We start from the raw sequence: 113,409 nt of genomic DNA, 5'->3' as shown, positions 1-113,409 counted from the left end.
CTCGCGCCGGATGTACGACGTGTGGTCCCCGGAGTACTCGCCGGCGGACTGTCCCTGCAAGTGCCGGGCGGCGCCCGCGAAGAAGGCGGTGTTGTCGACGGTGCCCGGCACGTCGAACTCGCGGGTGAGCTTGAGCGGCTTGCCGCACTGGAGGGACTCGGCGCGGGCCAGGTCCTCGGCGCGCTCGGCGAGCACACCGGCGAACCGGTGCAGCGCCTCCGAGCGCTCGCCCGGGGTGGCGGCGGCCCAGCCCGGGAACGCCTCGCGCGCGGCGGCGACGGCCGCGTCCACGTCGGCGGGGCCGGCCAATTCGTAGCGGTACACCTCCCGGCCGGTGGCGGGGTCGACCACGGCGTGGTGGCGGCCCGAGGTGCCCTTGGCCGGCCGGCCGGCGATGAACTGCGCGCCGTCCGCGAACCGGTCCTGGGCGGGGAATCGTTCCGGGGTGGCGGTGCCCGGGTTGTGCATGTCGCTCTCCTCCGCCGTACGCCCCGTCCGGGGGTGGGTGGCGTAGCTCCAGCTCGATTTGAGTGCCGATCCTGACAGAGCCATAGGGCACCAACAAGTGATTCCGTTGTTGCCTTTTGGTTACGCGACGGAATCTGTCGACCAGGTGTCGAGTCGGGGGGTGAAAGGGCGGACGGATTGTCAGTGGTGCGTGCCAGACTCGCGTGCATGGGAAAGATCGACGGGGTGGAATCCCTGATCAGGGAGGTCCGGGCGGGGGCCCGGCCGAAGTACCTCCACTTCTGGGGGCACCGGCCGCGACCGGACGGGCGGATCGGCGCGAGCTGTCTGAGCCAGTGGTGGCCGTCACCGTTCGTGGTGGACGGGGTGGAGTACCCGACGGCCGAACACTGGATGATGGCCGGCAAGGCCCGGCTGTTCGGGGACGCGGAGGCGGAGCGCCGGGTGCTGGCCGCGGAGCATCCCGCCGAGGCGAAGAAGGCCGGGCGGCTGGTCCGGGACTTCGACGAGGAGACCTGGGAGCGGGAGCGGTTCCGGATCGTGGTCGAGGGCTGCGCGCACAAGTTCGCCGCCGACGACGGCCTGGGGCAGTTCCTGGTGAACACCGGCGACCGGGTGCTGGTGGAGGCGAGCCCCCTGGACCGCGTCTGGGGCATAGGCCTCGCGGCGGGCGACGAGGCGGCGTCGGACCCGGAACGCTGGCAGGGCCTCAACCTCCTGGGCTTCGCCCTGATGGAAGCACGGGAACGGTTGGCGGGGGCGGGGGCCTGAGGGCTGCCGTCCGGTGAGGGGTCAGCCGTACACCGCGATCATGACGGCGAACACGATCAGCACCAGGACGATGCCCGTCGCGCCGCAGATGAGGCCGGCCAGGGCCACCCCGGGATTCGTGGCCTCGCCCCGCTTGGCCTTCCCCCGGCCGAGCGCGCCGAAGATGACCGCCAGGACGCCCAGCACCAGGGCGAGCGGCCACGCCAGGCAGCTGATGTCCGCGAGGATGCCCAGCACCAGGGAGGCCGTACCCATGCCGTTGCTCGGGAACGCCTGCATGCCGGGCCAGCCGTAACCGTTGCCGGCGGGGTAGGGGGCAGCGACGTACGGGGCGTGCGGCTGGCCCGGGTAGCCGTAGGCCGGCAGGGTGCCCGGGTAGCCGTACGGCACCTGCCCGGGACCGTCGGGGGCGATGGGCGGCGGCGGCACGGCTTCCGCTCCCGCGGGCGCGGGGAAGGGGTGGGCCTGGGCCACCGGTCCGGGAGCGGGGGATGCGAACGGGTTCGGGGCCGGCGCGGGGTTGGAGTGGGGGAAGGGGTGGGTGGCCTGGGGCGTCGATCCGGCGGCGGCGGGTGGAGCGAAGGGGTTCGGCGCAGGGGCCGGGTGCGGGGCCGGGGCCGGGTTCGGGCCGGGAGGTGCGAAGGGGTTCTGCTGGGCGGCGGACGCCGGGGCCGTGGACGGGGGCGACGCCGGGGCCTGGGCAGCGGTTCCGCCGACGGGGCTGGCCCAGGGGGCGGCCGGGGCGTCGGCGAGCGTGCCGTCGGCGGGCGCGGGCGGCTCCGGGGCCGTCGGCCGGAAGGTCAGGGTCTGCTGGTCGTGAACCGGGGCGGGGACGGGCGCGTCCTGGACCGGGGCACGGTCGGCTCCGGGTGCCGCGGGCGCCGGTGCCACGCCAGTTCCAGGTCCCGCGGGCACCGAGGCCACGTCGGCTCCGGATGCCCCAGGCCCCGATGACAGGCCCGTTCCTGATCCCGCGGGCACCGAGGCCTGGTCCGCGCCGGTGGCTGCGGGCGCCGGTAGCCGGTCCTCCTGGTGTTCCACCTGTTCCGGTATGCGGTCCGCCTCGGGCTCCGCCGGCCCCGGCGTCCGGTCCGCCCCGGGCTCCACCTGTTCCGGCGTCCGGTGCTCCCCGGGCCCCGTCGGCCCCGGCGCCCGGTCCGCAGGGGAGGTCGGCGGTGTAGGTGTCGCTTCCTTGTCCAGGGAGACCGGGGGTGTGGCGGACCCGTGCCCGGGAGCCGGTTCCGCCGGCCCGTGGGCGGACGCGGTCTGCTCCCCCGGCGTCGGCTGCGGCGCCTCGTCGGACATGGTGAAGGGACCCCTCTCCTGGACGGTCCCGTCATGCTACGGGCCGCTCGGGACACCGCGGCCCCGGGGCCTACGATGAACCCGCGCCACCGATCAGCCGATCACCGCGCCCGGGCCGCCACCGCGGTCCGCCGGCGCCGTTCCCGGGGAGGACCCCTTGACCGACACCGCCGTACCCGCCACCGGCACCGCCGACCGCGATCTGCGCGCCTTCATCGCGGGACTGCCCAAGGCCGAACTGCACGTCCACCACGTCGGCTCCGCCTCCCCCCGCATCGTCTCGGAACTGTCCGCCCGCCACCCCGGTTCCAAGGTCCCCGCCGACCCCGTGGCCCTCGCCGACTACTTCACCTTCACGGACTTCGCGCACTTCATCGAGGTCTATCTGTCGGTTGTGGACCTGATCCGCACCCCGGAGGACGTCCGGCTGCTCACCTACGAGGTGGCCCGCGACCTGGCCCGGCAGCAGGTGCGGTACGCGGAGCTGACCATCACCCCCTTCTCCTCCACCCGGCGCGGCATCGACGAGCGGGCCTTCATGGACGCGATCGAGGACGCCCGCAAGGCCGCCGAGGCGGAGTTCGGGACCGTGCTGCGCTGGTGCTTCGACATTCCCGGCGAGGCCGGTCTGGAGGCGGCCGAGGTGACGACGCGGCTGGCCACCGAGGACAAGATCCGCCCGGAGGGCCTGGTGTCGTTCGGGCTCGGCGGGCCGGAGATCGGCGTGCCCCGGCCGCAGTTCAAGCCGTACTTCGACCGGGCCATCGCCGCAGGCCTGCGCTCCGTCCCGCACGCCGGGGAGACCACCGGCCCGGAGACGGTGTGGGACGCGCTGCGCGACCTGCGCGCCGAGCGCATCGGGCACGGCACCAGTTCGGCGCGGGACCCGAAGCTGCTGGCCCACCTCGCCGAGCACCGTATCCCGCTGGAGGTCTGCCCGACCTCCAACATCGCCACCCGCGCGGTCCGCACCCTGGAGGAGCACCCGATCAAGGAGTTCACCCGGGCCGGTGTGCTGGTGACGATCAACTCCGACGACCCGCCGATGTTCGGCACCGACCTGAACAACGAGTACGCGGTGGCCGCCCGGCTCCTGGAACTGGACGAGCGGGGCGTCGCCGCGCTCGCGAAGAACGCCGTGGAGGTCTCCTTCCTGGACGAGGCGGGCAAGGCCCGGATCGTCCGGGAGATCGACGACTACACCAACACCTGGCTCGCCGGCTGAGCCACCGCGCCCGAACCCACCGAACCCACCGAACCCGCCGGGCCCCGCGCACCGGGCGCGGGGCCTCCCGCCTCTCGCCCGGGCCCCCTCCCCCGGCCCCGGTCGCCGCATGGCCACAATGGGGCCCATGCAGACCGTGACCGCCGTGGCCCACCGCGGCGACCCTTACCGCTTCCGTGAGAACACCCTCGCCTCGCTGCGTTCCGCGCTCGGGCAGGGCGCGGACGCCGTCGAGATCGACGTTCGGCTCACCCGGGACGGCGTGCCCGTGCTGCTGCACGACGAGACGCTGCGCCGACTGTGGGAGATCGACCGGCCGCTGGCCGCGCTGTCTGTTCAGGAACTGCGCGGGCTGACGGCGGGCGGGGTGCCGACGCTGGCGCAGGCGCTGGCCGCGACCGGTGACAGCCGGGTGATGGTGGATCTGTGCGGTCCCGTCGGCCGCCGTACGGTCGAGCGGACGCTGGACGTCATCCGGCAGAGCGGCGCCCGGGACCGCGTCTACTACAGCGCGGGCGCCGAGGCCATGCTCGCCGTCCGGGCCGCCGACCCGGCCGCCGAGATCGCCCTGACCTGGACGAGCCTGGCCCCGCCCCGCCCGGCGCTGCTCGCCGCCGTGCGCCCGCGCTGGCTCAACTACCGCTTCTCGCTGGTCGACCGGGAGCTGGCCGCCCGGGTGCACCGCGACGGCTGCCTGCTGTCGGTGTGGACCCCGGACACCCGCCGTTCCATGAGCAGGCTGCTGGAGCTGGGCGTGGACTCGGTCACGACGAACCGGATCGACGTCCTGCACGCGCTGCGCTCCCGCTGACCCCGGCGCACTCCAGCGCGATGGCCGGGGCCTGCCCGCTCCCGTAGGGGACGACCCTGACAACTCCCGCAGGGGCGCGGGAACTTGTTCGGGGTCGCGCAAGGGTCGTACGCCCTCCTCGGTGAGGATCCGGGCGGCGGCGCGCCGTCGGAGGATGATCACGAAGCCGCACCCGATCTCCTCAAGGAGCCCCCCATGCGCCGTACCAGCGGTACCAGCACGTCGAGCCGTGCCCTCCGTACCCGCCGTACCGCCCTCGTGGCCGCCGGTCTCGTCGCCGCGCTGGCCGCCGGTCCGCTGGCCGCGCCCGCGTTCGCCGCGTCCCCGGCGGCGTCCCCCGCGTCCGCGTCCGCCAGGGCCACGACCGGCCCGGACACCGAGGCCCTGTCCGCCGCGCTCGCCGGGCTGCCCGACCACGACATCACCGCCGCGCTGATCCGCGTCGGCGGCCACGGCAGCTGGCGCGGCACGGCCGGGGTGCGGGACGTCCGCACGGGGGCGCCGGCCCTGGAGAACGCGCGGTTCCGGGCCGGTTCGGTGACGAAGGTGGTCACCGCCGCGATCGTGCTGCAACTGGCCGCGGAGGGCCGGATCGACCTCGACGGCACCGTGCAGCGTTATCTGCCGGGCCTGCTCGGCAAGGACTTCGAGGAGCCCGTCACCGTACGGCAGTTGCTGAACTACACCAGTGGTCTCAAGCCGGGGGCGTCCCTCGGTGACACCGTCGAGGAGGGTTACCCGCACCGCTTCGAGACGCTGACGCCCCGACAGGTCGTGGCCAAGGCCGTGGCCCAGGGTCCGGCGTACGCACCGGGTACGCGGCAGACCTACGGCAACATCCACTACACCGTGCTCGGTCTGCTCATCGAGAAGGTTACCGGCGACTCGTACGCCCACCAGGCGCAGGTGCGGATCTTCCGGCCGCTGGGCATGCGGCACAGCTCCTTCCCCGCCCCCGGGGACACCGGGATCCCCGGGCCGCACAACCGGGGCTACGACTGGATCGACGGCGAGCTGGTCGATGTGACCGAGTGGAACATGACCGACCGTTTCGCGGCCGGCGACCTCATCTCGACCACCGCCGACCTGGAGCGGTTCCTGGTCGGGCTGTTCCGCGGCCGGGTGGTGCCCGGGCCGCAGCTGCGCGAGATGTTCACCCTGCCCGACGTGCCCGACGCGCACTACGGCGCGGCGCTGCAGCGGATCGAGATGAACGGCAGGGTGGTCTGGGGCAAGGGCGGCTCGCGGCCGGGCTACACCGCGGCGATCGCCGCCACCCGGGACCTGTCCCGCACCCTCGTCTACGCGGTGAACTCCACGGACGCCAAGGGCCCCGGCCAGCAGGCCGCCGCCGAGCGCTTCGCGTTCCCGGCGTTCAACCGCTGACGGGTGCGGCGGCCGGGGGCGCGGGCGGGGTGCCGAGCGCCTCCAGCCGCTTGGTCTTCTTCCGGACGACGTAGAGCGGGACGACGCCGAAGACCCCGAAGGACATGTCGATCACGGTCCACCAGAAGGGGATTCCGCGGACGGGTCCGCAGGCCAGGGCGAGCGGGATGATCCCGGCGCAGGCGATCATCCCGAACTCGATCACCCAGATGTTGCGGACGGGGTCGCGGTACGGGCCGTAGAACGCGACCGCGATGACGAGGTGGGCGAAGGCCAGCCAGTCGGTGCCGTACAGGACGAAGGGGTACTCGGCGTCGACGGTGTCCAGCCCCTCGCGCACCCGGGCGATCCACGCCGTCAGGCCGGGCAGGTGCTCCGGCACGGACAGCGCCCGCAACGCGCTCTCGGTCCAGCGCAGTTCGTGCACCAGCGGGAAGGCGGTGGCCCCGCTGAGGACGAGGCACACGACGAAGAGGACCAACCAGGCGCGGATGCCCTTGAGGAGGGCGGCTCTGTCGCTCATGCCAGGAGCGTACGCCTGGAATTGAACATGTTCAAAAGCGGTCCCAGTGCAGCACCCGGTCCCGAGGTATGCGGGGAGCCGGGCGGAACCCGGTGCCCAGGGTGTAGGCGACGGGGATGAGCGCCGCCTGCATGACCTCGTCGTACGGGATACCGAGCACCCGGGCCGACTCCCGCTCGTCCACCAGGTTCCCGGTGGTCCAGCAGGTGCCCAGGCCCCGGGCGCGGGCGGCGAGCATGAAGCTCCACACGGCCGGCAGGATGGAGCCCCAGGTGCCGGCCTGGCGCAGGACCGGGGCGCGGTCGGTACGGCCCTCCACGCACGGCACGACGAGCGCCGGGACCTCGTGCAGGTGCTCGTACAGGTGCGCGGTGCCGGAGTACACCCGGTCCATCCGGGCCACGGACGCCCGCCGCACGTCCCGCGGCGGGAGCGGCTCACTGGCACCGGGAGCGGCCACCCCGGCTCGCCACACGTCGGCCAGGGCGGCCCGCCGCGCGGGGTCGGTGACGATGACGAAGTGCCAGCGCTGCCGGTTGCGTCCGCTCGGCGCCTGGACGGCCAGGTCCACGCACTCCTCCAGCAGCCGGCGCGGCACCGGACGGGTGAGGTCGAGGCGGTGGCGGACGGCCCGGGTGGTGGACAGCAACTGGTCGGAAGAGAGATCGAGTGTCATGCGTTGACCCTGACGGGCGGGGCCGGCCGGCGGCAACGCCCGGCTTTCACTGAGCGAAAACGCGGGCGGGACGGACGGAGACACGGATGGCGGAGAGCGTCGCGGGGCGGGTCTTCTCCGTGCTGGACGCGTTCGTGGACGCGCCGGTCACGCTGCGCCTGACGGAGATCGCCCGCCGCACGGGGCTGCCCGTGCCGACCGCGTTGCGCATGGTGCGGGAACTGGTGGCCTGGGGCGGGCTGGAGCGGGGGGTCGACGGCTCCTACCGCCTCGGTACCCGGATCCGTACGCTCGGGGCCGCCGCCCCCTGCCCGCGCGGCCTGCTCGACACGGCCCTGCCGGCGCTGCGCGCCCTCACCGCGCGCACCGGTGGGCACGCGGACCTGGTGATCCCGGCCGGCGGTACGGCCCTGTGCCTGGTCACCGGCGAGCGGCTGCCCCCGCACGCCACGGCCGCGGGCAAGGTCCTGCTGGCCCACGGCCTGCTCGCGGCGCCGGCCGCCGCCGAGCGGTACACGCCCCGTACGCTCACCGCTCCGGGCCCGCTCGCCGCCCACCTGGCCCGCGCCCGCGCGACCGGCCTGGCCGAGGCGCACGAGGAACACCGCCTGGGCGAACTCTCCCTCGCGGCCCCGGTGTTCCGGGCCGCTGCCCCCGTGGCAGCCGTCTTTCTGACCGCCCCGACGACCGCCCGCTCCGACCGCCTCGCCCCGGCCGTGCGCCGGACGGCGGCGACGGTGAGCCGTGCGCTGGACGAGCGAGGGTGACCGAGGCGGTCGTGGTGGGTCAGTCGAAGGCGTTGAAGAGGACTCCGCCCAGCGTGGTGAGGTGGTAGAGCCGGATCCGGCGCCACTCGTCCCGGGTCAGCGCCGAGGTGTCCACGGCGGACAGGGGTGTGGTGAGCCGTTCGCGGTCGAGCACCGTGAGTCCCGCGTCGGTGAAGGCGTGGGCCCACGGTGGCGGGGCCAGGAACTCCTCGTCGTACCAGTTCCGGCGCTCCGAGGCGAACGCGATCCACGGGTGGTGGGCGTGGCACAGGACGACGGTCTCGCCCGCGCGGTCGAGGACCGACCCGATGTGGAAGGAGCGGGGGCGGCTCTGTTTCTCCACCTCGCCCACCGTGCCCCCGGTGAGCCGGGCGGCCTCGTACAGGGCGGTGCGGAACGTCCGCAGATCGGTCCCGGGAAGCGGACCGGCATCGTCCGGACTGAGGAAACCTGTGGCGCCGCGCGGCAGCGGGAAATCCTTGGCCATGGACTCATCCTGCCCCGCGCGGGCGGGGCGGGCGGCTCACAGGCCCACGATGCCGTTCCAGCGGCGGGTGAACTCCGGGCGTTCCGCGGAGGTGATGTCGCGGGCGACGGCCAGGCGTTCACGCATGACGGGGTCCGGGAAGATCAGGGGGTTGTCGGCGAGGGCCGCGGTGTCCTCGTCCGGGTCGGCGGCCAGTACTTCCCGGGCGGCCGGGACCGGGCAGACGTAGTTGACCCAGGCGGCGAGCTTCGCGGCGACCTCGGGTTGGTAGTAGTAGTCGATCAGCCGCTCGGCATTGGCCTTGTGCCGGGCCCGGTTGGGGATCATCAGCGAGTCCGACCACAGCTCGGCGCCCTCCTCGGGGGCGACGAAGCGGATGTCGGGGTTGTCCGCCTGGAGCTGGATGACATCGCCGGAGTACGCCTGGCAGGCCAGCACATCACCGCTGACCAGGTCCTTGGTGTAGTCGTTGCCGGTGAAGCGGCGTATCTGGCCCCGGTGCACCTCCCGCTCGATCCGGTCGCACATCCGGTGGAAGTCGTCCGCGCTCCAGCGGGTGATGTCCACGCCGTCGCCCTGCATGAGCAGCGCGAACGCCTCGTCCAGGCCGGACAGCAGGGTCACCCGGCCCTTGAGGTCCGGCGCCCAGAGGTCCTTCACATGCCGGATGTCCCGGCCGAGCTTGCGGCGGTTGTAGGCGATGCCGGTGATCCCGGACTGCCACGGCACGGTGAACCGGCGGCCCTTGTCGAAGGAGGGCGAGCGCAGCAGCGGGTCCAGGTTCCGCGCCACGTTGGGCTGGCGGGCGCGGTCCATCTCCTGGACCCAGCCCAGCCGGACGTACCGGGCGCACATCCAGTCGCTGATGACGATCAGATCCCGGCCGGTGGACCGGTGGTTCATCAGCGAGGGGCTGACCTTGCCGAAGAACTCGTCGTTGTCGTTGATCTCCTCCACGTAGTCGACGGAGATCCCGGTGCGCTTGCCGAACCCGTCCAGCGTGGGCCGCCGGTTCGGGTGGTCGTCGTCGGTGTCGATGTACAGCGGCCAGTTGGCCCAGGTCAGCCTCTTGTCGGCCGCGGACTCGTCGGCCGCGGAGCGGTCGCCGGGCTCGACATACGCGGCGGGCACCCCGCACCCGGTCAGCGCACCGAGCGCGGCGGTGGCACCGAGGGCGGCGAGCAGGGAACGGCGGGACGGCGCGGATGCGGGAGAGGAAGTCTGGGGCACCCCGGAAGCATGCCGTTTCGTCGCCCGAAGCGACAATCGACGCTGCGTCGAGCGGTCCGGCGCGGGCCCGACACCTTGTCGATCACCGTCGCACCGGCCGGGCGGCGACCGGCGCGCGTCGCCGGAAACGGAGACGGCACGGCCCCGGACGGGAGGTGAGACCCGTCCGGGGCCGTGCCGCCGTCGGCGGTGCTTACGCGTCCAGGGACGTCATCACGTGCTTGATGCGCGTGTAGTCCTCGAAGCCGTACCCCGACAGGTCCTTGCCGTAGCCAGACTTCTTGAAGCCGCCGTGGGGCATCTCGGCGACCAGCGGGATGTGGGTGTTGATCCACACGCAGCCGAAGTCGAGCCTCTTGGACATGCGCATCGCGCGGGCGTGGTCCTTGGTCCACACCGAGGACGCGAGGGCGTACTCGACGCCGTTGGCGTACTCGACGGCCTGCTCCTCGTCGGTGAAGGACTGGACGGTGATGACCGGGCCGAAGACCTCGTTCTGGATGATCTCGTCGTCCTGCTTGAGGCCGGAGACGACGGTCGGGGCGTAGAAGTAGCCCTTGTCGCCGACCCGCTGGCCGCCCGCCTCGACCTTGGCGTGCGCCGGGAGGCGGTCGATGAAGCCGGAGACCTGCTTGAGCTGGTTGGGGTTGTTCAGCGGGCCGTAGAGGACGTCCTCGTCGTCCGGCTGCCCGGTCTTGGTCTCGGACGCGGCCTTGGCGAGCGCGGCCACGAACTCGTCGTGGATGGACTCGTGGACGAGGACGCGGGTCGCGGCCGTACAGTCCTGGCCGGCGTTGAAGAAGCCCGCCATGGAGATGTCCTCGACGGCCTTGGCGATGTCGGTGTCCTCGAAGACCACGACCGGGGCCTTGCCGCCCAGCTCCAGGTGGACCCGCTTGAGGTCCTTGGAGGCGGACTCGGCGACGGACATGCCGGCGCGCACGGAACCGGTGATGGAGGCCATCGCCGGGGTCTCGTGCTCGACCATCAGCCGGCCGGTGTCGCGGTCGCCGCAGACGACGTTGAAGACGCCCTTGGGCAGGATGGAGCCGATGATCTCGGCCATCAGAACCGTGGAGGCGGGGGTGGTGTCCGAGGGCTTCAGCACGACCGTGTTGCCCGCCGCGATGGCCGGGGCGAACTTCCACACGGCCATCATCATCGGGTAGTTCCACGGCGCGACCTGTGCGCAGACGCCGACCGGCTCACGGCGGATGATCGAGGTCATCCCCTCCATGTACTCGCCGGCCGAGCGGCCCTCCAGCATCCGGGCCGCACCCGCGAAGAAGCGGATCTGGTCGACCATCGGCGGGATCTCCTCGGAGCGGGTCAGCCCGATGGGCTTGCCCGTGTTCTCCACCTCGGCCGCGATCAGTTCCTCGGCGCGCTCCTCGAACGCGTCGGCGATCTTCAGGAGGGCCTTCTGCCGCTCGGCGGGGGTGGTGTCGCGCCAGGCCGGGAAGGCACGGGCGGCGGCCTCCATGGCGGCGTCGACGTCCGCCCGCCCGGACAGCGGCGCGGTCGCGTACGCCTCGCCCGTCGCGGGGTTGACCACCTCGGTGGTCCGTCCGTCGGCGGCGTCCCGGAACTCACCGTCGATGTAGTTGCGCAGACGACGCAGCTCGGTGCTCACTGCCGGCCTCCTGATCTGGTTCTGACTGTCCGATCGCTGAGACACCCACCCTAATCGCCGCACCCACGTTTTCAACACCCCCTCCCCCGCTCGATCTGCGAAATCCGCACGGTCACGTCTCTCAAACAACGGATTTCATCGATCCGGCCTTGCAAAACTGTCGAGACCTGGTGCACAGTGAGGTCGTGGCCAGTCGAAGCGCAGACCAGAGGGACTCGCCCCGCGAGTCAAGGAACGGCAACAGTCCCCAGCTGGACGCCGTCTCCCTCGCCATCATTCAGCAGCTCCAGGAGGACGGCCGCCGGCCGTACGCCGCGATCGGCAAGGCCGTCGGCCTGTCCGAGGCGGCCGTGCGCCAGCGTGTGCAGAAGCTGCTGGACCAGGGCGTGATGCAGATCGTCGCCGTCACGGACCCGCTGACCGTGGGCTTCCGCCGGCAGGCGATGGTCGGGATCAACGTCGAGGGCGATGTCGAGTCGATCGCGGACGCGCTGACTGCCATGTCGGAAGTCGAGTACGTGGTGATGACCGCGGGCTCGTTCGACATCCTCGCCGAGATCGTCTGCGAGGACGACGACCACCTGCTGGACGTCATCAACAAACGCATCCGGGCCCTGCCCGGGGTGCGCTCCACCGAGAGCTTCGTCTACCTGAAGCTCAAGAAGCAGACCTACATGTGGGGAACCCGATAACCGTGAGGACCCGATAACCGTGAGCACCAAGGACCTCAGCCGCACCGCGTACGACCACCTGTGGATGCACTTCACCCGCATGTCCTCGTACGAGAACTCCCCCGTCCCGACCATCGTCCGGGGTGAGGGCACCTACATCTACGACGACAAGGGCAAGCGCTACCTCGACGGTCTCGCGGGTCTGTTCGTGGTCCAGGCCGGTCACGGCCGCACGGAACTCGCCGAGACCGCCGCCAAGCAGGCGCAGGAGCTGGCCTTCTTCCCGGTGTGGTCCTACGCCCACCCGAAGGCCGTCGAGCTGGCCGAGCGCCTGGCGGGCGAAGCCCCCGGCGACCTGAACAAGGTCTTCTTCACCACCGGCGGCGGCGAGGCCGTCGAGACCGCCTGGAAGCTCGCCAAGCAGTACTTCAAGCTGGTCGGCAAGCCCACCAAGTACAAGGTCATCTCCCGCGCGGTCGCCTACCACGGCACCCCGCAGGGCGCCCTGTCCATCACCGGCCTGCCGGGCCTGAAGGCACCCTTCGAGCCGCTGGTGCCGGGCGCGCACAAGGTGCCGAACACCAACATCTACCGCGCGCCGCTCTTCGGCGACGACCCCGAGGCCTTCGGCCGCTGGGCCGCCGACCAGATCGAGCAGCAGATCCTCTTCGAGGGCCCGGACACCGTCGCCGCGGTCTTCCTGGAGCCGGTGCAGAACGCCGGCGGCTGCTTCCCGCCGCCCCCCGGCTACTTCCAGCGCGTGCGCGAGATCTGCGACAAGTACGACGTCCTGCTCGTGTCGGACGAGGTCATCTGCGCCTTCGGCCGCCTCGGCACGACGTTCGCCTGCGACAAGTTCGGCTACGTCCCGGACATGATCACCTGCGCCAAGGGCATGACCTCGGGCTACTCCCCGATCGGCGCCTGCATCATCTCCGACCGCCTCGCCGAGCCGTTCTACAAGGGCGACAACACCTTCCTGCACGGCTACACCTTCGGCGGCCACCCGGTCTCCGCCGCGGTGGGCCTGGCCAACCTCGACCTGTTCGAGCGGGAGAACCTCAACCAGCACGTGCTGGACAACGAGGGCGCCTTCCTGCAGACCCTGCAGAAGCTGCACGACCTGCCGATCGTCGGCGACGTCCGCGGCAACGGCTTCTTCTACGGCATCGAGCTGGTGAAGGACAAGAACACCAAGGAGTCCTTCAACGAGGAGGAGACCGAGCGCGTCCTGTACGGGTTCCTCTCCAAGGCGCTGTTCGACAACGGCCTGTACTGCCGTGCCGACGACCGCGGCGACCCGGTCATCCAGCTCGCCCCGCCGCTGATCTCCACCCAGGAGACCTTCGACGAGATCGAGCAGATCCTGCGGGCCACCCTCACGGAGGCGTGGACCAAGCTCTGATCATCCGACCGGATGACCGAGCCGGCCCCGGTGCCGTCCGTTCGAGTGGGAACGGCGGCCCGGGGCCGCGTGCTGTCCGGGCTCCCGTCCGGGACCTGCCTAGCGTGCCCAGTGACCGATCGGCCCAGCCTTCGTTCCCCCGGACGGGGGAACAGCACGGGAAAACGGATCAGAACCGAGGTGTACGCCATGGAGGCCCCACCGGACAACGACGTGCTCTGGGCACGCTCCCTGCACTTCACGCACCGCGACGGCTCCCCCGGGCTGGCCGGGGTCTCGCTCGGCGTACGGCAGGGTGAGATTTTCGCCGTCAGCGGTCCGCGCGGCAGCGGCAAGACCACCCTGCTGCGCTGTCTGTCCGGCCTGGTGCCGGTGTGCTCCGGCGAGGTCTGGTTCAACAGCTCCCCCCTGCACACGCTCGGCCCCGCCGCCCGCGAGCGGCTGCGCCGGGGACGCTTCGGCTGGATCGACCCCGAACCCGTCCTGATCCCCGAGCTGAACGTCTGGGAGAACGCCGCCCTCCCGCTGATGCTGCGCGGCCTCGGCCGCAGCCGGGCCAAGGTGTGCGCGCTGGAGTGGCTGGAACGCCTGGACGTCGGCGACAAGGCCCGCTGCCGCCCGCGCGCGCTGCGGCACGCCGAACGCCAGCGCGTCGCCATCGCCCGCGCGCTCGCCCCCGGCCCCGAAGTCCTGTTCGCCGACGAGCCGACCGCGCCGCTGCACCGCGCCGACCGCACCCATGTGCTGCGCACCCTGGCCACGGCCGCCCGCTCGCACGGCATCACGGTCGTCCTCGCCACCCACGACCCGGACACCGCCGCCCTCGCCGACCGTACGGTGGCCCTGCTGGACGGGCGTCGCGTGCACACCGTGCACCTGCCGGACGTCCCCGACACGGGAGGCCGGGCCGCGTGCTCGCTCTCCGTCTGAGCCGCGCCGCCCGGCCCGCCGTCCAGCTGCGCCGCCTGCTGGTGGCCGCCGCCTCGGCGGGCACCGGCCTGCTGCTGCTCTCCAGCCTCGCCCGCGCCCTGGCGCACCCGGAGGCCGCGGACGCCGCCGCGCTGCGCCTGGCCTGGTGCGCGGCGCCGCTCGCCGCCACGGTGTACCTGGCGCTCGCGGTGGCCCGCACCGACCCCGGCACCCGGCCGCGCACCGGCCTGTCCGCCGTGGGTCTGGGCCCGGCCCGGCTCATGGCCCTGTCCGCGCTGACGACGGCCCTGTCCTGCGTCCTGGGCTCGCTGCTGGCCCTGCTGTTCTTCCTGCACCTGCGCGGCGACCTCACGGGCCTGCCGTTCGACGGCGCGGCGGCCGGCCTCCTGGCCGCCGGGCAGCCCCTCCCGGTCCCGGCGGCCGTGACCCTGCTGACCGTGCTCCCGGTCACGGCGACGGCGGCGGTGGCCGTGGCGCTCCGCCCGCGCGACCCCCACCCACCGTCCCGGGGCGCACGACGGTTCGGCCGCTTCGGCGCCTTCGACGGCCCGGCCGGACGGGAGACGTTCGGAGCGTACGGCAGATTCGGCGCCCGCCTCCCGGCACCGCATGGGGACGACCGCGCGGCGGCGGACGGGGACGGTCACGCGACGGCGGCGGCCGGGGACGGACGTACGGCGGCGGCCGGGAACGGCAGTGCCTCAGCGACCGGGAACGGTCGTACCGGGGTGGCCGGGAACGGTCGTACAGAGGTGACCGGGAACGGTAGTCGCACGGCGAACGGGGACGGTCGCACCGCGACGCACGGGGACAGCGGTGTCGCGGCGACCGGGAGCCGTCGTGCCGTGGCGGCCGGGGGTCGTCGTGCCGTGGCGGCCGTTCTCCTGGAGGTGGGCGGCGAGCGTTCCGTGTCGGAGGACGAACCGGAGCCGCCGGTCCCGGACGCCGAGGCCGGGTCCCCCGCCGGTCTGCCCTGGGGGGTGGCCCTCGTCACCGCCGGGCTGGCCGCGCAGGCCTACGCCGGCCGGTCCGCCCCCGCCCCCGCTCTCACCGTCCTCCTCGGCTGGCTCCTCACCGGCACCGGCCTGGTGCTGGCCGGCCCCGGCCTCACCCACCTGTGCGGCAGGCTGCTCCAGGCCGGCCGGCCGGGTGCGCTACGGCTGCTGGCTGGCCGGGGCCTGATGGCGGAGGCCACCCGGATCGGCCGACCCCTCGGCGTGGTCTGCGCGGTGGCGTCCGCCGGATGCGCGCTGACCGCCCTGTCCGGCGGCCCGGCCCCGGCCTTCGGGCCGCTGTCCGCGCTCGGCGCGCTCGTCGTCGGCGGCGCCACGCTCGCCACCCTGCTCACCGCGGCCGTGGAGTCCCGCCAGTACCGCGCGGGCACCACCGCCGCGCTGCTCCGCCTGGGCGCGCGCCCCGCCCTGCTGCGCGGCGCCGCCGCCCTGCGCGCCGCCGCCCTGCCGGTCCTGTTCGGCCCGCTCGTCCTGGCGGTCGCCGCGCTGTCGGCCCTGCCCCTGAGCCGCTGACCGCCGCGGCCCCGGCACGGAAACACGCGCAAACATCGGGGCGTTAATAAGCGGGCAAAGCCAACGTCCGCCGGTGGCCCGTGCGTTGACACTGCTCGGGGAGCGCGCTCCCTCCACCCCCCGCGACCGCACTCTGTGAAGGACAAACGTTGTCCATGACCCGCCGTAGCCTCCGCCGTTCCGTCACCGTGCTGGGCCTGGCCACCGGATCGGCCGCCCTGATATGCGGCCTGGCCGGCTCCGCTCTCGCGCACACCATCGACGACTTCGCCGCCGCGGCCACGTGTGACGGCGGCAAGGGCGTCATCGTCGTCACCGGCACCGACCCCTTTGCCGCCGACGCCACCGTCAGCGTCTTCGCCAAGGGCGCCGCGGGTGTCGAGACGAAGGTCGGCGAGCAGCCGGTCAAGGGATCCGAGCGGGGCTCCCGGGTCGTCTTCCCGGCGGGCTGGAAGCCGGGCGCGGTCTACCGGGTCCATGTCACGGCCGGCCGGCGCGTCGACCAGGACATCCGGCCCGACCTGGTGACGCCGTCCACACCCTGCGCGGCCGAGAGCGCAGCCGCGACGCCGACGGCCGGCACCACCCCGTCCCTCTCCCCGTCCCCGTCGCTCTCCACGGCCCCGACCCTCTCCGTGACCGCGACCATGACCGCGTCCGCCCCGGCCGAGCCGGTGCCGTCGGCCTCCGTGCCGGCTTCCGCCCCCGCCGGCGGCCCGGGCAACGTGCCGTCCCCGGCGGCCGGCGACTCCGGCCTCGCCGAGACCGGTGCGAACTCCCGCACCCCGCTGATCGCCGGTCTCGCGGCGGCCCTGGTCGTGGTCGGCGGGGGCGCGGTCTGGTTCGGCATGCGCCGCCGCGGCTGAACCCCGCCTTCGGCGCCGGCCTCAGCCGAACGTGGCCCGCTCCAGCCAGAACTCCAGAAGCTCCCGGTCGCCGAGCACCTCCAGGCCGGGGCCGTCCGGCGGCAGCCGGCGGTAGAAGGCGAGCAGCACGGAGGTGAGCGGGCCACGCAGGGCGACCGTGGCCTTCTCGTGCCCGCGCCGCCAGCGCACACCGTCCGGGCCCAGCTCGACGAGCCATTCGGCGTTCAGGGCCGGATCGGCGTCGGTGGCGTGCAGATGGAGGGTGCGGCCGGGCCCGCGCAGCTCGCGTGCCCGCTCGTCGGCCGTGTTGCGCTGCACCCACTCCACGAGCTGGAGCCACTCGTCCAGCGCGTCCGCCGCGATGTCCGGCGCGACCTCGTAGGGCAGTCCGGCGGCGAGCGTGGCGTCGGCGCGGTGCACGGTGATCTCGTGCGTCACCCGGCGGGCCCAGAAACCGGCGGTCGGCGCCCAGGCCCAGGCCCACACCTCGGCGTCGGGACCGGCCTCGCGCAGCGCACCGACGACCCGCTCCCCGGCGTCCGCGAGCCAGGCGTCCAGCGCCGCCGCGTCCCCGCGCCGCTCCGGCCCGCCGAACAGCGGGACCCGCTCGTCGGGGATGTTCTCCCGCGCCCGGCCGCGCACCAGGGCGTCCACCCAGCGCAGGGCGCCGCCCAGGTGCCGCAGGAGGTCCTCCAGCGACCAGTCGGGGCAGGTCGGCACGGTCGCGGACAGGTCGGCGCCGGAGGTCACCACGGCCCTCAACCGGCCGACCTGGTAGGCGATTTCGTCGCAGTAACGGTCATGGGTGAGTACGGACATGGCCTCACCCTAGGGCGAACGATCAGTCCAGTACGGCGATTTCCGCCGCGTCGAACTCCACGCCGACCCGGGCACCGGGCTCGGGCGCGTCCCGCAGCGCGCAGGCCGCCTCCAGCCGCGGGCCGTCCGCCGGCTGGAGGTGGACGGCCACGTGGGTGCCCTTGAACGTGCGGGCGGCCACCGTGCAGGGCAGGCCCTGGTCGGCGGGCACCAGCCGGACCCCGGCCGGGCGGACCAGGACCGTACGGCTGCCCTGGGCCGAGCCGTCGGGCACCGGCAGCTTGCCCCAGGGGCTGTCGGCGGCCGTGCCGGCGACGGTCGCCGGGACCACGTTCTCGAAGCCGAGGAAGCGGGCCACGAACGCGTCGGCGGGCCGCTGCCACACCTCGATGGGCGTCCCGGACTGCGCGATCCGCCCGTCCCGCATCACCACCACCCGGTCGGCCAGCGCGAACGCCTCGCCCTGGTCGTGGGTCACGGCGAGCACGGTCGTGCCCAGCCGGCCGAACAGTTCCCGCAGTTCGACCACGAGACGTTCACGCAGCGAGCGGTCGAGCTGGCCGAGCGGCTCGTCCAGCATGAGCAGCCGGGGCCGGGGGGCGAGCGCCCGGGCGAGGGCCACGCGCTGCTGCTCGCCGCCGGACAGGGCGGCCACGGCCCGCCGGGCGGCCCCCGGCAGACCGACCAGGTCGAGCAACCGGCCGGCCTCGGCGTCCCGTTCGCGTCGGGCGACCCCGTGCATGCGCAGCCCGAAGGCCACGTTGGCGCCCACGTCCCGCTGCGGGAACAGCTGGTGGTCCTGGAACATCAGGCCGACATCGCGCTGGTGCGCGGGCACCCCCTTCTGGTCGCGGCCGTCGAGCAACACCCGACCGGAGTCCAGGGGTTGCAGTCCGGCGACCGCCCGGAGCAGGGTCGACTTCCCGCTGCCGCTGGGACCGAGCACGCACACCACCTCGTGCTCGGCGACATCGAGGCCGACCCGGTCCAAAACGGCCCGCCCGCCGAAACGCACGGTCGCGGCATCCAGGCTCAGCAGCATCTAGAACTCCCCCGTCCGGTCGGTGCGCAGCCGCTCCAGGACGAGCAGCGCGACGGCGCACACCACCATCAGAATGGTCGAAAGGGCCATGGCCTGCCCGTAGTTGAGATCGCCGGGGCGGCTGAGCAGCCGGGCCACGGCGACCGGCAGCGTGGGGTTGTCGGGCCGGGCGATGAACACGGTCGCCCCGAACTCGCCGAGCGACACGGCGAACGCGAAACCGGCCGCGACCAGCAGCGCCCGCCGCACCAACGGCAGGTCCACCTCCCGCCACACCCGCCAGGGCGGGGCGCCGAGCACGGCGGCGGCCTCCCGGAGGCGTACGTCCACCGCGCGCAGCACGGGCAGCATGGTGCGTACGACGAAGGGGGCGCCGACCAGTGCCTGGGCGAGCGGTACCAGGATCCAGGACTGGCGCAGGTTCAGCGGCGGCTTGTCGAGGGCGATCAGGAAGCCGAAGCCGACGGTGACGGCGGACACGCCGAGCGGCAGCATCAGCAGCGCGTCGAAGCCCCGTACCAGTCGTCCGGCGTCCCGGCGGGCCAGCGCGGCGGCGGCGAGCCCGCCGATCACCACGGCGATGGCGGTGGCGGCGACGGCGTACTGGAGCGAGGTCCACACCGCGTGCACGGGCGCCACCAGGAACGTACCGCCGTCGGTGTCGGTCAGCGCCCGGTAGTAGCCGAAGCCGGGTGCGTCGAGGGAGCGGCGGACGAGGACGCCGAGCGGCAGCACCAGGAGCAGGGCGACGGTGGCGAGGACGGCGGCGAGCAGCGCCCACTGTCCGGCCCCGCGCGGCCGGCGGGCGGTCACGGAGGCGTCGACGAGGCGTAGCGCGGTCTCCCGCCGCCGTACCGTCCAGGCGTGTACGGCGAGGATCGCGCCGACGGCGGCGAACTGCACGAGGGTGAGGACGGCGGCCGTGGTCAGGTCGAAGGCCTCGGAGGTCTGCCGGTAGATCTCCACCTCGATGGTGGAGAAGGCGGGGCCGCCGAGGATCCGTACGACGCCGAAGGAGGTGAAGGTGAACAGGAACACCATCAGGGCGGCGGCGGCCACGGCGGGCCCGAGCGCCGGGAGGGTGACCCGGCGCCAGGCCTGGACCGGGGAGGCGCCCAGCATCCGCGCGGCCTCCTCCTGCCGGGGGTCGAGCTGCGCCCACAGCCCGCCGACGGTGCGGACGACGACCGCGTAGTTGAAGAAGACATGGGCGAGCAGGATCGCCCACACCGTGGTGTCCAGCCGTACCCCCCACAGCTCGTCCAGCAGGCCGTTCCGCCCGACCAGGGTCAGGAAGGCGCTGCCGGCGACGACGGTCGGCAGCACGAACGGCACCGTGACGACGGCCCGCAGCACCTGTCTGCCGGGGAAGTCGAGGCGGGCGAAGACATAGGCGGCGGGCAGGGCGAGCAGCAGCGTGAGCGCGGTGGAGGCGAGCGCCTGCCAGGTGGTGAACCACAGCACGTGCCGGATGTCGGGACGGGCGACGACCTCCACGATCCGCCCGAACTGCCAGGTGCCGTCCGTCTTCAGGCCGCGGGTGACGATCGCGGCGACGGGCCAGGCGAAGAACAGCGCGAAGAACACGACGGGCAGGGCCATCAGCCCGAGCCGCGCCGCGCTTCCGCGCCGGCTTCGCACCTTGGCGGTCACTTCCGTACGAGCGATGTCCACGCGGAGACCCACTGGTCGCGGTTGGCGGCGATCTTGTCGGGGGCCAGGGTCCGGGGATCCTTGGCGGCCGGACCGTACTCGGTGAAGTCGGCGGGCACGGCGGCGCCCTCCACGACCGGGTAGACGAACATGTTCAGCGGCATGTCCTGCTGGAACTCGCGGGTGAGCAGGAAGTCCAGGAGCGCCTTGCCGCCCTCGGGGTTCCTCGCGTTGCTCAGCAGGCCGGCGTACTCGGTCTGCCGGAAGCAGGTGCCGTACGCCACCCCGGTCGGCGCGGTGGCGGGCCGCTTCTTGGCGTAGATCACCTCGGCGGGCGGGGAGGAGGCGTACGACACCACCAGCGGCCGGTCGCCGCCGGCCTCCTTCCCCTGGGAGGAGCCGGAGAACTCCTGGTAGTACGCCTGCTCCCAGCCGTCGACCACCTTGACGCCGTTGGCCTTGAGCTTCTTCCAGTACTCCGGCCAGCCCTGGTCGCCGAATTGCGCGGCGCTGCCGAGCAGGAAGCCGAGGCCCGGCGAGGAGGTGGCCGCGTTCTCGGTGACGAGGAGGTTCTTGTACGCGGGCTTGGCGAGGTCGGCGAAGGTCTGCGGCGGGGTCAGCTTGTGCGCGCTGAACCAGGCCTTGTCGTAGTTCACGCAGATGTCACCGGTGTCGACGGGCGTGACCCGGTGCTTGTCCTGGTCGACGCGGTTCTCCGGCCGGACGGAGCCGGCGCCCTTCGGCTCGTAGGGCTGGAACAGTCCGTTGTCCAGGGCGCGGGAGAGCAGGGTGTTGTCGACGCCGAAGAAGACGTCGCCCTGCGGGTTGTCCTTGGTCAGGATCGCCTTGTTGACGGCCTGACCGGCGTCGCCGTCCTTGAGGACCCTGAGCTTGTACCCGGACCGCTTCTCGAAGTCCTTGACGACGCTCTTGGAGACGCTCCACGAGTCGTGGCTGACCAGGGTGACGGTCTTGGGGTCCGAGGACGGACCGGACTCCGTCGCACCGCACGCGGACAGCGCGAGCATGCCGAGCCCCGCCGCCACGGCCACGAGGGTCTTGTTGTGCACTGGATGTCCTCCTGGGGGTTGGCCAGGAAGAGACGCGGCCCTGCCCGGGGCGCCGCGAGGGCGGCCCGGGCAGGGCGCAACAGCTTGAGTGATGACCGAACTTCCTACCCAGAATGACCTGGGCGAGGTTCAGAGGGTCTGCGGCCCGGTTGCCGCACTCTCAGCGCTGTGGCGCTCCCCTGTCGGAATATGAAGATATGTGGACCTGGTCAGGTTACCGCTCGGTGGCCGCGAGCTGACCACAGGCTCCGTCGATCTCCTGACCACGGGTGTCCCGGATGGTGACGGCCACACCATGGGCGGCGATGGCCTCCACGAACGCCTTCTCGTCCTCCGGCCGCGACGCCGTCCACTTCGACCCCGGCGTGGGGTTCAGCGGGATGAGGTTGACGTGCACGGGCTTGCCCTTGAGCAGCCGGCCGAGCCGGTCGCCGCGCCAGGCCTGGTCGTTGATGTCCCGGATCAGCGCGTACTCGATGGACAGCCGGCGGCCCGACTTCTCGGTGTACTCGAACCCGGCGTCCAGCACCTCGCGCACCTTCCACCGCGTGTTCACGGGGACGAGGGTGTCGCGCAGTTCGTCGTCGGGGGCGTGCAGGGAGATCGCCAGCCGGCACTTGAAGCCCTCGTCGGCGAACCGGTGGATGGCCGGCACCAGACCGACCGTCGAGACGGTGATCCCGCGCTGGGAGAGTCCGAGCCCGTCCGGGGCGGGGTCGGTGAGCGCCCGGATGGCCCCGACGACCCGGTTGTAGTTGGCGAGCGGCTCGCCCATCCCCATGAAGACGATGTTGGACAGCCGCGCGGGCCCACCGGGCACCTCGCCGTCGCGCAGCGCCCGCATGCCGTCGACGATCTGGTGGACGATCTCCGCGGTGGACAGGTTCCGGTCCAGCCCCGCCTGCCCGGTCGCGCAGAACGGGCAGTTCATGCCGCAACCGGCCTGCGAGCTGATGCACATGGTCACCCGGTCCGGGTACCGCATCAGCACGGACTCGACCAGCGTGCCGTCGAAGAGCCGCCACAGCGTCTTGCGGGTGGCGCCCTCGTCGGTGGACAGATGGCGGACGACGGTCATCAGCTCCGGGAACAGCGCTTCCTGGAGCTTGGCACGCGAACCGGCGGGGATGTCGGTCCACTGCTCCGGGTCGTGCGCGTACCGCGCGAAGTAGTGCTGCGAGAGCTGCTTGGCACGGAACGGCTTCTCGCCGATCCCGGCCACCGCGTCCTTGCGCTCGGCGGGCGTGAGGTCGGCGAGATGCCGCGGCGGCTTCTTGGCTCCGCGCGGCGCGACAAAAGTGAGTTCTCCGGGCTTAGGCATGGCCTTACCAGTGTCGCAGATCCAGTCGGGTGACCCGGAAAGCCCGCTGTCACCAGGTCACCGGCAGGGTTCTCGGGCCACGGATCAGGCCCCGGCGCTGGAACTCGACCTGCTCGGGGGGTACGGCCAGCCGGAGGGCGGGGAAGCGGGCGAGGACGGCGCCGATCATGACCTCGGCCTCCATGCGGGCCATGACGGCGGCCAGGCAGTGGTGCGGGCCGTGGCCGAAGGCCAGGTGGGCGAGGTGGTCCCGGTCGAAGTCCAGGGCGTCGGGGTCGGGGAACGCCTGGGGGTCGCGGTTCGCGGCGAGGTAGGCGTTGTAGACCACGTCACCGGCGCGGATCAGCCGGCCGCCGACCTCGACGTCCTCGGTGGCGATCCGCGGGATGCCGACGCCGTTGCGGTGCGGGACGTAGCGGAACAGTTCCTCCACGGCCCGCGGCAGCAGCTGTGGCTCGCGGCGCAGCCGGTCCAGGTGGCCGGGGTGGGTGAGCAGCGCGTACATCATCGAGCCGCTGTTGTTGCGGACCGCGTGGCCGCCGCTGACCTGCACGGCGATCGCGAGGGAGACCGCCTCGTCGTCGGTGATCTCGCCCGCGGCGGCGGCCCGCGCCAGCACCCCGGCCAGGTCCTCGCGGGGCTCCTCGCGACGGCGCCGGAGCAGTCCGGCGATCCGCTCCCGGGTCGCCTTCGCGGCCTCCCGGGCGCGCTCCTCGGACTGCGCGCCCGCCGACAACAGGGCCTCTCCGGTCGCGGCCCAGTCCTGCCGGTCCTCGTCGGCCACGCCGAGGAAGTCGCGGAGCACGGCGAGCGGGAACGGGCCGTGCAGCTGCTCCATGAGGTCGGCCGGGGCGCCGGCGCGCGCCATCCCGTCGAGCAGCTCGGCGGCCCTGCGCTCGGCGAGCGGACGCAGCCGCCGCATGCTCCGCCCGGTGAACGCGCGGGCGACGACCCGGCGCAACCGGGTGTGCCGGGGCGGGTCGACGTACTGCAGGCCTGCCGTCTGCGAGGCGACCGGCACCGGGCGCATGGTGGTGACCTCGCGGCCGACGACCCGTTCCCGGGAGAAGCGCGGGTCGGAGGTGACGAACCGGACGTCCTCGTACCGGGTGACCAGCCAGGCCCAGCCCTCGCCGTACGGCAGCCTGATCCGGGTGACCGGCTCGTCGCGCAGCACCCCGTCCAGGAACGGATCCGGATCGAGCGCGGACAGATCGTCCACGGACCAGAACCGCACCGGCGGATCGGGGACGGAGGCGGGACGCGGGGACGCGGAGGCAACAGGGGACCCCGAGCCGGACGCCGGGGGCGTGGAGACGCGGGCCGGGGAGACGGAACCGGAGGCGGGGCACGTGGAGACGCGGGCCGGGGACGCGGAACCGGACGCCGGGGGTGTAGAGACGCCGGCCGGGGACACGGAACCCGAGACGGGGCACACGGAGACGCCGACCGGGGACACGGAACCGGATGCCGGGCACGTGGAGACGGTGGCCGGGCACAGGGAGGCCTGGGCCGGGCACACGGACGCGGAGGCGGGGGCGGGATCGAGGGGCATCGGGCACACTCCCTGCTGCGGCGCCGGGCGGCGGCGCGGCCGACGTCCTGTGAGGAGTCTGCCGCGCGCGGCACCGGGCCGCCGATTCCTGCTGCGGCATCCGGGTACGGACCGCCCCGCCACCACGGCCTCGCCACTACGACGACGGCCCCCGCCCTGCCGCGACGCAGGACGGGGGCCGGGAAGCCGTACCGCTCACGCGGAGCCGACGAAGACCACCAGGAGCAGCCACACCACCGGAGCCGTGGGCAGCAGGGAATCCAGGCGGTCCATGATGCCGCCGTGCCCGGGGAGCAAGGTGCCCATGTCCTTGATGCCCAGGTCGCGCTTGATCATGGATTCGCCGAGGTCGCCCAGCGTGGCGCTGGCCGCGACCGCCAGGCCCAGCAGCAGACCCTGCCACCAGGCTCCGCCGTCGATCAGGAACTGCATGCACAGCGCGCCCGCCACCATGGCGAACAGCACCGCGCCCAGCAGGCCCTCGCGGGTCTTGCCGGGGCTGATGCGCGGGGCGAGCTTGTGCTTGCCGAAGCGCCAGCCGACCGCGTAGGCACCGGTGTCGCTGACGACCGTCAACAGCAGGAAGGTCAGCACCCGCCAGGGACCGTCGTCGGCGGCGAGCATCAGCGCGACGAACGTGGCCAGGAAAGGCACGTAGAACGCGGCGAAGACACCGGCCGTGACGTCCTTGAGGTAGCCCTCCGGCCGTTCCGTCATACGCCAGACCAGAGTGGCCAGGGCGGTGAGGGCCATGGCCACCCACGCGCCCTCGGCGCCGCGCACATAGCCGGCGACGACCATGGCCGCACCGCCCACCGCGAGCGGCACGAGCGGCGCCCTGATCTCCTTGCGCTCCTTGAGCCTGCTGGTCAGCTCCCACAGCCCGACGACGACGGCGATCGCTATCACGCCGACGAACACGGCCTTGACGATGAACAGGGACGCGACGATCACCACGCCGAGCCCGACGCCGACCCCTATGGCCGCGCTCAGGTCCCGGCCCGCGCTCTTCTTCTGCGGCGCCGGTGCCTGCGGCGGCTGCGGGACGTCGGACATGGGCTCCGGGTTCTGGGTCTCGGCCGGGAGCTCCCGGGCCTGGAACGTCTCGTCTCGGAACAGGGGGCCGCTCAGCCGAGCGGCCCCCCGGTCGTCGTCCTGGTCTCCGCCGTACGCGGGGCCGTCGGGCACGATGGGCATGGGGCGAGTCTGCTGCGCCTCAGGCGCATCGTACGTGGGACCCGCCGGGGCAGCCTCCTGGAGAGGCCCGCCCACGGTGGACCCCCAGTAGCCGGTCTGCCCCGCCGGTGGCGGCGCCCCCCAGGAAGAGTCGCTCATCAGACTTCGAGCAGCTCCGCTTCCTTGTGCTTCAGGAGCTCGTCCACCTGAGCGACGTACTTCGCCGTCAGATCGTCGAGGTCCTTCTCCGCACGGCGGCCCTCGTCCTCACCGATCTCGCCGTCCTTGACGAGCTTGTCGATGGCGTCCTTGGCCTTGCGGCGCACGGAACGGATGGAGACCTTCGCGTCCTCGCCCTTGCTCTTGGCGACCTTGATGTACTCGCGGCGGCGCTCCTCGGTCAGCTCGGGGAACACCACCCGGATGATGTTGCCGTCGTTGCTGGGGTTGACGCCCAGGTCGGAGTCACGGATCGCCTGCTCGATGTTGCGCAGCGCGCTCTTGTCGAACGGGGTCACGACCGCCATCCGCGGCTCCGGCACGGAGAACGAGGCCAGCTGGTTGATCGGCGTCGGGGCACCGTAGTAGTCGGCCACGATCTTGTTGAACATCGCCGGGTGCGCACGGCCGGTGCGGATCGCGGCGAAGTCCTCCTTGGCGACCACGACGGCCTTCTCCATCTTCTCCTCGGCTTCGAGGAGGGTCTCTTCGATCACCACTTGCTCCTGCGTGTCTTGAGTAAGGCCCGGCTGCGGTTCCTGCGTCGGTCGGCGGCCGGCTGCGTCGCGTCTTCTTCCTGCACGGTTCCCGACCGGCAGGACATTGTCCATCCCCCGGCCGGGGCCGGCCCCTTCGCAGGGCCGCACTTCACCGGCCGGGTTGATCCCGGGTCAGTCCCGGCTGCCCTGGTCACCCACCAGCGTGCCGATCTTCTCACCCTTGACGGCGCGGGCGATATTGCCCTCCGCGAGAAGCTCGAAGACGAGGATCGGGAGCCTGTTGTCACGGCACAGCGTGATGGCGGTGGCGTCGGCGACCTTGAGGTCCCGGGTGATGACCTCGCCGTAGCCGAGCGCGTCGAACTTGACGGCGTCGGGGTTGGTCTTGGGGTCGGAGTCGTAGACCCCGTCCACGCCGTTCTTGCCCATGAGCAGCGCCTCGGCGTCGATCTCCAGGGCGCGCTGGGCGGCGGTGGTGTCGGTGGAGAAGTAGGGCATGCCCATACCGGCGCCGAAGATGACCACGCGGCCCTTCTCCAGGTGGCGCACGGCGCGCAGCGGGATGTACGGCTCGGCGACCTGGCCCATGGTGATGGCGGTCTGCACCCGGGACTGGATGCCCTCCTTCTCCAGGAAGTCCTGGAGGGCGAGGCAGTTCATCACGGTGCCGAGCATGCCCATGTAGTCGGAGCGGGCGCGGTCCATGCCGCGCTGCTGGAGTTCGGCGCCACGGAAGAAGTTGCCGCCGCCGATGACGACCGCGATCTGGGCCCCGTCGCGCACGACGGCCGCGATCTCGCGGGCGATCTTGTGCACCACGTCCGGGTCCACGCCCAGGCCCCCGCCACCGGAGAAGGCCTCTCCGGACAGCTTCAGCAGAAACCGGCCGCGTACTTTGCCGTCGTCGCTCTTCTGGGCCTTGGTGGTCATGGGGGATCCCGCCTCTTTCACGTGGTGCACATACGAAGAAGGCCATTGCCGATGGGGTCGCTTTTCGCTCCCATGCGCGGCAATGGCCTCCTCGTCAGATCTGCTGCCGTCCGCCGCACGCCGGGGTGTGGCGATGGGGACGGACGACTGCGGTCGACCCTATCGGGATTTCCTGGCGGATCTTCCCTGGGGTCGCGCGTCGATCGCGGTACGGACTCAGATGCCGACCTTGATGCGCGAGAAGCGCTTCAGGGTGACACCGGCCTCGTCCAGAACCTTCTGGACCGACTTCTTGTTGTCCAGCGCGTACGGCTGGCCGAGCAGCGTGGCGTCCTTGAAGAAGCCGTTCAGACGACCCTCGACGATCTTGGCGATCGCGGCCTCGGGCTTGCCCTCGGCGCGGGTGGTCTCCTCGGCGATCCGGCGCTCGGACTCGACGACGTCCGCCGGCACGTCCTCCTTGGCCAGGTACTTCGGCGCGAAGGCGGCGATGTGCTGCGCGACGCCCTTGGCGACCTCGGCGTTCGGCTTGTCGAGCTCGACCAGGACACCGATCTGCGGGGGCAGGTCGGGCATGGTGCGGTGCATGTAAGCGGTGACGTAGCCGTCGGAGAACTGCGCGAAGCGGTCCAGGACGATCTTCTCGCCGAGGTTGGCGTTGGCCTCGTCCACGAACGCCTGGACGGTCTTGCCGGGCTCGATCTCGGAGGCCAGCAGGGCCTCGATGTCGGCCGGGTTCGTCTTGGCGACGTGCTCGGCGATGGCGTTGGCCACGGCCTGGAACTTCTCGCCCTTGGCGACGAAGTCCGTCTCGCACTTCAGCTCGACCAGGACACCGGAGGAGTTGTCCTCGGCGATGATGGAGACCACGGCGCCGTTCTCGGCGGAGCGGCCCTCGCGCTTGGCGACGCCCTTCTGGCCCTTGATGCGCAGCGCCTCGACGGCCTTCTCGACGTTGCCCTCGGCCTCGTCCAGCGCCTTCTTGCAGTCCATCATGCCGGCGCCGGTCAGCTCACGGAGCTTCTTGACGTCGGCGGCGGTGTAGTTCGCCATGAGTCTGTGAGTCTTTCTCGAAGTCGAAGATCCAAGGTCAGAGGGATCTGCGAGCCACATGTGGATGTGGGTCCGCGACGCGCCCCTGACCTACGGGTGAACAGCGGGGGCGGGCTTCATGTCGCCGCCCCCGCCATCAACTCTGACGGTCAGGCCTGCTCGCCCTCGGCGGCCGGGGCCTCGGCGGCGGGGGCCTCGGCAGCCGGAGCCTCGGCGGCAGCGGCGTCGGCGGCCGGAGCCTCCTCGGCCTTCTTCTCACCCTCCAGCAGGTCGCGCTCCCACTCGGCGAGCGGCTCGCCCGCGGCCTTCTCGCCCTTGTCACCGGCGGCCACGCCGGAACGGGCGATGAGGCCCTCGGCGACGGCGTCGGCGATCACACGGGTGAGCAGGGTGACGGAGCGGATCGCGTCGTCGTTGCCGGGGATCTTGTAGTCGACCTCGTCGGGGTCGCAGTTGGTGTCGAGGATCGCGACGACCGGAATGTTCAGCTTCCGGGCCTCACCAACGGCGATGTGCTCCTTCTTGGTGTCCACGATCCAGACGGCGCTGGGCACCTTCTGCATCTCGCGGATACCGCCGAGGGTCTTCTCCAGCTTGGCCTTCTCGCGGGAGAGGACCAGCAGCTCCTTCTTGGTCAGACCGGAGGCGGCGACGTCCTCGAAGTCGATCTGCTCCAGCTCCTTGAGGCGCTGCAGACGCTTGTAGACGGTCGAGAAGTTGGTGAGCATGCCGCCCAGCCAGCGCTGGTTGACGTAGGGCATGCCGACGCGGGTGGCCTGCTCGGCGATGGCCTCCTGCGCCTGCTTCTTCGTGCCGACGAACATGACCGTGCCGCCGTGGGCGACGGTCTCCTTGACGAACTCGTAGGCGCGGTCGATGTACGACAGCGACTGGAGCAGGTCGATGATGTAGATGCCGTTGCGCTCGGTGAAGATGAAGCGCTTCATCTTCGGGTTCCAGCGACGGGTCTGGTGACCGAAGTGGACGCCGCTCTCCAGCAGCTCCCGCATCGTGACGACGGCCATGGCCGTTTCTCCTTGGTGTTCTCGGTTGTGCCGCGTCCGCCGGACGGCGGTCGCGCCTGACGCCCGCGACGCGCCGTGCCGCGAAGGACCGAGGGGCGCTTGGTAGGAACCGTTGCCGGCCGCCGTACCGGGGCGTGCGAAGTCGACCCGGTGACCCGGATCGCCAGAAGAAGTGTACGGGACCGACGGAGTACCGGGTGACGGCACTGTCCACAACCGGCGAGTAGTCCACAGGCTCCGGCGGTGGGCGGCGGACTGCGGGACGGTGTACGGCATGCGCTACGTGACGTTGTGGACGGCTGTGCCGCTGGTGCTGGCGGCGGCCCTGCTCACCCCTCTGGCCTGGGCGGACACCCGGCCTCCGGCCCCGCCGACGGCCCCTCGGCCACAGGTCCCGGCCCTCGCCCGCGCCTGGCCGGTCGGCGTCCGGCCCCCGGTCCTGCGCGGCTGGCAGCCACCCCCGACGGTCTACGGCCCCGGACACCGGGGAGTGGACCTGGCCGCCCCCGCCGGCTCACCCGTACGCGCGGTGGCGCCCGGCCGGGTGCTGTTCGCGGGCCGGGTGGCGGGCCGCGGCGTGGTCTCGCTGGAGGTACGGGGAACGGACCTGCGGACGACGTACGAGCCGGTACGGGCCTCGGTACGCGCCGGCGACGAGGTGGGCGCGGGCGAGGTGGTCGGGGCGCTGGAGACAGGCGCCCACTGCGGCACGACACCCTGCGTCCACTGGGGCCTGCTACGGGGCGGAACCTACCTGGACCCCCTGTCCCTGCTGCCCCCGTGGCTCCTGAACGGGGGCCCATCGAGACTACTGCCGCCCCAGCCGGGCTAGGCGGGGCAGCGCGGCTGGGGCCCGCCCGGCCCGCCTAGTGGGCACGGTGGCCCGGGCCTGGTGGGTCGGTGGGGCTACATGGTCGTCGTCGCCGTCAGCTCGTCACACCACGCAGAGCCATGTTCACGGCCGCGTCCGTCACCACCGCGGGATCCTCGGCGGCGCCCAGCTCGATACGCCGCACCGCGGCGTCCACCACGCCCTGCAGCAGCATCGCCGCCAGCCGGGGCTGCTCATGGCCCAGCTCCCCGAGCGCCTCGACGATCATCGAGACCAGACCCCCGTGGGCCGCCCGGATCTTCTCTCGCGCCCCGGCGTCGAGTTCGCTCGCGGAGATGGCCACCACCGCCCGGTGCCGCCGGTCGCCGACCAGCGCGAGCTGCTGCCGGACGTACGCCTCGACCTTGCCCTCGGCCGAGCCGGCCCGCTCCATCGCCGCGGCGACCTCCGCCGCCCACACCGGGAAGTCGACCTCGCACAGCTCCTCGACCACCGCGGCCCGGGACCGGAAGTACTCGTACACGGACGACCGCGCCAGCCCGGTCCGCTCCGCCAGCGCGGGAAAGGTCAGCGCCTCCGTCCCGCCCTCGGACAGCAGGGACCGAGCCGCGTCCAGCAGGGCGGCTCGCTGCATCGACCGGTGTTCGGCCACGGAGGCCGCTCGAATCCTTGGCACGCCGACCACTTTACGGACCCGCCCTGGCGAAAGGGAGGACTCAGCGGCCGAAGGCGGCCAGCTTGGCGCGCAGCTGGAGCACGGACTTGGTGTGGATCTGGCTGACCCGGCTCTCGGTGACGCCGAGCACGTTGCCGATCTCGGCGAGGGTGAGCCCCTCGTAGTAGTACAGGGTGACGACGGTCTTCTCCCGCTCGGGCAGGGTGTTGATCGCCCGGGCCAGGAAGCGCCGCAGTTCCCGGTCCTCGGCCACCTCCACCGGGTTGTCGGCGGCGGTGTCCTCCAGCGTGTCCATCAGGCTGAGCCGGTCCCCGCCCTCGCCGCCGACATGCAGCAGCTCCTCCAGGGCGACCACGTTGGCCAGCGACAGCTGGCTGAACACGGCGTGCAGTTCGTCGATCTCCATGCCCAGCTCGGCGGCGACCTCGCCTTCCGTCGGCGTCCGCCGCAGCCGCGCCTCCAGGGTGGCGTAGGCGCGCTCGACGTTGCGCGCCTTCTGCCGGACCGAGCGGGGGATCCAGTCCAGCGCCCGCAGTTCGTCGATCATGGCGCCGCGGATCCGGGTGATCGCGTACGTCTCGAACTTGATCTCCCGGTCGATGTCGAACTTCTCGATCGCGTCGATCAGCCCGAACACTCCGGAGGAGACGAAGTCGGCCTGCTCCACATTGGGCGGCAGTCCGACGCTGACCCGGCCCGCCACGTACTTGACCAGCGGCGAGTAGTGCAGGATCAACTGCTCCCGCAGCCTGTCGTCCCCCGTCGCCTTGTACGACCGCCACAGCTCGTCGAGCGTCGAGGGTGCGGGCGGTCGGGCGCTGCCACCGTCGCGGGCGGCTGGGGGGATCGCCGCCCGGTCGGACCCGGAGGTGTGCTGGGGCATTCGTCGCCTTGTGCCGTTCTGCCGTGAAGTGTCGTGATGTGCTGTGAAGTGGGAGGAATAGGGGTCGGTGCGGAGAAAGGGGCTGACTGGGTGAGGTGTCGGTCTGATGTCGGGTTGACGCGGTCTGCGTCGCTCCTTCGTGAGCGTAGCGTGACTGTGGAGTCGCGGTGCGCGAACAAGACGGCTCCACCCCTGCGCGGGGGCGCGCGCCGCGCGGGTGACCGCACACCACGGTTCGCTCTCCGTGACCGGCCGGGGCGCCAACTCCGGGAAACACCAAGGGTGTCGGGGGTTCCCCCGGACGGCCGAACACGGTCGGTCAGCACGGTGGGTGACGGTCGCGGACCGAGATCACCGCCTGGCGTGTCAACTTCCAGCCATCGCCGTGTCGTTCGACATAGCCAAGCGCTCGGAGTTCGTACAGCCTCGCGATCGCGTCCTCCCGTGTGGTGCGCGCCCCGAGCGCGATCTCCTCGACGGGGGCGGCGCGGTTGCCGGGCAGGGCAGCGAGGACACCGCGGGCCTGCGGTTCCAGCAGGTCGCGCGGGAGCACGGGGCCGCGCCGGACGGGTGCGAGGTCGCCCATGGCACCGACGAGTTCGATGATCTCCGTGGCGTCGCCGACCAGGGTGGCCTCGCCGCGCAGCAGGTCGTGCACGCCCGCGGAGAGGGCGCTGGTGACCGGGCCGGGCACGCCCATGGTGAACCGGCCGAGGCGCTGGGCGGCCCGCGCGGTGGCCAGCGAGCCGCTGCGGCGGGCGGCCTCCACGACGACGGTGCCCCGGGTCAGCGCGGCGATGACGCGGTTGCGGAGGATGAACCTTCTCTGCACCAAGTCAAGCGAGACGATCACGACGGTCAGTCGGATTGGGGACGGGTAGTCGGGATTCCGAGGGAGACAGGCGGTCGGTGTGCAAGGCGGGCGGCATCGGCCTGCTTGGTGCGGACGAAGGTCAAGGTCATGTCGATGCCCTCGATCTCGCCGAGCCACTGTTCGGCCTCGGCTCGTTTGCGCCGGAGGATCAGGTCCTTCTCGATCTCGGCGAGCCTCGGCAGCATCTTGGGGTTGACCTGCAGCATCGGGCATCGGATGCAGGCGTGTTCATGCTGGCAGGGTGATCCGTAGGGTCGAGCGCAGTTGCCGAGTTCGACCTTGCGCTTGTCGAAGTGTTCTTCGAACTCCTCCCATTCCTCGGGGGTGACGTCGACGTACTCGTGCTCGGGCCGCAGGGCCCGGCGGTGGTTCAGGAACTCCTGGTAGTGCTTGACGATGTCCTCGGCGAAGACCGCGACGTAGCCCTGAGTGGTTTGGAGATTTAGGTGTCCGAGCAGGGCCGCTCCGATGTGGATCGGCAGGCCGCCGTTGACGATGTCGGTCGCGAAGAGCCGGCGGAAGTCGTGCGGGGTGAACTTGGTGCCGGCGAAAGCCGGGTTCGTTTCGGCGATCTCCTCGCAGCTGCGTCCGATCATGTTGAGGACCGTGGCGGGAGCGATGACCCCGCGGACGGTGCCGATCTGTCGCTGGAAGAGGAACGGCATGGCATCTGACCAGACCTTTTCGTGTCCGTCGTAGCGACTCACGAGCGGAATCGCCTGGCCGTTGCGGGTGTGCCGCCGGATGATCTGGGCAACGGCGTGGAACAGCTCGGCGGACATCGGGATCACGCGCTCGCGTTCACTCTTCGAGGGCGCGACGACCAGGAGGGCGATGACCTCGCCGTTGGGCCGCTCGTATTGGCGGATGCTGAGGTGCGTGAGCTCGACGAGTTCCTCGACGCGGATGCCGCTGTGCCGCAGGATCTCGACGGCGACCCACTCCCAGAAGGCCGAGTCCTCGGCCATGGTCACGTGAATCAGCTCGCCGGTGTCGTCGTCGGTGACGCGGACGGTCGGCTCGGCAAGGATCTTCGCCCGGCGTCTGTCCTCCCTGGAATTGGTGCGTGTGAACCGGCGGCCCTGGTGCTCGAAGGACTCGCCGAGCGGAACGGGGCTGGCGGCCTCCAACAGGCTGGCCAGCCGCTCGTAGCGTTCCTCGACGTGCCGGACGAGGACCGGCAGCAGGGGCTGGCGGACCCGGGTGCGGTCGGCCATCCGCCGGTTGACCTCACGGCGCCGCTTTCCAAAGCCCTTCAGGTCCCGGGGCAGGATCGGGCATGGGGCCACCCACTGGGCCCACCGTTCCGGCTCCGCGACGGCCCAGCTGTGGAGGTCGACGTAGAGGCCGCGGACGGCCAGCAGGAGTGTCGCGGGGTCCTTGCGGATCTTGGTCCGGTCGGTCTTGCCGTTCCGGCGCCAGTACTGGATCTCGGCCCGCCACTGGTCGTAGAGCTCCTGGCTGAGGTTCAGGTCCTGCTGATCGGGGCTGATCTCCTCGATGACGGACCAGAAGTGGCCGGCCAGGTGGCGGGCAAGGCCTTGGAGCGTGACGTAGTCCGTGTCCGATCGGCGCCGGACCAGGTAGTCGATCAGGAGCTGGCGGACCCCGGCGTTCTTGATGCCGTAGAGGTCGACGAGTTCCTCGATGCTTCGCTGGCCGTTGTAGATGAACGTCCGCAGGGTCGGGGCCGTCCCGGGAGGGAAGTGCCCCATCTTGTGCAGGATCTCCCAGGCTCCCAGGGCCGCGAACCTGGTGTGGTCCCTGTTCGCGCCGTGCGTCAGGCCCAGGCGCTTGTTCTCCAGCGAGTAGTGCAGCAGAGCCGAAGGCGTCAGATGCTCCAGGTTGATGCCCTGCGTGGTCAAAGCGCAGGTCAGGTCGAACTTCGCCCGGTGCCGATGCACCGCAGTGAGGTGCCGCTGAGCGTCGACCGTGCTGAAGAACTCGTCCAGCCCGGGGTCCTTCTGGACCTGGCGGAACGGCTCGGCGTAGTCGATGAACTTGTTCGCCCGGAACCCGGAGATCGAGGGCTGGATGATCCGTGCTGCGAACGCCATCCTCAGCGCGGAGGTCAGGTTGCTCCTGTCGTAACGGACCTCCTGACGGCCCAGGACGCTGACCGGCGTCGCGTTCTCGTCGTTGAAGCCGCTGGCCTCCCAGCGTTCCTGCCAGGTGTCCCCGGGCAGTTTCGCCAGGTGCCGGAACAACATCCGGACGCCGGCTCGGCGCTTCTCCGCCCCGGACCGTGTCTGCCCCGGCCAGACCACCTTGGCAAGATCACACAGCTCGGTGATGTCGGCCCTCGACAGGTCCCCGAAGGGCGCCGGCGGCTTCTCGGGCCGCGGCGCCGGGGCCGCCTTCACCGACGCGCTACTGAAGCGCGTCGGCACCTTCTCCCTGGGCGTCTCCGAGTAGTTCTGGCGCCGGTTGCGGACCGTGTAGGTGGAGACTGTCGTGCGGCTAGGCACCGAACACCGCCTTGATGTCGTCGGGGTCGTAGCCCGCGGAGAAGGTCCGCTGGACCCGGGGCCGGTTGTAGTGGGCCTGGAGGGCGTCGAAGAGGTCCTCGACGCGGGCGTTCAGGTAGCGGCCGGTGGTCGCCAGGTCGGTGTGCCGCAGAATTGCGCGGACCTGGGCCAGGGTGAGGTTGGGGTCGTTCGCCATGCGGTTCGCGGCCGTGTGCCGCAGGTCGTGCAGGGTCCAGTTCGTGCCGAGCCTCTCGTTGACCCGCTGGAAGACCCGCCGCATCGCCCAGTAGGTCAGCGGCCGGTCCGGTCCCCGCAGCGTGCGCAGGACCGGCTCGTGGGCCGACGGGAGGCCGATGCTGTCGAGGTAGGCGGCCAGAATCGTCAGTGCCTGCGGGCTCGCGGGGACGGCCTCGCGTTCATCGGTGCCCTTGGTGACCACGTAGATCAGCTGCTTGGCCCAGTCGATGTCGCCCGGGGTGACCCCGAGGAGTTCGCTGGCCCGGGAGCCGCTGGAGACGTAGAGCAGGACGGCCGCCCTGTCCCGGTCGCAGGTCATGGCCTCGAAGAGCTCGTCCCACATCGCGTCGGGAATCGACCGGGGATCGGTCTGCCTGACGCGCTGCCGCAGCCGGGCCCTGCGGAACCGGGGCACCTCACCGTCCGGGGATCGGTGCGCAAGTGCACGGCGCTGGGCCACGGACTCGGGCACCGGGTTGACCAACGGGCCCCGGTTGTAGTGGCGGTGGTAGGCGTAGAAGCTGCAGACCACGGTCAGGCAGTGGTTGATCGTTCTCGGCGCGTATCCCTCCCCGAGGTAGGGCTTGCCGGTGCGAGGGTTCACCGAGCCGGGCCGCGGAGCGTTCGGATTCCGCCGGCGCCGCTGCGGGTTCGGCGCCACTCGGAGCCAGCCCACCAGCGCGGACGCTTCCGCTTCGGTCGCTCGGTCCCACGGGACCCCGAGGAACCACAGCAGCCGGAACCAGCGCTGCAGGTCGTACGCGTAGCTCTTGACGGTCAACGGCCGGTTGTCGTCCAGGGTGAGACCCCGAAGGTACGGAACGACCGGGGCAACGAGGGCCCCGTCAGGATCAAGGACGGCGTACCGAGGTATGGATTCCAGCTTGACGACCGAGCCCACGCGGGGCACATCGGCCCGGCCCTCGATCAGCTGGCGATGGAGGTCTTGCAACACACACTTCCTTGCGAGCGGAGATCATCTCGCTTCATGATCAGAGATGCGTGGTGCAGTTAACACACCGGCTGGGGGTCGGGTGGTCGCCGGGTGGCAGCTCGCCGATCACCAGTCCCTGGTGGGCGATCCGGCCGATCAGGGCGGCGTGGCCGCGGGGGTAGGGCTGGTCGACACCGCAGGCCAGAACGGCGACGGTGGCGCCGCGGGCGGCGAGGGCGCCCCGGTGGGCGGCGCCGTCGATGCCGTAGGCGCCGCCCGACACCACCACCCAGCCGCGTTCGGCGAGGCCGGCGGCGAGGGTGGCCGCCGTGTGGGTGCCGTACTCGGTGCAGGCGCGGGCGCCGACCACGGCCACGGAGCGCAGCGCCCACATCCGCAGGCTGGGCCGGCCGCGCACCCACAGCCCGAGGGGCCGGCCGTCGCCGAGGTCGTCGAGCTGGCGGGGCCATTCGCCGTCCCCCGGGCACACGAACCGCGCCCCGGCGGCCCGGGCGAGCGCGAGATCCCGCTCCGGCTCGGCCCGGCCGGCCCGCGCGAGCAGCCCCGCCCACCGGGTGGGGGTGACCCCCGGCAGGGCCTCACCCCCACACCGCAGCCGCCGCACCACCTCCCCCACCCCCAACTCCCGCACCCACCGCCCCGCGACCTCGTCCCCCGGCTCGATCACCCGCCCCAGAAAGACCCGCCCGAGCAGTTCGTCCCCAGGGCCCTCGGCACCGGTCATGTGAGTGCCCCGATGGCCATCGGCACTCCACGGGGGACGCCGGTGCGCAGGTGCAGGGCCAGGGCGACGTCGGTCGCGTCCGGGCGGTCGTGCCCGACGAGGTCGGCGATCGTCCAGGCGACCCGCAGCACCCGGTCGATGCCGCGGGCGGTGAGCACACCGCGCTCCAGGTTGCGTTCGGCCTCGTCCATCGCCCCGGCGGCGGCGTGGAACCGGTTGCGCAGTTCGCGGCCGGGCACTTCGCTGTTGGTGCGCCATGGCGTGCCGTCGAGGCGGGCCGCCGCCCGCTCGCGAGCCTGCCGTACCCGGTCGGCCACGGTCGCCGTGGATTCGCCGCGGGCGCCGGGCTCGGTGAGCTGGGCCCGGGTGACCGGATCGACCTCCACCCGTAGATCCACCCGGTCCAGCAGCGGTCCGGACAGCCGGGACTGATAGCGGCGGATCGCCGACGGCGGGCACTCGCACAGTGAGTCGCGGAGCGAGAAGCGGCCACAGGGACAGGGGTTGGCCGCCAGGACCATCAGAAACCTCGCCGGGAACCGGACCACACCGGCGCTGCGCGCGATCACGACGTGCCCCGACTCCAGTGGCTGCCGCAGGGCGTCCAGGGTCTGGCTGTGGAACTCGGGGGCCTCGTCCAGTTTTCCGGCCGCCCTTTGAGCTGTACGTGATGTCTGCGGTGCCCGTGACTCACGACATCCCGTTCTCGTTTTCCGGCCTGGTTCGGGATGTTCGCCACGTTGCGTCAGGTCGAGATGGAGGACAAGTGGCCCGCAGGCTACTCATGGGACAGCTGCGAGTTCAGGAGGTACGGCACCGCGATGGACGGCGCTCGTACACGATCCTGGAGCCGGCTGGTGGAGTGCACTCAGAAGCTGAGCCGTTCTTGGCGGAGTACGCCGGGGACGGCACGGACCGGACGTACGCATATCTGCTCGTCGACCATCTGCGGTGGCTCAGGCAGGAGGGGCTGGCCCCGAAAAACGTCACCTTCTCGGATGTGAAGCGGTACATGGGGGCGGTGGGGGCCGAGGTTCCGATGCCGCTGGGGACGCCGTGGCGGATCGGGAAGAAGTCGTACGGCAACAGCACGCTGAAGACGGCGGCTGCGTGTCTGAAGGGCTTCTACCTGCACCATGCCGATCAGGGCATCAACACCGAGCTCGGCGAAGTGCTGAAGGCGAAGCGGCTTCCAACGAAGGCGGACAAGCAGCGTTCGCTGCTGGGGCACGTCAAGAAGATCATGCCCGGCAACCCGCTGGCGCCCAAGAACCAGCGTCGGCGGCACCCGAAGATGCTGCCGGACGGTGCCCGCGAGGTGGTGCGGGCGGAGGTCAACTCTGCCCGTGACCGGCTGGTGGTCGACTGGCTGGGCGACGGCGGGTTCCGCATCGGCGAGCTCTGCGGCCTGCACCTGGCGGACCTGCACCTGCGGGACGGGGCGGCCTGCGGCCAGTGCCGCACACCGCATGCCCACGTGTGTCACCGCGAGGGTCTGCCCAACGGGGCGAGAGCGAAGACAAAGTACGACTGGGAACTGGAAGAGGACGGGGTCATCCGCGGTGGGCTGATCAAGCGGGTGAGCCCGGCGATGATCCACTCCTACTTCGACTACATGACGGGTGAGTATCCGCGGGCCGCCGAGCACGGGCACCTGCTGGTGCAGCAGCACGGCCGGCACCGGGGAATGCCCTGGGCGCCGGAAGGGGCCCGCAAGATGATCGGCCGGGCCGGGACCCGGGCGGGGCTGGGCCGGATCCGCCCGCACATGTTTCGCCACTCGTTCGCGACCGCGGTCCTCGACGCTTCGCACGGGAACCTGGTGGTGACCCGGGACGCCGGCGGGTGGGCCTCGACCGAGGTTGTTGACGAGATCTACGCCCACGTCGACATCCACGACCCGGTCTTCGATGCCGCCCTGCGCACGGTCTGGGGTGAACGCGTGTGACGACCGAGACGCCGCCCGTGCTGCTGCCCGTTGTCGACATCCATGGCGACCGCCGGGAGGTCCGCGACCGCCTGGAGCTACTCGAAGCCCTCATCAACGCACCGACGATCGAGCCCTTCTACCGGGACGACCTGATCAAGGTCCCGCCCCGGCATGAGGTCTATGCCTGGCAGTGCGCAGTCGAGGTCTGCACCACGCCCCGCACGACGGGCAAGGATCTGTGCAGCCCGCACCAGCTTCATTGGCTCCAAACGCACCGCGAACAGCCTGAGTTGAACCGGTACACCTATGCGCGGACCACCGGTCCGCTGCACTGCACGGAGACCACGTCGGAGCCGGCGGACTGCCAGCTCTGCCCGGGGCGGCCGGTCACGAACATGCTGCGCAAGCTGTGTCAGCGGCACACCGGCCGCTGGAAGGCAGTCGTCAGGGACAACCCGCAGGCGGACTTCGAGGACTGGCTGCTCTTGCAGGAGGCCCTTCCTTCCTATGGCCAATGCCGGGCGGCGGTCTGCGTGTCGTGGGCCCGCACCCCGCTGGGGCTCTGCGCGACGCACGAGGAGTGGTACGCGGAGGAAGGCCGCCCCGGCGGGGCCGCACTGCTGGATCACTGGTGGAGCCACGAGCAGGCCGGACGGCAGGTCCTGACGTCCTGCGGGGACAAGAGCGCCTTCCGTGCCTGGTGCTCGCGAGTCCGGGCCGCAACGAGGGCGGGACAGGTCAATCTGCGCGGTCTGCCACCGATGGTCCAGGCCGAGATCCGCTGGGGAATGATCACGCACGCCGCACGGTCCCAGCACACCGACTGGCCGCTGCAGTGGCTGCAGCGGATCGTGGATGTCGCCCGCGCCGAGCGCGTCGCGTCGCTGTTCGACGAGCACCTTCCCGAGTCGCAGCTTCACCGGCGCGGGCGCCTGGTGCTCGAAGAGATCCGGCGCCACCTTCAGCAGGTCTACTTCACCCGAACCGACAGCAAGGAACTCGGCTACATCGACACCGAGCACTTCGGGATCCGCTTCCGGCATCGCCTCAGCCAGTTCGACCTGACGCAGGTGTCCCAGCGGTGGCTCCGTGACCTGCTCTGGGACCACCTTGCCAGCCGCCTGGACGACCCGGCCGGCTCGCGGAGCAACACGCCCTTCGACGCCTGCCGGCGGGCCTGCATCGAGCTCAGTGCGTTCTTGACGCTCACCGCGCCGGAGGGCGGACACGACCAGACGCTGCTGGACGGCGACCACATGAAGCGGTTCGTCGCCGATCACCGCAACCGCGCCCGTGAGGGCCTGCCGCACCTGGGCGTCATCCACCCGACCACGAAGAAGCCGACCCCGGTCACCGACGTCTCGTTGCGGTTCGTGTTCAACTACGGGCGGCTCGTCCTGCGCGACGCGCTGGACAGCGGCGAGGCCGCGAAGATCGGCCTGTCACCCGCGTTCATCACCGCGCTGCCGCACGGCGGTGGGAACGGGGTTGCCGAACGCCAGCGCAGCCCGTTCTCCGACGAGGTCGCACGGGCCTTGGCCGACGAGCACAACCTCCAGCAGCTGGTGGCCGACCATGACTCCCACAACCGCGGGGTCCGCGACATCTGGGAGACCCTCGTCTTCAGCGGCCGCCGCTGCGGCGAGGTCCTGAATCTGCGGCTGGAGTGCATCGGCCGCTACGGCGGGCTGCCGTTGCTCTGGCACGACCAGACGAAGGTCGGCAACTATGACGAGGCGATCCGCATCCCAGAGCGGATCTACCAGCGGATCCGTGCCCGTCAGCGCGTCACCCTCGGTCGGTTCGAGGAACGTCACGGCCGTCCGCCGACCAAGGCCGAGCGCAGGAAGATGGCCCTGTTCCCCAGCCACATCCGCAACCCCCGAGCGACGCAGGCGATCTCCTACACCTTCTTCCACACCGGCTTCTCCGGCTGGATCGACAAGCTCGACCTGGGCTCCGTTGTCCCGCACCAGGCCCGTCACACGCTGGCGACGAACCTGCTGCGGCACGGCGCCGGACTGCACCACATCCGCAAGTACCTCGGTCAGGTGTCGGTCCGCATGGCCGAGCACTATGCCAAGGTCGCCAGCTCCGAGGTCGAGGACGTCCTCCAGCACGTCTGGGTCTCCGGTCCCGGCTCCGCTGCCCCGGGCACGCTCATCGCCTCGCCCGCGGACGAGATGAGCCGGGCCGAAGCCGAGGCCCTCGCGCTCGACCTGTCGCGCCGGTCCACGCCGGCTGAGGGCGGTTTCTGCACCTTCCAGCCCGTCGTGGACGGCGGCGAATGCCCGCGGAAGCTCGACTGCGAGGGCTGCGACCGGTTCGTCATGTCGGGCGCCGACCTCGTCTACTGGCACCGCAAACGCGAACAGTGGGGGTCCATGGCCGAACGGGCCCCCGACGACAAGACCGCCGACTACCTGCACTCGTTGTTCGAACCCACTGGGCAGGCCATCGACGGCTTGGAGAAGGCGCTGGCCGCCCTGGGCCTGCTCGACGAGGCGCTCGCGCTGGACCTGCGCCGGCCGCAGGACTACTTCGGCCGGATCTGGAGCACCGCGTTCAGGGCCACGGACCTGGCTGCTGCCGCGGACGACGGTCTGCTCGACGGGTGGACTGGGGAGGAAGCGTGACAGCCCCCGCAGCCCGCACCGCGAACGCGCTGGAAGCCCGCCGCCGCCGGACAGAAGCCAGTCTGGAGCGGATCCAGGTCGCCCTGGAACAGCTCCTCCAGAAGCGCCAGCCCATCACAGTTGCCGCCGTCGCCCGGCACGCGGACGTCTCGCGCACGTTCCTCTATGAGCACGTCGAGGCCCGGACCCTCGTCGAGGAAGCGACCAGTCGCGCCGCTGGCCGCCGAGCCCAGGATCGCCAGGCAGCGCACGCAGCGATGGAGGCCTCCTGGCGCGAACGCGCACTGAATGCGGAGGAATCCCTCAAGGCCGCTCAGGACGAGATCCTCGCGCAACGCGAACAGCTCGGCGAGCTCCTCGGCCAGATCAGGGACCTGCAGACGCCCTGGAGCGAGGCCGACATCGTCCGGATCACCACCGAGAATTCCACCCTGACCCGACGCGCCCGCCGAGCGGAAGCCGAGGCGAAGTCGCTCACCACCAAGCTCGCCGCCGCCCGCGACAACGTCCGCTTCGCAGACAGGCGCATCGCCGACCTCGAAGCCCAACTCATCGAAAAGGATCAGTCATGATCTCATCCCGGAGGCCCCGCCACCGGCGGGACCATCACCCGATCGAGCGACACGCCATGCGACGCGCTGCACGTCGCGGACATGTTCGCTACGTTCCTTCCCAGGTCACGGGCCATCGCGCAGCTTCCTCAGCCGGAAAACGGCAGGAAGAGCACGCCTCGATGGGCCAGGGACACCGCCCCGGGCCGGGCGATGCCGGGGCCGCCGCCGACGAGTGACTGCATCGTGGCCGAGTGGTGGGGCGCGCAGTAGGGGGCGACGTCGATGAGCGGCTTGCCCGGGGGCAGCAGCCCGGCGACCGAGTGCACCGCCGTGACCTCCAGCGAGGCTTCCCGGGTGAGCCGGGGAAGGACCGCGGGCAGGCGTTCGGCGAGCATCGTCTTGCCCGCGCCGGGCGGGCCCTCCAGGAACAGGTGGTGTCCGCCCGCGGCGGCCACCTCCACGGCCGTGCGGGCGGCGGTCTGCCCCACGACGTCCGCCAGGTCGTGTCCGTGGTCGTGCTGGGCGGCGCCCATGCTGTGCATGCCGGTGGCCGCGCCCGTGCCCGGCACCCGCAGCCCGGCCAGCAGGGGGTCGGGCCGGCCCTGCTCGTCCGGCTCCTCGTCGGGTACGGGTTCCTCGGCGAGGACCGCGATGAGCTGGCGCAGGGTGCGGACCCCGAGCACGGACACGCCGGGGACCAACGAGGCCTCGGCGGCAGCGCATTCGGGCACGACCACCTGCTCGTACCCGGCGTCGGCCGCCGCGAGGACGGCCGGCAGGATGCCTCGTACCGGCCGCACCCGGCCGTCCAGCCCCAGCTCTCCGATCATGACGATGTCCGCCAGGACACGGGGATCGATCCGTTCGGCGGCGCCGAGCACCGCGCAGGCGACGGCCAGGTCGAAGCCCGAGCCGGCCTTGGGAACCGAGGCCGGGCTGAGTCCGACGGTGAGCTTCTTCTGCGGCCATTCGCCGCCCGAGTTCACCACCGCCGCCCGTACCCGGTCACGGCTTTCCGTCAGGCTTTTGTCCGGGAGGCCGACCAGGGTGAAGGCCGCTACCCCGGGTTCCAGGTCGGCCTGGACCTCGACGACCACGCCCTCGACGCCCACCAGGGCGACGGAGCAGGTGCGGGCGAACGCCATTCAGGCCACCCCCCGCGCGTGCTCGACCGAGGGCGCGCCCCGGCGGGGCAGGAGGACGCCGACGAGGTCGATGCGGACGCCGCCCGGCGGTGCTCCTCCGTGGGCCTGGACCCAGTGTTCGGCGAGGGCCCGCAGCCTGGCCGCCTTCTCGGGGGTCACCGCGGCCATCGGATGCTCGTAGGAACCGCCCCTGCGGGTCTTCACCTCGCAGACGACGAGCGTGTTCCCGTCCCGCGCCACGATGTCGATCTCGCCGGAGCGTCCACTGCGCCAGTTGCGCTCCAGGATCGTCATGCCGGCCTCGGCGAGCCGCCGGGCGGCCAGGTCCTCGCCGTATTTGCCGATTGCCTCTCGTGCGTTCATGTCGGCACCTCCTTGGGCGCCAACCGTCACGCATCCCGGCCCCCCGCTGTTGATCTTGGGGGACTACTCGGCGGTTGTGGAAAACTCCGCCACCCGAACGAGTGGCGTCATGGTGAAGCCGCAGGTCATCAGCCGCCCGGCAGCTCCAGATCGCTCTTGTTCAGCTCCTCGATGTTCACGTCCTTGAACGTCAGGACGCGCACCTGCTTGACGAAGCGGGCCGGGCGGTACATGTCCCAGACCCAGGCGTCGGCCATGGTGACCTCGAAGAATACCTCGCCCTGCACCGAGTGCACCTGCATCTCGTAGTCGTTGGTGAGATAGAAACGCCGCTCGGTCTCGATCACGTATTTGAACAGACCGACGACATCTCGGTACTCCCGGTAGAGCTTCAGCTCCATCTCGGTCTCGTACTTTTCGAGGTCCTCGGCGCTCATGGCATGTTCCCCTTCAGCCGTGCGATCCCACCATTGTGCGCCAGTCCGACGATCCCTCAGACGATTTCCGTGTCGAGGGTCACGGGCCTGGCGGGGGGACCTTCGACGAGCAGCGTGCGCAGCAGCTCGGCGAGTCTGGTCGGATACACCGTCTCATGCGCCCGGGTCAGTTCCGCACACGTCCACCAGCGCGCTCCGGCGACGCTGCGCCGTTCCAGCTCCGTCAGCCCCGTCGCCGCGGTGGCCGTCTGGCTGGTGCGGGCCAGGTAGTACCACTCGTCCTGGTCCCAGCGGCGGCCCGCGAACGGGAACGAGCACCGCCGCCGCCAGAGCACCGGGCCCAGTTCGACGTCGGTGATGCCGGTCTCCTCCGCGAGTTCCCGCAGCGCGGCCTCCTCGCGCGTCTCGGTGCCCTCCAGCCCGCCGCCGGGCGTGAACCACCAGTCGTCGTCCGGGTCGTCGGGCTCATGGCCGTGCAGGAGGAGGATGCGATCCTGGGGGTCCAGCAGCACCACCCGCGCCACCTTGCGCGGGCCGCCCGCGCCTTCCACGTACGGCGGCCCCTCGCCCTCGTACGGCCCCTCGCTCTCGTACGGCTCCGTACCCTCGTACGGCCCCGCACCGTCGTACGGCTTCCGGCTCGCGTCCGGCCGTTCGTCCTCCCGCGGCTCCCCCGCCGGCCGTGTCGTCTCAGCGGGCACCGGCGGTCTCCGGACGGGGCGTGGCGGTGCGGGAGCGGCCGAGGCGGGCCGCGATCGGGCCGTAGGCGCCGCCGCCGAGGATCAGGACCGCGCCGGCCACGACCAGCACCTGGATCGTGCGCAGCGGACCCGGCTGGGAGAGGGCGCCCAGCGTCTCGAAGCCGGTGGGGCGCTTGAGCATGCCCTTCCAGGGCCAGACGACGGCGTCCACGCGGGCCGAGACGGCGTCGCGGGAGACGGTGCCCCGCGCCGCCTCGGTGAGGTGGGCGGTGGAGTCCAGCGAACCCTGGCGTTCGTCGCCGAGGAGGAAGAGCCGGCCCTCGGGGACGGTCACCGTGCCGAAGCCCTTCAGCTCGGCCAGGCTGCCCTCGGGCAGATAGGCCTCCTCGATCGGCTTGCCGTCGACGGTCAGCTTGCCGTCGGTGCAGCAGGAGACGGTGTCCCCGCCCACGGCGACCACGCGCTTGACCACCTTGGAGTTGGCGACCCAGTTCTTGTCCTCGAAGACGACCACGTCACCGCGGCGCACCTCGTCACCGTCGACCCGCTGGGCCAGCACCCGGTCGCCGGCGGCGATGGTGGGCGACATGGAGCTGGTCGGGACGGTGTACGGCCGGTAGACCAGCGCCGCCCACGCGAAGCCGCCGAGGAACATCACCAGTCCCAGTGCCACCGCCAGTCCGGACAGCCGCTGCCCGAGCCGGCCGCCGCCGGCCCGTGCCGTACCGCTGCCGCCCGGCGGGGCCGTACGCGTCACGCTCTCGCCACCCATGGCCCCGCACCCTACCCGGCGGTACCGGGCGGGGGCAGCCCCGCAGGCCCCGCAGCCTCTCCACGGCGACCGGGGCCGCCGGGAGAGCCGGCCGGGCCGGGCGGGGCCGGCCGAGGGGTCACAGGTCGCCGGCGGACGCGTTCCCGGCGGGGGTCGCGGCGGGGCCGGCCGCGGTCGCCGTCGTCCGCTGCGGGGCCGCCGCCCCGCGCCCGTTCCGCCGTCGGCGCCACAGCGCCACCGGCAGCACCCCGGCGACGGCCAGGCCCTGCGGGGCGGCCGTCAGGGACGCGGCGGCGGCGGACTGCCGGTCGAGGCCGGGCTGGTCGAAGGTGTCCGGGACGGGCAGGGTGCCCCAGCGGTTGATGGGCCAGGCCTTGACGATCGCGCGGCCGACGACCTTGTCCACGGGAACCATGCCGTGGTTCCTGTCGGACTGGTTGTAGCGCGAGTCACGGGAGTTCTGGCGGTGGTCGCCCATCACCCAGATGTAGCCCTGGGGCACCTTCACCTTGAACTGGCCGCCCTGGTCGTCCACGCTGCACGGCGTGTTGCCCGGGTAGACGTACGGCTCGTCCAGCGCCTTGCCGTTGACCTTCAGCGGGCCGCTGTTCTTGCACTCGACCGTGTCGCCACCGACTCCGACCACGCGCTTGATCAGGTCCTTCTCCTCCGCCGAGGGCATCAGGCCGATCCAGCTGAGGACCTTCTGCACCGGGTTCGGGGTAGGCGTCGGCTCGCCCGCCAGCCAGTTGTCCGGGTCGTGGAAGACGACGACCTCGCCGCGCTCGGGCTCGGAGCCGAACCACGGGGTGAGCTTGTCGACCAGGACGCGGTCGCCCTGCTGGAGGGTGTTCTGCATCGAGTCGGACGGGATCGAGAACGCCTGCACCAGGAACGTCTTGATCAGCAGCGCCAGGACCAGCGCGATGCCGACCAGGATCGGCAGCTCCTTCCAGAAGGAGCGCGACTGCCTGGGCGGCCGCGCCCCCGTGACCGACGCCGCGGTCCCGGCGCGCGGCTCGCCCTCCGGCGTGCCGTCGCCGCCGTCCGCCCGGTCGTCACCGGAGTTCATGGCGCCGTCCGGGACGGGAACGTCCGGTGCCCCGGGGTGCCCGCGGTGCTCCTCGCCGTCGTGCCCCGACCGTGCGCCAACCGCAACATCCCCCACGCCAACTCCTCACTCTGTGCCGCTGCCTGCCCCACACACTGCGCAGGCCCACCACTCCCATAACGAGCGGGAGTTCCGCAGGGGTCGCAAGCCGTGTCATTCCATTCCGATTCTCCGGGGCAACCCTATGCGACACCCGGGGAGCGGCGGCGGTCCCCGGCGCCGAGTCGGTGACGCTTGCGAAGGTTTTAGGTTCCGAAAGGCGCGTCCAGTGGCCGACCGGCCAGCCGATGACCATGGCCCGGCCCACCACCGAGTCCACGGAGACCGTGCCGCCGTAGGGGGTGTCCTGGTGGGAGCGGGAGTCCGCGGAGTTGCCCCGGTGGTCGCCCATGACCCACAGCCGGCCCTCGGGGACGGTGATGTCGAAGGGCGTGTCGGACGGCTGGTCCCCCGGATAGAGGTAGTCGCCCTCGGTGAGCGGTACGCCGTTGACGGTGACGCGGCCCTGGGCGTCACAGCACTTCACGTGGTCGCCGCCGACCCCGATGACCCGTTTGATCAGGTCTTTCTCGTTGTCGGACGGCAGCAGGCCGATGAAGCCGAGCCCTTCCTTGAGCTGCTTGAGGACGACCGGGTCGCTCTTCTTGGCGGGCTGCTCGTCCTGGAGCCAGCCGCCCGGGTCGTGGAAGACGACGACGTCCCCGCGCTCCGGTTCGGCGCCGAACCAGGGGGTGAGCTTGTCGACCAGCACCCGGTCGCCGATCCGGATGGTCTGCTCCATGGACCCGGACGGGATGACGAACGCCTGGACGAGGAAGGTCTTCAGGACGAGCGCGATGAGGACGGCGACGCCCACCAGGAGAGGGATCTCCCGGACGGCCGAGCGTCTGCGCTTGCGCTTGACCTTGCGCTGGAGTCTGCGACGCTCCGCGCGGGTGCGGCCGCCGCCGGGCGCGGAGGCGCGGCGGGCCCCGGTGGGCAGCAGATCGCCGGCGGGCGCCCGGCGGGGCTTGCCGCGGTTACCCATGGCCGCCCTCCGCCGGGGCGTCGGGCACCCGCGCGTAGGCGGCCGGCCGGGTCAGATGGGTCCAGTGGCGGTACGGCCACAGGATCCAGTCGGCCCGGCCGATGACGTCCCCGACGGGGATCATGCCGCCGCCGGGCGAGCCGAGGTGGTCGCGGGAGTCGCTGGAGTCGCTGCGGTGGTCGCCGAGGACGAACAGCCGGCCCGGGGGGACGGCGACGTCGAAGGGCACGCCGGAGGCGCTGTCCCCCGGGTAGAGGAACGCGGTCTCGTCGACCGGGTGGCCGTTCACCTCGATCCTCCCCCGCTTGTCGCAGCAGACCACATGGTCTCCCCCTACCCCGACGACCCGCTTGACGTAGTCGGCGTCCCCGAAATACCCGGTTCCGTCGAACACGATCACGTCACCGCGGCGCGGCTGGGCTCCGAAACGGTATGCCAGCTTGTTCACCAGGACCCGGTCCCCGATCCGCAGCCCCTGCTCCATGGATCCGCTCGGGATCTGGAAGGGCTGTACCACGAAGGCGTTGAGGACCAGCAGGAACGCCAGGCCGGTGAGGAGGGCGAGGGTGAGCCGGCCGCCCGGGAGCCGGTCGGCGAGCCGGGCCGCCCATGCGAAACGCGACCGGCCCTCCACCCCCGCAGGACGGGGGTGGGAGGAGCGGTCGCGCTCGGTCGGCTGTGCTTCGGTGTCCATCGGGGCCAGATGCTATCCGGCCCCGCTGTGACCCCGGCAGAGCACTCAGCTCTCGCGCTTCTCCTTGATCTTCGCGGCCTTGCCGCGCAGCTCACGGAGGTAGTACAGCTTGGCGCGGCGCACGTCACCACGGGTGACCAGCTCGATCTTCTCGACGATCGGGGTGTGCACCGGGAAGGTGCGCTCGACGCCGACGGAGAACGAGACCTTGCGGACCGTGAAGGTCTCGCGGACACCGGAGCCCTGGCGGCGGATCACAACGCCCTTGAACTGCTGCACACGGGAGCGGTTGCCCTCGATGACGCGGACGTGGACGTTGACGGTGTCACCCGGGCGGAAGGCCGGGATGTCGCTGCGCAGCGACGCGGAGTCGACGGAGTCGAGCAGGTGAGACATTTCGTCTGCTTTCTTCGCTGATGCCACAGGTCATCAACGGAAACTAGGTGGTTCCAGGAGGACTGCCGTGCGGATCGGGGCGGGCGTCGTGTCCCCCTGTGGCAGGGGCGCCGCCCGACGGACGCACAACAGCGGCCTATTCTTCCACGCCGCCGGCGCGGCGCCAAAATCGGCCGTACGGCTCCCCGCCCGGATCCGGTTCCCAGCCCAGGATGGAGAGCATCTCGCGGTCCTTCTTGTCGAAGGCCTTGGGGTCGCAGCGCTCGATCAGGTCGGGCCGGTTGGCGGTCGTGCGCTTCAGTGCCTCGTCGCGGCGCCAGCGGGCGATCTTCCCGTGGTGACCGCTGAGCAGCACCTCGGGGATGTCCCGGCCGCGCCAGACGGGCGGCTTGGTGTAGACGGGGCCTTCCAGGAGGCTTGCCATCGCGCCGGGGGCGAAGGAGTCGTCGCGGTGGGACTCGGCGTTGCCGAGGACGCCGGGCAGCAGCCGGGCGACGGCCTCCGTGACGACCAGGACGGCCGCCTCGCCGCCGGCCAGGACGTAGTCGCCGATGGAGACCTCGTAGACGGGGAGGCGGGTGGCGTACTCGTCCATGACGCGCCGGTCGATGCCCTCGTAGCGGGCCGGTGTGAAGATCAGCCAGGGGCGTTCGGACAGTTCGACGGCCAGTTCCTGGGTGAAGCGGCGGCCGCTGGGCGTGGGCACGATCAGCGCGGGGGCCTGGGCGCCGGACTCGTAGCCGTCGGCGAGGACCGTGTCGAGGGCCTCGCCCCAGGGATCGGTCTTCATGACCATGCCGGGGCCGCCGCCGTACGGCGTGTCGTCCACCGTGTTGTGCCGGTCGTACGTCCAGCCGCGCAGGTCGTGCACGTGGACGTTCAGCTGCCCGCGCGCGCGTGCCTTGCCGACCAGGGAGACGTTCAGCGGTTCCAGGTACTCGGGGAAGATCGTGACGACGTCGAGCCTCATGCGTCCTCGTCCCTGGACGAGGCGATCTCGGCACGGTCGTCGATCAGGCCCGGCGGCGGCGCGATGACCGCCCGCTGTTCGGCCAGGTCGATCTCGGTGACGATCTCCTCCACGAACGGGATCAGCACCTCGCTGCCGTCCGGGCGCTCCACGATGAACAGGTCCTGCGTGGGCAGGTGGGAGATCTCGGTGATCCGTCCGACCTCCGTGCCGTCCTCGGTGACCACGTCCAGGTCGATCAGCTGATGGTCGTAGTACTCGTCCTCGCCCTCGGGCAGTTCCTCCGGATCCACCTCGGCGATCAGCAGGGTGTTGCGCAGGGCCTCGGCCGCGGTGCGGTCGGTGACGCCCTCGAAGCGCAGCAGGAGGCGGCCGCTGTGCACCCGCCCCGTCTCGATGGTCAGCGGTCCCGCGGAAGCGGGCTCCGTGGCGAGGACGGCGCCGGGGCCGAGCCTCAGCTCCGGCTCGTCGGTACGTACCTCGACGGTGACCTCGCCCTTGACTCCATGGGCACGGCCGATCCGTGCGACTACCAGCTGCACCTGTCCAAATCTCCTGTCATACGACTGCGGGCCGGGGACGGCCCAGTGGCCCTCCCCGGCCCGAGCCGGTTGCGATGAAGCGTCAGCGGACGTCGTCCACGTCGACCAGGTCGACGCGGACACCGCGACCGCCGATGGCGCCCACGACGGTACGCAGGGCGCGCGCGGTGCGGCCGTTGCGACCGATCACCTTGCCGAGGTCGTCCGGGTGGACCCGGACCTCCAGCACGCGTCCGCGGCGCAGGTTGCGCGAGGCGACCTGCACATCGTCAGGGTTGTCGACGATGCCCTTCACGAGGTGCTCAAGCGCCTCTTCGAGCATGCTGCTCAGGCCTCGGTCGACTCGGACTCAGCCGCGGCCTCGTCCTTCTTCTCAGCCTTCTTCTTCTGGGTGATCGCCTCACCCTTGCCCTCGTCGTCACCGCCGAGGGCCTCGAACGACGGACGGGCCGGCTTGGGCTCGGCGACGAGCAGCGGCGCGGGGGCCGGCTCGCCCTTGAACTTCTGCCAGTCGCCGGTCTTCTTGAGGATGGCGAGCACGGGCTCGGTCGGCTGCGCGCCGACACCCAGCCAGTACGCCACGCGCTCGGCGTCCACCTCGATGACCGACGGGTTGTAGGTCGGGTGGTACTTGCCGATCTCCTCGATGGCCCGGCCGTCACGGCGGGTACGGGAGTCGGCGACGACGATGCGGTAGTGAGGCGAACGGATCTTGCCCAGACGCTTCAGCTTGATCTTGACTGCCACGGGAGTGGGTTCTCCTGGAATTGACGTGGTTGGGCACGGCGAGACGCCGCGTGGGGTTGCGGTACCCGAGTGCCCGATGGACGCGTCAGCCGGAGGAGAGAGGGGTCCTATGCGACTGTCGAGTACAGCTAGCCATTCTGCCATACCCCGCGGGCCGCTTCCGGCCCAGGGTTCGGCAGGCGGACTCCTGCACGCTCGATCGGCACCCGGCGCGGAGGTGAGGTGCGTCGGGTGCGCGGCTCGGCGCCGCGAGGTGCCGCCACGCCCGCCCGTGCCGTCCCCGCGGCACGACCACCCGCAGCGACGGTGATCACAGCGGCGCCCCGGACACGAGGACACGTCGGCAGCCACGAGATGCCGGTATCCGTGTGCCGCGCCTACGCCGCCCCCATGACCTCCGGGATTCTGAACGGCTTGCCGCAGCCGCCGCAGACGATGGGGGCCTGGGCGAGGACCGACGGGACGACCCGGACGTTGCGCCCGCAGTCGCACACCGCCTTGACGCGGACGCCGCCGCCGGAGGAGCCGTGCCGGGCGGCCGGACCCCGGAAGGTGCGGGAGGTGTCGGCGGAGGTGGCGGCCAGGTGGGCCTTCAGCGCGCGCTGCAGCCGCTCGATGGTCGGGCGGTAGCGCCGCTTGGCCTCGGCGTTGAGCGTGACCAGGGAGAAACCGCTGCTCGGGTGCGGCTCCTCGGGATGGTCCAGGCCCAGCTCCTCGGCGATCGCGAGAAACCGACGGTTGTGATAGCGGCCGGCCCGGGAGGTGTCCCGGATACCACGGGCGGCGGCGATGCCGTGGACTGCCTCATGAAGCAGCCGTTCGAAGGAGAGTTCGTGACCACACGCGGACGACGACTCTCCGATCAGGGACTCCGGTGCGGCCAGGTCCGGCAGCTCGGGGTGGTGCCGCTGAATGTCGGCCCACGCCTGCGCCAGCTCTGCGGCGAGAACAGGTGGTGTCTGTGTCTGTGTCGTGCTCACGTAATGACAACGAGCGGGGGTGCCTCTGTGTTCCTATTCCGGGGCATCCCAAATAATTTGCACGTACCCGTCAGTTGCCGCTGATGCGTCCTGACGAGGGCGGGTGCGCTGATCTGCCCAGAAGCGTCACAGCTCGTCGCAAGCCGGTACGTAGTCCGCGCTACGCACCGCCGGTGGGCCCGGAGATCGCAGGGGCCGTCGGCCACCCGGGAGCCGGATCCGGTCGCTCGCGGCCCGCCGTTCCGTCCCCGCCCGCGCGACGTTACCGCCTGCCGCCCCACCGCCCGCCACCGGCCCGCCTCCCCGGCAGGCAGCGGCTCTCCCCCCATGCGCGGCCACCGTACGGCCCGCCAGGTTGCCGGGATGTGAATTCTCGCCACTCCCGCGCCCTGGGCCCAAGCCGGACCCCGCAACCCCTGGACGGCACCGCGGGCCCGGAGTTACCTGGCATACGTGGGAAGTGCGCACGCACGGCACGGGGGCCACGCGACCGAATACAGCGACGAACCGTCGGCGGATTGGGGCGCTTCTATGACATCTACGCTCGTGCGGCAGCACGTGGCTCACGCGGACCCGGCACCCTGCGTGGACCTGAGCGCACGCGCGCGTGACTGGTCCGAGATCCAGGAGCGGATGCTCGTACCGCTCTACGAAGCCGTCTACGACCGGCTCGGCGTGGGCCCCGGAAGCCGGCTGCTGGGTCTGCGCTGCGGGGCCGGGCTCGCCCTGCTGCTGGCGGCCTCCCGGGGTGCATCGGTCACCGGCGTCGACTCCGCCTTCCCGGAACGGCTCGCCCTCGCGCGCGCCCGCCTGCTGCCGGACGGCAGACCCGGTGGCGCGCACACGCGGACGCGCCCGCAGCTCCTCGACGGACCGCCCGCCGAACCGGCCGGCGGTGAGCCGTACACCCTGGTGACCGTCCTCGATCCGGGCGACGCCGACGGGCTCGGCGAGCTGCTCGCCGCCGCCCTGCCGCTGGCCGCGCGCGGGGCCGCCGTGGTGCTGGCCGGCTGGGGGCCGCCCGAACGCTGCGCCACCACCTCGGTACTGCGCACGGCCGCCGGACTGGCCGAGCCGCCGCCCGGCGACCGCGGCTGGCGGCCCGCCCGCCGCGACGATCTGGAGGAGGCCGCCGCCCGGGCCGGGCTGCGGCCCGACGGCTCCGGCCGGGTGGCCTGCCCGTTCGGGTACGCCGACCTGGACAGCGCCGTACGGGGACTGCTCTCGACCGGCCTGTTCGACGCGGCGATCACGGCGACCGACGCCCGGCAGGTCGACAAGGAGCTGACGGAGGCCCTGCACCCGCACCGCCGCCCGGACGGCACCGTGTGGATGCCGAACGTCTTCCGCTACCTGGTCGCCCGGGTCCCCTAGGCGCCGGCGTCCTTGCCCAGGCGGGTGATCCCGGCGATGCGGTACGCGTCCGCCTCCTCCAGCGTCTCGTTCTCCAGCAGGGCGTGCGCGAGCGCGTCGAGCCGCCCCCGGTGGTCGCGCAGCTTGCGGCACGCCTCCGCGTAGCACTCGTCCACGATCCGCCGCATCTCCGTGTCGATCACGTCGAGGGTCTGCGGGGCGGCGGCGAGACCGTAGGCCTGCTGGGCGTCGTTCGGCAGCGCCGACAGCCTGCCCACCCGCTCGCTCATGCCCCAGCGCGACACCATGCCCCGGGCGATGGCGGTGACCTGCTCCAGGTCGCTCTCCGAACCCGTGGTGACCACGCCGTAGACCACCTGCTCGGCCGCCATCCCGCCCAGCGCGCCGATGATCCGGCCGCGCAGGTACTCCTCGGTGAACGCGTACTTGTCCGCATCCGGCGTCGACAGGGTGACGCCCAGCGCCCGGCCGCGCGGCACGATCGTGATCTTGCGCACCGGGTCGGCACCCGGTTGCAGCATGCCCAGCAGCGCGTGCCCGCTCTCGTGGTACGCGGTGCGCCGGCGCTCCTCCTCCGGCATCACCAGCGACCGCTCCGCCCCCAGCTGGACCTTCTCCAGCGCCTCGGACAGATCGGTGCCGGTCACCTGCCGCTGCTTCCGCTTGACCGCGAGCAGCGCGGCCTCGTTGGCCAGGTTCGCCAGCTCCGCGCCCGTCATGCCCGGTGTCGTACGGGCCACCTGCCCGAGATCGACGTCGTCGGCGAGCGGGATGTCCCGGGTGTGGATCCGCAGGATGGCCTCGCGTCCGCCGCGGTCCGGCGGCGAGACCTGCACCACCCGGTCGAAGCGGCCGGGGCGGGTCAGGGCCGGGTCCAGGATGTCGGCGCGGTTGGTGGCCGCGATCACGATCACGCCCTCCGCACCGGAGAAGCCGTCCATCTCGGTGAGGATCTGGTTCAGCGTCTGCTCGCGCTCGTCGTGCCCGCCCATCGACGCGCCGCCGCCGCGCGCCCGCCCGATGGTGTCGATCTCGTCGATGAAGATGATCGACGGCGCGACCTTGCGGGCCTCCGCGAACAGCTCCCGCACCCGGGAGGCGCCCACGCCCACGATCATCTCGATGAACTCGGAGGCCGAGGCGGAGAAGAACGGCACGCCCGCCTCCCCGGCCACCGCCCGCGCCAGCAGCGTCTTGCCGGTGCCCGGCGGGCCCGCGAGCAGCACGCCCCGCGGCATCTTGGCGCCCATCCGGCGGTAGGCGTCGGGGTTCTTCAGGAAGTCGACCACATCGTTCAGCTCGGCCTCGACCTCGTCGATACCGGCCACGTCGGCGAACGTGGTGCGCTTCTCCCCCGGCACCAGTTCCACCGGCTTCGGCGGCGCCTTGCGGCCGAGCATTCCGCCCGCGCCGCCGAGTCCCGCGCTCATCCGCCGCGCGACGAACACCCACACGGCGATCAGCAGCAGCATCGGCGCCAACGAGATCAGCAGGTTGGCGAGAAAGCTGCGGTGCTGGACGACCGGCTCGGCCGTCACATTGACCTTGTGCCGGGTCAGGTCCGCCCACAGGTCGTCGTCCGCGAACGACGGCCGCTCGGTGTTGAACTTGGTGTACCCCCCGCCGCCGTCCGGGTTCTTCCGCTCCTTCTTGAGCTGGCCCTGGATCGAGTCGCCCTTGGCGTAGATCTTGTCGACGTTGCCCGCGTTCACCTGCCTGCTGAACTCGGTGTACGAGATCGTCGGCTCGTTCGCCTGGTCGACGTAGGACAGCACCAGGTTGGCGATCAGGTAGACGACCAGCGCGGTGAGGATCAGCCGCCACCAGCCGCCCCGCATCCCGCGCCCGCCGGGAGGCTGCCGCGGCGGCTCCTCCGGGGCGCCCTCGGTGCGCCAGGGCTGGTCCGGCGACTTGCGCGGCGGAGCGGGGTTGCTCATACCGGGACGGTACGACACCGTCCGGACACCGGCACGCGCAAGGGGCGCTCCTCCGCTGGAGGGGCGCCCCCGACGACGTACGGGCCGGTCCGGAACCGGCGCCACCCGGTCAGCCCATGAACTTCTTGAACTCGTCCGGCAGCTCGAAGTCCTGGCCACCCTGCTGGCCCGGCAGGCCGAACGCGCCGCCGGCCTGCGCGGCGGCCTCACGGCGTTGGGCCTCCTCCAGCTCCTGCTGCTTGCGCTTCATCGGGTTGCCGGAGCGCTGCTTGCCCTTGGCCTTCTTCTGCTGCTTCTTCTGCCGGCCGGGGCCGCCGCCCATGCCCGGGATCCCCGGCATGCCCGGCATGCCGCCGCCCTGGGCCATGCGGGACATCATCTTGCGGGCCTCGAAGAACCGCTCGACCAGGCCCTTGACCGCGCTGACGTCGACACCGGAACCCTTGGCGATACGGGCGCGGCGCGAGCCGTTGATGATCGTCGGGTCCTGGCGCTCGGCCGGGGTCATGGACTTGATGATCGCGGCGGTGCGGTCGACGTCCCGCTCGTCCAGGTTGGCGATCTGGTCCTTGATCTGGCCCATGCCGGGGAGCATGCCGAGCAGCTTGCTGATGCTGCCCATCTTCCTGACCTGCTCCATCTGGGACAGGAAGTCGTCCAGGGTGAAGTCCTGGCCCTTCTTGGACGCCAGCTTGGAGGCCATCTTGGCGGCCTCTTCCTGGCTGAAGGTCTTCTCCGCCTGCTCGATCAGGGTGAGCAGGTCACCCATGTCGAGGATGCGGGAGGCCATCCGGTCCGGGTGGAAGGCGTCGAAGTCGTCCAGCTTCTCGCCGTTCGACGCGAACATGATCGGCTTGCCGGTGATCTGCCGGATGGACAGCGCGGCACCACCGCGGGCGTCGCCGTCGAGCTTGGAGAGCACCACGCCGTCGAAGCCCACGCCGTCGCGGAAGGCCTCGGCGGTGTTGACGGCGTCCTGACCGATCATGGCGTCGACGACGAAGAGGATCTCGTCGGGGCTGACCGCGTCCCGGATGTCCGCGGCCTGCTGCATCATCTCGGCGTCGATACCGAGGCGGCCGGCGGTGTCCACGATCACGATGTCGTGCACACGGGTCTTCGCGAACTCGATGGAGTCCTTGGCGACCTTCACCGGGTCACCGACGCCGTTGCCCGGCTCGGGGGCGTAGACGGCGACACCGGCGCGCTCGGCGACGACGCTGAGCTGGTTCACGGCGTTCGGGCGCTGGAGGTCGCAGGCGACCAGCAGCGGGGAGTGCCCCTGCTCCTTGAGCCACCGGCCGAGCTTGCCGGCGAGGGTGGTCTTACCGGCACCCTGGAGACCGGCCAGCATGATGACGGTGGGCGGCTGCTTGGCGAAGCGGAGCCGCCGGGTCTCGCCGCCGAGGATCTCCACCAGCTCGTCGTTGACGATCTTGATGAACTGCTGCGCCGGGTTGAGGGCCTTGGAGATCTCGACCCCGAGCGCCCGCTCCTTGACGTTCTTGACGAACGCGCGGACGACGGGGAGGGCCACGTCGGCTTCGAGAAGCGCGATACGGATCTCACGTGCCGTGGCGTCGATGTCCGCTTCGCTCAGCCGGCCCTTCCCGCGCAGGTTCTTGAAAGTCGCTGACAGGCGATCGGAGAGAGTGTCGAACACGGCGCTCGCGGTCCTCGGGGTCGGTGGCGGTCTGACAGGAATCGCCCTCCAGGGTATCCCGGCGCCGTGGGCACCGGGGCAGGGTCACCCGCGCAATGTTTCCTCCAGCACCCGCGCCAGTGATCCCGCGTCCTGCGTGGGCAGGGGCGCGCCCGTGCCCGTCGTGACGTAGAAGGCGTCCACCGCGTTCGCCCCCAGTGTCGACACGTGCATGCTCCGCACCCGTACGCCCGCCTTCTCCAGGGCCGTGCCGATGCGGTGGAGCAGGCCGGGCGCGTCCTGGGCGCGGACCTCGATCACCGTGGCGTGGCGGGAGGCCGCCGGGGCCACGGTGACCCGGGGCGGCGGGGCGGTCCAGCCGCGCCGGCGGGGGTAGGCCGCGTCGCGTTCGGCGAGGCGGCCGGCGATGTCCAGGGAGCCGTCGAGGGCGCGGACGAGGTCGGTGCGCAGCCGGGCCGCCTGGGGCAGGGAGCCGTACTCGGCGGCCACCCGCCAGTCGAGCAGGAGGACCGTGCCGTCGTCGTCCACGTCGTCCGGCAGGCGCAGGGCGCGCAGTTCCGCCGTGCGGACGGTGAGGCGGTGCACGGCGAGGACCCCGGCGACGGCGGGCAGGACGCCCGGCTGGTCGGGGACGGCGATGAGCAGTTCGACGCCCAGGGGTTCCGGTTCGCCGGGCGGCGGCTGCGCGCCGGGCACGGGTTCGGTCTGGGCGCGCAGGGCGAGGACCGGGCCGCCGGTGCGGAAGGCCTCCATGGCGAGGCGTTCCTGCTCGGCGGTGGGCGCGGCGGGTTCGGGCTCGTCGGGGGCGGCCCCGGCGAGGACCCCGGAGACGCGCCGGACCAGGTCGGCGACGAGGGAGCCGCGCCAGGAGGACCAGGCGGCCGGGCCGGTGGCGAGGGCGTCCGCCTCGGTGAGGGCGTGCAGCAGTTCCAGGGTGCTCTGGGTGCCGGCCGCGTCGGCGACGAGGCGGACGGTGGCGGGGTCGTCCAGGTCGCGGCGGGTGGCGGTCTCGACGAGCAGCAGGTGGTGGCGGACCAGCGTGGCCAGCACGGCGGTGTCGGCGTGGTCGAAGCCGATGCGCGCGGCGACGTCCTTGGCGATGATCTCGCCGGCCACCGAGTGGTCGCCGGGCCAGCCCTTGCCGATGTCGTGCAGCAGGGCGGCGACCAGGAGCAGGTCGGGGCGGCCGACCCGGCGGGTGAGTGCGGAGGCGCGCACGGCGGTCTCGATGAGGTGCCGGTCGACCGTCCAGATGTGGACGGCGTTGCGCTGGGGGCGGCAGCGGACCCGTTCCCAGTCGGGCAGCAGGCGGGCGATCAGGCCCTCGGCCTCCAGTGCCTCCCAGACCTCGACGGTCGGGCGGCCGGAGCCGAGCAGGGTGACCAGTTGTTCGCGGGCCTCGGCGGGCCAGGGCGTGGGCAGGGGGCGCGCGGTGGCGGCCATGCGCCGGACGGCGTGCGGGGAGAGCGGGAGGCCGGCCTGCGCGGCGGCGGCAGCGGCGCGCAGCGGAAGGACGGGGTCGCGGTCGGGGCGCGCGGTGCGGGCGAGCACCACTTCGCCGTCCTGTTCCACCACCCCCTCGGCCAGCGGCGAGCGTTCGGTGGCCGGCCGGCCGCCGATCAGGGCGCGCAGGCGGGGCCGCGCGGCGCGTGAGCGCAGGACGCGCCCCACTTCGCGCCAGGTGACATCACCGGCGTAGGCGATGACGCGGGCGGCTTCGTAGACCCTGCGCAACAGGATGTCGGCGTCCAGCAGGCCCAGCCCGGCGGCCACCTGGTCCTGTTCCTGGAGGGCGAGCCGGTCGGTGGCGCGGCCGGTGGCCAGGTGGAGGGCGTCGCGGACGTCGAGCAGGTGGCGGCGGGCGTCGGCCAGTCCCTCGCGCGGGGCGTCGGCGAGCCAGGAGGCGGCTACGGCGCGCAGCGCGGTGGCGTCGCGCAGGCCGCCGCGGGCCTCCTTGAGGTCGGGTTCGAGCAGGTAGCGCAGTTCGCCCTGGCGGGCGGCGCGCTCGGCGCACAGTTCGTGGAGTTCGGGCAGGCGCTTGGGCGCCTGGTTGCGCCAGTCGGTGAGCACGGCGGTGCGCAGGCCGGCGGTCAGGGCGGTGTCGCCGGCCAGGTGGCGGGCGTCCAGCAGACCGAGGTGGACCTTCAGGTCCTCGGCGGCGGTGCCGCGGGCCTCGGCGGGGGTGCGCACGGAGTGGTCGAGCGAGAGGCCGAGGTCCCAGACGGGGTACCAGATGCGGTCGGCGAGGGCGGCGACGGCGCCGGGGTCCGAGCCGTCGTGCAGCAGGACGAGGTCCAGGTCGCTGCGCGGGGACAGTTCCCCGCGGCCGTAGCCGCCGACGGCGACGAGGGAGACGCCCTTCGCCGGGACGGCCGCCGCGCGGAACAGCCCGGCGAGCCAGTCGTCGGTCAGTCCGGCGAGGGCGGAACGGCGCGGCGGCCCGGACCGCGCGTCCCCGGTGAGGAGGCGCAGCCGGGCCGCCGCGTAGCCGCCGGATGCCGAATCCGCCGTCCCTGTGTGCGTGTCCGTGCCCGTCACCGGCGGCTCCTCTTTCTGTCGGTCCTGGTCAGAGTGCGTCCGGGCCGCGCTCGCCGGTGCGGACGCGGACGGCGGTCTCCACCGGCAGGGACCACACCTTGCCGTCCCCGATCTTGCCGGTGCGGGCGGCCTTGACGATGACCTCGATCAGCTGCTCGGCGTCGTCGTCCTCGGCCAGTACCTCCACGCGGACCTTGGGGACGAGGTCGACGGTGTACTCGGCGCCGCGGTAGACCTCGGTGTGGCCGCGCTGCCGGCCGTAGCCGCTGGCCTCGGTGACGGTGAGTCCGTGCACGCCGAAGGCCTGGAGGGCTTCCTTGATCTCGTCGAGCCGATGGGGCTTGACGACTGCGGTGATGAGCTTCATGCGTCCACCTTCCGGGTCTGCGCGGCGGCCAGGGCAGCGGCGGCGGTCCCGGCGACGCCGCCGCCCGCTCCGCTGAAGTCGTATGCGGTCTCGGCGTGTTCGGCCTGGTCGATGCCGGAGATCTCCTCGTCCTCGGTGACCCGCATGCCGAGGGTCTTGTCGAGGAGGAAGGCGAGGACGGCGGAGGCGACCAGGGAGTAGGCGAGGACCGCGAAGACGCCCGCGCACTGCTTCCACAGCTGGTCGAAGCCGTGGTCGCCGTAGAAGACGCCGGTGGCGGTGGACTGGCCCTTGCCGGTGGCGAAGAAGCCGACGAGCAGGGAGCCGAGGATGCCGCCGACCAGGTGGACGCCGACGACGTCGAGGGAGTCGTCGTAGCCGAACCGGAACTTCAGCCCGACGGCCGCGGCGCAGGCGACGCCGGCGATGGCGCCGACGGCGATCGCGCCGAGCGGGGAGACCGCGCCGCCGGCGGGGGTGATGGCGACCAGGCCGGCGACCGCGCCGGAGGCGGCGCCGAGCGTGGTGCAGGCGCCGTGCCGGATCTTCTCGTAGCCGAGCCAGGCCAGCATCGCGGCGGCGGTGGCGACCTGCGTGTTGACGAACATCAGCGCGCCCACGCCGTCGTCGTTGCCGAGCCAGGAGCCGGCGTTGAAGCCGAACCAGCCGAACCAGAGCAGTCCGGCGCCCAGCATGACCAGCGGGAGGCTGTGCGGGCGCATCGGGTCCCGTTTGAAGCCGACGCGCTTGCCGATGACGAGGATGACACCGAGCGCCGCCGCACCGGCGTTGATGTGGACCGCCGTACCGCCCGCGAAGTCGATCACGCCCAGCTTGAAGGCCCAGCCGTCGGAGGCCCAGACCCAGTGGGCGACGGGGAGGTAGACGAGGGTGGCCCACAGGGCGACGAAGAGGGCCCAGGCGGAGAACTTGACCCGGTCGGCGAGGGCGCCGCTGATCAGGGCCGGGGTGAGGATGGCGAACATCAGCTGGAAGACCATGAAGACGAAGACCGGGATGGTGTAGCCGTCCCAGAGTTCGGTGAGGCCGATGTCGCTGAGGCCGATCCAGTCGGCGTTGTAGCCGATCAGGCTGTTGCCGTTGCCGAAGGCGAGGGAGAAGCCGTAGAGCACCCACAGGATGGTGACGATCCCGAGGCTGATGAAGCTCATCATCAGCATGTTCAGGGTGCTCTTGACGCGGACCATGCCTCCGTAGAAGAAGGCCAGGGCCGGGGTCATGAGCATCACCAGGGCGGAACAGATGAGCATGAAGCCTGTGTTGGCGGACGACAGTCTGGGCGCGTCCGCCGCAAGCATGATGGCTGGTGCCATCGGCGTCTCCTCGTCGATTGGTACGGCCCCGTGCGGGCGGTGCCTGAGCGGTCCGGTCGGGTGAGGGGTGGGCCGGTTGTGCGCCACGAGACTCGCGCAGCGCGGTTTCGGTGGAAGCCCCTCGTTGTTTCGCCGGGGTGACGAAGGCGCCCTGTGTGTTACGCGTCGATGAAACGGCAGATGCCGGGCCGCGCCCGTCGTTATCGTGGCGCAACCTTCCGCGGGGTGTCCCCGTGGGGGAACGGACCGGCCGCGGCGGTCCTCTCGATGACCTGGCATGGGGGAGCCGAGTCGGGCGGTTCGGGAGGACCGGCCGCGGCCGGGGCCTGGGGTGCCGGGGTCAGCCTGCTTCGGCCGCCTCCGGCAGGTCGGCGGCGAGTTTTTCGGAGAGGTCGAGCACGGTGGCCAGCTCGCCGTAGTCGCGTACGGCCGTGCCGACCGTCTTGCGGATGCGGGTGTTCACCCGTTCGGAGCGGACCTTCTTGGCGATGTCCAGGGCCTTCGCCGCGTACTCCGTGCTGCGCTCGGGCTCGCGCTGGAGCAGGTGCACGGAGGCCATGCCGATGAGGTTGAGCGCGTACGACCGCTGGTGGTCGGAGTCCTTGGCGAACAGTTCCACGGCACGCCGCATGAGCGGTTCGGCGAGGGAGGCGTAGCTGGGGCTGCGGCCGGCATTGTAGGCGAGGTCGCGGAAGGAGTGGGAGTTCTCCGCGTACAGCTCGGCCTCGGAGAAGAAGCGGATCCAGTCGGGGTCCGGCTCGTCCCACTCGTCGGCCTCGGCGAAGGTGTCCTCGGCCAGGCGGACGGCGCGCTTGGTCTTCCCGGGCTGGCCCATGTTGGCGTAGGCGCGGGCCTCCATCGCATACAGCATGGCCTGGGTGCGCGGGCCGGCGCAGTCGCGGCTGCCGTACTGGGCGAGGTGGATCAGCTCCAGGGCGTCGTCGGGCCGGCCCAGATGGATCATCTGGCGGCTCATGCTGGAGAGCACATAGGACCCGAGCGGCTTGTCACCGGCCTCCTTGGCCGCGTGCAGGGCGAGCACGAAGTACTTCTGCGCGGTGGGCTGGAGGCCGACGTCGTACGACATCCAGCCGGCGAGCTGGGACAGTTCGGCGGCGATCTGGAACAGCTTGCGGGTGGTGGCCTCGGGCTGGGGTTCCTGGAGCAGGTCGGTGACCTCGTGCAGCTGGCCGACGACCGCCTTGCGGCGCAGTCCGCCGCCGCACTGGGCGTCCCACTTGCGGAACATGCGGGTGGTGGACTCCAGCAGGTCCAGCTCGGGCCGGGAGATCCGGCCCGGCCTGCGGGAGTCGAGCACGGGGGCGGGTGCGGCAGGGGCCGGGGAGCCGGGGGTGGGCACGAGCCAGCGCTGCATGGGCTCGATCAGGGAGGGGCCGGCGGACAGGGCGAGGGAGGTGCCGAGGAAACCGCGCCGGGCGAGCATCAGGTCGCTGCGGGAGAACTCGCCGAGCAGGGCGACCGTCTGCGGGCCGGTCCAGGGCAGGTCGACCCCGGAGGCGGCGGGCGACTGCCGGGCGGTGCGCAGTCCGAGATCCTCGACGGAGACCACGCAGCCGAAGCGCTCGGAGAACAGCTCGGACAGGATGCGCGGGATCGGTTCCCGCGGATTCTCCCCGTCGAGCCAGCGGCGCACCCGCGAGGTGTCGGTCGAGATGTGGTTGGCCCCCAACTGGCGTGCCCTGCGGTTCACCTGCCGGGCCAGCTCGCCCTTGGACCAGCCGCTGCGCACGAACCACGAGCCGAGCAGCTCGTTGGGGCGCTTTTCCGCGCTCGTACCGCTACCGCCGTTGCCGCCCACTGGGATGCCCCCAATTCCTGAGACCACTTGTCACCTAGTGCGCCAAGCCTTATCAGAATGCCGGTAAATAACGCCTCCTGTCCGGTGGTTCTCACCCTTCGAACGGCTTGACGGCTTGCCTCCGGCATACCCGCGGATGCATGCGCCCCCGTGTACTCACACACTCAGAGTAATCTCGCGATCACCCTCCAGTCCCGGGCGTCCCGGAAACGCCACCATTCGCCACCCCTTCGAATGAACACACGATTGACTCCGCGCGCTGTACTTACGGGGGACGGGCGGAAGCCGGCGGAGTGATGCACTCAGGGGCGCACGGAGCCTGATGTGCCACCCGGCACGCTTCAAGGCGCCGCATTGGCCCCATCACCACGCGGGCAGGCGGAGCCGTAGCGTTACGTTCCGCTTCCGTCTCGTTCCGTGTCGTAACCACCGGCGCGCAGGACCCGTTGGAGGGGGCATGGGCTTCACGATCGGCGGCATCCGCGAGATCCGCGCCGGCACGCGTCGGCGCGGGCGCCTGGCGGAGTGCACCACCGTCGCCGAGTTCACCGGACTGTGGGGCTGGGACGTGGTGCCGGGGGCACGGGCCGCGGGGGGCGCCTGCTCGTGCGGGCGGACCGACTGCGCGGCGCCGGGCGCGCATCCGCTGGAGTTCGCGCCCCCGGTGCCGGCGGGGGCCACGCTGGACGAGGTGAGCAAGGCCTGGTCCGAGTTCCCCGGCGCCTCCGTGATGCTGCCGGTCGGCCAGGCGTTCGACGTCCTGGAGGTGTCGGAGCCCGCCGGCCTCCTCGCCCTGGTCCGTCTGGAGCGGATGGGGCTGCCCCTGGGCCCGGTCACCGCCACCCCGGACGGCCGCGCCCACTTCTTCGTCGCCCCCGGCGCCGCCGCCGACCTGCCCGGGCTGCTGTACCGCATGGGCTGGGACGACCCGGCCGCGCTGGACCTGCGCGGCCTCGGCCCGGGGACGCACATCACCGCCCCGCCCTCCGACCGGGGCGGCCTGGGCCCGGTGCGCTGGCTGCGCCCGCCGGCGCTGGACTCGGCGACGCGACCGCCGGCGGCCCGGCTGCTGCTGGGGGCGCTGGCTTATGTGGCGCACCGGTCGCGGCCGTAGCCCCTCCCCTGGACATGGCAGAGCCCCGGTCCCCGCCGCAACCGGGACCGGGGCTTCTCGCGCCGGACCACCCCGTAACGTTCCGGGGTGATACAAAGGGCGCAACAAACGGCGCGGCTACTCAGTCGTCGATCAACGCGTCCACGAACGCCTCCGGCTCGAACGGCGCGAGATCGTCCGCGCCCTCGCCGAGCCCGACCAGCTTGACCGGCACGCCCAGCTCGCGCTGGACGGCGACCACGATGCCGCCCTTGGCCGTGCCGTCCAGCTTGGTCAGCACGATGCCGGTGATGTCCACGACCTCGGCGAAGACCCGGGCCTGCACCAGGCCGTTCTGGCCGGTGGTGGCGTCCAGGACGAGCAGCACCTCGTCCAGCGGCGCGTGCTTCTCCACCACGCGCTTGACCTTGCCCAGCTCGTCCATGAGGCCGGTCTTGGTGTGCAGGCGCCCGGCGGTGTCGATCAGCACCACATCGACGCCCATCTCCTTGCCTTCCTTCACCGCGTCGAAGGCGACGGAGGCGGGGTCGCCGGCCTCGGGGCCGCGCACGGTGTGGGCGCCGACGCGCTCGCCCCAGGTCTGGAGCTGGTCGGCGGCGGCGGCGCGGAAGGTGTCGGCGGCGCCGAGCACGACGGTGCGGCCGTCGGCGACGAGCACCCGGGCGAGCTTGCCGGTGGTGGTGGTCTTGCCGGTGCCGTTGACGCCGACGACCATGACGATGCCGGGCTTGCGGCCCTCGGGCTCGGTCTTCACCGTGCGGTCGACCTCGGTGCCGACCAGCTTGAGGAGTTCCTCGCGGAGCAGACCGCGCAGTTCGTCGGGGGTGCGGGTGCCGAGCACCTTGACGCGTTCGCGCAGCCGCTCGACCAGTTCCTGGGTGGGCTGCACGCCGACGTCGGCGGTGAGCAGCGTGTCCTCGATCTCCTCCCAGGTGTCCTCGTCCAGGTGCTCGCGGGAGAGCAGGGTCAGCAGGCCCTTGCCCAGGGCGTTCTGCGAGCGGGACAGGCGGGCGCGCAGCCGGACGAGCCGGCCCGCGGTGGGCTCCGGGACCTCGATCTCGATCTCGGGAGCCTCGGCGACGGGGGGCTCCTCGACGACGACCGCGGGGCCGCCCGGGAGATCCACCTCCTCGATCGTCCGGCGCGGTTCGTCGCGCGGCGTCTCGGCCTCTTCGCCGACATGCGGCTCGGCCGGGGGCGCGGTGATGTCGGGCGCCTTCGGGGGCGGCGGGGGCAGCGGCTTCCGGCGCCGGCTGCCCACGATCAGCCCGCCGAGCGCGCCGAGCACGACCACGGCGATGACTACAGCAAGGATGACGGTTTCCATAACCCGACCAGTATCGGCCATGGGGTCCGCGAGAACCCCGTTTGTGACTTCCTCCGAGAGACAAAGGCCACTTAACACGAGGACTCGGAGCAAAGTACGATGGTGACACCTCTATCCACGCGCGTAGAGTCCCCACGTCACCTTGTCCCCCCATGTCAGGCACCTCTTCCATGAGCAAATCCGCCGAGACCGAAGGCGCTCTCGAAACCCGCGGTATCGAGCAGGTCCCCGACGCCGAGCGCACCGCGCGTCCGCGGCAGCTGTTCCCCACCTGGGTCGGCGCGAACATCAGCGTCCTGCTGCTGACGATGGGCGCGAGCCTCGTCGTCGCCTACCACCTGAACTTCTGGCAGGCCCTGATCGTCGCCGTGGCCGCGCCGATCGTGTCGTACGGCCTCGTCGGCCTGATCGGCATCGCCGGCAAGCGGGGCGGCGCGCCCGGCATGGCGCTGTCGCGCGCGGTCTTCGGGCAGCGCGGCAATCTGCTGCCCGGTTCGCTGATCTGGGTCGCGCGCTGGGGCTGGGAGACGATCAACGCGGTGACCGGCGCGTACGCGATGCTCACCATCCTGGACATCCTGTTCGGCATCAAGGCGAACAGCGTGCTGGACATGGTGACGCTGCTGGCGTTCGTCGTGGCGACCTTCGCGATCTCCGGGCTCGGCATCAACGCCGTGCAGAAGTGCAACAAGTACGCGACCTATTTCTTCGGCGTCTTCTCGGTGCTGGTGCTGGGCTACCTGGTGGTGGACACCGACTGGTCGAAGGTGATGGACCACAGCGCCGGTTCCACGGCCTCGGTGATCACCGGCGTCGGCATGATCGCGGCGGGCGGCGTCAGCTGGATCCCGTCCGCCCCGGACTTCACCCGCTATCTGCCGCGCACGGCGTCCTCGAAGGCGATCGTGGGGACGGCGGTGGGCGGCGCCGGTGTCGTCGTGCTGCCGATGGTGCTGATGGGCGCGGTGATGGCGGTCTCCACCCCGGACCTGGCCTCGGCCAGCGACCCGGTGTCCTTCCTGGGCGAGATCCTGCCGACGTGGATCGCGGTGCCGTACCTGTTCATCGCGCTGATCGGCATGCTGCTGATCAACTCGATGTCGATGTACTCGGCGGGCTTCACGGCGCAGACCCTCGGCATCAAGGTGCCGCGGCACTGGGCGGTCTCGGTGAACGCGGTGATCTCGCTGGTCTTCGGCGGGGTGCTGATGCTGGTGGCGACCAGCTTCATGGGCTCCTTCATCGCCTTCCTGTCGCTGCTGGCGGTCGCCTTCTCCGCGTGGGTCGGCGTGTTCGGCGCGGACATGCTGCGCCGGACCGAGTACGACGGCCGGGCCATGGCCGACACCACCCGCACCAGCGCCTACTGGTACAAGGGCGGCTTCTCCCCCGCGGCCGTGGCCGCCTGGGCGGTCGGCCTGGTGTCGGGCCTGATGTTCACCACCTCCGACTGGTTCACCGGCCCGCTGGCGACGAACAACGTGATCGGGGAGTACGGCCTCGGCTGGGTCGCCACGATCGTGATCTCCGGCGCGCTGTACCTGGTGCTGCCGAAGCCGGCGTCGGCCGCCGAACCGGCGGCCGACGAGGTCGCCGGGCAGCCCGCGGCCTCCGGCGCCTGACCCCGGCCGGCCCCCTGGCCACCTGACGTACCGTCAGCTAACGTCCCCCTCCACCGAGCCGTACCGGAGGGGGACGTTCGCATGCCCGTCACGGTCGTACGTTTCGACCTCGTCGCACCCGGCGCCCCTCCCGACGCCCTGTCCGACCGTTACCGGGCCGCGCTGGGGATGGCCGGCTACGCGGACGAGCACGGGATCACGACCGTGCAGACCGAGGAGCACCACGGCGCGGAGAACAACTGGCTGCCGTCGCCGTTCGTCTTCGCGGGCGCGGTACTCGGGGCCACCCGCCGGATCACGGTGACGGTGTCGGCGGCGATCGGCCCGCTGCACGACCCGCTGCGGCTGGCGGAGGACATCGCCGTGCTGGACCCGCTGGGCGGCGGCCGGGTGGTGACGGTGGCCGGGATCGGCTACCGGCCCGAGGAGTACGCGATGTTCGGCGTCGACTGGCGGCGGCGCGGCCGGCTCCAGGACGAGCTGCTGGAGACGCTGCTGACGGCGTGGACCGGTGAGGAGTTCGCCTACCGGGGCCGCAGGGTACGGCTCACCCCCCGCCCGTACACCCACCCGCATCCCCCGCTGCTGGTCGGCGGCTCCTCCAAGGCCGCCGCGCGCCGGGCCGCCCGGTTCGGCCTGCCGTTCTTCCCGAGCGCGCATCTGCCGGAGCTGGCGGCGTACTACAGGGAGCGGCTCGCCGCGTACGGCACCGAGGGCTGGACGCTGATGCCGGCCGCCGAGACGCCGCTGCTCCATCTCGCCGAGGACCCGGACCGGGCGTGGGCCGAGTACGGCGGGCATCTGCTGCACGAGGCCCGGACCTACGCCTCCTGGCAGACCGACGGGATCCGCTCGGCGGTGCGGTCGGCGGCCACCACGGTGGCGGAGCTGCGCGCCGAGGGCGTGTACCGGATCCTCACCCCGGAGCAGTGCGTGGCGCAGGGCCTGGACACCCTGCTGCACCCGCTGGCGGGCGGCATGCCGGTGGAGGAGGGCTGGCGCAGCCTGCGGCTGTTCGGGGAGCGGGTCGTCCCGGCGCTGGGCGGCTGAGCCAAGCCCGCCCGGCCGCACGACACCGCCGCCCCCGGTCCTGGCGGGTGGCCGGGATCGAGGGCGGCGGACGGTACGAGGAGAGGGGCAGCGGGGTCTTGGCCCTTCTCCCCGGGTACGGGGGCCTCGCTACGAGGCTCAGCCCATCTCCTCCAGGGACTTGCCCTTCGTCTCCTTGACGAACTTCAGGACGAACGGGATGGAGAGGGCGGCGCAGATGGTGTAGATCACGTAGGTGCCGGAGAGGTTCCAGTCGGCCAGCGACGGGAAGCTCGCGGTGATGGCCCAGTTGGCGATCCACTGCGCGGAGGCGGCGACACCGAGGGCGGCGGCGCGGATCTTGTTCGGGAACATCTCGCCGAGGAAGACCCAGACCACCACGCCCCAGGACAGGGCGAAGAAGAGGACGAACAGGTGGGCGGCGATCAGGGCCACCCAGCCCTGGGTGCTCGGCAGCTTGCCGTCGACCAGGTCATAGCTGAACGCCCAGGCCTCCAGCGCCAGGCCGACGACCATGCCGACCGAGCCGATGAGGGCGAGCGGCTTGCGGCCGACGCGGTCCACGAAGATCATCGCGATCACGGTGCCGACGATGTTGATGATGGAGGTGGTGAAGGAGTAGAAGAACGAGTCCGACGGGTCGACGCCGACCGACTGCCACAGGGTCGAGGAGTAGTAGAACGCGACGTTGATGCCGACGAACTGCTGGAAGACCGACAGGCCGATACCGATCCAGACGATCGGCTTGAAGAAGAAGGAGCCGCCGAGCAGGTCCTTGAAGGAGGACTTGTGCTCGCTCTTCATCGCGTGCTCGATCTCGGCGACGCGGGCGTCCAGGTCGGTTTCCTTGCCCTCGACCTCGGCGAGGATCTCCCGGGCGCGCTCACGCTTGCCGACGGAGAGCAGGAAGCGGGGGGACTCGGGGATCGCGAAGGACAGCATGCCGTAGAGGACGGCCGGGACGACCATCACACCGAGCATGACCTGCCAGGCCTCCAGGCCCATCAGCTTGCCGCGCTGGTCGCCGCCGGCGGCGTTGAGCAGGCCCCAGTTGACCAGCTGGGAGACGGCGATGCCGACGACGATCGCGGCCTGCTGGAAGGAGCCGAGCCGGCCGCGGTAGGCGGGCGGGGCGACCTCGGCGATGTAGGCGGGGCCGATCACGGAGGCCATGCCGATGGCGAAGCCGCCGATGACGCGCCAGAAGGCGAGGTCCCACAGCGCGAAGGGCAGCGCGGAGCCGATGGCGCTGACGGTGAACAGGACGGCGGCGATCTGCATACAGCGGATGCGGCCGATGCGGTCGGCTATGCGGCCGGCGGTGGCGGCGCCGACGGCACAGCCGATCAGCGCGATCGCGATCACCTGGGCGAGGGCGGCGGAACCGACGTCGTAGCGGTCCCGGATGGCCTCGACGGCGCCGTTGATCACGGAGCTGTCGTAGCCGAAGAGGAAGCCGCCCATGGCGGCAGCCGCCGCGATGAAGATGACGTGCCCGAGATGTTCGGGGTGAGCCGACCTGGCTCCTGACTGAGGTGCCTGCGCTGTGCTGGTCACGGTGTAACTCCTCGGGCCACGGCAACGCTGCCGGGTGGGGGCGAGCCCTTCCAGGTCTCCAGTGGCGCATACGGATGAGCCACTTACACCTGAAGGTAAAAGCAACGTTGCAGAGACTATGCCTTCAAGTTTCGAAGTCAATAGTTCAACGGCTGTGAGTTTTCAGATATGCCTGACGATCTTGTGTTCAAGAACTGAACACTCGGCGAGATGATCTTGAAGGGGTCCCCTGGCGGGCCCGGAAAAGGGCTAGCGCAACCGCTGCGAGATGACCTTGGAGACGCCGTCGCCCTGCATGGACACGCCGTAGAGCGCGTCGGCGACCTCCATCGTGCGCTTCTGGTGCGTGATCACGATCAGCTGCGAGCTCTCCTGGAGCTCCCGCATGATCCCGATCAGCCGCTGGAGGTTGGTGTCGTCCAGCGCGGCCTCGACCTCGTCCATGACGTAGAACGGGCTCGGCCGGGCCTTGAAGATCGACACCAGCAGCGCCACCGCGGTCAGCGAGCGCTCGCCGCCCGACAGCAGGGAGAGCCGCTTGACCTTCTTGCCCGGCGGACGCGCCTCCACGTCCACGCCCGTGGTGAGCATGTTCGCCGGGTCGGTCAGCACCAGACGGCCCTCGCCGCCGGGGAACAGCCGGCCGAAGACGCCCTCGAACTCGCGGGCGGTGTCCCGGTAGGCCTCCGTGAAGACCTGCTCGACGCGCTCGTCCACCTCCTTCACCACCCGGAGCAGGTCGGCGCGGGTCTTCTTCAGGTCCTCCAGCTGCTCGCCGAGGAACTTGTGCCGTTCCTCCAGCGCGGCGAACTCCTCCAGCGCCAGCGGGTTGACCTTGCCCAGCTGCTGGTACGCCCGCTCGGCCGCCTTGAGCCGTTTCTCCTGCTCGGCGCGGTCGAAGGGGCGGGGCCGGTTGCGCGGGTGCCCGGGGTCCTCGGGCAGCCGTTCGCCGTCGGCGGGGGGCGAGGGCGGCACCGGCTGGTGCGGCCCGTACTCGGCCACCAGCGCCTCCGGTTCGACACCCAGTTCCTCCAGCGCCTTGGTCTCCAGCTGCTCGATGCGCAGCCGCTTCTCGGCGCCGAGTACCTCGCCCCGGTGGACTGAATCCGTCAACTTGTCGAGTTCTGCCTTGAGTTCACGGCCGGCTGTGCGGGCGGCGGCCAGCTCCCGCTCACCCCGGGCCTTGGCGGCCTCGGCGGCGGCGCGCTCCTGCTCGGCGCGGACCAGGGACACCTCCACGTGCGCGAGCAGCTGCCGGGCGCCGGAGGCGACGGCCCCGGCCACGGCCGCCTCGTGGCGCAGCCGGGCCCGGCGCCGCTCGGCACGCGCGCGTGCCTCGCGTTCGGCGCGGGCCGCCCGGTCGAGCGCGTCGGCGCGGCCGGCGAGCCCCTTGACCCGCTCCTCGTGCGTACGGACCTGGAGGCGGGCCTCCATCTCGGTCTGCCGGGCGTTGGCCCCGTCGGCGGCGAGCCGGTCGCGGACCGAGGTGTCCGGCTCCTCCTCCACCGGTGTCTCCTCGGCCACGGCCAGCCGCTCGGCCAGTTCCTCGGCCTCCTGTACGGCCGCCTCCAGCGCCTCCTGCGCGCGGGCCGCCGCCGCGGCCGACCGCTCCGCCTCGCCGGCCGCGCCGCGGGCCTGGCCGGCCAGGCGGCCGAGCTGCTGGGCGACGGCCGACTTCTCGCGGTCCGCGGCGCGGCGCCGTTCGCCGAGATCCTCTACGAGGGCGGCGGCCCGGGTACGGCGTTCGGCCGCCGTGCGCTGGGCCTCGGTCAGCTGCCGGCAGCGGACCTCCAGCTCGGCCAGTTCGGCGGCGGCCTCGTCCACGGAGGCCTGTACCTCCAGCAGGCTGGGGGCGCCCGCGGAGCCGCCGTGCGCGAGGTGGGCGCCGAGAAGGTCGCCTTCGGCGGTGACGGCGGTCAGGTCGGGGCGGGCGTGGACCAGGGTCTGGGCGTCGGCCAGGGTGTCGACCACGACGATGTCACGCAGGACGCGGCGGATGGCGGGCATGAGGTCGGCGGGGCCGTGGACGAGGGTGGCGGCGAAGAGGGTTCCGCCGCTCCGGGGGGCTGAATCACCGCTGTCGGGTGCGGGAGCGTCGTGGTTGCCCGCGCCGTTCCCCGCGTCCCTTGGGGGCGTCTCTTCCGGAGCGTCCGTCAAGAGGAGGGTGGCTCGGCCCGCGTCCTGTTTGCGGAGGAGGGTGAGGGCCTCGGCCGCTGCCGCCGGGGTGGTGACGGCGAGGGCGTCGGCCGCCGCGCCGAAGGCCGCTGCCAGGGGGAGTTCGTAGCCCGGGGTGATCCTCAGCAGTTCCGCGGCCGGGCCCAGGATGCCGGTGAGGCGGTCCCGCGCGCCGAGCAGTATGCCGGTGCCGTCCTTGCGGCGCAGGCCCAGCGCCAGCGCCTCGTGGCGGGCCTGGGTGGCCGCGCGGGTGCGTTCGGCGGCGGTGAGGGCGTCGCGGGCCGCGCTCAGGGCGGTCTCCGCGTCGGCCAGCCCCCGCTTCGCGGCCTCGTGCCGCTCGGCCAGGTCGGCGTCGCCCGCGTCCAGGCCGTCGACCTCCGCGCGCAGGGCCTCGTACTCCTCCTGCGCGCGCACCGCCCGCTCCCGCGCCTCGTCGCGGGCCGTGGTGAGCCTCTCGATCTCGGCCTGGGCGGAGGCGACGCGCGAGCGGGCCGCGTTGACCTGCCCGGAGAGACGGGCGAGGCCTTCGCGACGGTCCGCGATGGCGCGGGCGACGTCCTTCAGTCGACGCTCCTCCACGGCCAGCTCGCGCTCCAGCTCGGCGCGGTGCGCGACCGTGTCGTCCAGTGCCCGCCGCGCCGCTTCCAGGGCGGCCTCCAGCTCGGCCTCCTGCTCACGGACGCGGGCGGCCTCGCGTTCCAGGTCCTCGGGGTCCCGGCCGCGCCGCTCCTCCGGCGGGGCGGAGGTGGCGCTCTTGACCCGGGCGTCGGCCAGCGAGATCGTGCCGCGCACCCGTTCGGCGAGCTGGGACAGCTCGTACCAGGTCTGCTGGGCGCGCGTGAGGCGCGGGGTGAGCCGGCGGACCTCGTCCTCCAGCAGGGCCTCCCGGTGCAGGGCCTGCTTCAGCTCCTGCTCGGCGGTGTCCTTGCGTTCCTTCAGCGCCGCCTCGTCGGCGATCTCCGCCTGGAGGGCCTCGCGCAGCCGCACCAGGTCGTCGGCGAGCAGCCGCAGCCGGGCGTCGCGGAGGTCGGCCTGGATGACGGCGGCCCGGCGCGCCACCGCCGCCTGCCGGCCCAGGGGCTTGAGCTGGCGGCGCAGTTCGTCGGTGAGATCCTGCACGCGCGCGAGGTTGGCCTGCATCGCGTCCAGCTTGCGGAGCGCCTTCTCCTTGCGCTTGCGGTGCTTGAGCACGCCGGCCGCCTCCTCGATGAAGGCTCGGCGGCCCATGGGGTCGGCGTGCAGGACGGAGTCGAGCTGGCCCTGGCCGACGATGACGTGCATCTCGCGGCCGATACCGGAGTCGGAGAGGAGTTCCTGGATGTCCAGCAGGCGGCAGGTGTCGCCGTTGATCTGGTACTCGCTGCCGCCGTTGCGGAACATGGTCCGCGTGATGGTGACCTCGGCGTACTCGATGGGCAGGGCGCCGTCGGAGTTGTCGATGGTCAGGGACACCTCGGCGCGGCCCAGCGGCGGGCGGCCGGTGGTGCCGGCGAAGATGACGTCCTCCATCTTGCCGCCGCGCAGCGACTTGGCGCCCTGTTCGCCCATGACCCAGCTAAGCGCGTCCACGACGTTGGACTTGCCCGAGCCGTTCGGGCCGACGACGCACGTGATCCCCGGTTCGAACCGGAGGGTGGTCGCGGAGGCGAACGACTTGAACCCGCGCAGGGTCAGGGCCTTGAGGTGCACGCCCCTGGACTCTACCCGCCGCCGCTCCCGGCTCGGCCCACGAACCCTCGCCACCGCGCGGTTTCGTCATTGACCACGCAGGGCACACCAGATGTTGAAGAAGGTGAAAGGATGCGCGGGGGAAAGAACGAGCGGGGGAAAGAACGAAGGGACGCCGAAGCGTCCCTTGCTACTCTGACGACTGGATCGCAGTCGTCCGATCAACTGAGCGGTTGATACGGGCAACCCGATCACTGTCTCTGCTGTTGTGGAGCTGATGCAGCGATCAGGTGAGCGCAGGCTCCGCCTGGTGTGCGTCGATGCTCTCCATGATCCTCTCCTGAGAGGCGGCAGCCGTCAGCGCTTCGTTCTCGGCCTGGATCCGTCCGAGCTCGGACTCCAGGTCCTGGACACGCTGCTGCAGCCGTCGCATCTCGGCGAGGAGTCGAGGGTCGGAGCCGCCGACGTAACCGAGAAGCGCCTTTGCCATGATGGATGGTCCTCCACAATGAGTGACCGACCGATGCGGTTGGGTCGTGAGGGATTCGCACCCGCGGTGCTTGGCACATCCGGGTGTTGCTCTGCTGTTGTTCCATGCCAAACAGCTAAGGTGCGCGGGGCTTTCAGCGTCTCACCAAAAAGTTTGACGGTCAACACGATCACGCCCTGTATTGGGGGGCAACCCGTGGCGCACGGCCGGGAACAAGGCGGTGCTGCGGCTTCTTTGGGGCCCTCGGGGCGTGGCGACCAGCAGTACCTGCGGAGCCTGCCATGCCCCGCCCGTCTTGGCAACCACCAGGGCGTTTCCGCTCCCGACGGGTGCCCGCGGCAACCCGTGGCGGCCCGGCCGAGGGGGCATGGCGGAGCGGGTTCAGCGGATGGCGAAGCCGTCGTAGCCGCCGCGCGGTGTGTCCCAGATCTCTGTCACACCGTCCACGCGTCCGGGCGTGTCGCCGCCCTGGAGCCAGTCCAGCAGCCCCTCGCAGCCCTCCCGTGCCCCCTCCGCGACCACCTGGACCCGGCCGTCGGCCAAATTGAGAGCAAAACCACTCAGCCCGCCGATCTCCAGCGCCCTGGCCCGCGTGAACCAGCGGAATCCCACGCCCTGCACGTGTCCACGCACCCAGGCGACCAGTCGTACGTCCTCGCTCATGGGTGCAACCTAACCGGCCGGTGCCGCTCGGGACACGTCGTGCCCCGGCGGCATCGGGTACCGTCCGGACCCGGTGAATCGTGGCTGAAACTCACTCGACGGAGTGGAGTGGGTCGGCCGCGCGTACGAAGAACGCGTACGAGGAAGAGGGCAAGGATCATGGGACGCCACCGACGCTCCGCCGCCGGAAGCGACGACCCTCGGCGCTCGCCCGCGCCCTCGCCTTCCGAAGGACGTCCGGTTCCCGGTGACATCGGGTCGTACCCGGCCCCGGAGGCCTATGCCGAGGCCACCGCGAAGGCTCAGGCCTACCTGTTCGCGACGGACGACCAGCCGGCTCCGGGCGCGCCCGAGGCCGGCTCCGGTGCCCGGTGCGGCTCGGGGGACGCGGGCGGCAAGGCGAGTGGTGGCGGCCGGCGGTGGGCCAAGGCCGTACGACCGGTGCGCGCCGCTCTGCTCGCGGTGTCCGTGGCCGTCGTCCTCGGCACGGCCGTGGTGGGCTCCGGCACGGTGCCGGGCCTGGAGCACTACCGGCTCGGCGGTGGTACGGACACCACCGGCGGCGAGCGGACACAGTCCGCCGTGGCCTCCCCCGGCAACACGACGAGCGAGCAGGGCGGCACCTCGGGCAGCGTCGGCGCCGGTGCCACGGCGGGCCCCGGGAAGGACGGCAGCGAGCGGGCCACCCGGTCGCCGGACCCGTCGGCCTCCGCGTCCCCCTCCTCCTCGAAGCCGGCGCCCGCCGGAACCTCCCCGTCGCGGACGGCCGCAGCCGGGAAGCCGTCGCCGAAGGCCCGCCCCCGCAAGACGCCGGGAAGCGGTGAGACCAGGACCGCCGAGCCGTCGGCGACCGTCACCCCGGCCAAGCCCGCACCCAAGCCCACCGAGTCGAAGCCCAAGCCTGCCCCCGAGCCCGGCAAGCCGAAGGCCACCCCGTCCCGTACGGCGACCCCTTCGGCCACTCCCTCCCGTACGCCCGGGGCTCCGGCCCCCGCCCCCTCCTCCCCCACGGACACCGTGGAGCGGGAGGCCGCCGTCGAGGCGGAGGTGCTGAAGCTGGTCAACGACGAGCGGGCGAAGGCCGGGCTCGGCGCGCTCGCGGCGAACTCCGCGCTGACCGGGCTGGCCGAGGCGTTCAGCGACGACATGGCCGCGCGGGGCTTCTTCGCCCATACCGACCCGGACGGCAGGACGCCCTGGGACCGGGCGGCGCGGGCCGGGGTCGCCGGTCTCGGCGGGGAGAACATCGGCCGTGGCCAGGCGGACCCGGCGGCCGTGCTCGCGGCGTGGATGGCCGACCCCGGGCATCGCGCCAGCATCCTGAACCCCGCCTTCACGACCGTCGGCGCGGGTGTCCACCTCGGTCCGGGCGGCCCTTGGTGGACGCTGGAGTTCGGGACCTGAGACGCCCGGCCGCGGGGCGTGCGGCGCTACGCCGCCGCGCGCCCCAGGGCGAAGGTCTTCGCGGTCTGTGCCACCCGGCGGCCCAGGTGCTCGGCGGTGGCGATGTCGGCCTTGTGGACGCCCTCGGGTCCCTGGTCGTTGTCCGACTGGGCGCCGGCGCCGGCGAAGAAGCCGAGGCGGTTGAGGTCGTTCTCGGAGGCGGTGCTGCTGTTCCAGCCGGGGAGCAGGCCGAGGCTGACCCAGTGCATGCCGTGCTGGGCGGCCAGCGTCTGGAAGAACTGCAGGGTGTGCAGCTTGTCGCCGCTTTTGGAGGCCGAGTTGGTGAACCCGGCGGCCAGCTTGTCCTGCCAGGCCCGGCCGAACCAGCGCTGGGAGGTGGTCTCGGCGAAGACGTGGAAGGCGCCGGAGGCGGTGCCCATGTAGGTGGGCGAGCCGAAGACGATCGCGTCCGAGCGGTCCAGCGTCTCCCACTGGGCGTCGGTGATCTCGTCCACCTTGATCAGATGCGTCTCGGCCCCCGCCTCGGCGGCACCGGCGCGGACGGCCTCGGCGAGGACGGCGGTGTGGCCGAAACCGGAGTGGTAGGCGATGGACACCACGGGGGTGGTCATGGGGGCTCCTTGGGAAGGGCGGCGGGACAACGGCACGGCTCGGCAAGGAGCGGCCGTCTGCGGTAACCAAAGGAAAGCACTAACCAGAAGTTAGTGCAACCTCGCGGTAAGCGCTGTGCAGGCGTACCCTTGGGGTATGACGGCCACCACCCAGGACCACGACGACCTCGCGTACAACGTCTTCGCCAAGGCCTGCCCGTCGCGCGGCACGCTGGAGCACGTCACGGGCCGCTGGGGCGGGCTGACGCTCGGCGCGCTGTACGAGGGGCCGCTGCGCTTCAACGAGCTGCGCCGACGCGTCGACGGGGTGAGCGAGAAGATGCTCTCCCAGACCCTGCACGCGCTGGAGCGGGACGGCCTGGTGCACCGCGAGGCGCAGCCGACGAACCCGCCGCGCGTGGACTACGAGCTGACGCCGCTGGGCCGCCGGGTGGCCGAGCGGCTGCTGGCGCTCATCCACTGTGTCGAGGACGCGATGGACGACGTCCTCACGGCCCGTGCGCGCTACGACGAGACGCGCGGCGCCCTCTGACACTTCGGGCAGAAGTAACTGGACCGGTTCATCCAGGGGCGGCGCCGCAGGGGGGTGCCGCACCGCTTGCACGGCAGTCCCTCACGGCCGTACGCGTCCAGGGACCGGTCGAAGTAGCCGGACTCGCCGTTGACGTTGACGTACAGGCTGTCGAAGCTGGTGCCGCCGACGGCGAGGGCCGCGTTCATCACGTCGCGGACGTGGCCGAGGAGTTCCGCCGTGACGGGGCGGGTGAAGTTCGCCGTCGGGCGTTCGTAGTGGACCCGGGCGCGCCACAGGGCCTCGTCCGCGTAGATGTTGCCGACCCCGCTGATCAGCGACTGGTCCAGCAGGGCCCGCTTGATCGTGGTCCGCTTGCGGCGCAGCGCCTGATGGAAGGCCTCGTCGTCGAAGAGCGGGTCCAGCGGGTCGCGGGCGATGTGCGCGATGACGTCGGGCAGGCCGTCGGCGGTGTTGTCGTGCAGCGACAGCCCGCCGAAGGTGCGCTGGTCCACGAAGCGGAGTTCCGTGCCGAGCCGGTCGGCGAACCGGACGCGGATGCGCAGGTGCTTCTCGTCCGGCGCGTTATGGGGCTGCACCAGCAGCTGCCCGCTCATGCCGAGGTGGGCCAGGACGGACTGGTCGGTCTCCTCCAGCGGCAGCCACAGGTACTTGCCGCGCCGGCGGGGCGTGCCGATGTGGTGGCCCTTGAGCCGGTGCGCGAAGTCGTCGGGCCCGGCGAGGTGCCGGCGGACGGCGCGCGGGTGCAGCACCTCGGTATCGGCGACGGTGCGATGCGCGACCCAGCGCTCCAGGCCACGCCGCACGACCTCGACCTCGGGCAACTCGGGCACCGGCACTCCTTCGGGCGACTGCGGGGCGGCTGGGGGAAGGGTATCCCGGGGGCCGCTCAGCCGGCCGGGCCGGTGGGCGGTATCCGTCCGTCGGCGGTGAGCCCCCGGCTCAGCAGGGCGTCGGCCTCGTCGGCACGGCCCTGGCCGCGCAGGACCTCGGCGAGGTCCCACACCGCGTGCGCATCTCCTTGGTCGACCAGCCCGCGCAGTTCCTCGGCCCTGCCCAGCTTCTTGAGCAACTCGCGCAGGCCGAAGGGCGGCGCGTCCCCGACGTCACGGAACAACCGGACGGCCCGGTCGGCCTCGCCGCGCGCCACCAGGGCGTCGACCAGCTGGTCCGTGAGCCGGAACGCCGCCGAGGCCGTGCCCTTCAGGGCGTGCAGCCGTACGGCCTCGTCCAGATCCCCCTCCTCGATCGCCACCCTGGCCAGCTCCCCGGCCGCGTGGGCGTCGCCGGCCTCCGCCCGCTTCCGCAGGTCGTCCACCCGGCCGCCGACGCGCAGCAACTCGGCCAGCTCCCCGGCCACATAGCCGCCGGCGCCGGCGATCGGTGTGAGCACCTCCACCGCCCGGTCGACGTCCCCGCGGTCCCGCAGCAGCTTGGCCGCCTCACTCGCCGCGTCGGCGTGTCCTCGTGCCGCGCGCTCCAGGAGCGTGTCCAGGTCGCCTTGGAGCGCGAGCGTGTGCGCCAGCGTGTAGTCGACCTCGTCGTCGCCCTCGTCGGCGAACTCCCACAGCACCTCCAGCGCCTCTTCCGTACGGCCCTTCTCCTGGAGGAGTTCCGCCAGGCATCTGGCCGCGGCGAAGTACCCCTCCTCCGTGAGCTCGTACAGCCGCTCGGCGTCGCCTTCCTCCTGGAGCAGCTCCGTGAGGAAAGGGAGCGCGTCGTCGTGCTCCCGCTCGTGGAGCATCTCCAGGATGGCAATGGCCCGTTCGTTCTCGTCCTCCTCGTGGAAGAGCTCGGCGAGCTTGTACCAGGCCCACAGGTCGTCCGGGTCGAGGTCCTCCAGGAGCAGCGAGATCCCCAGCCGGGGATGCCCGTACTCGATGAGATGGCTCACGGCGTACTCGTTGCCTGCCTCGGCCAGGTCCAGCAGTTCCTCGAAGTCCCAGCCCGCGAGGAGCGTCCGGTACAGGGCGGCGTCCGGGTGCGCGGAGGCCGACAAGCGGTCCGCCATCTCTTCGGCTCCCGCCCTGTCACCCGTCCTGCGGTACAGGTCGCCCAGTTCCTGCATCGCCGAGACCGAACCTGCCTCGACCGCTTTGCGCAGGAGCGGTACGGCCGCGCCGACGCGCTGCCGGGCGGCCGCGGCCGATCCCGTCCGCACGAGGTCGGCGGTGTCCGTGAGGTGCTCGGCGCACGCCTCCCAGAAGGTCTCCGGCGGGGGTACGGCGCGCTGGGCGCGCCCGGTGTGCTGCAAGAGGTAGTCGGCCACCCGGTAGCCGTCGGGGGAGCCCATCGCCCGGCCGTCGCTGACCGGCACGAGGACCGAGGTGGCGCCGAGCAGCGGCCGGGTCGCGTAGTGCAGCGCCTGCTCGAACCAGTCGTCCGGGGCGCCGGCCCGCTCCGCCGGACCGCAGTAACCGGGTACCGCGGACCGCAGCAGGCTCTCCGGGACCGGGGACTGCACGCCGAGCAGGGTGGCGTCGACGGCCGCGGTCATCAGGGCACGGGCGTAGGGACCGGCGTTCTCCCACCGGTGGACGAGTTGTGGGGCCCCGGCGATGACCTGGGTGAGCCCGAAGTCCTCGGCTTGCAGGGCGCGGCGCAACCGCTCGTCGGCGGCGGCGAGGGTGACCGCCCGTTCCCGCTCCGACGCGCCGAAGGATGCCGCCACGTGCACGATCTCCGCGAGCTTGAGAAGTTCGCGCTCGCCGCGATGGCGGTCCTCGTCCTGGCCGGTGACGGGAAGCGCGGTCCAGGCGTCGTGGTAGTGCGGCCAGAGCGTGCCCACGATCACCACTTGGCGGGGCGGGGTCAGCAGGGTACGTACGGTCGCCGCGGTGAGCTGGTGCCCGCCGGACACATGGTTCTGGAGTTCGTCGAGCCAGACGACCAGCCTCCGGGGTGACAGGCCGACGAGATGCTCGGTCTGTGCGGCGTCGGAAGGATGGACCAGCCACCAGTCGGGCAGCAGCGCGTTGACCGCCTCGTACAGCGAGCGGGTCTTGCCGACGGAGGAATCACCCACCAGGAGCACGAACCCGCCGCGCCGGGAGGCCTCCTCGATCCGCGGGCGCAGCCCGTCGCCGTCACGGATGTCCATGTCCCGGGGCACATACGGCGGCAGCGCCGACGGTTCGGCGCCTGTGCCCCGGATGGGCCGGTGCACGCCGAGGTGCAGCGGATCGGCGTCCCGTACCCGTACGAGCCCGAGGCCCGCCGGTGCCACGGAGTCGGCGGCGGTCCAGAACCCCTCCGGCACGCTGCCCGGGCGGCGCGCACCGGTGAACACGTTGACAGTGCCGTGAACCGCTCCGATCTGGAAGCTGTCCCCGGCGACGACCGAGTTCTCCACCCGGTTCCCGACCGAGTTCTCCACCCGGTTCCCGTCCGTTTCCCGCCCCATGTGTACCGCCCGGTCAGGCGCGGGGGGAGGTGCCGATGTGCACGTCTCCGCGGACCACCCCGATCTGGACGCTGTCCCCGCCGATCACACTGCCGACGACTGCCTGGGACCCGTCGCCGGCATGTACGAAGGGTGCCCGCGGGAGCAGGGCACGGACGTCGGCGGCCAGTTCCTCGTCGGCGAGGAGGGCCTTGCGGACGGCTTTGCGCAGTGCCGCCACGCTGTCCGCGTCGTCCGGTTCCGCGACGACGTCGGCGAGCGCCTCGGGCAACGCCTCGTCCTCTGCGCGGACCCCGAAGATCCGCTGGGCGAGCCGCCGCCCCAGGGCGACCGTGGCATCGGCGGCCTGCTCCTGGGTGCGAGCCAGCACGGCGAGGCCGTAAGCGCCCGCTGCGGCCGTGATGTACGGGGCGGTCTCGCCCGCCACCTGCGCGATGTCCCCCACCATGTGCCCACTGTCCCCGACCATGTGCGCGGCCCTCCCCCGCTCCTCCGTGGATGGACCGAGCGCCCGCCTCCGCCGGGGCGGGACGGGCGCTCGGGTGGTGCTGCTTCCGGTCAGGCGGTGGCGGAGGACGGGTCGGTGTCCTTGACGGGCTCCGCGGCCGCCTCGACGACCGCGTCGGCCGTCTCGCGGACCGGTTCCCCGGCCGGCTCGCCGGCTTCGTCGGCCGTCTCGCGGACGGGCTCCTCGGCCGCCTTGGCGCGTTCGTCCGCGGCGGCCCGGATGGACCGCCAGGCGGACTCGGCGGCCTGCTGCTCCGCCTCCTTCTTGCTGCGGCCGGTGCCGGTGCCGTACGAGACGCCCCCGACGCGGGCGGCAGCAGTGAAGGTCTTCTCGTGATCGGGGCCGGTCTCCGTGACCAGGTACTCGGGCACGCCGAGCCCCTCGATCGCGGTCAGCTCCTGGAGGGAGGTCTTCCAGTCCAGGCCGGCTCCGAGGTTGGAGGACTTCTCGATCAGCGGGTCGAACAGGCGGTGCACCAGTTCGGAGGCCGCGTCGAGGCCCTGGTCGAGATAGACCGCGCCGATCACCGCTTCGAGGGTGTCGGCGAGGATGGACGCCTTGTCCCGGCCGCCCGTGCCCTCTTCACCCCGGCCGAGCCGGATGAAGGCGCCCAGGTCCAGGCCGCGGCCGACCTCCGCCAGCGCGCGCGAGTTGACCACCGCGGCCCGCAACTTGGCCAGCTGGCCTTCGGGCAGGTCGGGGTGGGTGCGGTACAGCGTGTCCGTGACGACGAGGCCGAGCACGGAGTCCCCGAGGAACTCCAGCCGCTCGTTCGTCGGCAGGCCGCCGTTCTCGTACGCGTAGGAACGGTGGGTCAGCGCACGCACCAGAAGGGCGGACTCGACCTGGTAGCCGAGCCGCCCTTCCAGAAGCGTGTGGGACGAGGCCTGCGGACTACCCCCGCGCTGGCGGGGACTAGCTGCTTTCGCGTCAGTCATCGGGCCTCTCACCAGCCACTCAGACTTCGAGGACCTGGCGCTTGTTGTAGGTGCCGCAAGACGGGCACGCGATGTGCTGCTGCTTGGGCTCGTGGCAGCGCTCGCACGCAACCAGGGTGGGGACCGCAGCCTTCCACTGCGACCGGCGGTGGCGCGTGTTGCTGCGCGACATCTTCCGCTTCGGAACAGCCACGGCTACTTCTCCTGCTTCTCGTCGACGCCCGCTTCGGCGCCGCTCATCTCGTCCTTCTCGCCGTCCGTCATGGTGCCGGCGAGTCCCTGCAAAGCCGCCCAACGGATGTCGACGGCGTCATGGTGGTGGTCCGGGTCGTCCGCGAGCCGCGCTCCACACTCGGAGCACAGGCCCGGGCAGTCTTCCTGGCACACCGGCTGCATCGGCAGTGCGAGCACCACCGCATCGCGCAGCAGAGGTTCGAGGTCGATCAGACCGTCCTCGATGAAGAGCCTGCCCTCGTCGTCCTCGGCGTCGTCGCCCGGTTCCGTGATCACACGGCCCCGGTCGTCGGCGTCAGGGTACGAGAACATCTCCTGGAAGTCCGCTTCGAGCTCCAGCCCGACCGGCTCCAGACACCTTACGCACTCCCCCTCGGCCGTTGCACGGGCGGTGCCTGTGACAAGCACACCTTCCATGACCGACTCAAGACGGAGTTCGAGCTCCACCGGGCTGCCTTCCGGCACTCCGATGACTCCCTGGATGCCGAGATCCCGGGGAGCGTCGATCTCACGGGTCAGGCGCTGCAGCGCGCCAGGACGCCGGCCCAGCTCGTGCGTGTCGATCACGAGGGGGTTGCGGTGGTCGAGGCGGGCGTTGGGAGCCATTCCTGCTTTCGATCTGCGAACTCGGAGGGACGCCGCCCGACGGTGTCCCCGGGCAGCGGTGATCGCGGGCATGCGCGACCGAACAGCCAGGATACTGGACCTTTCGCTCAGCGCCCAATCCGGTCCCCGGCTACAGGCCCCGGCCCTGTTCGTACGCCCGCAGCTGCTCCGCGCTGATCATGCTGGTGTCGAACAGGCTGGTCTCGTCCAGGGCGTAGTCCTGCCGGGCCTGCGCCTGCTGGGGCTGGGCCTGCGGCTGGTGCGGGGGCTGGTGTGCCTGCTGGTGCTGCTGGTGGGCCTGCTGGGGCTGGTGGGCGCCGTAGCCCTGGTAGCCGTAGGGGTCGGCCTGCCCGTAGCCGTACGGGTCCTGGGCCGGCGGGTACTCCGGCTGCTGCGGGAAGCCCGCGTACGGGTCCGGCTGCGGGGCGGGGGCGCTGTCCGCCGGGCCGTAGCCGGCGGCCGGGGAGTAGGCGGGCCGGGGGTCGTAGGCGGGCCGGGACGGCTCCGGCCGCCGCCGGTCCGCGCGGTCGTCGTCCGCGAGGGCCGCGAGGTCGGCGAGGTAGTCGGCGTCGCTGGAGTGCTGGAAGGTCGTGGTGTCGTCGGCGAGCGCGCCGAGGTCGTCGGTGGCGATCCGGCCGTGCAGCTTCTGCCGGCCCCGGCCGACGGCCTCCAGGGTCTTGGCGAGGACGGCCTCGAAGGCGCCGAGCTTGGCGTCCACGTAGGCGTCGGCGTCCCGGCGCAGGGTCTCCGGGTCGTGGCTGCGCTCGGGGGCGTCCTCGTCCGCGTAGCCCTCCTCGTCCAGGCCGGGGCCCGTGCCGAGGAGCTTCTCGCGGCCCCGGCCGACCGAGCCGAGGGTCTTGGTGAGGACGACCTCGAAGTTGGCGAGCTTGGAGTCCACGTAGTCGTCGGCCTCCGCGCGGATCTCCTCGGCCTCCTTGCGGGCCTCGGCGAGGATCCGGTCGGCCTCGGCCTGGGCGCGGCGGACGATCTCGGTCTCGGAGACCAGCGAGCCGCGCTCGGCGTGCGCGCTCTCGATGATCCGCTCGGCCTCCTGCCGGGCCTGCTCGACCATCTGCTCACGGTCGCCGATCAACTCCCGCGCCTGGGCGAGGGAGCCGGGCAGCGCCTGGCGCACCTCTTCGAGCAGCGCGAGCAGCTCGGCGCGGTTGACCACGCACGACGCCGACATGGGCATGGACCGGGCGCCGGAGACCGTGGAGACGATCTCGTCGAGCTTCTTCTGCACGTCCACCTGTGCTCGCCACTCTCTACAGCCGGTTCGGAGACGGACGGGACGACTGTAGCCCCATCAGTCCCTGGCGAGGCGCTCGTTCAGCGCCTCCAGCACCTGCGGGGGCACCAGGTGGGAGACGTCCCCGCCCCAGGCCGCGACCTCCTTGACGAGGGAGGAGGACAGGAAGCTGTAGGTGGGGTTGGTGGGCACGAACAGCGTCTCGACGCCGGTGAGGCCGTTGTTCATCTGGGCCATCTGGAGTTCGTAGTCGAAGTCGCTGACGGCGCGCAGGCCCTTGACGATGGCGGGGATGTCGCGCTGCTTGCAGAAGTCCACCAGGAGGCCGTGGAAGGACTCGACGCGGACGTTGGCGTACTCGGAGGTGACCTCGCGGATCAGCCGGATCCGCTGGTCGATCTCGAAGAGGCCCTTCTTGGACTTGTTGATCATCACCGCGACGTAGACCTCGTCGTACAGACGGGAGGCTCGGGCGATGATGTCGAGATGTCCGTTGGTGATCGGGTCGAACGACCCGGGACAGACGGCGCGGCGCACTTGTGATCCCTCGCTCTCCGGTCCGGTCATCGTGCGTCTTCGCACGTAGAGGCGGCGCGACCGTACCAAAACGTTCCCTCGCCGTAGCGACGGGACCGGAGCGCCTCGAAACCGTCCGGCCAGTGGAATTCGCCGCCTCTGGTGCTGCGCTCCACGGTGACGAGCGCTTGCTCGGCGAGCCAGCCCTCCGAGTGGAGTGTGAGCAGAATCTCTCGAAGATCGTGATCTGTGACGGCGTACGGCGGGTCGAGGAAGACCAGGTCGTACGGCTCGGCGGGGGGCGCGCCGCGGATGACCTGTTCCGCTTTGCCCGCCCGCACCTCGGCGCCGGGCAGGCCCAGGTTCCGCACGTTCTCGCGGACGATCCGGGCGGCGCGGGCGTCGGCCTCGACCAGCAGGGTGTGGCCGGCGCCCCGGGAGAGGGCTTCCAGGCCCACGGCTCCCGATCCGGCGTAGAGGTCGAGGACGCGTTCGCCGTCCAGGGGGCCGCCCAGAAGGGACTGCCAGGTGGAGAAGAGACCTTCGCGGGCGCGGTCGGAGGTGGGGCGGGTGCCGGTGCCCGGGGGCACCGCGAGGCGACGTCCGCCGGCTGCGCCGGCGATCACGCGGGTCATCTTCGGTCCTTGGTCGTGGGTCGGTTCAGGTCCAGTGTGGCTCACCCCTTCTCCAGGTACTGCTCCCGCTCCTCGTCCAGCAGGGCGTCCAGGGCCGTGCGCAGGCCCGGGAGGCGCTCCAGCTCCGGGTCGGCCGCCACGACCGCGGCCGCCTCCGCCCTCGCCTCCGCGATGACCTCCTCGTCCTCGATGACCGCCAGGACCCGCAGGCTGGAGCGGGCGCCGGACTGGGCCTGGCCCAGGACGTCGCCCTCGCGGCGCTGTTCGAGGTCGATGCGGGACAGCTCGAAGCCGTCGAGCGTGGAGGCGACCGCGTTCAGCCGCTGGCGGGCCGGGCTCGCCTCGGGCATCTCGGTGACCAGGAGGCACAGACCGGGGGCGGAACCGCGGCCGACCCGGCCGCGCAGCTGGTGGAGCTGGGAGACGCCGAAGCGGTCGGCGTCCATGATGACCATGGCGGTGGCGTTCGGGACGTTGACGCCGACCTCGATGACGGTGGTGGCCACCAGGACGTCGGTCTCGCCGGCCGCGAAGCGGCGCATGACGGCGTCCTTGTCGTCGGGGTGCATACGGCCGTGCAGCACCTCCACCTTGAGGCCCGTGAGGGGGCCCTGGGCCAGTTGCCCGGCCACGTCGAGCACGGCCAGCGGGGGCCTCTTGTCCGCCTCGCCCTCGGCGGGCTTCCCGCCGGCCTTCTTCGGGTCGTCCTCCTCGTCGCCGATGCGCGGACAGACCACGTACGCCTGGTGGCCGGCCTCGACCTCCTCGCGGACCCGTTCCCAGGCGCGGGCCAGGAAGTGGGGCTTGTCGGCGGCCGGGACGACATGACTGGCGATCGGGGAGCGGCCGGCCGGGAGCTGGTCCAGCACCGAGGTCTCCAGGTCGCCGAAGACCGTCATGGCGACCGTGCGCGGGATGGGGGTGGCCGTCATGACGAGCAGGTGCGGGGGCTGTTTGCCCTTGCCGCGCAGGGCGTCGCGCTGCTCCACGCCGAAGCGGTGCTGTTCGTCCACCACCACCAGGCCGAGGTCGTGGAACTGGACCTTGTCCTCGATCAGGGCGTGGGTGCCGATGACGATGCCGGCCTCGCCGGTGGCCAGGTCGAGCAGGGCCCGGCGGCGAGCCGCCGTGCCCATCGAGCCGGTGAGCAGCACCACCTTGGTGGCGTGCTCGGCGCCGCCCAGCATGCCCCCCTCGGCCAGTTCGCCCATCATCTCGGTGATGGAGCGGTGGTGCTGCTGGGCGAGCACCTCGGTGGGCGCGAGCATGGCCGCCTGCCCGCCCGCGTCGACCACGGCGAGCATGGCGCGCAGGGCGACCATGGTCTTCCCGGAGCCGACCTCGCCCTGGAGCAGGCGGTGCATCGGGTGCGGGGTGGCCAGGTCGTCGAAGATCTCGCGGGAGACCTTCCGCTGGCCCTCGGTAAGGGTGAAGGGCAGGCGGTCGTCGAAGGCCGCGAGGAGGCCGTCCGGGCCGGCGACGCGGGGCACGGCGGGCAGGTGGGTCTCGGCGTGCCGGCGGCGGGCCAGGGCGACCTGGAGGACGAAGGCCTCGTCCCACTTCAGGCGGGCGCGGGCGTCGGCGATGTCGGCCTTGGTGTGCGGCCGGTGGATCTTGAGCAGGGCCTCGGGGAGCGGGAGCAGGCCCCGGCCGGCGCGCAGGGAGTCCGGGAGCGGGTCGAGGGCCTCCTGGGCGCTGGGCAGCACTGTCTGGACCGCCTTGCCGATCTTCCAGGACTCCAGTTTGGCGGTCGCCGGGTAGATCGGGATCAGGGCTCCGGCCCAGGACTCGACGGCCTCTTCACCGTCGCCGCGCAGCAACTCGTAGGCCGGGTGGGCGAGCTGGAGGCGGCGGTTGAAGACGGAGACCTTGCCGGCGAACATCGCGCGGGTGCCCGGCAGCAGTTCCTTGTGGGGTTTGTGCACGCCGTTGCCGAAGAAGACGAGCTGGAGCCGGCCGCTGCCGTCCGTGATAGTGACCTCCAGGCGCTGGCCCTTGCCCCGGGGGGCCTTGGCCGAGGCGAAGGTGTGCAGCCGGGCGTCGGCGACCTGGGCGACCACCGTGACGTGCTCGTCCATGGGGAGGTCGGCGAGGTGGGTGAGCTGGCCGCGCTCCTCGTATCTGCGCGGGTAGTGGTGCAGCAGATCACCGACGGTGTGCAGGCCGAGGTGCTCGGCCATCACCTTCGCGGTGGCGGGGCCGAGCACCTTCTTGAGCGGTTCTTGCAGTGCGGGCACGTCCCCAATTGCACACCACGGCACTGACAATGCCGTAGACCACGCCCCGCACCGCCCGGCCGGGATGCCGTAAACATCAGGGAAACTCCTGGTCAGGCGCGCTGATCCGGGCCTAGGATGGCGCGCTCCGGCCATCCTTCGCGGTCACCGCCCCGCCGGGACCGCCCGACCCCGCGCCGCACGCACGCCCCCTGCGGCGCAGTGACGATGGATTCCCACAGCCCACAGGCATCCCAGGCCCCCCGTCCACCTCACCGCGCCCACCGCTTCCACCGCTTCCAGGTCGGTCCGCGTGGCCTGGTGGACCCGCTCGCCCGGCACCTCTGCGCCGGCCCCCGGGTCCCTCTGCGTAAGGCCCGGTCGGTCTTCCTCGGCCGGTTCGGCACCGGGCTGCCGGCCTGCTTCGTGGTCGCCGGGCGGATCAGGGCGGTCGGCCGCGGCGCCCGGACACCGGCGGCCCCGCCGGTGGAGTGGACCGCCCGGGACTTCGGCATGCCGCTGCCGTACGGCGTCCGGGTGAACCAGCCGGACCCGCTGGTGCGCAGGATCGGTCCGCCCGGCGAGCCGGAGCCGATCGGCACCGCGACCGAGGCGCCGTACGGGCAGGCGCCGCCGACGGCGCGGCGCCCGCCGCGGCCGGCCGGCTCGGCGCCGCTCGACCGGGCGTTCATCGGGCTGCTCGCGGGGGCGGCCCACGGGGAGGGGGACGGACGATGAGCGAGATCACGGACATCGACGCGCTGCGTCAGGCGCTGGCGGAGAACTCCGAGGAACCGGAGGGCCCGGCCCGCAACGCGCGCGCGGAGGAGCTGCTCGCCGAGGCGGAGCGGCTGGACGTCCCGCTCGCCGTGATCGAGGCGCTCGGACATCTGCTGAAGGTCTGCAACTACAGCTCCGAGAAGGACAGGATGTTCGTCCCGTTCGCGCGGCTGCTGCGCATGTGGGACGAACGGCCCGAGGACTTCGACGAGTACGAGACCCACACGCTGCACTGGGCCTTCAAGTGGATGTCGGCGGGCATGCTGGACCAGCCGCACATACCGCTCGCCTCGATCGAGAAGTGGCTCGGCGAGATGGAGCGCCGCTACCGGCTCGCCGGGCACTCCGAGCGGGCGGTGCGCAGCTCCGAGTTCAGTGTGGCCGCGCACATCGGGGACATCCCGCGCGCGCGGCGGGCCTACGCCGCGTGGCTGGCCGCCGACCGGGACGCGATGGCCGACTGCCCCGCCTGCGAGCTGCACGCGCAGGGCGTCTGGCAGGTCCGGTGCGGCCGGGACGCCGAGGCGCTCCGGCTGTGGCGGCCGGTGCTGGAGGGCGAGTTCGCCTGCGCGCACGAGCCGCACTCCGTGCTGGCCTCCTCGCTGGCCCCGCTGCTTCGGCTCGGCCGGGTGGACGAGGCCCGCGCGCACCATCTGCGCGGGTTCCGGCTGGTGCGCCCGATGGAGAGCATGCGGGCCGCGTACGCCGACCACGTCGAGTTCTGCGCGCTGACCGGGAACGAGGCGCGCGGCCTGGAGCTGCTGGCCGGGCGGCCGGCGTACTTCACCGACGCCGGGCATCCGCGCAGCAGGCTGGAGTTCCTGGCCGTGGTGGCGCTGCTGATGGACCGGCTGACCGAGCGGGGCCTGGGCGGGCAGCGGGTGCCGGGGCCGGCCGGGCGGAGCTGGACCGCGGGGGAACTCGCCGCGCACGCGCGCGTGGAGGCGACGGAGCTCGCCGCGCGGTTCGACCACCGCAACGGCACGTTCGCCGTCGGCGACCGGATCCGGGCGCGGATGGACCAGCGCCCGCTGGCGGACCGGCTGCCGCTGGGCGTGCGCGCGGCACGGCCCGCCGTGGCGCCACCGGCCCTCCCCCCGGCGCCCGAGGCCGCCGGAGAGCCCGCACTGCCCGCGCTGCTCGCCGAGGCGCGGCGGCAGTCGGGGACCCTGCGTCCGCACGCGCTCCAGGCGTGGGCGGCGGTCGCCCGGGCCGCCCGGGACACCGAGCTGGAGCCGCGCGACCGCGCGGAGATCGCCGACCACGAGGCGATGGCCCGCGGCCCCGAGGGAATCCCCCTCTTCGAGCGCGCGGCACGGCTGTACGCGCAGGCGGGCGACCCCGGGGAGGCCCTCGCGGCACGCGCGCGTGCGGCGTACGTCCGTGCCCTGGCGGGGGAGGTCGAGCCGGCCCTGACCACGGTCACCCGGCTGTACGACGAGGTGCTCGCCCTGTACGCCGACGAGGGCACGGGAGTGCGCCAGACGGCGTCGGTGGTGATGAGCCGGGCCCGGGTCCTGATGCGCCGGGTCCACGCGGCGGCCGAGGACGGCACCGGGGCCGCGGGCCACGCGGACATGGGCGGCGCGGACGCGGGTGACACGGGTGTGGACTTGGAGGGGATCTCCGACGGACCCCGTACGGGCGCCGTGGGGGACGGAGCACATACCGACGAGGCGACCGGGCGGGAGGCCGCGGGCCCGCGGACGTCCGGCGCGGGCCCGGAGCGTGGGGCCGCCCGGCACACCGGCGCGGACGCGGAGCAGGCGGTCGCCGCCCGGCGGACCGGCGCGGACGGTCGCGCCGCAGGTGCCGGGGTCCGCCGTCCCGGAACGGGTCTGCGGGAGGCGGCCGCCGAGGCCGAGGCGGCCGTGCGGGAGGTGCTGGCGCTGGTCGAGGGGCACGACGACGGCGATGTGCGGCTGGCGGCGCGGGCCGCCGAGGCGCGGGGGATGCTCGCCGAGCTGGCCGGGATGACCGGGGACGCACGGCGGGCGGCGGAGCTGTTCCGGCGGTCCGCCGACGCGTACGTGGCCGCCGGGCTGCCGTGGTTCGCCGTCGAGTACGAGGTCCAGGTCGCCGCCCTCGCCCACCAGGCCGGTGACCTCACCGGGGCCGAACGCGCGCTGCGGGCGGCGCTGGAGCACGGCGGCCCGTACGTGGAGCCGGTCGGGCGGGCCCAGCTGCACCTCCAGCTCGCCGAGGTGCTCGGCGCCCTGGACGCGCCCGCCGAGGCCGCCGGGCACGCGCTGGAGTCCGCGCACTGGGCCGACGAGGCGGGCGAGGGCGCCACTCTGGGCGCCTGGGCACGGCAGCAGCTGGGCGGGTTCCTGCTGCGCCGGGGCCGCTACGCGGAGGCCGCCGAGGTACTTCAGTCCGCGCTGGCCGACCTGAGCCCCGGCACGCACGGCGACGAGGCGGTGGTCCAGGCCCGCTGGTGGCTCGGGGACTGCCTGGGCGAACTGGGCGAGCACCGGGCCGCCGCCGAGGAGCGGCTCAAGGCCGCCGAGCTGGCCCGGCACTGGCCCGAGCAGCAGGACCACGCCACGCTCGCCCACCTCGCCGCCGAGTCGCTGGGCAACGCCGGTCTCGCGGCGGAGGCGGACCGGGCCTACACGCGCGCGGGCGACCTGTGGCGCGCGCTCGGCAACGCCCCGTTCCTGGTCCGCTCGCTGCGCGCCCGGGCCTGGCTGGCGCTGGGCAAAGAGTCCGGGGCCGCACCCGCGCGTGCGCTGATGACGGAGGCGGTGCGGGAGTGCGAGACGGCGCTGGCGGCGGCCCGGGGCGCGGACCGGGCGGAGCTGGCCACGGAACTCGGCGACACGCACCGGCAGTTCGCCGAGCTGCTGGCCCGCTCGGCGTCCGAGGAGGCCGAGGACGCGGCGATCCGGGCCGCGTTCGAGGCGGCGCTGGAGCAGATGACCCGGGCCGTGGCGGTGTTCGCCGCGCTCGGTGCCACCGGGCTGCACGGCCGTACCGGCGCCGAGCTGGGCGCGGGCTGGCTGGAGGCCGACCTCGGCCGTCCGGAGCGGGCGGAGGCACGCGCGCGTGCGGTGCTCGCGGTCTACGAGGGCGCCGACGACGGGGACGAGACGGTCCGGGAACGGCGCGCGGAGGCGGCCCAGATGCTCCAGGCGGCGCAGGAGGGAACGGACCCGGAACGGGACTGAGCCACCTCCGGCTCACCCGCGCGGACGGCCGCCGGCCCGCCGGCTGCCGCCGCTCACTCCACGCCGATCAGCAGCAGCGCCCCCTGCCGGCCGCCGTGGTACACCACCGTGTCCACGGCCAGGTAGGACTCCCGTACCCGGGCCTCCAGGTGCCCGGCGACGGTTTCCGGTGCCTCGTCGCCGACGACCAGGGTGACCAGTTCGCCCCCGGACTGGAGCATGCGGTCCAGGACGGTGCGGGCGGTGGCGGTGACGTCCGTGCCGATCACCGCCACGTCACCGTCGATGAGGCCCAGCACGTCCCCGGCCTGGCAGATGCCGGCCGTGGTCCAGGACTGGCGCTCGGCGACGACGACCTCGGCGTACCGGGTGGCACCCGCCGCCGAGGTCATCTGGACCACGTCCTCGTCGAACCGGCGCCGCGGCTCGTGCACGGCGAGCGCGGCGATGCCCTGGACCGCCGAGCGGGTCGGGATCAGGGCCACCCGGACGCCCTCGGTACGGGCCTGCTCGGCCGCGGCGGCGGCCGTGTGGCGCAGTTCGGCGTCGTTGGGCAGCAGGACGACCTCGCGCGCGTGGGCCCGCCGTACCGCCTGCACCAGTTCCCCGCTGGCGGGCGGCTCCCCCGGGCGCGCGAGGACCGTGGTCGCGCCGGCCTCGCCGTACAGCCCGGCCAGCCCCTCGCCGGGTACGACGGCGACGACCGCTCGCTGGGCGGGTGCGCGGGAGGGGCGTTCGCGGCCGGGGTGCGGCTCGCCGTGCCCGAAGTGCGTGATCCGGATCCGGTAGGGCCGGCCGGCCTCCACGCCGGCCTCCACGGCGGCGCCGGCGTCGTCTACGTGCACATGGACGTTCCACAGTCCGTCGCCGCCGACCACGACCAGGGAGTCCCCTAGGGCGTCGAGCCGCGCGCGCAGCCGGGCCACGGCCGCGTCGTCGGCCTCCAGCAGATAGATCACCTCGAAGGCGGGCCCCTCGGCCTCGCCCCGGTCACCCTCGGCCTCGACCCGATGGCCACCGAGAGCCGGATCCGCCCCGCGACCGGCGGCACACGCCCCGGCAGGCCCGGAACCGTAACCGACAGGACCAGCGGGACCAACGGAACCGGAACCATAACCGCCAGTACCCGCGGCCCCGGCTCCCGAGGTGCTCCCCGCGGGCTCCCGTATCGCCTCCCCCGTGACCGCCTCCACCAGCGCCCCCAGCACCGCGACCAGCCCCCGGCCGCCCGCGTCGACCACCCCGGCCCGGCGCAGCACGCCCAGCTGGTCCGGGGTCGCCGCCAGGGCCGCCCGCGCGCCCGCGTAGGCGGCCCGCGCGACCGTCCGGCAGTCGCCCCCGGCCCGCTCGGCGGCGTCGGCGGCGGCCGACGCGACCGTCAGCACCGTGCCCTCGACGGGGCGCGCCACGGCCTGCCGGGCGGAGTCGGCGGCCCGTCGCAGGGCCAGCCCCAGCCCCGGGCCGTCGGCGCGGGAGGCGGGAGAGGTCTCGCCGGCCTCGGCGAGCACCTGGGCCATGCCCCGCAGCAACTGCGCCAGGATCGTGCCGGAGTTGCCCCGGGCCCCGATCAGCGCGCCGTGGGCCATCGCGCGGGCCGCGTCGCCGAGGGACGGCTCCGCGCGGCCGGTCTCGTACCCGGCGAACACCGCCTCCACCGCCGTGGCCGCCGACTCCAGGGTCAGATACAGATTGGTCCCGGTGTCGCCGTCGGCCACCGGGTAGACGTTGATCGCGTCGATCTCCTCGCGGGCCCCGCCCAGCGCGCGCAGCGCCAGGGAGCACCAGGTACGCACCGCGAGAGCATCGAAGAATGTCTGCGGCACCTGCGCCACCTGCGCCTCCCTGACCCGGCCGTACGTGGGAGGCAGCGTAGACCCCGGACCGGTGTCCTCCGGAAGCGGGCCGGGAGCGGGAGCCTGATCAGCCATGGTAGTTTCGTTGTACTGGCGCAGCCGTTGTATGCTGCTCCGGTTGCCCGATCCCGATCGGGCCGTTCCCCTGGCAACGCCACTCAGATCTCAGATCCTAGGATCTTGATCCCGGCATGCCGGGATTAACCGTAAGTGCATCTGAAGTCTTTGGAGTGACCCGTGGCTGCCAACTGCGACGTCTGCGGCAAGGGGCCGGGCTTCGGCAACAACATCTCGCACTCGCACCGCCGTACGTCCCGCCGCTGGAACCCGAACATCCAGCGTGTGCGTACCGTGGTCGGCGGGACGCCGAAGCGCGTGAACGCTTGCACCTCGTGCATCAAGGCCGGCAAGGTCTCGCGCTGACGCTCAGCTGAGCGCGCGGCCACTGTCTGGTTCGCTGCACAGAGCCGGTCCACCGAGAGGTGGACCGGCTTTTTGCCGTGCCCGTGCGCGGGATCAGTTCCTGAACCGCCACCCGTGATCCACCGGTCCGATCCCGGCGCCCAGGGCGAACCCGGCGGCGATGGCCCCGGTGACGTACTCCTTGGCCGCCGTGACCGCCTCCGGTACGGACTTGCCCAGGGCCAGCCCGCAGGCGATCGCGGAGGCGAGGGTGCAGCCGGTGCCGTGGGTGTGCCGGTTGTCGTGCCGGGGGGCGCGCAGCAGGTGCTCCTCGGAGCCGTCGGTGAGCAGGTCCACGGCGTCCCCGGGCAGGTGCCCGCCCTTGATCAGCACCCAGCGCGGCCCGTAGGCCAGCACGGCCGCCGCGGCCCGGCGCAGGTCCGCCTCGGACTCCACCCGTATCCCCGTGAGCTGGGCCACCTCGTCCAGGTTGGGGGTGGCCACGGTCGCCGCGGGCAGCAGCTTGGTGCGGACGGCGTCCAGCGCGGAGGCGGCCAGCAGCGCGTCACCGTGCTTGGAGACGCCCACCGGGTCCACCACGGCCGGCGCGTCCGTGCCGGAGATCAAGCCGGCGACCGTCTCGACCAGTTCGGCGGAGGCCAGCATGCCGGTCTTCACGGCCTGGACGCCGATGTCGTCCACGACGCTGCGGTACTGGGCGCGGACCGCCGCCGCGGGCAGTTCCCAGGCGCCCTGGACGCCCAGGGAGTTCTGCGCGGTCACCGCGGTGAGCACGCTCATGCCGTGCACGCCGTGCGCCAGCATCGTCTTCAGGTCGGCCTGGATCCCCGCCCCGCCGCCGGAGTCGGAGCCCGCCACCGTGAGCACCCTGGGGATCATGACTCGATGTCCCCGAAGTGGTCCCAGCCGCCCTTGCTGGTCCAGGGCGCCCCGTCCACCGTGACCTGGGGCAGCGCGGAGGGGTTGAGGACCTCGCCGATGACCTTCCAGCGGGCCGGGAGTTTGACGTCCGGCGGGAAGGTGGCCACGATCGCGTGGTCCTCTCCCCCGGACAGCACCCACTGCAGCGGGTCCACGCCGACGGCCTGGCCGATGTCGTGCATCTGCGTGGGGATGTCGATCGCGCCGGAACGGATGTCGATGCGGACCTTGCTGGCCTCGGCGATGTGCCCGAGGTCGGCGATCAGCCCGTCGCTCACGTCGCACATCGCGGTGGCGCCGAGCGCGGCGGCGGCCGGGCCCGCGTGGTACGGCGGCTCGGGGCGCCGGTGGGCCTCCACGAAGGCGCGCGGCGAACGGAAGCCGCGGACGAGCACCGCGTACCCGGCCGCGGACCAGCCCAGCCAGCCGGTGACGGCCACGAGGTCGCCGGGCTGGGCGCCGGCCCGGGTGACGGGCTCGTGGTTGCGCAGATCGCCGAGCGCGGTGATCGACACCATGATGGTGTCGCCGCGTACGACGTCCCCGCCGACCACGGAGGCGCCGGCGACCTGGCACTCGTCGCGCAGGCCGTCCATCAGTTCGGTGGGCCAGGTGACCGGCAGTTCGGCGGGCACGACCAGGCCGAGCAGCAGCGCGGTGGGCACGGCGCCCATCGCGGCGATGTCGGCGAGGTTCTGCGCGGCGGCCTTGCGGCCCACGTCGTAGGCGGTGGACCAGTCGCGGCGGAAGTGCCGGCCCTCCAGCAGGATGTCGGTGCTCGCCACCACCCGGCGGTCCGGCGCGGCGACCACCGCGGCGTCGTCGCCGGGGCCGACCCGGACCGCCGCAGTGGTGGTGAGACGGGAGGTGAGCTCCCTGATGAGCCCGAACTCCCCGAGCTCACCAACAGTGCCCTTCATGTCCCTTGCTCCCCTTCTCTCCCGTGCCGTGCCCGGTCGCGCGTCTTCAGTGTCCCCGATACGGTCGAGGTGTCCGTCGTCGCGGTCGCCCCGGCCGCCGACGCGGCCGTTGGTGACCGTCCGTACGGTCCAGGTGACCGTCAACGTCCGCCGTGCCCGCGCCCTGCCGCGCGAACCCGCATCCCGGAGGTCTCCCCGCGGGGCGCGGCGACGCGATACCGTGGCGTTCCTTTTCCCCACATGATCCTCGTGGCCGCCCTGGAGGTTCCGTGGTACAGGCGTACATCCTGATCCAGACGGAGGTCGGCAAGGCGTCGACCGTCGCCGAGACGATCAGCAAGCTCCCTGGAGTGATCCAGGCCGAGGACGTGACGGGTCCGTACGACGTGATCGTGCGCGCCCAGGCCGACACGGTCGACGAGCTCGGCCGCATGGTGGTAGCGAAGGTCCAGCAGGTGGACGGCATCACGCGCACCCTGACCTGCCCGGTCGTCCATCTGTAGCCCCCGTCTACGCTTGGCCGGTGAACATCTTCCGTCACCGGCCTCTCGGCCTGCCCGCAGTGGCCCTGCTCCTCGCGGTCGCGGGCTGCTCCGCCGCGGACGACAGCGACACCGTGGCGGTGCCCACCCCGGACGCGCGGACCGCCCCGCTCTGCCGGGACCTGGACAAGGCTCTGCCACGGAAGGTGGACGGGCTCACCCGCCGGGACCCGGAGCCCCGGTCCGCCTATACGGCGGCCTGGGGAAGCCCGGCGATCATACTGCGCTGCGGCATCCCCCGGCCCCCCAAGATGGTCGATCCGAAGGTGGCCGTCGGGCAGGACCCGAACGCGATCGGCGGCGGGGTCGACGGCGTCGACTGGCTGATGGAGAAGCGGGACGACGGGACGTGGCGGTTCACCACGTCCGAGCGCCGTGCCTATGTGCAGGTGACCTTGCCGGAGAAGCTGTCCGGGCCGGACGACAGCGCGCAGGTGCTGATGGACCTGGCACCGGCCGTGAAGAAGGCGATCCCGGAGGGGATCGCCTCCATGCGGCACTGATCCGGTCGCGGGCTCAGCGCAGTCCGGTCGGGCGGCGCAGTGCCGCCTGCACCAGACGGTCGACCAGTTCGGGGTAGCCCACGCCCGTCGCCTGCCACATCTGCGGGTACATCGAGATCGGCGTGAAGCCGGGCATGGTGTTGATCTCGTTGATCACGAACTCGCCGTCCTCGGTGAGGAAGAAGTCCGCGCGGACCAGGCCCTCGCAGGAGGTCGCCTCGAACGCCTCGACCGCGAGCCGCCGCACCTCGGCGGTCTGCCCCTCGGTGAGCGGGGCCGGGACGACGCCGGGGGTGGAGTCGATGTACTTGGCCTCGAAGTCGTAGTACGCGTGCGCGTCCGGCGGCGGGATCTCGGCCGGGACGGAGGCGCGCGGGCCGTCCTCGAACTCCAGGACGCCGCACTCGATCTCGCGGCCCCGCAGGGCGGCCTCGACCAGGATCTTCGGGTCGTGGCGCCGGGCTTCGGCGATGGCCTCGTCCAGTCCGGCGAGACCGTCGACCTTGGTGATGCCGATGGACGAGCCCGCGCGCGCGGGCTTCACGAACAGCGGCCAGCCGTGCTCGCCGGCGAAGTCGACGATCCTCTTGCGGACGGCGGACTCGTCACGGTCCCACTCGCGGGGGCGGATCACCAGGTACGGGCCGACCTTGAGCCCGTAGGAGGCGAGGATCCGCTTCATGTACTCCTTGTCCTGGCCGACGGCCGAGGCGAGCACGCCCGAGCCGACGTAGGGCACCCCGGACAACTCCAGCAGGCCCTGGAGGGTGCCGTCCTCGCCGTAGGGGCCGTGGAGCACCGGGAAGACCACGTCGACCTCGCCGAGCGCCTTGGGCACGGAGCCGGGCTCGCTGTAGACGACCTCACGGCTGGTGGGGTCGACGGGGAGCACCACGCCGCCCTCGTGCTCCTCCGCGAGATCGGCGACCTCGGGGGTGCGACGGTCGGCGATGGCCATCCGCTCCGGCTCGTCGGCGGTGAGCACCCAACGGCCCTCCCGCGTGATGCCGATCGGCAGGACGTCGTACTTCGTCCGGTCGATGGCCGTGAGGACCGCGCCTGCGGTGACCATGGAGATCCCGTGTTCGGAGCTGCGCCCGCCGAACACGACGGCCACGCGCGGCTTGCGCGCCGGCTGCTCGGGGCTCTGGGGAAGGTTCTCGGTGCTCATATCGCGTTGAGCGTACCTGTAGGTAGACGGCAAGTCAGCGCGCGCTCCCGGGCCGTCGCTCAGCGTCGCACGGATGGTCGCGGAGCGTCGCGGACGGCCCGGTGGGGGGCCTGCGGGGCCGGTGTCAGCGCCGTTCGGGCTTGGCGCTGCGCGCCATCAGCTCCTTGAGCGCGGCGACCGGGGACTTGCCCTCGTGCACGATCTCCACGACCGTCTCGGTGATGGGCATGTCGACGCCGTGCCGGCGGGCCAGATCCAGCACGGACTCGCAGGACTTGACGCCCTCGGCGGTCTGCTTCGTGACCGCGATGGTCTCCTGGAGGGTCATGCCCTTGCCGAGGTTGGTGCCGAAGGTGTGGTTGCGGGACAGCGGCGAGGAGCAGGTGGCCACCAGGTCGCCCAGGCCCGCCAGTCCGGAGAAGGTCAGCGGGTCGGCGCCCATCGCCAGGCCGAGCCGGGTGGTCTCGGCGAGGCCGCGGGTGATGAGCGAGCCCTTGGCGTTGTCGCCGAGCCCCATGCCGTCGGCGATGCCGACCGCGAGCCCGATGACGTTCTTGACCGCGCCGGCGAGTTCGCAGCCGACCACGTCGGTGTTGGTGTACGGCCGGAAGTACGGCGTGTGGCAGGCGGCCTGGAGCCGCTGGGCGACCCGCTCGTCGGTGCAGGCGACGACGGCCAGGGCGGGCATGCGGGCGGCGATCTCGCGGGCCAGGTTGGGTCCGGTGACGACGGCGATCCGGTCGGCGCCGACCTTGGCGACGTCCTCGACGACCTCGCTCATCCGCATGGTGGAGCCGAGTTCGACGCCCTTCATCAGGGAGACGAGGACGGTGTCCGGGGCCAGCAGCGGGGACCACTCGGCGAGGTTCTCGCGCAGGGTCTGGGAGGGGATCGCGAGCACGGTGAAGTCCGCGCCGGCGAGCGCCTCGGCCGCGTCGGCGGTGGCGCGCAGGTTCTCGGGGAGTTCCACGCCGGGCAGGTAGTCGGGGTTGGTCCGGGTGGAGTTGACCGCCTCGGCCAGCCGGGGCCGGCGGGCCCACAGGGTCACGTCGCAGCCGGCGTCGGCGAGCACCATGCCGAAGGCGGTGCCCCACGAACCGGTGCCCATCACGGCCGCCCGCACAGGCTCGCTCACTTGGTCTGCCCTTCCGTCTGCCTGTTCCGCGCCTGTGCCTGCGCCTGGGTGCGGCGCCGCTGCTCGATCCGCTCACGGCGCGGGTCGTACGGCGTCTCGGGCGCCTTCTCGCCGCGGATCTCCTCCAGCAGCCGGGTGATGGCCGCCATGATGACCTCGGTGGCCTCCTTCAGCACGTCCGGGGTCATCTCCTTGCCGTAGAAACGGGAGAGGTCCACCGGCGGGCCCGCCAGGACGCGGTGCGTCTTGCGCGGGAAGAGGTTCGGCTTCTTGGCGTACGGGGGCAGCAGTTCGTTGGCGCCCCACTGGGCGACCGGGACGACCGGGCACCTGGTCTGCAGGGCGACCCGGGCGGCGCCGGTCTTGCCGGTCATGGGCCAGCCGTCCGGGTCGCGGGTGAGGGTGCCCTCGGGGTAGAAGGCGACGCACTCGCCGCGCTCGACGGCGTCGATGGCGGCCCGGAACGCACTGAGCGCGTCGGTCGATTCGCGATAGACGGGGATCTGTCCGGTACCGCGCATGGCGGCGCCGACCAATCCCTTCTTGAAAAGGCCGCTCTTCGCCAGGAATCGCGGGACCCGTCCGGTGTTGTACTGATAGTGCGCGTATGCGAAGGGGTCCACGTGGGAATTGTGGTTCACCACGGTGATAAATCCGCCCTCGGCCGGAATGTGCTCCATTCCACGCCAGTCCCGCTTGATCAGAACCACCAGCGGCGGTTTGCAGATCACCGCGGCGAAGCGGTACCAGAAGCCGATTCTGCGGCGGGGCACAAGGACACCTTCCTCTAGGACTGCCACCCCGGCGGGGGCCGCACAAGTGTGGCCCCGGGCCGCCGGTCTGTCGAGAACACCGTACGCCCGCCCGTCTCCCGCCCCCACCCTTGCAACGAGCTCCGCGCCCCTCCCCCATCCCCCGGGCACCTCGGAGCGCGGGGACAATGAACGGGACGAGAGAGGGACGGTACGCCGGTGCAGTGGACCTTGGTCATCCCGCTGAAGCCCCTGGCCCGGGCCAAGAGCAGGCTCGCGGACACCGCCCATGACGGGGTGCGCCCGACGCTGGCGCTGGCGTTCGCGCAGGACACGGTGGCCGCGGCGCTGGCCTGCGCGGAGGTGTCGGATGTGGCGGTCGTCACGGACGACGAGCTGGCCGGCCGGGAACTGGCGGCGCTCGGCGCGCGGATCGTCCCGGACGTGGCCGGCGGCGGCCTGAACGCCGCGCTGGCCCATGGCGCGGCGGTCGTGCGGCACCATCGCCCCGGCGCCGCGGTCGCGACTCTGAACGCCGATCTGCCGGCCCTTCGCCCCGCGGAACTGTCCCGGGTGCTGGCCGCGGCCACGGAATTCCCCCGGGCTTTTCTGCCGGACGCGGCCGAGGTGGGCACGACTTTGCTGGCGGCAACCGGCGGCCGGGAATTGCGCCCGGCGTTCGGGGTGGATTCCCGGGCACGCCACCGGGCCTCCGGCGCGACGGAACTGGCGTCGGCCGGGGTCGATTCGGTACGGCAGGACGTGGACACCGGCGCCGACCTGCGCGCGGCACTGGCCCTCGGGGTGGGCCCATTCACGGCGGCGGTGTCGGCGGGGCTGCTGATCCCGGGTTCCTGAGGGCCTACGGCGCGCGGCCGCAGCCACTACGCTGACGGTCATGCAAGCGACCGCGTACACCTACGACCCGGAGACCCGCAGCGGCCAGGTGCTCCTGGACGACGGCACCCCCGTGCCCTTCGACGCCGCCGCGTTCGACGCCGGCGGCCTGCTGCTGCTCCGCCCCGGTCAGCGGGTGCGGATCGAGACGGAGGGCGAGGGGGACGCGGCCCGGATCACCCTCGTCACCCTGCAGACCCTGTAACCGCCCCCGCACACGCCGCGGGCCGGGCTCCCCTGGGGAGTCCGGCCCGGCGCGTGAGTGCCCTGGCGGCCTTACGACGTCGCCTTGCGGGCGGTCGTCTTCTTGGCGGTGGTCTTGCGGGCCGTCGACTTCTTGGCCGGGGCCTTCTTCGCGGTGACCTTCTTCGCCGGGGCCTTCTTGGCGGTGGTCTTCTTGGCCGCGGTGGTCTTGGCGGTCGCCGTGGTCTTCTTGGCGGGCGCCTTCTTCGCCGTGGTCTTCTTCGCGGTGGCGGCCGTCGTCGTCTTCTTCGCCGGCGTCGCCTTCTTCGCCGTGGTCTTCTTCGCCGCACCCGTCGTCTTCTTGGCGGCGGCCTTCTTGCCGGCGGCCTTGGCGATGGTGGGCGGCGGGCCGGACAGGCTGCCCTTCGGCGCCTTCTTGACGGCCACCTCGCCACCACGCGGGAGCTTCTTCGAGCCGCTCACCAGGTCCTTGAAGCCCTGACCGGCGCGGAAGCGCGGCACGGAGGTCTTCTTGACCCGAACCCGCTCACCGGTCTGCGGGTTACGGGCGTAACGGGCGGGGCGGTCCACCTTCTCGAAGGACCCGAAGCCGGTGACCGAGACCCGCTCGCCCGCGACGACCGCGCGGACGATGGCGTCCAGGACATGATCGACAGCATCGGCGGCCTGCTGGCGGCCGCCCAACTTGTCGGCAATCGCTTCTACGAGCTGCGCCTTGTTCACGTCTTCCCCTTCGGAGACATCGCCAGAACGAAAGTGTTCAAGCTTTTTCGCACGTTAGGCAGATATATACCGCAAATCAAACACGAAACGGGCTTATCACCCTTGTGCCGCAACGGACTCGGTCGTTTCGAACGGTTTCACCGGTCCTCTTCGGGGATCCGACCCGCGTCGAGATCCGCCGTGAACCGATCGAGCCGCCTTGCCGCGTCGGCGAGGTCGTGCTTGGCCGCGGCCGTAATGACCAGCAGCTTCCGGGTCAGCGCCACCCGTACGCCCTCCGGGACTTGCAGTGCGCGCACCCTTGCGTGCGCTTCCTTGAGTTGGTTCGCGACCGCCGTATAGAGCTGGAGTTGGCCGTCGTGTTCCATGCACAGATTGTGCCATCTGGGGCGAGTTGTCGCCTGCGCAGGGGGGCAACTAGCGCCTCAAATGGCTTTCCAGGCACTTGCGTGGAAGCCGAACACAGCACTCACGTACCCAGCCAACCGCCTTCGTAACACGGGAAGTTGAGAGAATCCGCAGGGTGCCGCCGGTGCGTCCGGGGACAGACATGGCTGTACCCCCGATCGTGGCGATCGGGGGTACAGACGGGGTGCCGAGGTGGCCGAAACCCGACCCTGAGGGGGCCCGGTCCGCCGCCGGATCAGACCGGGAGGGTCCGCGGCTTGTAGGCGGGGCGCCCCGCCTCGTAGGCGGCGATGTCGGCCTCGTTCCGCAGCGTGATGGAGATGTCGTCCAGGCCGTTCAGCAGCCGCCAGCGGGAGTTCTCGTCCAGCTCGAAAGAGGCGGTGATGCCCGCGGCGCGCACCTCACGCGTCTGAAGGTCCACCGTGACCTCCGCGGTCGGGTCGGCCTCCGTCAGCTCCCACAGGGCGTCCACGGTCTTCTGGTCCAGGACCACCGTGAGCAGGCCGTTCTTCAGCGAGTTGCCGCGGAAGATGTCGGCGAAGCGGGCGGAGATCACGGCTTTGAAGCCGTAGTTCTGCAGTGCCCAGACGGCGTGCTCGCGCGAGGAGCCGGTGCCGAAGTCGGGGCCGGCGACCAGGACCGTGGCGCCCTGCCGCTCGGGCCGGTTGAGCACGAACTCCGGGTCCTTGCGCCAGGCCTCGAACAGCCCGTCCTCGAAGCCGTCGCGGGTGACCTTCTTGAGCCAGTGGGCGGGGATGATCTGGTCGGTGTCGACGTTGCTGCGGCGCAGCGGGACGGCCCGGCCGGTGTGGGTGGTGAAGGCTTCCATGGTTCTCAGACTCCAGCGGGCGCGGGGACGTCGGTCAGGTCGGCCGGGGAGGCCAGGTGGCCCAGCACGGCGGTGGCCGCCGCGACCTGCGGCGACACCAGGTGCGTACGGCCGCCCTTGCCCTGCCGGCCCTCGAAGTTGCGGTTGGAGGTGGAGGCGGAGCGCTCGCCCGGGGCCAGCTGGTCGGGGTTCATGCCGAGGCACATCGAGCAGCCCGCGTGCCGCCATTCGGCGCCGGCCTCCTTGAAGACCACGTCCAGGCCCTCGGCGACGGCCTGGAGACCGACCCGCGCGGAGCCGGGGACGACCAGCATCCGTACGCCGTCGGCGACTTTGCGGCCGCGCAGGATGCCGGCGGCGGCCCGCAGGTCCTCGATGCGGCCGTTGGTGCACGAGCCTACGAAGACGGTGTCCACGGTGATGGAGCGCAGCGGCTGTCCGGCCGCCAACCCCATGTATTCCAGGGCCTTTTCGGCGGCCAGGCGCTCCGAAGCGTCTTCGTACGAAGCCGGGTCGGGGACGGACGCCGAAAGCGGCGCGCCCTGGCCGGGGTTGGTGCCCCAGGTGACGAACGGCGACAGCTCGGCGGCGTCGACGACCACCTCGGCGTCGAAGACGGCGTCGTCGTCGGTGCGCAGGGTCTTCCAGTACGCCACGGCCGCGTCCCAGTCGGCGCCCTCGGGGGCGTGCGGGCGGCCCTTGAGGTACTCGAAGGTGGTCTCGTCCGGGGCGATCATGCCGGCCCGGGCACCGGCCTCGATCGACATGTTGCAGATGGTCATCCGGGCCTCCATCGAGAGCTTCTCGATGGCGGGGCCGCGGTACTCCAGGACGTAGCCCTGGCCGCCGCCGGTGCCGATCTTCGCGATGATCGCCAGGATCAGGTCCTTGGCGGTCACGCCGTCGGGCAGCTCGCCCTCGACGGTGATGGCCATGGTCTTCGGGCGGGCCATGGGCAGCGTCTGGGTGGCCAGTACGTGCTCGACCTGCGAGGTGCCGATGCCGAACGCCAGCGCGCCGAAGGCACCGTGCGTGGAGGTGTGCGAGTCGCCGCAGACGACCGTGGTGCCGGGCTGGGTCAGACCCAGCTGCGGGCCGACGACGTGGACGACGCCCTGCTCGACGTCGCCCAGCGGGTGCAGCCGCACACCGAACTCCGCGCAGTTCTTGCGCAGGGTCTCCAGCTGGGCGCGGGAGACCGGGTCGGCGATCGGCTTGTCGATGTCGAGGGTGGGGGTGTTGTGGTCCTCGGTCGCGATGGTGAGGTCGAGGCGGCGGACCTTCCGGCCGCTCTTGCGCAGGCCGTCGAAGGCCTGGGGGCTGGTCACCTCGTGCAGCAGGTGCAGATCGATGTAGAGGAGGTCGGGCTCGCCCTCGGCGCGCCGGACGACGTGGTCGTCCCAGACCTTCTCCGCGAGTGTCCTACCCATCGCTTTCCCTCCGGCCGGCAAGCGTCCACCGACCCAACTAGAGATCTTGAGGAGCGGTGGCTGCCCTTTCCGGGGCCCCTGAACGTCGTGATTCCGGGCGTCCACCGCCAGGCCCGTTGGTCCTCGGGCCGCCGTGTGGTTCCAGGGTGGCGCTTTCCACGGAAAATTGAACTTGCGTTTCACAGAGTGAGACGTGAGTATCGTTGCATGGACAACAGTAGCGGCGTCGGCGTTCTGGACAAGGCGGCCCTCGTCCTGAGCGCCCTGGAGTCCGGTCCGGCCACCCTCGCGGGTCTGGTCGGGGCCACCGGACTGGCACGACCCACGGCCCACCGCCTGGCCGTGGCCCTGGAACACCACCGCATGGTGGCACGCGACATGCAGGGCCGGTTCATCCTCGGACCGCGCCTCGCCGAGCTCGCGGCGGCGGCGGGCGAGGACCGCCTGCTGGCCACGGCGGGCCCCGTGCTCACCCACCTCCGCGATGTCACCGGCGAGAGCGCGCAGCTCTACCGGCGCCAGGGTGACATGCGGATCTGTGTGGCCGCGGCGGAACGTCTCTCCGGCCTGCGGGACACCGTCCCGGTCGGCTCCACGCTCACCATGAAGGCGGGCTCCTCGGCGCAGATCCTGCTCGCCTGGGAGGAGCCGGAGCGGCTGCACCGGGGACTGCAGGGCGCCCGCTTCACGGCGACGGCCCTGTCCGGCGTACGGCGGCGCGGCTGGGCCCAGTCCATCGGCGAGCGCGAGCCGGGCGTCGCGTCCGTCTCGGCGCCCGTACGCGGGCCCTCCAACCGCGTGGTGGCCGCCGTCTCCGTCTCCGGTCCCATCGAGCGCCTGACCCGCCACCCGGGCCGTATGCACGCCCAGGCGGTCATCGACGCGGCGGCCCGCCTCTCGGAGGCCCTGCGCCGCTCGGGCTGACAGCGGGAGACAGTCCGCCCCGCCCCGGGTTCGGGCCGCCTCAACGCCGCGGCAGGCCCTTCCCGGGGGCGGGGCGGAGTCTTCGCCTCCAGGGGTGCGGCATTCCGCCCCCCGACGGCTAGGCGCCCGCCCCCTCCCCCGACCGGTAGGCGAACCGGTCCTTGGCGTAGCGGCCCCGCTTCTCCAGCGGAACCTGGCCGTGCGCGGCGGCCAGCCCGAACGCCGGCATGTCGCCGTAGACCGCCTCGTAGGATCCTTCCGGCACGACGTACGACTCGTGCCATATCCCCACCTGCCCGCGCAGCTTCCCGGCCCGCTCCAGGCGGTTGAGCCGCGCCCACGCCTTGTGGTGGAACGCGTCCGGCGCCGTCGCGTAGGCGTACAGCTTCTCCTTCGACTCCCAGTACTGCACGACGTAGTACGTCCGCGGCGACGCCGTCAGCAGGACCTTGCCCAGCAGGCCCCGGCCGGGATCCCGCTCCAGTTCCCGCAGCATGCGGAACATTCCCAGCAGCACGGGCAGCCACAGCCGCACGGCCGGGAAACGGTTGATGCGCATGCCGATCAGCAGGACGACGACCTCGCCCCGCGCGTCGGCGGTGGTACGGGACACCATGACGTTCCCCTTGTCGGTGAGCGACGCTATCCAATAGCCGATGATTGGATAGTGCTCCTATCCGAGAGAGGACGCAAGGGATGCGGCTTGCCGAGCTGAGCAGACGCAGCGGTGTGTCCACCGCGACGATCAAGTACTACCTCCGCGAAGGGCTGTTGCCGTCCGGCCGCCAGATCAACGCCACGACGGCCGAGTACGACGAGGAGCACCTGCGCCGGCTGCGCCTGGTGCGGGCGATGATCCAAGTGGGCCGGCTGCCGGTGTCGACCGTGCGCGAGGTGCTGGGGCACGTGGACGACGACTCCCTGGGCCGCTCCCTGCGGCTGGGCGCGGCCCTGTGGGCGCTGCCGCAGGTGCCGGAGCCGGACGAGGACGACGAGTACGTCCGGGCCGCGCACCAGGAGATCGCCGCGCTCCTGGACCGGCTCGGCTGGCGGAACGCCAAGCTGCTCGCGTCCCTCTCCCCCGCGTACCGCTCGCTGGTGGTCGGGGTGGCCGCGTTCCGCCGGCTCGGCTACGACTGGGGCGCCGAACGGCTCGCGCCGTACGCCGAGTTGATGCACCGCACGGCCGTCCTGGACCTGGACAACCTGGAGACGCAGCCGTCGGAGGCGGAGCGGGTGGAGTTCGCGGTCCTGGGGGCGATCCTCAACGAGCCGCTGCTCCAGGCGCTGCACCGGCTGGCCCAGGAGGAGGAGACGGCGCGGCGGTACGGCTTCGAGTGAGCCGAGGGCCAGAGATCCGGCAGGTCCGGCAGGTCCGGTGGGTCCGGAGATACGGCGAAGGCCCTCCACCGAGGTGGAGGGCCTTCCCTGTGCGTACCCCCGACCGGATTCGAACCGGCGCTACCGCCTTGAGAGGGCGGCGTGCTAGGCCGCTACACAACGGGGGCGTGGATCTTACAAGCGTTTAATGTACAACGCCGCAGATCCGAGCTGGTCTACCTGGACTCGAACCAAGACTAACTGAACCAGAATCAGTCGTGCTGCCAATTACACCATAGACCAATGATGGTTTAGACCAGTCAGTACCCCCGACCGGATTCGAACCGGCGCTACCGCCTTGAGAGGGCGGCGTGCTAGGCCGCTACACAACGGGGGCCCTAGCGATCCCGACAAGGTCGAGATCAGTACCCCCGACCGGATTCGAACCGGCGCTACTGCCTTGAGAGGGCAGCGTGCTAGGCCGCTACACAACGGGGGCTTTGCAGATAAGCTCTGCGAGCTGGCCTACCTGGACTCGAACCAAGACTAACTGAACCAGAATCAGTCGTGCTGCCAATTACACCATAGGCCACTGGAACTCAAGCCCCTGCGGGGGGATCTCGTTCTAGCTTGCTCCTCGGGGCTTCGGCCTTTCGGCCCGCGCCCCTCGGCGCAGAAAGAACATTACCCGAAGGTGGACGGGGCTCCAAAACGGGTATCGGCGCGGACCAGCGCGGGCAGTTCGGCGAGGGTCGAGATCCGGTGCGCGACGGGCTCTCCGGCGGGCCGTACGAGGACGGTCCCGCGGTCGATCCACACGGACAGCAGCCCGGCCTCGGCGGCGCCCCGGCCGTCGATCTCCGGGTGGTCGCCGACGTAGGCCACCTCGTGCGGGGGCAACCCCAGTGCCTCGCAGGCCGCGAGGAAGGCGCCGGCCTCCGGCTTGGAGACGCCCAGCTCGACGGCGCACAGCACGGATTCGAAGCGGTCGAGGAGGCCGAGGGTGCGCAGCTTGTGCTCCTGGACCGTGAGGCTGGAGTTGGAGAGCACCGCGTGCCGGTGACTGGCCGCGAGGGCGTCCAGGGCGGGCAGGACGTCCGGGAACAGGCTCCAGGCGGCCTCGTAGTGGGCCAGATAGCGCGCGAACCAGGCGTCGGCCTCGTCGTCGGTCAGGTCCCGGCCCAGGAAGACCCGGGTGCGGTCGCGGCGCTGTGTGACGAAGTCCACCTCCCCGGCGGAGAACCGGAGCCACTGGGCGTCGGTGATCTCCCGCCAGCGCGACAGGGCCCGCTCCACCTCGCCGTACGCGGCGAGCAGCCCCTCGGCCAGCAGATGGGCCCGCATGCCCTCCCGGTCCGCGCTCGTGTAGTCGAAGAGGGTGTCGTCCACGTCCCAGACGACGGCTCTGATCGTCATGCGACCGACGGTACCGCCGGACCGCGCACCGTTCCGGGAAACGCGGTAGATCCGAGGGGTCACCAGGTGCTGACGCACGGTGGCGCACACGCGTGAGGGGCGGCGCCCGGAGTTCCGGGTGCCGCCCCTCGGGCGTGTGGGCCGGTTTACGCGGTCAGCTTGGCCAGGGCCGCGTCGATCCTGGCCAGGGTCTTCTCCTTGCCCAGGATCTCCAGGGACTCGAACAGCGGCAGGCCGACGGTGCGGCCGGTGACGGCCACCCGGACCGGGGCCTGGGCCTTGCCGAGCTTGAGACCGTGCGCCTCGCCGGCGGCCAGGACGGCCTCCTTCAGCGCCTCGGCCGAGGTCCAGTCGGCCGCCTCCAGCTTCTCCCGGGCGGTGCGCAGCAGGGCGTCGGAGCCCTCCTTCATCGCCTTGGTCCAGCTCGCCTCGTCGAAGACCGGCTCCGGCAGGAACAGGAAGTCGACGTTGTCGGTGATCTCCGACAGGACCTTCAGGCGGGTCTGGGCGTGCGGGGCGATCGCCTGCCACTTGACCTCGTCGAAGTCCTCCGGCGCCCACGGCGCGAACGGGGCCCTCAGCCACGGCCGGCAGCGCTCGGTGAACTCCTTCACCTCCAGCATGCGGATGTGGTCGCCGTTGATCGCCTCGCACTTCTTCAGGTCGAAGCGGGCCGGGTTGGGGTTCACATCGGAGATGTCGAAGGCCCGGACCATCTCCTCGATCGTGAAGATGTCCTGGTCCGCGGAGAGCGACCAGCCCAGCAGGGAGAGGTAGTTGAGCAGGCCCTCGGGCAGGAAGCCCTGCTCGCGGTAGAGGTTCAGCGACGACTGCGGGTCGCGCTTGGACAGCTTCTTGTTGCCCTCGCCCATCACGTACGGCAGGTGGCCGAACCGCGGGACCTCCTTGGCGATGCCCAGCTCGATCAGCGCCTTGTACAGGGCGATCTGGCGCGGGGTGGAGGAGAGCAGGTCCTCGCCGCGCAGCACGTGGGTGATCTCCATCAGCGCGTCGTCGACCGGGTTCACCAGCGTGTACAGCGGGGCGCCGTTCGCCCGGACGATGCCGTAGTCGGGCACGTTCTCCGGGGTGAAGGTCAGCTCGCCGCGGACCAGGTCGGTGAAGGTGATCGTCTCGTCCGGCATCCGGAAGCGGACGATGGGCTCACGGCCCTGCGCCCGGTACTGCTCGACCTGCTCATCGCTCAGGTCCCGGCAGTGGCCGTCGTAGCCGGAGGGCCGGCCGGCGGCGCGGGCGGCCTCGCGGCGGGTGTCCAGCTCCTCCTGGGAGCAGTAGCAGTGGTAGGCGTAGCCGCCGTCCAGGAGCTTGCGGGCGACGTCCTGGTAGATGTCCATCCGCTGCGACTGGCGGTACGGCGCGTGCGGGCCGCCGACCTCGGGGCCCTCGTCCCAGTCGAAGCCGAGCCAGCGCATCGCGTCGAGGAGCTGGTTGTAGGACTCCTCGGAGTCACGGGCCGCGTCGGTGTCCTCGATGCGGAAGACCAGGGTGCCCTCGTGGTGCCGGGCGAAAGCCCAGTTGAACAGGGCGGTGCGCACCAGGCCCACGTGCGGGTTACCGGTGGGCGAGGGGCAGAAACGGACACGGACTGCTGAGGGGGGTCCCCCCTGCTCGAGCGGAGCCGAGAGCTTGGGGGCGGATGCGCTAGCCACGCTTGACAACCTTGTTGGTGAGAGTGCCGATGCCTTCGATGGTGACGGCGACCTCGTCGCCGACGTTCAGGGGGCCGACCCCCGCGGGGGTTCCGGTGAGGATGACGTCGCCGGGGAGCAGCGTCATGGCCTCCGAGATGTTGACGATCAGATCCTCGATCGGGTGGATCATCTCGCTCGTGCGCCCGAGCTGGCGCTGCTCGCCGTTGACGGTGAGCTGGATGGTCAGGTCGTTCGCGCGGGCGAGGTCCAGGTCCGTCTCCACCCAGGGGCCGAGCGGGCAGGAGCTGTCGAAGCCCTTGGCCCGGGCCCACTGCTTCTCGCGCCTCTGCACATCACGGGCGGTGACGTCGATGGCGCAGGTGTAGCCGAGGATGACGTCCTTCACCCGGTCGCGCGGGACCTCGCGGCACATGCGGCCGATGACGACGGCCAGCTCGGCCTCGTGGTGCAGCTCCTGGGAGAACGACGGGTACCGGATCTCGTCGCCGGGGCCGATCACCGAGGTGGACGGCTTGAAGAAGGCGAACGGCGCCTCGGGTACCTCGTTGCCCAGCTCGCGCGCGTGCTCGGAGTAGTTGCGGCCGAAGGCCACGACCTTGTTGGGCAGCACCGGCGGGAGCAGCCTGACTTTGCCGAGCGGCACCTTCGTCCCGGACAGCTCGAAGTCCGCGAACGGGATGCCCTTGATGATGTCGAGGACGAGTTCGTCCTGCTTGTCGCCCTCGACCGCGCCGAAGGCTACGTTCCCGTCGATGGAGAACCTGGCGATGCGCACGGGATGCTCGCGCCCCTCACTGAGAACCGGCGTATTGACGCCCCAGGTTATCGGAGCTATAGGAAGCACACCGCTGCTGGGGGTATCCCCGCAGGTCAGAGGCGGGTCACCGGGGTTTGGGCGGCCGTGGCGGAGCCGGGCCGGGACCCGTCTCGGCCGGAGCCGGGCCGGACGCCCGCGCGTACGGACGCCTGCGTACAGAGGCCTGCGTACAGACGCCTGCGCACATACGAGCGGACGCCTGCGCACACCTGTGTACATACGAGCGCGGCCGGAGGGATCGTCGTGGATCCCTCCGGCCGCGCCCGGTGAAGCCGTCCGTCACTCGCCGGCCGGGGCCCCCGAGCCCACCGGCACCTCCATGAGGACGGTGCGCCGGGGGTTGGCGGTCTGGGCGGGGAGGTCGACGGGGTGCTCCGGCAGCTCGGGCGTGTGCAGCTCGCCGGCGTCCTTCAGGTGCGCCAGGGTCGTGCGTCGCGGGTTGGCTATCTTGCGGAACATCATCGTCGTCTTCACCGTTGTCGTCCTGTGCCCTCTGGTGGAGTGGGTTGGCAGAGTCGCCCGTCCTGTAAAGCGTCAGGCTAAACATCCGATTCCCCGACGAAGTCGCCAACCGTCCCCGGGAAGTGTGTGAGTTTGCTCACCAACTCATGGGCAAACCGGTCAATTCCGGCCGTCAACCGGCCCTAACGAAACGGACATTGGGCACCTGAAGCGACCATTCCGCTCCTGATCATGGCGACTGGGACACCCGGCCACGACCGGCGACTCGCCGAAATATGCCCGTTATCGACCGAATATGACTCCACGGCTGGTAATCCACCACTCACAGGTTGTCACAGAGGTCACAGCTCACCCCGTCGCCCTTGTTGGAGATCCTGCACTGTGCTGGAATTCCACGGACCGCCGCGGGATCGAGCCGGCGCACAGGGGGCGCGACACAGCGCCGAGTGGCGGCGAGACAGGGGGAAGCCAGCGCCGGTCACTCAAGACCACCCGGGGGGCGTATTCAGGGCGCTCTCCACAACGCCGACACCGTGTCCCTCCGTTCACGCGGAGGGGCGCCTGGTCCAGAGGTTGCGACGCTAGTGCAGGGACGTTTCAAGAGGGATGGCAGCGCTTCGGCGGAGCCGGAGCCGCACGGCGGGGCCGACCGCGGTTCGACGCCCCAGCACGCCCAGAGCCCGGGCCCGGCCCCGGCGAAGGACGGCGGCGGACGCCCCGGCTCCCCCGCCCCGTCGGCCCCCGCGAAGACCGCTCCCTCCGGCGCCCCCACGCCGACCGTGAAGCCCGCCCCGGGCGGCTCCGTCAGCTCCGGTTCCCGGCTGCACCTGCGCAACTGGCGCATCTCCACCCGCCTGGTCTCGCTGCTCGCGCTCCCCGTGGTGGCGGCCACCTCGCTGGGCGCCCTGCGTATCAACGAGAACCTGAACGACATCCAGCAGCTCGACAACATGAAGCTGCTGACGGAGATGACCAAGCAGGCCACCGAGCTGGCCGCGGCGCTCCAGGAGGAGCGCGACCAGTCCGCCGGCCCGCTGGCGCACGGCGGTCTGAACGCGAACGACTACCAGATCAAGGCCTACCAGCAGAAGACCGACCGGGCCCGCGACGACTTCCTGGACGACTCCGAGAAGATCGACGCGGCGAGCAAGGACGGCAAGCTCCAGGGCGTGCGCGACGCGCTCGTCGGTCTCGCCAACCAGCTGGACGACCTCGCCAAGATCCGCCAGAAGGCGTACGACTCCGAGCGCAACGCCACCCAGACGGTGGAGTCGTACCACCGGCTCATCACCCAGCTGATCGGCCTGTCCCAGGACATGGCCGAGGCGTCCAGCAACCCGGAGATGATCTCCCGTACCCGCGCCCTGGCGGCCTTCTCCACCGCCAAGGAGTACGCCTCCGTACAGCGGGCCATGATCGCCGCCGCGCTGCCGGCCACCCCCGCCACCAAGGGCGACCTCTCCGAGAACGACCGCCTCTACGGCCAGTCGGCGTACGAGAGCGAGAACTCCGAGCTGGCGATCTTCCGGAAGATCTACGCCGATCAGAACGCCGAGGAGCTGCTGAAGCCGATCGACGAGGGCAACCCGACGATCGAGGCGGCCGACACCTACGCCAAGCGTTCCTTCGAGTCCCCCGACGGCCTCCAGCAACTGCCGGCGCGCTCCTACAAGGACTGGGTGGACGACAGCTCGACCAAGATCGAGCAGATGAAGAAGATCGAGCACACGCTCCTGGAGGAGATGGAGCAGAAGGCCCGCGAGCTGAAGAGCGCCACCCAGCGTGACGCCATCATCTCCGGTGCGCTGATCCTGCTCGTGCTCGGTGTCTCGCTGGTCGGCGCGTTCGTCGTGGCCCGCTCCATGATCCGCTCGCTGCGCCGGCTCCAGGAGACCGCGACCAAGGTCGCCCAGGACCGCCTGCCCGAGCTGGTCAAGCAGCTCTCCGAGTCCGACCCGCAGGACGTGGACACCTCCGTGGAGTCGGTCGGTGTGCACTCCCGGGACGAGATCGGCCAGGTGGCCGCGGCCTTCGACGACGTGCACCGCGAGGCGGTCCGCCTGGCCGCCGAGCAGGCCCTGCTGCGGGGCAACGTCAACGCGATGTTCACCAACCTCTCGCGCCGTTCCCAGGGTCTGATCCAGCGCCAGCTGTCGCTGATCTCCGAGCTGGAGTCCCGCGAGGCCGACCCGGACCAGCTGTCCTCGCTGTTCAAGCTGGACCACCTCGCCACCCGTATGCGCCGTAACGGCGAAAACCTCCTCGTGCTCGCCGGTGAGGAGCCGGGCCGTCGCTGGACCCGGCCGGTGCCGCTGGTCGACGTGCTGCGTGCCGCCGCGTCCGAGGTGGAGCAGTACGAGCGCATCGAGCTGGCCGCCGTCCCCACCACCCAGGTCGCCGGCCGGGTCGTCAACGACCTCGTGCACCTGCTCGCCGAGCTGCTGGAGAACGCGACCTCGTTCTCCTCCCCGCAGACCAAGGTCAAGGTGACCGGTCACGCGCTGCCCGACGGCCGCGTCCTGATCGAGATCCACGACACCGGTATCGGCCTGTCCCCCGAGGACCTGGCGGCGATCAACGAGCGGCTCGCCTCGCCGCCCACCGTGGACGTGTCGGTGTCCCGCCGCATGGGTCTGTTCGTGGTCGGCCGGCTCTCGCAGCGGCACGGCATCCGCATCCAGCTGCGTCCGTCCGACTCCGGTGGTACGACCGCGCTGGTCATGCTGCCGGTGGACGTCGCCCAGGGTGACAAGAAGCCGGTTCCGGGCAAGCCCGGCGGGCCCATGTCGACCGGTGGTCCGGCCGCCGCGCAGGCCGCCGCCGGTGCGGCCGCGGCCAGGCGGCAGACCGGCAACGGCGGTGGCGGCCCGGCCGCCGGCGGTCTGC

The 113,409-nt window shown here is 71.9% G+C and carries 102 protein-coding genes, 5 tRNA genes and 4 pseudogenes (1 of these 111 running past the window's edge); 30 read left to right on the top strand and 81 right to left on the bottom strand.

Annotated elements, in window-relative coordinates; translation table 11 throughout:
- Nucleotides 1-468: the beginning of a gamma-aminobutyraldehyde dehydrogenase gene (locus tag ABD350_RS18660; protein WP_344349272.1), read on the bottom strand. The gene continues 1,068 nt to the left of window position 1, outside the view; only the first 468 of its 1,536 coding nucleotides appear in the window; it begins with the start codon at nt 466-468; the stop codon falls past the left edge of the window.
- Nucleotides 469-675: 207 nt separating this feature from the next.
- Here ABD350_RS18660 and ybiA point away from each other — a divergent pair, with 207 nt between their 5' ends.
- Nucleotides 676-1,239: a riboflavin biosynthesis intermediates N-glycosidase gene (gene ybiA, locus ABD350_RS18655; protein WP_344349271.1), complete on the top strand. Its 564-nt coding sequence runs from the start codon at nt 676-678 to the stop codon at nt 1,237-1,239.
- Between the two features lie 21 nt (nt 1,240-1,260).
- Here ybiA and ABD350_RS18650 read toward each other — a convergent pair whose 3' ends face one another.
- Entirely contained in the window at nt 1,261-2,130 is an 870-nt protein-coding gene (locus ABD350_RS18650) for a DUF4190 domain-containing protein (protein ID WP_344349270.1), read from the bottom strand.
- Nucleotides 2,131-2,644: 514 nt separating this feature from the next.
- On the opposite strand from ABD350_RS18650, the gene ABD350_RS18645 reads away from it, so the two are divergent.
- From ABD350_RS18645 to ABD350_RS18635, 3 genes are all read left to right on the top strand, one after another.
- Nucleotides 2,645-3,769 carry an adenosine deaminase gene (locus ABD350_RS18645; RefSeq protein ID WP_344349303.1) on the top strand — a complete coding sequence of 375 codons (1,125 nt, stop codon included), beginning with the start codon at nt 2,645-2,647 and terminating at the stop codon, nt 3,767-3,769.
- 127 nt (nt 3,770-3,896) lie between these two features.
- On the top strand, nt 3,897-4,580 hold the full coding sequence (locus tag ABD350_RS18640) for a glycerophosphodiester phosphodiesterase (RefSeq protein WP_344349269.1): 684 nt from the start codon (nt 3,897-3,899) through the stop codon (nt 4,578-4,580).
- A 195-nt stretch (nt 4,581-4,775) separates the two neighbouring features.
- Nucleotides 4,776-5,966, top strand: coding sequence for a serine hydrolase domain-containing protein (locus ABD350_RS18635; RefSeq protein ID WP_344349268.1), 1,191 nt, complete (start codon nt 4,776-4,778; stop codon nt 5,964-5,966).
- On the opposite strand, the gene ABD350_RS18630 is transcribed toward ABD350_RS18635, so the two are convergent.
- Both ABD350_RS18630 and ABD350_RS18625 read right to left on the bottom strand, forming a co-directional pair.
- On the bottom strand, nt 5,956-6,489 hold the full coding sequence (locus ABD350_RS18630; protein WP_344349267.1) for a hypothetical protein: 534 nt from the start codon (nt 6,487-6,489) through the stop codon (nt 5,956-5,958). The genes ABD350_RS18635 and ABD350_RS18630 overlap by 11 nt on opposite strands.
- A gap of 31 nt (nt 6,490-6,520) precedes the next feature.
- Nucleotides 6,521-7,165, bottom strand: a complete 645-nt coding sequence (locus ABD350_RS18625) for a nitroreductase family protein (protein WP_344349266.1) — start codon at nt 7,163-7,165, stop codon at nt 6,521-6,523.
- An 86-nt stretch (nt 7,166-7,251) separates the two neighbouring features.
- Between ABD350_RS18625 and ABD350_RS18620 the strand changes: the two genes are divergently transcribed.
- Entirely contained in the window at nt 7,252-7,932 is a 681-nt protein-coding gene (locus tag ABD350_RS18620; protein ID WP_344349265.1) for an IclR family transcriptional regulator, read from the top strand.
- 19 nt (nt 7,933-7,951) lie between these two features.
- Here ABD350_RS18620 and ABD350_RS18615 read toward each other — a convergent pair whose 3' ends face one another.
- The 3 genes from ABD350_RS18615 to ABD350_RS18605 form a co-directional block, all read right to left on the bottom strand.
- Nucleotides 7,952-8,419: a hypothetical protein gene (locus tag ABD350_RS18615; RefSeq protein WP_344349264.1), complete on the bottom strand. Its 468-nt coding sequence runs from the start codon at nt 8,417-8,419 to the stop codon at nt 7,952-7,954.
- Between the two features lie 36 nt (nt 8,420-8,455).
- Nucleotides 8,456-9,649, bottom strand: coding sequence for a polyamine ABC transporter substrate-binding protein (locus tag ABD350_RS18610; RefSeq protein WP_344349262.1), 1,194 nt, complete (start codon nt 9,647-9,649; stop codon nt 8,456-8,458).
- Nucleotides 9,650-9,842: 193 nt separating this feature from the next.
- Nucleotides 9,843-11,282, bottom strand: a complete 1,440-nt coding sequence (locus ABD350_RS18605) for a gamma-aminobutyraldehyde dehydrogenase (RefSeq protein WP_344349261.1) — start codon at nt 11,280-11,282, stop codon at nt 9,843-9,845.
- Nucleotides 11,283-11,452: 170 nt separating this feature from the next.
- Here ABD350_RS18605 and ABD350_RS18600 point away from each other — a divergent pair, with 170 nt between their 5' ends.
- The 5 genes from ABD350_RS18600 (at nt 11,453) to ABD350_RS18580 (ending at nt 16,680) form a co-directional block, all read left to right on the top strand.
- The gene (locus tag ABD350_RS18600) at nt 11,453-11,974 is read left to right on the top strand and encodes an Lrp/AsnC family transcriptional regulator (protein WP_344349260.1); all 522 of its coding nucleotides are present in this window, start codon (nt 11,453-11,455) and stop codon (nt 11,972-11,974) included.
- A gap of 19 nt (nt 11,975-11,993) precedes the next feature.
- Nucleotides 11,994-13,358, top strand: a complete 1,365-nt coding sequence (locus tag ABD350_RS18595; RefSeq protein WP_344349259.1) for an aspartate aminotransferase family protein — start codon at nt 11,994-11,996, stop codon at nt 13,356-13,358.
- Between the two features lie 189 nt (nt 13,359-13,547).
- Complete coding sequence (locus ABD350_RS18590; RefSeq protein WP_344349258.1) at nt 13,548-14,288, top strand: ABC transporter ATP-binding protein; 741 nt, start codon at nt 13,548-13,550, stop codon at nt 14,286-14,288.
- On the top strand, nt 14,270-15,814 hold the full coding sequence (locus ABD350_RS18585; protein WP_344349257.1) for a hypothetical protein: 1,545 nt from the start codon (nt 14,270-14,272) through the stop codon (nt 15,812-15,814). Before ABD350_RS18590 ends, ABD350_RS18585 begins: the two co-directional genes overlap by 19 nt.
- Nucleotides 15,815-15,969: 155 nt before the next feature.
- Entirely contained in the window at nt 15,970-16,680 is a 711-nt protein-coding gene (locus tag ABD350_RS18580) for an LAETG motif-containing sortase-dependent surface protein (protein ID WP_344349256.1), read from the top strand.
- Nucleotides 16,681-16,701: 21 nt separating this feature from the next.
- Here ABD350_RS18580 and ABD350_RS18575 read toward each other — a convergent pair whose 3' ends face one another.
- From ABD350_RS18575 to rpsB, 11 genes are all read right to left on the bottom strand, one after another.
- Nucleotides 16,702-17,499 carry a maleylpyruvate isomerase family mycothiol-dependent enzyme gene (locus ABD350_RS18575; protein ID WP_344349255.1) on the bottom strand — a complete coding sequence of 266 codons (798 nt, stop codon included), beginning with the start codon at nt 17,497-17,499 and terminating at the stop codon, nt 16,702-16,704.
- 22 nt (nt 17,500-17,521) lie between these two features.
- On the bottom strand, nt 17,522-18,541 hold the full coding sequence (locus ABD350_RS18570; RefSeq protein ID WP_344349254.1) for an ABC transporter ATP-binding protein: 1,020 nt from the start codon (nt 18,539-18,541) through the stop codon (nt 17,522-17,524).
- Nucleotides 18,542-20,143 carry an ABC transporter permease gene (locus ABD350_RS18565; protein ID WP_344349302.1) on the bottom strand — a complete coding sequence of 534 codons (1,602 nt, stop codon included), beginning with the start codon at nt 20,141-20,143 and terminating at the stop codon, nt 18,542-18,544. It abuts the gene before it with no gap.
- Between the two features lie 47 nt (nt 20,144-20,190).
- Nucleotides 20,191-21,264, bottom strand: a complete 1,074-nt coding sequence (locus ABD350_RS18560; RefSeq protein WP_344349253.1) for a thiamine ABC transporter substrate-binding protein — start codon at nt 21,262-21,264, stop codon at nt 20,191-20,193.
- Nucleotides 21,265-21,478: 214 nt separating this feature from the next.
- On the bottom strand, nt 21,479-22,585 hold the full coding sequence (gene rlmN / locus ABD350_RS18555; protein WP_344349252.1) for a dual-specificity RNA methyltransferase RlmN: 1,107 nt from the start codon (nt 22,583-22,585) through the stop codon (nt 21,479-21,481).
- A 49-nt stretch (nt 22,586-22,634) separates the two neighbouring features.
- A complete protein-coding gene (locus tag ABD350_RS18550) occupies nt 22,635-23,807 on the bottom strand; it encodes a cytochrome P450 (protein WP_344349251.1) in 1,173 nt (390 codons plus the stop codon).
- A gap of 528 nt (nt 23,808-24,335) precedes the next feature.
- Complete coding sequence (locus tag ABD350_RS18545; protein WP_344349250.1) at nt 24,336-25,475, bottom strand: phosphatidate cytidylyltransferase; 1,140 nt, start codon at nt 25,473-25,475, stop codon at nt 24,336-24,338.
- Nucleotides 25,475-26,032 (bottom strand): ribosome recycling factor, encoded by a 558-nt coding sequence (gene frr / locus ABD350_RS18540; protein WP_344349249.1) that lies wholly within the window; start codon nt 26,030-26,032, stop codon nt 25,475-25,477. Before frr ends, ABD350_RS18545 begins: the two co-directional genes overlap by 1 nt.
- Before the next feature lie 174 nt (nt 26,033-26,206).
- Nucleotides 26,207-26,965 (bottom strand): UMP kinase, encoded by a 759-nt coding sequence (gene pyrH, locus ABD350_RS18535; protein ID WP_030785074.1) that lies wholly within the window; start codon nt 26,963-26,965, stop codon nt 26,207-26,209.
- 216 nt (nt 26,966-27,181) lie between these two features.
- Entirely contained in the window at nt 27,182-28,018 is an 837-nt protein-coding gene (gene tsf / locus ABD350_RS18530; RefSeq protein ID WP_344349248.1) for a translation elongation factor Ts, read from the bottom strand.
- 149 nt (nt 28,019-28,167) lie between these two features.
- Nucleotides 28,168-29,043, bottom strand: coding sequence for a 30S ribosomal protein S2 (gene rpsB / locus ABD350_RS18525; RefSeq protein ID WP_344349247.1), 876 nt, complete (start codon nt 29,041-29,043; stop codon nt 28,168-28,170).
- 274 nt (nt 29,044-29,317) lie between these two features.
- Between rpsB and ABD350_RS18520 the strand changes: the two genes are divergently transcribed.
- On the top strand, nt 29,318-29,875 hold the full coding sequence (locus tag ABD350_RS18520) for a murein hydrolase activator EnvC family protein (RefSeq protein WP_344349246.1): 558 nt from the start codon (nt 29,318-29,320) through the stop codon (nt 29,873-29,875).
- Between the two features lie 94 nt (nt 29,876-29,969).
- Here the strand turns inward: ABD350_RS18520 and ABD350_RS18515 are convergent, their stop codons facing one another.
- From ABD350_RS18515 to ABD350_RS18485, 7 genes and pseudogenes are all read right to left on the bottom strand, one after another.
- Nucleotides 29,970-30,527: a TetR/AcrR family transcriptional regulator gene (locus ABD350_RS18515; protein ID WP_344349301.1), complete on the bottom strand. Its 558-nt coding sequence runs from the start codon at nt 30,525-30,527 to the stop codon at nt 29,970-29,972.
- A 64-nt stretch (nt 30,528-30,591) separates the two neighbouring features.
- Complete coding sequence (gene whiG / locus ABD350_RS18510) at nt 30,592-31,434, bottom strand: RNA polymerase sigma factor WhiG (protein WP_344349245.1); 843 nt, start codon at nt 31,432-31,434, stop codon at nt 30,592-30,594.
- Between the two features lie 319 nt (nt 31,435-31,753).
- Nucleotides 31,754-32,257, bottom strand: a pseudogene (locus ABD350_RS18505) (DNA-processing protein DprA); the annotation flags it as partial.
- A gap of 35 nt (nt 32,258-32,292) precedes the next feature.
- Nucleotides 32,293-34,776, bottom strand: coding sequence for a tyrosine-type recombinase/integrase (locus ABD350_RS18500; RefSeq protein WP_344349244.1), 2,484 nt, complete (start codon nt 34,774-34,776; stop codon nt 32,293-32,295).
- Complete coding sequence (locus ABD350_RS18495; protein WP_344349243.1) at nt 34,769-35,965, bottom strand: tyrosine-type recombinase/integrase; 1,197 nt, start codon at nt 35,963-35,965, stop codon at nt 34,769-34,771. Before ABD350_RS18495 ends, ABD350_RS18500 begins: the two co-directional genes overlap by 8 nt.
- Nucleotides 35,966-36,026: 61 nt before the next feature.
- Nucleotides 36,027-36,692 (bottom strand): annotated as a pseudogene (locus tag ABD350_RS18490) (DNA-processing protein DprA); the annotation flags it as partial.
- Nucleotides 36,689-37,333, bottom strand: a pseudogene (locus ABD350_RS18485) (ATP-binding protein); the annotation flags it as partial. The pseudogenes ABD350_RS18490 and ABD350_RS18485, both read right to left, overlap by 4 nt.
- Before the next feature lie 245 nt (nt 37,334-37,578).
- On the opposite strand from ABD350_RS18485, the gene ABD350_RS18480 reads away from it, so the two are divergent.
- From ABD350_RS18480 to ABD350_RS18470, 3 genes are read left to right on the top strand one after another with little or no spacing between them, the layout of a single operon-like run.
- Entirely contained in the window at nt 37,579-38,640 is a 1,062-nt protein-coding gene (locus ABD350_RS18480) for a tyrosine-type recombinase/integrase (protein ID WP_344349242.1), read from the top strand.
- Nucleotides 38,637-41,258, top strand: coding sequence for a tyrosine-type recombinase/integrase (locus ABD350_RS18475; RefSeq protein ID WP_344349240.1), 2,622 nt, complete (start codon nt 38,637-38,639; stop codon nt 41,256-41,258). The genes ABD350_RS18480 and ABD350_RS18475 overlap by 4 nt, the downstream gene beginning before the upstream one ends.
- Nucleotides 41,255-41,830 (top strand): DUF6262 family protein, encoded by a 576-nt coding sequence (locus ABD350_RS18470; protein ID WP_344349239.1) that lies wholly within the window; start codon nt 41,255-41,257, stop codon nt 41,828-41,830. Before ABD350_RS18475 ends, ABD350_RS18470 begins: the two co-directional genes overlap by 4 nt.
- Nucleotides 41,831-41,973: 143 nt before the next feature.
- On the opposite strand, the pseudogene ABD350_RS18465 reads toward ABD350_RS18470, so the two are convergent.
- The 14 genes and pseudogenes from ABD350_RS18465 to ABD350_RS18400 all read right to left on the bottom strand — a co-directional run.
- Nucleotides 41,974-42,957 (bottom strand): annotated as a pseudogene (locus ABD350_RS18465) (YifB family Mg chelatase-like AAA ATPase); the annotation flags it as partial.
- Nucleotides 42,958-43,320 carry a YraN family protein gene (locus ABD350_RS18460; protein ID WP_344349238.1) on the bottom strand — a complete coding sequence of 121 codons (363 nt, stop codon included), beginning with the start codon at nt 43,318-43,320 and terminating at the stop codon, nt 42,958-42,960.
- Between the two features lie 128 nt (nt 43,321-43,448).
- Nucleotides 43,449-43,757 carry a DUF2469 domain-containing protein gene (locus ABD350_RS18455; protein WP_014675276.1) on the bottom strand — a complete coding sequence of 103 codons (309 nt, stop codon included), beginning with the start codon at nt 43,755-43,757 and terminating at the stop codon, nt 43,449-43,451.
- A gap of 56 nt (nt 43,758-43,813) precedes the next feature.
- Nucleotides 43,814-44,308: an NUDIX hydrolase gene (locus tag ABD350_RS18450; RefSeq protein WP_344349300.1), complete on the bottom strand. Its 495-nt coding sequence runs from the start codon at nt 44,306-44,308 to the stop codon at nt 43,814-43,816.
- A 139-nt stretch (nt 44,309-44,447) separates the two neighbouring features.
- Nucleotides 44,448-45,230 carry a signal peptidase I gene (gene lepB / locus ABD350_RS18445; RefSeq protein ID WP_344349236.1) on the bottom strand — a complete coding sequence of 261 codons (783 nt, stop codon included), beginning with the start codon at nt 45,228-45,230 and terminating at the stop codon, nt 44,448-44,450.
- 118 nt (nt 45,231-45,348) lie between these two features.
- Nucleotides 45,349-46,398: a signal peptidase I gene (gene lepB, locus ABD350_RS18440; RefSeq protein WP_344349234.1), complete on the bottom strand. Its 1,050-nt coding sequence runs from the start codon at nt 46,396-46,398 to the stop codon at nt 45,349-45,351.
- Nucleotides 46,289-47,368: a signal peptidase I gene (gene lepB, locus ABD350_RS18435; protein ID WP_344349233.1), complete on the bottom strand. Its 1,080-nt coding sequence runs from the start codon at nt 47,366-47,368 to the stop codon at nt 46,289-46,291. Before lepB (ABD350_RS18435) ends, lepB (ABD350_RS18440) begins: the two co-directional genes overlap by 110 nt.
- The gene (gene lepB, locus ABD350_RS18430) at nt 47,361-48,062 is read right to left on the bottom strand and encodes a signal peptidase I (protein WP_344349232.1); all 702 of its coding nucleotides are present in this window, start codon (nt 48,060-48,062) and stop codon (nt 47,361-47,363) included. Before lepB (ABD350_RS18430) ends, lepB (ABD350_RS18435) begins: the two co-directional genes overlap by 8 nt.
- Before the next feature lie 45 nt (nt 48,063-48,107).
- Entirely contained in the window at nt 48,108-48,458 is a 351-nt protein-coding gene (rplS, locus tag ABD350_RS18425) for a 50S ribosomal protein L19 (RefSeq protein ID WP_030612790.1), read from the bottom strand.
- A 136-nt stretch (nt 48,459-48,594) separates the two neighbouring features.
- Nucleotides 48,595-49,428 (bottom strand): tRNA (guanosine(37)-N1)-methyltransferase TrmD, encoded by an 834-nt coding sequence (gene trmD / locus ABD350_RS18420; RefSeq protein WP_344349231.1) that lies wholly within the window; start codon nt 49,426-49,428, stop codon nt 48,595-48,597.
- Nucleotides 49,425-49,970 carry a ribosome maturation factor RimM gene (rimM, locus tag ABD350_RS18415; RefSeq protein ID WP_344349230.1) on the bottom strand — a complete coding sequence of 182 codons (546 nt, stop codon included), beginning with the start codon at nt 49,968-49,970 and terminating at the stop codon, nt 49,425-49,427. The genes trmD and rimM overlap by 4 nt, the downstream gene beginning before the upstream one ends.
- A gap of 82 nt (nt 49,971-50,052) precedes the next feature.
- On the bottom strand, nt 50,053-50,292 hold the full coding sequence (locus ABD350_RS18410) for an RNA-binding protein (RefSeq protein WP_030612780.1): 240 nt from the start codon (nt 50,290-50,292) through the stop codon (nt 50,053-50,055).
- A gap of 5 nt (nt 50,293-50,297) precedes the next feature.
- A complete protein-coding gene (rpsP, locus tag ABD350_RS18405) occupies nt 50,298-50,717 on the bottom strand; it encodes a 30S ribosomal protein S16 (RefSeq protein ID WP_030785131.1) in 420 nt (139 codons plus the stop codon).
- A 377-nt stretch (nt 50,718-51,094) separates the two neighbouring features.
- The gene (locus tag ABD350_RS18400; RefSeq protein WP_030785132.1) at nt 51,095-51,697 is read right to left on the bottom strand and encodes a hypothetical protein; all 603 of its coding nucleotides are present in this window, start codon (nt 51,695-51,697) and stop codon (nt 51,095-51,097) included.
- Nucleotides 51,698-52,228: 531 nt separating this feature from the next.
- Here ABD350_RS18400 and ABD350_RS18395 point away from each other — a divergent pair.
- Nucleotides 52,229-53,071 (top strand): SAM-dependent methyltransferase, encoded by an 843-nt coding sequence (locus ABD350_RS18395; RefSeq protein WP_344349229.1) that lies wholly within the window; start codon nt 52,229-52,231, stop codon nt 53,069-53,071.
- On the opposite strand, the gene ftsH is transcribed toward ABD350_RS18395, so the two are convergent.
- From ftsH to nsdA, 6 genes are all read right to left on the bottom strand, one after another.
- Complete coding sequence (gene ftsH, locus ABD350_RS18390) at nt 53,068-55,008, bottom strand: ATP-dependent zinc metalloprotease FtsH (RefSeq protein ID WP_344349228.1); 1,941 nt, start codon at nt 55,006-55,008, stop codon at nt 53,068-53,070. The two genes, ABD350_RS18395 and ftsH, sit on opposite strands and share 4 nt — an antisense overlap.
- Before the next feature lie 109 nt (nt 55,009-55,117).
- Nucleotides 55,118-56,671 carry a signal recognition particle protein gene (gene ffh, locus ABD350_RS18385; RefSeq protein WP_344349227.1) on the bottom strand — a complete coding sequence of 518 codons (1,554 nt, stop codon included), beginning with the start codon at nt 56,669-56,671 and terminating at the stop codon, nt 55,118-55,120.
- A gap of 84 nt (nt 56,672-56,755) precedes the next feature.
- The gene (locus ABD350_RS18380) at nt 56,756-59,209 is read right to left on the bottom strand and encodes a [protein-PII] uridylyltransferase (protein ID WP_344349226.1); all 2,454 of its coding nucleotides are present in this window, start codon (nt 59,207-59,209) and stop codon (nt 56,756-56,758) included.
- Between the two features lie 28 nt (nt 59,210-59,237).
- The gene (locus ABD350_RS18375) at nt 59,238-59,576 is read right to left on the bottom strand and encodes a P-II family nitrogen regulator (protein WP_030612756.1); all 339 of its coding nucleotides are present in this window, start codon (nt 59,574-59,576) and stop codon (nt 59,238-59,240) included.
- Entirely contained in the window at nt 59,573-60,910 is a 1,338-nt protein-coding gene (locus tag ABD350_RS18370) for an ammonium transporter (protein WP_344349225.1), read from the bottom strand. The genes ABD350_RS18375 and ABD350_RS18370 overlap by 4 nt, the downstream gene beginning before the upstream one ends.
- A 340-nt stretch (nt 60,911-61,250) precedes the next feature.
- Complete coding sequence (nsdA, locus tag ABD350_RS18365) at nt 61,251-62,729, bottom strand: transcriptional repressor NsdA (protein WP_344349224.1); 1,479 nt, start codon at nt 62,727-62,729, stop codon at nt 61,251-61,253.
- Nucleotides 62,730-63,186: 457 nt separating this feature from the next.
- On the opposite strand from nsdA, the gene ABD350_RS18360 reads away from it, so the two are divergent.
- On the top strand, nt 63,187-63,843 hold the full coding sequence (locus ABD350_RS18360) for a bifunctional DNA primase/polymerase (protein WP_344349223.1): 657 nt from the start codon (nt 63,187-63,189) through the stop codon (nt 63,841-63,843).
- Nucleotides 63,844-63,964: 121 nt separating this feature from the next.
- On the opposite strand, the gene ftsY is transcribed toward ABD350_RS18360, so the two are convergent.
- Entirely contained in the window at nt 63,965-65,170 is a 1,206-nt protein-coding gene (ftsY, locus tag ABD350_RS18355) for a signal recognition particle-docking protein FtsY (RefSeq protein WP_344349222.1), read from the bottom strand.
- 170 nt (nt 65,171-65,340) lie between these two features.
- Here ftsY and ABD350_RS18350 point away from each other — a divergent pair, with 170 nt between their 5' ends.
- Together ABD350_RS18350 and ABD350_RS18345 are read left to right on the top strand one after the other, a co-directional pair.
- Nucleotides 65,341-66,792, top strand: a complete 1,452-nt coding sequence (locus ABD350_RS18350) for a cytosine permease (RefSeq protein ID WP_344349221.1) — start codon at nt 65,341-65,343, stop codon at nt 66,790-66,792.
- Nucleotides 66,793-66,873: 81 nt separating this feature from the next.
- A complete protein-coding gene (locus tag ABD350_RS18345; RefSeq protein ID WP_344349220.1) occupies nt 66,874-67,842 on the top strand; it encodes an LLM class flavin-dependent oxidoreductase in 969 nt (322 codons plus the stop codon).
- Nucleotides 67,843-67,980: 138 nt separating this feature from the next.
- On the opposite strand, the gene ABD350_RS18340 is transcribed toward ABD350_RS18345, so the two are convergent.
- The 4 genes from ABD350_RS18340 to ABD350_RS18325 form a co-directional block, all read right to left on the bottom strand.
- Entirely contained in the window at nt 67,981-69,399 is a 1,419-nt protein-coding gene (locus ABD350_RS18340) for a sugar porter family MFS transporter (RefSeq protein ID WP_344349219.1), read from the bottom strand.
- A 249-nt stretch (nt 69,400-69,648) separates the two neighbouring features.
- Nucleotides 69,649-73,263 carry a chromosome segregation protein SMC gene (gene smc / locus ABD350_RS18335; RefSeq protein WP_344349218.1) on the bottom strand — a complete coding sequence of 1,205 codons (3,615 nt, stop codon included), beginning with the start codon at nt 73,261-73,263 and terminating at the stop codon, nt 69,649-69,651.
- A 265-nt stretch (nt 73,264-73,528) separates the two neighbouring features.
- Complete coding sequence (locus tag ABD350_RS18330) at nt 73,529-73,732, bottom strand: hypothetical protein (protein ID WP_030612740.1); 204 nt, start codon at nt 73,730-73,732, stop codon at nt 73,529-73,531.
- A 381-nt stretch (nt 73,733-74,113) separates the two neighbouring features.
- On the bottom strand, nt 74,114-74,395 hold the full coding sequence (locus tag ABD350_RS18325) for an acylphosphatase (protein WP_344349217.1): 282 nt from the start codon (nt 74,393-74,395) through the stop codon (nt 74,114-74,116).
- Nucleotides 74,396-74,554: 159 nt separating this feature from the next.
- On the opposite strand from ABD350_RS18325, the gene ABD350_RS18320 reads away from it, so the two are divergent.
- Complete coding sequence (locus ABD350_RS18320) at nt 74,555-75,799, top strand: CAP domain-containing protein (protein WP_344349216.1); 1,245 nt, start codon at nt 74,555-74,557, stop codon at nt 75,797-75,799.
- A gap of 26 nt (nt 75,800-75,825) precedes the next feature.
- On the opposite strand, the gene ABD350_RS18315 is transcribed toward ABD350_RS18320, so the two are convergent.
- Nucleotides 75,826-76,410 carry a flavodoxin family protein gene (locus ABD350_RS18315; protein WP_344349215.1) on the bottom strand — a complete coding sequence of 195 codons (585 nt, stop codon included), beginning with the start codon at nt 76,408-76,410 and terminating at the stop codon, nt 75,826-75,828.
- A gap of 136 nt (nt 76,411-76,546) precedes the next feature.
- Here ABD350_RS18315 and ABD350_RS18310 point away from each other — a divergent pair, with 136 nt between their 5' ends.
- Nucleotides 76,547-76,942, top strand: a complete 396-nt coding sequence (locus ABD350_RS18310; protein WP_344349214.1) for a winged helix-turn-helix transcriptional regulator — start codon at nt 76,547-76,549, stop codon at nt 76,940-76,942.
- On the opposite strand, the gene mutM is transcribed toward ABD350_RS18310, so the two are convergent.
- The 10 genes from mutM to recG form a co-directional block, all read right to left on the bottom strand.
- Entirely contained in the window at nt 76,915-77,775 is an 861-nt protein-coding gene (mutM, locus tag ABD350_RS18305; protein ID WP_344349213.1) for a bifunctional DNA-formamidopyrimidine glycosylase/DNA-(apurinic or apyrimidinic site) lyase, read from the bottom strand. The genes ABD350_RS18310 and mutM overlap by 28 nt on opposite strands.
- Before the next feature lie 56 nt (nt 77,776-77,831).
- A complete protein-coding gene (locus ABD350_RS18300; RefSeq protein ID WP_344349212.1) occupies nt 77,832-80,345 on the bottom strand; it encodes a tetratricopeptide repeat protein in 2,514 nt (837 codons plus the stop codon).
- 13 nt (nt 80,346-80,358) lie between these two features.
- Nucleotides 80,359-80,793 (bottom strand): hypothetical protein, encoded by a 435-nt coding sequence (locus ABD350_RS18295; protein WP_344349211.1) that lies wholly within the window; start codon nt 80,791-80,793, stop codon nt 80,359-80,361.
- Nucleotides 80,794-80,903: 110 nt separating this feature from the next.
- Complete coding sequence (gene rnc / locus ABD350_RS18290; RefSeq protein WP_344349210.1) at nt 80,904-81,791, bottom strand: ribonuclease III; 888 nt, start codon at nt 81,789-81,791, stop codon at nt 80,904-80,906.
- A gap of 19 nt (nt 81,792-81,810) precedes the next feature.
- On the bottom strand, nt 81,811-81,984 hold the full coding sequence (gene rpmF / locus ABD350_RS18285; RefSeq protein WP_003951102.1) for a 50S ribosomal protein L32: 174 nt from the start codon (nt 81,982-81,984) through the stop codon (nt 81,811-81,813).
- Nucleotides 81,985-81,986: 2 nt separating this feature from the next.
- Nucleotides 81,987-82,631, bottom strand: coding sequence for a YceD family protein (locus ABD350_RS18280; RefSeq protein ID WP_344349209.1), 645 nt, complete (start codon nt 82,629-82,631; stop codon nt 81,987-81,989).
- A gap of 130 nt (nt 82,632-82,761) precedes the next feature.
- The gene (locus ABD350_RS18275) at nt 82,762-83,883 is read right to left on the bottom strand and encodes a F0F1 ATP synthase subunit B (RefSeq protein ID WP_344349208.1); all 1,122 of its coding nucleotides are present in this window, start codon (nt 83,881-83,883) and stop codon (nt 82,762-82,764) included.
- A gap of 57 nt (nt 83,884-83,940) precedes the next feature.
- Nucleotides 83,941-84,420, bottom strand: coding sequence for a pantetheine-phosphate adenylyltransferase (gene coaD, locus ABD350_RS18270; protein WP_344349299.1), 480 nt, complete (start codon nt 84,418-84,420; stop codon nt 83,941-83,943).
- Nucleotides 84,421-84,446: 26 nt separating this feature from the next.
- On the bottom strand, nt 84,447-85,034 hold the full coding sequence (gene rsmD, locus ABD350_RS18265) for a 16S rRNA (guanine(966)-N(2))-methyltransferase RsmD (protein ID WP_344349207.1): 588 nt from the start codon (nt 85,032-85,034) through the stop codon (nt 84,447-84,449).
- A 41-nt stretch (nt 85,035-85,075) separates the two neighbouring features.
- Nucleotides 85,076-87,280 carry an ATP-dependent DNA helicase RecG gene (gene recG / locus ABD350_RS18260; RefSeq protein WP_344349297.1) on the bottom strand — a complete coding sequence of 735 codons (2,205 nt, stop codon included), beginning with the start codon at nt 87,278-87,280 and terminating at the stop codon, nt 85,076-85,078.
- 198 nt (nt 87,281-87,478) lie between these two features.
- On the opposite strand from recG, the gene ABD350_RS37955 reads away from it, so the two are divergent.
- Nucleotides 87,479-87,988, top strand: a complete 510-nt coding sequence (locus ABD350_RS37955) for a hypothetical protein (RefSeq protein ID WP_382467037.1) — start codon at nt 87,479-87,481, stop codon at nt 87,986-87,988.
- The gene (locus ABD350_RS18250; RefSeq protein WP_344349206.1) at nt 87,985-91,200 is read left to right on the top strand and encodes a tetratricopeptide repeat protein; all 3,216 of its coding nucleotides are present in this window, start codon (nt 87,985-87,987) and stop codon (nt 91,198-91,200) included. The genes ABD350_RS37955 and ABD350_RS18250 overlap by 4 nt, the downstream gene beginning before the upstream one ends.
- A 53-nt stretch (nt 91,201-91,253) precedes the next feature.
- Here the strand turns inward: ABD350_RS18250 and ABD350_RS18245 are convergent, their stop codons facing one another.
- On the bottom strand, nt 91,254-93,032 hold the full coding sequence (locus ABD350_RS18245) for a DAK2 domain-containing protein (protein WP_344349205.1): 1,779 nt from the start codon (nt 93,030-93,032) through the stop codon (nt 91,254-91,256).
- 258 nt (nt 93,033-93,290) lie between these two features.
- Here ABD350_RS18245 and rpmB point away from each other — a divergent pair, with 258 nt between their 5' ends.
- Complete coding sequence (gene rpmB / locus ABD350_RS18240) at nt 93,291-93,476, top strand: 50S ribosomal protein L28 (protein ID WP_003993230.1); 186 nt, start codon at nt 93,291-93,293, stop codon at nt 93,474-93,476.
- Between the two features lie 93 nt (nt 93,477-93,569).
- Here the strand turns inward: rpmB and thiD are convergent, their stop codons facing one another.
- Nucleotides 93,570-94,355 carry a bifunctional hydroxymethylpyrimidine kinase/phosphomethylpyrimidine kinase gene (gene thiD / locus ABD350_RS18235; RefSeq protein WP_344349204.1) on the bottom strand — a complete coding sequence of 262 codons (786 nt, stop codon included), beginning with the start codon at nt 94,353-94,355 and terminating at the stop codon, nt 93,570-93,572.
- Nucleotides 94,352-95,317, bottom strand: coding sequence for a thiamine-phosphate kinase (locus tag ABD350_RS18230; protein WP_344349203.1), 966 nt, complete (start codon nt 95,315-95,317; stop codon nt 94,352-94,354). The genes thiD and ABD350_RS18230 overlap by 4 nt, the downstream gene beginning before the upstream one ends.
- 269 nt (nt 95,318-95,586) lie before the next feature.
- Here ABD350_RS18230 and ABD350_RS18225 point away from each other — a divergent pair, with 269 nt between their 5' ends.
- A complete protein-coding gene (locus ABD350_RS18225) occupies nt 95,587-95,820 on the top strand; it encodes an Lrp/AsnC family transcriptional regulator (protein ID WP_030612688.1) in 234 nt (77 codons plus the stop codon).
- A gap of 20 nt (nt 95,821-95,840) precedes the next feature.
- The gene (locus ABD350_RS18220; protein WP_344349202.1) at nt 95,841-96,362 is read left to right on the top strand and encodes a DUF3515 domain-containing protein; all 522 of its coding nucleotides are present in this window, start codon (nt 95,841-95,843) and stop codon (nt 96,360-96,362) included.
- Between the two features lie 13 nt (nt 96,363-96,375).
- Here the strand turns inward: ABD350_RS18220 and ABD350_RS18215 are convergent, their stop codons facing one another.
- From ABD350_RS18215 to ABD350_RS18205, 3 genes are all read right to left on the bottom strand, one after another.
- Nucleotides 96,376-97,533, bottom strand: a complete 1,158-nt coding sequence (locus ABD350_RS18215) for a D-alanine--D-alanine ligase family protein (protein ID WP_344349201.1) — start codon at nt 97,531-97,533, stop codon at nt 96,376-96,378.
- Between the two features lie 124 nt (nt 97,534-97,657).
- Nucleotides 97,658-98,668, bottom strand: a complete 1,011-nt coding sequence (locus ABD350_RS18210) for an NAD(P)H-dependent glycerol-3-phosphate dehydrogenase (RefSeq protein WP_344349200.1) — start codon at nt 98,666-98,668, stop codon at nt 97,658-97,660.
- Entirely contained in the window at nt 98,665-99,441 is a 777-nt protein-coding gene (locus ABD350_RS18205) for a lysophospholipid acyltransferase family protein (protein WP_344349199.1), read from the bottom strand. Before ABD350_RS18205 ends, ABD350_RS18210 begins: the two co-directional genes overlap by 4 nt.
- Before the next feature lie 198 nt (nt 99,442-99,639).
- Between ABD350_RS18205 and cofC the strand changes: the two genes are divergently transcribed.
- Both cofC and ABD350_RS18195 read left to right on the top strand, forming a co-directional pair.
- Nucleotides 99,640-100,278, top strand: a complete 639-nt coding sequence (cofC, locus tag ABD350_RS18200; RefSeq protein WP_344349197.1) for a 2-phospho-L-lactate guanylyltransferase — start codon at nt 99,640-99,642, stop codon at nt 100,276-100,278.
- Nucleotides 100,279-100,318: 40 nt separating this feature from the next.
- Complete coding sequence (locus tag ABD350_RS18195) at nt 100,319-100,522, top strand: hypothetical protein (protein ID WP_030785223.1); 204 nt, start codon at nt 100,319-100,321, stop codon at nt 100,520-100,522.
- Between the two features lie 71 nt (nt 100,523-100,593).
- Here ABD350_RS18195 and ABD350_RS18190 read toward each other — a convergent pair whose 3' ends face one another.
- From ABD350_RS18190 to leuC, 4 genes are all read right to left on the bottom strand, one after another.
- Nucleotides 100,594-101,244, bottom strand: coding sequence for an HU family DNA-binding protein (locus tag ABD350_RS18190; RefSeq protein WP_344349196.1), 651 nt, complete (start codon nt 101,242-101,244; stop codon nt 100,594-100,596).
- Nucleotides 101,245-101,381: 137 nt separating this feature from the next.
- Nucleotides 101,382-101,612, bottom strand: coding sequence for an SCO5555 family protein (locus tag ABD350_RS18185; RefSeq protein WP_030785228.1), 231 nt, complete (start codon nt 101,610-101,612; stop codon nt 101,382-101,384).
- A gap of 275 nt (nt 101,613-101,887) precedes the next feature.
- Nucleotides 101,888-102,481 (bottom strand): 3-isopropylmalate dehydratase small subunit, encoded by a 594-nt coding sequence (gene leuD, locus ABD350_RS18180; RefSeq protein ID WP_344349195.1) that lies wholly within the window; start codon nt 102,479-102,481, stop codon nt 101,888-101,890.
- 5 nt (nt 102,482-102,486) lie between these two features.
- Nucleotides 102,487-103,911 carry a 3-isopropylmalate dehydratase large subunit gene (leuC, locus tag ABD350_RS18175; protein WP_344349194.1) on the bottom strand — a complete coding sequence of 475 codons (1,425 nt, stop codon included), beginning with the start codon at nt 103,909-103,911 and terminating at the stop codon, nt 102,487-102,489.
- Between the two features lie 207 nt (nt 103,912-104,118).
- Here leuC and ndgR point away from each other — a divergent pair, with 207 nt between their 5' ends.
- Nucleotides 104,119-104,835 (top strand): IclR family transcriptional regulator NdgR, encoded by a 717-nt coding sequence (gene ndgR / locus ABD350_RS18170; RefSeq protein WP_023546516.1) that lies wholly within the window; start codon nt 104,119-104,121, stop codon nt 104,833-104,835.
- Nucleotides 104,836-104,953: 118 nt separating this feature from the next.
- On the opposite strand, the gene ABD350_RS18165 is transcribed toward ndgR, so the two are convergent.
- Nucleotides 104,954-105,451: a DUF4188 domain-containing protein gene (locus ABD350_RS18165; RefSeq protein ID WP_344349193.1), complete on the bottom strand. Its 498-nt coding sequence runs from the start codon at nt 105,449-105,451 to the stop codon at nt 104,954-104,956.
- An 80-nt stretch (nt 105,452-105,531) separates the two neighbouring features.
- On the opposite strand from ABD350_RS18165, the gene ABD350_RS18160 reads away from it, so the two are divergent.
- Nucleotides 105,532-106,176 carry a MerR family transcriptional regulator gene (locus ABD350_RS18160; RefSeq protein ID WP_344349192.1) on the top strand — a complete coding sequence of 215 codons (645 nt, stop codon included), beginning with the start codon at nt 105,532-105,534 and terminating at the stop codon, nt 106,174-106,176.
- A 94-nt stretch (nt 106,177-106,270) separates the two neighbouring features.
- On the opposite strand, the gene ABD350_RS18155 is transcribed toward ABD350_RS18160, so the two are convergent.
- The 9 genes from ABD350_RS18155 to ABD350_RS18115 all read right to left on the bottom strand — a co-directional run bounded on the left by ABD350_RS18155 (nt 106,271) and on the right by ABD350_RS18115 (nt 110,535).
- Nucleotides 106,271-106,343, bottom strand: a tRNA-Glu gene (locus ABD350_RS18155).
- Nucleotides 106,344-106,386: 43 nt separating this feature from the next.
- Nucleotides 106,387-106,458: transfer RNA gene (locus ABD350_RS18150), tRNA-Gln, on the bottom strand.
- 21 nt (nt 106,459-106,479) lie between these two features.
- A tRNA-Glu gene (locus ABD350_RS18145) sits at nt 106,480-106,552 on the bottom strand.
- 29 nt (nt 106,553-106,581) lie between these two features.
- Nucleotides 106,582-106,654 (bottom strand) — tRNA-Glu (locus ABD350_RS18140).
- A gap of 21 nt (nt 106,655-106,675) precedes the next feature.
- Nucleotides 106,676-106,747 (bottom strand) — tRNA-Gln (locus ABD350_RS18135).
- A gap of 92 nt (nt 106,748-106,839) precedes the next feature.
- Nucleotides 106,840-107,571: an HAD family hydrolase gene (locus ABD350_RS18130; protein WP_344349191.1), complete on the bottom strand. Its 732-nt coding sequence runs from the start codon at nt 107,569-107,571 to the stop codon at nt 106,840-106,842.
- 146 nt (nt 107,572-107,717) lie between these two features.
- Nucleotides 107,718-109,241, bottom strand: a complete 1,524-nt coding sequence (gltX, locus tag ABD350_RS18125; protein ID WP_344349190.1) for a glutamate--tRNA ligase — start codon at nt 109,239-109,241, stop codon at nt 107,718-107,720.
- Entirely contained in the window at nt 109,234-110,019 is a 786-nt protein-coding gene (locus tag ABD350_RS18120) for a fumarylacetoacetate hydrolase family protein (RefSeq protein WP_344349188.1), read from the bottom strand. The genes gltX and ABD350_RS18120 overlap by 8 nt, the downstream gene beginning before the upstream one ends.
- Before the next feature lie 321 nt (nt 110,020-110,340).
- A complete protein-coding gene (locus tag ABD350_RS18115; protein WP_189997648.1) occupies nt 110,341-110,535 on the bottom strand; it encodes a hypothetical protein in 195 nt (64 codons plus the stop codon).
- Nucleotides 110,536-111,107: 572 nt separating this feature from the next.
- Between ABD350_RS18115 and ABD350_RS18110 the strand changes: the two genes are divergently transcribed.
- Nucleotides 111,108-113,409, top strand: a 2,302-nt coding sequence (locus tag ABD350_RS18110) for a sensor histidine kinase (protein ID WP_344349187.1), incomplete at its 3' end; no start/stop codon positions are given.

The organism is Streptomyces nogalater, assembly GCF_039532885.1.
Lineage (GTDB): Bacteria > Actinomycetota > Actinomycetes > Streptomycetales > Streptomycetaceae > Streptomyces > Streptomyces nogalater.
This window is presented reverse-complemented; position numbering and strand designations above follow the sequence as displayed.

What these genes read in the sequence shown, in the direction of transcription:
- ABD350_RS18570 (WP_344349254.1), bottom strand. Translation starts at nt 18,541, where the DNA reads ATGCTGCTGAGCCTGGATGCCGCGACCGTGCGTTTCGGCGGGCGGGCC.
- ABD350_RS18580 (WP_344349256.1), top strand. Translation starts at nt 15,970, where the DNA reads ATGACCCGCCGTAGCCTCCGCCGTTCCGTCACCGTGCTGGGCCTGGCC.
- ABD350_RS37955 (WP_382467037.1), top strand. Translation starts at nt 87,479, where the DNA reads ATGGATTCCCACAGCCCACAGGCATCCCAGGCCCCCCGTCCACCTCAC.
- leuC (WP_344349194.1), bottom strand. Translation starts at nt 103,911, where the DNA reads ATGGGTAGGACACTCGCGGAGAAGGTCTGGGACGACCACGTCGTCCGG.
- ABD350_RS18195 (WP_030785223.1), top strand. Translation starts at nt 100,319, where the DNA reads ATGCAAGCGACCGCGTACACCTACGACCCGGAGACCCGCAGCGGCCAG.
- ABD350_RS18330 (WP_030612740.1), bottom strand. Translation starts at nt 73,732, where the DNA reads ATGGCAAAGGCGCTTCTCGGTTACGTCGGCGGCTCCGACCCTCGACTC.
- lepB (WP_344349236.1), bottom strand. Translation starts at nt 45,230, where the DNA reads ATGGGTGGCGAGAGCGTGACGCGTACGGCCCCGCCGGGCGGCAGCGGT.
- rplS (WP_030612790.1), bottom strand. Translation starts at nt 48,458, where the DNA reads ATGTCTCACCTGCTCGACTCCGTCGACTCCGCGTCGCTGCGCAGCGAC.
- ABD350_RS18280 (WP_344349209.1), bottom strand. Translation starts at nt 82,631, where the DNA reads ATGGCTCCCAACGCCCGCCTCGACCACCGCAACCCCCTCGTGATCGAC.
- ABD350_RS18630 (WP_344349267.1), bottom strand. Translation starts at nt 6,489, where the DNA reads ATGAGCGACAGAGCCGCCCTCCTCAAGGGCATCCGCGCCTGGTTGGTC.
- ABD350_RS18590 (WP_344349258.1), top strand. Translation starts at nt 13,548, where the DNA reads ATGGAGGCCCCACCGGACAACGACGTGCTCTGGGCACGCTCCCTGCAC.
- ABD350_RS18165 (WP_344349193.1), bottom strand. Translation starts at nt 105,451, where the DNA reads ATGGTGTCCCGTACCACCGCCGACGCGCGGGGCGAGGTCGTCGTCCTG.
- ABD350_RS18625 (WP_344349266.1), bottom strand. Translation starts at nt 7,165, where the DNA reads ATGACACTCGATCTCTCTTCCGACCAGTTGCTGTCCACCACCCGGGCC.
- ABD350_RS18455 (WP_014675276.1), bottom strand. Translation starts at nt 43,757, where the DNA reads ATGAGCGCCGAGGACCTCGAAAAGTACGAGACCGAGATGGAGCTGAAG.
- rsmD (WP_344349207.1), bottom strand. Translation starts at nt 85,034, where the DNA reads ATGACCCGCGTGATCGCCGGCGCAGCCGGCGGACGTCGCCTCGCGGTG.
- trmD (WP_344349231.1), bottom strand. Translation starts at nt 49,428, where the DNA reads ATGAGGCTCGACGTCGTCACGATCTTCCCCGAGTACCTGGAACCGCTG.
- ABD350_RS18215 (WP_344349201.1), bottom strand. Translation starts at nt 97,533, where the DNA reads ATGAGCACCGAGAACCTTCCCCAGAGCCCCGAGCAGCCGGCGCGCAAG.
- ABD350_RS18460 (WP_344349238.1), bottom strand. Translation starts at nt 43,320, where the DNA reads ATGAACGCACGAGAGGCAATCGGCAAATACGGCGAGGACCTGGCCGCC.
- ABD350_RS18620 (WP_344349265.1), top strand. Translation starts at nt 7,252, where the DNA reads ATGGCGGAGAGCGTCGCGGGGCGGGTCTTCTCCGTGCTGGACGCGTTC.
- ABD350_RS18350 (WP_344349221.1), top strand. Translation starts at nt 65,341, where the DNA reads ATGAGCAAATCCGCCGAGACCGAAGGCGCTCTCGAAACCCGCGGTATC.
- thiD (WP_344349204.1), bottom strand. Translation starts at nt 94,355, where the DNA reads ATGATCCCCAGGGTGCTCACGGTGGCGGGCTCCGACTCCGGCGGCGGG.
- ABD350_RS18565 (WP_344349302.1), bottom strand. Translation starts at nt 20,143, where the DNA reads ATGGCCCTGCCCGTCGTGTTCTTCGCGCTGTTCTTCGCCTGGCCCGTC.
- leuD (WP_344349195.1), bottom strand. Translation starts at nt 102,481, where the DNA reads ATGGAAGCCTTCACCACCCACACCGGCCGGGCCGTCCCGCTGCGCCGC.
- ndgR (WP_023546516.1), top strand. Translation starts at nt 104,119, where the DNA reads ATGGACAACAGTAGCGGCGTCGGCGTTCTGGACAAGGCGGCCCTCGTC.
- ABD350_RS18160 (WP_344349192.1), top strand. Translation starts at nt 105,532, where the DNA reads ATGCGGCTTGCCGAGCTGAGCAGACGCAGCGGTGTGTCCACCGCGACG.
- rnc (WP_344349210.1), bottom strand. Translation starts at nt 81,791, where the DNA reads ATGACTGACGCGAAAGCAGCTAGTCCCCGCCAGCGCGGGGGTAGTCCG.
- rlmN (WP_344349252.1), bottom strand. Translation starts at nt 22,585, where the DNA reads ATGCCTAAGCCCGGAGAACTCACTTTTGTCGCGCCGCGCGGAGCCAAG.
- rpsB (WP_344349247.1), bottom strand. Translation starts at nt 29,043, where the DNA reads ATGGCCGTCGTCACGATGCGGGAGCTGCTGGAGAGCGGCGTCCACTTC.
- ABD350_RS18325 (WP_344349217.1), bottom strand. Translation starts at nt 74,395, where the DNA reads ATGAGCGAGGACGTACGACTGGTCGCCTGGGTGCGTGGACACGTGCAG.
- ABD350_RS18295 (WP_344349211.1), bottom strand. Translation starts at nt 80,793, where the DNA reads ATGGTGGGGGACATCGCGCAGGTGGCGGGCGAGACCGCCCCGTACATC.
- ABD350_RS18230 (WP_344349203.1), bottom strand. Translation starts at nt 95,317, where the DNA reads ATGAAGGGCACTGTTGGTGAGCTCGGGGAGTTCGGGCTCATCAGGGAG.
- whiG (WP_344349245.1), bottom strand. Translation starts at nt 31,434, where the DNA reads ATGCCCCAGCACACCTCCGGGTCCGACCGGGCGGCGATCCCCCCAGCC.
- ABD350_RS18300 (WP_344349212.1), bottom strand. Translation starts at nt 80,345, where the DNA reads ATGGGGCGGGAAACGGACGGGAACCGGGTGGAGAACTCGGTCGGGAAC.
- pyrH (WP_030785074.1), bottom strand. Translation starts at nt 26,965, where the DNA reads ATGACCACCAAGGCCCAGAAGAGCGACGACGGCAAAGTACGCGGCCGG.
- ABD350_RS18575 (WP_344349255.1), bottom strand. Translation starts at nt 17,499, where the DNA reads ATGTCCGTACTCACCCATGACCGTTACTGCGACGAAATCGCCTACCAG.
- ABD350_RS18320 (WP_344349216.1), top strand. Translation starts at nt 74,555, where the DNA reads ATGGGACGCCACCGACGCTCCGCCGCCGGAAGCGACGACCCTCGGCGC.
- tsf (WP_344349248.1), bottom strand. Translation starts at nt 28,018, where the DNA reads ATGGCGAACTACACCGCCGCCGACGTCAAGAAGCTCCGTGAGCTGACC.
- ABD350_RS18640 (WP_344349269.1), top strand. Translation starts at nt 3,897, where the DNA reads ATGCAGACCGTGACCGCCGTGGCCCACCGCGGCGACCCTTACCGCTTC.
- ftsY (WP_344349222.1), bottom strand. Translation starts at nt 65,170, where the DNA reads ATGGAAACCGTCATCCTTGCTGTAGTCATCGCCGTGGTCGTGCTCGGC.
- ABD350_RS18395 (WP_344349229.1), top strand. Translation starts at nt 52,229, where the DNA reads ATGACATCTACGCTCGTGCGGCAGCACGTGGCTCACGCGGACCCGGCA.
- ABD350_RS18635 (WP_344349268.1), top strand. Translation starts at nt 4,776, where the DNA reads ATGCGCCGTACCAGCGGTACCAGCACGTCGAGCCGTGCCCTCCGTACC.
- ybiA (WP_344349271.1), top strand. Translation starts at nt 676, where the DNA reads ATGGGAAAGATCGACGGGGTGGAATCCCTGATCAGGGAGGTCCGGGCG.
- ABD350_RS18615 (WP_344349264.1), bottom strand. Translation starts at nt 8,419, where the DNA reads ATGGCCAAGGATTTCCCGCTGCCGCGCGGCGCCACAGGTTTCCTCAGT.
- ABD350_RS18250 (WP_344349206.1), top strand. Translation starts at nt 87,985, where the DNA reads ATGAGCGAGATCACGGACATCGACGCGCTGCGTCAGGCGCTGGCGGAG.
- lepB (WP_344349233.1), bottom strand. Translation starts at nt 47,368, where the DNA reads ATGGGTAACCGCGGCAAGCCCCGCCGGGCGCCCGCCGGCGATCTGCTG.
- lepB (WP_344349232.1), bottom strand. Translation starts at nt 48,062, where the DNA reads ATGGACACCGAAGCACAGCCGACCGAGCGCGACCGCTCCTCCCACCCC.
- ABD350_RS18520 (WP_344349246.1), top strand. Translation starts at nt 29,318, where the DNA reads ATGCGCTACGTGACGTTGTGGACGGCTGTGCCGCTGGTGCTGGCGGCG.
- ABD350_RS18375 (WP_030612756.1), bottom strand. Translation starts at nt 59,576, where the DNA reads ATGAAGCTCATCACCGCAGTCGTCAAGCCCCATCGGCTCGACGAGATC.
- ABD350_RS18360 (WP_344349223.1), top strand. Translation starts at nt 63,187, where the DNA reads ATGGGCTTCACGATCGGCGGCATCCGCGAGATCCGCGCCGGCACGCGT.
- ftsH (WP_344349228.1), bottom strand. Translation starts at nt 55,008, where the DNA reads ATGAGCAACCCCGCTCCGCCGCGCAAGTCGCCGGACCAGCCCTGGCGC.
- ABD350_RS18185 (WP_030785228.1), bottom strand. Translation starts at nt 101,612, where the DNA reads ATGGAACACGACGGCCAACTCCAGCTCTATACGGCGGTCGCGAACCAA.
- ABD350_RS18370 (WP_344349225.1), bottom strand. Translation starts at nt 60,910, where the DNA reads ATGGCACCAGCCATCATGCTTGCGGCGGACGCGCCCAGACTGTCGTCC.
- ABD350_RS18130 (WP_344349191.1), bottom strand. Translation starts at nt 107,571, where the DNA reads ATGACGATCAGAGCCGTCGTCTGGGACGTGGACGACACCCTCTTCGAC.
- ABD350_RS18345 (WP_344349220.1), top strand. Translation starts at nt 66,874, where the DNA reads ATGCCCGTCACGGTCGTACGTTTCGACCTCGTCGCACCCGGCGCCCCT.
- ABD350_RS18310 (WP_344349214.1), top strand. Translation starts at nt 76,547, where the DNA reads ATGACGGCCACCACCCAGGACCACGACGACCTCGCGTACAACGTCTTC.
- ABD350_RS18315 (WP_344349215.1), bottom strand. Translation starts at nt 76,410, where the DNA reads ATGACCACCCCCGTGGTGTCCATCGCCTACCACTCCGGTTTCGGCCAC.
- ABD350_RS18410 (WP_030612780.1), bottom strand. Translation starts at nt 50,292, where the DNA reads ATGCTCGAAGAGGCGCTTGAGCACCTCGTGAAGGGCATCGTCGACAAC.
- ABD350_RS18545 (WP_344349250.1), bottom strand. Translation starts at nt 25,475, where the DNA reads ATGAGCGACTCTTCCTGGGGGGCGCCGCCACCGGCGGGGCAGACCGGC.